This window comes from Bernardetia aquimarina, assembly GCF_042180575.1.
Taxonomy (GTDB): domain Bacteria; phylum Bacteroidota; class Bacteroidia; order Cytophagales; family Bernardetiaceae; genus Bernardetia.
In genome coordinates this window covers 576,714-692,056 of record NZ_CP170094.1, presented here as the reverse complement: position 1 = coordinate 692,056, position 115,343 = coordinate 576,714, and the positions used below count along the sequence as shown (strand labels likewise).

Below are 115,343 nucleotides of genomic sequence, written 5' to 3'. Positions count from 1 at the left end.
GGACGAACCAACAACAGGACTAGACCCAAATCAGATTGTAGAAATTCGTCAAGTAATAAAGAGTATTAGCGCAGAAAAAACGATTATTTTTTCTACCCATATTATGCAAGAAGTTCAAGCTCTTTGTGATAGAGTTGTGATTATAAATAAAGGCGAAAAAGTGCTTGATACATCAATAGACCAACTAAATGATAAACTTAAAACGGAATTAAATCAGAATGAGTATGTCGTAAATATCGAAACGGAAAAGCCCATTTTAGAAGAAGAATGGAAAAAAATTGAGGGAATAGTAAAGGTAGAAATTAATCAAAATGAACCTAAAAAAGTCAAGTTATTTACGCAAAGTGATTTAAGAAAAGAAATATTTTTACATTCTGCTCAAAATAATTGGATTCTTTTAGAAATGCAGCAACAAACGCAATCTTTAGAAAATGTTTTTCATCAGCTTACGAACAACTAAAAAATCCTTATTAACAGTGAAGTTTCAACCTTTAGAAAAAAATGAACTTGAAATAGGAAAAGTTAGACATTTTAATTTTGAAGATTTAAAGAAATAAAACTTTACTCAAAAAATATGCGTTATTTTTACAACTACTTTTTTTGAAAACTAAACTAAAAAACGATGAAAAATATAACCATTCCAGAAGAAGAATATCTAGCCTTAAAGCAAACTATCAGTGAACTACAAGAAAAAATTAGCTTATTAAAAGATGAAGAGTTCATAAAAAAACTGCAACGTAGTTATCAACTTTTTGTGAGTACAGAAAACCAAACAGATAAAAAAATTCCTCATTTGTCAATAAAAAGAGGGTCTGGAAAAAATGTAATACGAAATATGAGTGATGATTTTGATGCTCCTTTAGAAGATTTTAAAGATTATATGTAATGGAAATACTTTTAGATACACATATTTTGATTTGGCATTTGACAAATAATTCTAGACTTAGCAAAGAAAAAAGTGCTTTTATAGAAAATGCAACTCACAAAAAATATATCAGTATAGTTAGTTTGTGGGAAATAGCTCTCAAAAATAGCTTGGGTAAATTAGAGGTATATATTCCTTTGAATAAAATGATTCCAAAGGAGGTTATTTTGTTAGACATAACTATCCCTCATTTAGAAGTTTTACAAAAGCTACCTTTTCATCATAAAGACCCTTTTGATAGAGTTATCATTAGTCAAGCTATTTCAGAAAATCTACTTTTAATGAGCGAAGATGGAAATTTTCCTTTTTATGATGAAGAACTAATATAAAAAGTATGTTTATTATGTAAAAAGAAAAGCTTTTATCTACAATTTACCGTTTTTGATGTCTCTCCACCTTGCCGTTGTTGGTGTCCCACCAACGACATAAAAACTATGCAAAAACACAAACTTTTAGAAATCTATCAACGCAGACTGACCAATCTTTCGGGTAAAAACCGTTCGCTTTGGCTTCCTAAAATCTATAAGAATTCATTTTTAGATATAAATGAACTTGATTTTTTACTGGATAAAAATAAATCTGCCTTTTCAGTTGTTGAAAGTTTGTTATCAAATAAAAAAAATATTCCAATTTGTAGTCTTTCAGATGCTAGAGATTCTAAAACCAATCAAATCAGCCGACAATTAAAGGGAATTGAGCGAAAGACAACTTCTATTTTTGAAGAAAGTGGAGCATTCGATTTGTATGTCGGTTTTCCGTTTGTGGAAGGAAAGTTATTTGATGATACAGTTGTGCGTTGTCCACTTTTGTTTTTTCCTGTAACCTTGGAAATTAAAAACAGGAAATGGCAAATTACGCAGCGAACTGATGCAGGAGTTAGTTTTAATAAAGCCCTTTTACTGGCGTATTCTCATTTTAATGAAACTGAAATTTCAGATTCTTTTTTAGAGGAAAACTTTGAAGATTTTCCGAAAGATTCCTTAGAATTTCTGACAGAGTTATATAATTATTTAGAAAAAAGTCAGCTAGAAATTAATTTTAATCAAGAAACGTTTGCTCAAAAACTCCTTCCTTTTTTCTCTCAAACCAAACAAGATGCTACAAATCTTTTCGAAACAGGAAAATTAAAATTGATTTCTCAAGCCGTTTTGGGAATTTTCCCTCAAGCTGGTTCGTATTTGTATCAAGATTATGAAAAACTGATAAATAATGAAAAAACACCTCAATTAGAAGATTTTTTTCACGGAGATTTTGATAAATTTAATGATTTTGAAAAGTTTAAAGGAACTGAATATCAAGATGAGATTTTAAAAAATAATTCAGTAGAAAAATACATTTCAGAAGAAGAAATTTTTGCGCCTTTTGCCCTTGATGCTTCACAAGAACAGGTTTTGAAGGCTGTCAAAAATAATAATTCGTTTGTCGTACAAGGACCTCCTGGAACTGGAAAATCTCAACTGATTTGTAACTTAGTTAGTGATTTTGTGGCGCAAGGAAAAAAAGTTTTAGTTGTTTGTCAGAAAAGAGCAGCTTTAGATGTAGTTCAGAATCGTTTGAAAGAAATAGAAATTTCAGATTTTATTGCCCTTGTTCACGATTTTAAACAGGATAGAAAAAACATTTATGAGCAAATAGCAAATCATATTCAGAATTTAGAAAGCTACGAAAAGCAAAATAAAACGCTCAATGCAATTCATTTGGAACGTAATTTTCTGAAAATTAGTAGAGAAATTGATAGCCTTACCAACGAATTTGAAAAGTACAGAACAGCTTTTTTTGATGAAAAAATTGCAGGAAAATCAATCAAAGAATTATATCTAAATGCTGATTTAAAGAAAGAAAATATTGAATTATCACACGTTTCTGATTTTTATTTTGATGATGAATTTGATTCTAATATTGACATTGAACCGTCGTTGAGACTTCGCCATCAACGAGGGATTATAAAGTTTAGAAAAAACTTAAAAACATATATTCGTCTTCAAAATAATTATGATAATCCAACTTATATTTTATCAGAAAGACAAAGTTTTGCAGGTTTTACAGAAGAAAATAAAAAGGAAATTCTATCGCTTTTTACAGACATTCCAACTTTCAAAAAAGGTAGTGAATCAAAACTTTCTACACTTTTAGGTAAAACAATTTCATACAACCAAGCTAAAAAATGGAGTGAAAAAGTTCCTCAATGGAAACAAGCTGTCAAAGAACTCAAAGACGATAATTTATGGCAAATTTTTAAGGAAAGTCGTTTTTATGAATTCGAACAACCTGAGTGGATTAATGAATATATAGAAATTTCTCAAAAAGAAAATATAGCTGCTTCATTTGCAAATGCAGAAAAAAAATGGCTTTCAGAAAAAGAAAAAGATTTGTTGAGTTATTTTCATTTTGGAGGAATGGAAAAATTTTTAGAACACAGAACTCTCAAAGAAGCTAAATTCTTATTAGAAGAATACAAAAAACAAAAACAGTCTTTTTTTAGAAAAGTGTGGAAACGAATGGCTGCACCAAAAGCCGAGAAATTTACAAAAGAGTTTTTAGAGAAATACAAACGAAAAGATACAATAAAAGATATAGATTTTCTTCTAAAAAAAATATCAAAACGTAATCGTTTCGAACTCAAAATGATTGCTATGCAGGCAGTAGAATGGGTTTCTGAACCTCCAAAATCAATCGGACTTAAAAAAAATGAGCTTAAAAATTGGTTTTCTACCCATCGAAAAGCCTTAGATTTGAAACTTCTTTTGGTAGAACTTATAGAATACAGCCGTATTTTTTTAGACAAACATATTACGCATCAAGATTTGAATTTGTTTTTGGAGGAGTTTGTAAACATTCTGACAGAAATTGATACAGAGGAAAAAAAATGGCAAAATTATTTAACAAATAATCAAATTGAGTTGCTTTTAAATGAAAATAAATCTGAAAATCAAAGTAAAGAAATAGATGAAATAAAATCTACTATTCAATCTGATTTTGATAAATTGGTAGAATTAGACACGCTAAAAAGTAAATTTTCAGAAGCAGAACTAAAGACGATTGAAGAGTTAAAAAATTATTTTTCTGAAAATGAAAATAATCAATTTAGTGAAGTTGAAGTTTTAGATTTATTTGATAATTCCATTCAAATTAGTTGGATAAATGAATTAGAAAAACGCTTTCCAGTTTTGAAAACGGTAGGTTCTCAAAATTGGAAAGAAAATGAAGAGCGTTTAAAGAGTTTGGTTACTCAAAAACAGCAAATTAGTGCCGATATTTTGCGCTTAAAAGTAAAAGAAAAAACGTATAAAGACATAGAGTTTAATCGTTTGGGCAACCGAACAACCTACCGAGATTTGGAACATCAAGTAAAGAAAAAACGCAGTATTTGGGCATTACGCAAACTTTTATCTAATTTTTCTGATGAAATTTTTGGACTTTTACCCTGTTGGTTGGCTTCTCCTGAAACGGTTTCTGCTATTTTTCCACTCGTTCAAAACTTTGATTTAGTGATTTTTGATGAGGCTTCTCAATGTTTTGCTGAAAAGGGAATTCCTGCGCTTTATCGTGGCAAACAAAGTATTATTGCTGGTGATGAAAAACAGCTTCCTCCACACGATTTGTATCAACCTCGTTGGGAAGAAGATTTGGATAAGTTAGATTCAGAAGTACTAAATTTTAATGATTTAGATGATGAAATCAATGAAAGTCCCACACTTGCTTTAGAGGTAGATTCGCTTTTGGATTTGGGTAAAAATTATCTTCCTTCTTTTGAATTGAATGGACATTATCGCAGTCGTTTTGCTGAACTGATAGCCTTTTCGAATTATCATTTTTATGGAAATCGTTTGAAAGTTGTACCAGATTTGAAGATGATGGAAGAATATAAAGATTCTACACCAATAGAATATCTAAAAGTAAACGGAACGTGGTATCAAAACCAAAATCAAGAAGAAGCGCAAAAAGTAGTAGAGTTAGTTAATAAATTACTCAAAGACGAAAAAACGAGTAAAAAATCTATTGGAATAATTACATTCAATGCAAAACAGCAAAATCTAATTCGTGATTTATTAGAGGAGAATTTGGAAACTATTCCAGAAGATTTATTTATCAAAAATATAGAAAATGTACAGGGCGATGAGCGAGATTTAATTATTTTTTCTGTGGGTTATGCGCCAAACATGAGTGGGAAATTTCGTTTAAGTTTTGGTTCTTTAAGTCAGCAAGGAGGCGAAAATCGTTTGAATGTAGCAATTAGCAGAGCTAGGGAAAAGATTTTTGTGGTAAGTAGTATTTTTCCTCATCAGTTACCTGTTTTGGAAACGCATAGCTTGGGTGCACAACTTTTGAAAAAATACTTATCCTTTGTTCATTCGATTTCAGAAGGGAAAAGCTGGCATCAAATCAATTTTGAGAATGATAATTCAACTGTCGCTCGTGAAACACAAGCAACAGAAAATAATTTGATGCAAAATAATTATTTTTCAAATCTAAAAAGTACAATTATTTCAAATAATGAAAATTCAGAAATAGAATTTTCTCAAAATACTTTTTCGGTGATGGATTTAGTTATGCTTTCAAATGAAAACAAGGAAATACTAGCAGCCGTTTACACAGATGACGAACGTTATTTTGCTTCTTATTCTGCTAAAGAATTTCACGTTTATTTGCCTATGCTTTTAGAGAAAAAAGGTTGGAAAGTGAAGTTTTTTTGGTCTAAGGATTATTTTTCAAGTGAAGAAAAATAGCTTTTTCTATTACCTCTAATTTCTTTTTATTTTTATAATTACTTTTAAGTTCATTCCAATAAAGACGCTGTTTGTTTTGATCTTCTTCTGCAACAGCAATATAAAATTTATATAGTGATTTACATTCTTTACAGGCTTCAGTTTTAATAAGCTCTTCTAATGTTTGGATATATAATGGCATGGAAAAATTTTTTACAATATTCAATTTTTTCATTAGAAAAGCCGTTTCTTGGTTAAACGGTAATGGAATTGATTGGTATATAGAATATGCCTCTTCATAGTTCTGTAAAGCTGATAATTTACTAATTTCAGTGAGTTTGATTAACGCCTTTCCTAATTTAGAATTTACATCATCACCATATTTTGCACGATTAGAAATAAATTTATCTAGAGATACACTTGCCAATTCACCAGACATATAAATTAAATAATCACAAATGACTATTTTTCCGTTGTCATTTCGTGTTAAAAATAAATCAAAGAAGTTCAACCCAGCAGTATCATTCCAAACAAATGAAAGAGGAAGGTAATTACCTTGCTGTTGTTTTGCTTCTATAAAATAGATTTGTAAAGAATCACTTGCAATATCTAAAGAGTTTGACATATTCTTGACAAAATTATCTTCTGCAATTCTTGAAACTTCTTTTACCCTAACTTGTGGATTCTGACGAGAATCAATGGATAAACGTTCATAAAACTCCTTGCCATCAAATAATGAATAAACTTGTGTTCCTTTTTTGTTTTGAAGGAGTTTTTCAATTTTTTCAGCTATTTTTTCTACTTCACTCTGAGGTAAAAAATCAGTTAGTTCTTCATGTTTTTCTGATTTAGGTTTTGAACAAGAAAAGAAAATAAATAACAATAATAATAAAGGAATGATTTTTATTATTAAATTTTTTCTATGAGGTGCTTTATTAAACATGTTTCAATATTATAATTAATAACTACAAATATATACTTACAAATCTAAGTAATTCATATCAAAATCAAGAGAACACAAAATACTAATCACATATCAATTTTCCATATCTTCTTCATTTTAGAGTTTACAAGATTATAAAAATTGTCTTCCTGCTCTGTCTTGCAAGGTGCAAGTGAGAGCCGTTGATACTTTCAAAACAAATGATTTGTAATTTAATAAGTGTATTACAGTTTGGTTTTACTTCTAAATTGACTGCCTTACTTTTGCAGGTCTAAATTTATTTGTAAATTTGTATTTTAATTTTTTAGAAATAATTAAGTAATAGAATTACGAAGTAATTTAATCAATTTTCATTCAGTAGTTACTTCTTATTTCTTACTTCATACTTCACAATTTGTATATATGAGTTTATTAGTAGTCGGTTCGGTTGCCTTTGATGCCATCGAAACACCTTTTGGTAGTACAGACAAAATTATTGGTGGTGCAGCCACTTTTATTAGCCTTTGCGCTTCTTATTTTACCAAACCTGTAAATTTGGTAGCCGTAGTGGGTGGCGATTTCCCAAAAGACAAAATCAAAATGTTAGAGTCGCATGGCGTAAATACCGAAGGACTACAAATCAAAGAAGATGAGAAATCATTTTTTTGGAAAGGAAAATACAATAATGACATGAATTCTAGAGATACACTTATCACAGAATTGAATGTTTTAGAAAACTTTGACCCAATCATTCCAGAATCGTATCAAGATTGCGAATATTTAATGCTTGGTAATCTTGCGCCACAAGTTCAGCGTACAGTTATCGAAAGATTGAAAAAACGTCCGAAACTTATTGTTATGGATACTATGAACTTTTGGATGGATGTAGCTTTGGAAGAATTGAAAAAAACATTGAAATTAGTTGATGTTGTTTCTATTAATGATGAAGAAGCAAGACAATTATCAGGAGAATATTCTCTTGTAAAGGCTGCTCGTAAGATTCATGCAATGGGACCTAAGTATGTAATCATCAAAAAAGGAGAACATGGCGCACTTCTTTTTGAGTTAAATAAAGAGGATGATAAAATTTATTATGCTCCAGCTCTTCCATTAGAAGAAGTATTTGACCCAACTGGTGCAGGAGATACTTTTGCAGCAGGTTTTATTGGTTATATGGCACAGCAAGGAACTATTGATTTCCAAACCATGTCAAAAGCAGTAGTCAAAGGTTCGGCAATGGCTTCTTTTTGTGTAGAAAAGTTTGGAACAGAGCGTTTGGAAAATCTTTCTTCAAAAGAAATTGCACAGCGTGAACGAAAATTTGCTGATTTAATAGGAACTGTATTTGTTTAATAAAAACTAAAAAGTTAATTTGGTAAATCAAATTTCTCTTAATAGAGAGATTTGATTTATTATTTTTGTAAAAAAAAGTAAATATAAATTTTAAGTCTTTTAATAAAAGTATAAAATTAGTGAACAAAATTATAAAATACCGTTTCTTATTACTATCATTCTCATTAGTTTTTCTAATAAGTTTGTCTAGTTGTGGAACTACTAGACCTTCTACATCTTCGACTGCTTCTGTATATAATGAAGATTTGGGAGCATTTAGAATAGCTTTAGCTACCTATAAAACTCCAACAAAAGAAATTAATAAAACAGAAAATACAGAAACGAATAATGTATCACAATCAAATGGAACGCCTCCTACTTCTGATTTGGAAGCCGTAGATAGAATGCTTTCTCGTTTGGCTGAAAAAAATTCTGAATTCAAATCTTTACCAGGGTATCGTATTCAACTTTACACAGGTTCGGATAGCGACAAAGCAAATGCCGTAAAAAATAAAGCAAGTTATACACTTTCTAGACATGGGCTGCGAGCTGAATCTGTTTATGAAGAGCCTTTATTTAAAATAAAAGCAGGACATTTTATTAGTCAGTTGGAAGCACAAAGACAACTTGTAGCTATAAAAGATGATTTTCCAGAAGCAATTTTAGTTCCTGATAAAATTAGCATGTCTATTTTACGAGCTAGATATCAAGACATAAAAGAGGAAGATTAAGGTAAAATTGTATTAACAAAGTACAAATTTTGCTTTTTTTGAAAAAAAATGACTAAAAAGTTGCTATAAAATTGTACTTTTTATTAATTTTAGGTAAAAAATAATATGATAGTTGATTAAGGCTCATTTTAATCACTCAAAATTCCTCAAACTTTTTTAGCGTTACTTTTCAAGCTACATTAAAAGAAGTACATCAAAAACGTACATTCAAGAAAATATTATGGCAAAACTCACAAATATAATAAAGCAATTATCTGAAAAAGATTACCAAGCAATATATGATTCATTAATCGTCAGTAATGCCGATAAATCTGCTTTTTTACTTAAAGCCTTACGAGAAAGAAATCTTGCAGATGGAAAAGTAATGACTGAACTAGATGTAAATACAAATGCGTATTACACATTACGTTCTCGCTTGAATCAAAAAATAGAGGAATATTTGTTGCAGCAAATGGAAAGTCCTCGTACTGATTTACTCAAAAAAGTAGCTAATATTAATGAAGTTCTTTTTACCAAAAAGAAAACAATCTCTATTGCTACAATCAAAAAATTAGAAAAGGAATTATTAGATTATGACCTTTCTAACGAACTTACTCTAGTTTATAAGGCACTCAAAAAACTTCATGTTCATTCTCAAGAACATTATGAGTATTCTCAACTCTATAATAAACATGTAGCTTATATGTTGGCTATTGATAGAGCAGAAGATATTTTATCAGATTATTTCAAAAAATTTGGAATTTATTCCATGACAGGCGACGAAGTAGAGCGTTTAGGGCTTACACTTCTCAAAAACGAAATTGAAAATGTGGCTCGTCTGTATGAATCTCATCGTTTGTTTGTCTATCAAAGTTGTATTAATATCTTTCACAGGTTATTTGTGGAAGGCGATGAAGGACTTACAGATGACGAAGAGCCAATTGAAGATATTTTGATAAAAGTAAATAAAATATTTGCTACCTACGAAAAAGATACAATTTATTATCATTTCCGTTTATTATTTGAGTTCTTGCGTTTGGAGTATTACAATTATTACAAAGTATATCGCAAAGCTGAGAAATATTATGAGGATGTAAACGAAGCAATTGGCGATTTACTGACAAATTATAGCTGGTACACCTATCCATCACAGTTTTTACATACCAAAATTGAGCGTTGCATTCGTGCTGGCGAACAGTCGTATATGTATGTAGAAAATGAAATGTTGTTTGCTGATTATGAAGCAGATGAAGACGACATGCCAAAGTATATTGAATATATTACGTATCGTGCTATTTCGTGTCATTATGCTGATAAATACGACGAGGCTTCTCGTTGGTTAAATAATCTTTTGAATAATGTCAATCTGAAAAAATATCCGTATGCTCAATTAGAAATAAAATCTATTTTGGCTTTAGAGTATGCAATTATGAAAGAATATGATTTATTTAATCAACTGATTAGTAGTATTCAGCGTCAGATTAGATTGATGGGTAAAGAGCATTGTGAACACGTTATCAATTTTGTCAAAATATTGAAAACGGCTGTTAATGATACCAAACGCAATAAACAACATAAAATTCGTGCAATCTTTAATAAAATGAAAGACCACGATAGAAAGCATTTTTCACCTACAAAATATATTTTGTTTGATGAAAAATTGATGGCTATGATTTGTTAAAAAGCTGTTTAACTGTGTTGCTTAATCAATAAAAAGGCGTGTTTTTTTTCTATTTGAGCTAATAACCTTTCGTTTTATCAAATTAGTTGTTATATTTCATTTATTATTCTTTCCTATAAACACTAATTTTTATTCGCATGGCTGGAAGTTATCAAGTAAATCATGTAGAAAACCCAAAAGGGAATTACATTAAAGTAGAAATGAAAGGCTTTTTGGTATTAGAAAAATATCAACCTTGTTGGTTAGAAGTATTGGATTTGATAGAAAAAAAACAAACCAATAAACTTTTGGTCGATATGAGCCAAAGTAAAGTAATTGCAGAAGAAAACCGAGATTGGCTCAAAGAAAATTATTTTCCGAAAGCTTACCAAGTTTCAGAGAGTAAATTTTTTAAAGTAGCTCGTATTGTGGCAGAAGATATTTATAATCAAATGTCTTTAAAGCAATTAGATACAATGAGAAATGAAGGTGATTATTCTGAAGAGTCTAAAAACTTCAAAACAGAAGATGAAGCTCGCAACTGGTTACTTGCTTAAAACGTTAGATTAAATCAAGAAAACAAAAATGATTTTCTAAACCTTATAAAATTAATCTTATTTTTATGATAAGATGATTTTATAAGGTTTTTTAATTACTAAAATACCAAAACAAAATAGATTTTGTTCTGAATAATTTTTATGAATACAGCTCTTTTTATTGCTCGTCGTTATTTTTTTGCTAAGAAAAAACGAAATTTCATTAACCTCTTGACTTTTATGTCTATGATTGGGGTGGCTATCGGAACGGCTGCTCTCATTATTGTACTTTCGGTTTTTAATGGACTAGAAAATCTAACACGGAAACTTCATACAGCCTATAATGCTGAACTCAAAATCTCAGCTAAAGAAGGAAAATCATTTGTTTTGAATGATTCTTTACTAACGACGCTCAAAAGTGTAGAAGGTATCCAAACAATTACAGAAGTGATTGAAGATAATGCACTCATTCAATATAAAGGAACACGAATGGCAGTTCATTTGAAGGGAGTTAGTGATAACTTTTCGGAGCAATATCAACTCAAAGAGCAAATTATTGATGGAAAATTCAAGATAAAAGAAGGAAATTTAGATTTTGCTCTTTTGGGATATGGGGTTTATACGATGCTTTCTGTGGCTATGAATGATGAAGTTACGCCTTTACAAGTTTGGTATCCCAAAAAAGGAGTAAAAAATATTTCACCTACCAATCCATTAAATGCCTTTAATCAGCAACCTATTATGACAGGTGGTGTTCTTTTTATCGAACAACAGTTTGACCAAAATCACGTTATTGTACCTCTTTCATTTGCTCAAAAATTAACTGACTATGGAGAAAATCGAACTTCTTTAGAAATCAAAGTCAAAGAAGGATTTTCAATCAATAAAGTTCAACGACAACTCAAACGAGAATTAGAAGATAAATCAGGGCTTTTAGTAAAAAATGCTGAAACCGAAACAAATGGAAAGTTCAAGGGAAAGTTTTTGGTAGAAAATGCAGAACAGCAACAAGCAAGTATTTTGAGAGCTTTTAAGATAGAACGTTTTTTTGCTTATATCGCTTTTTCGTTTGTTCTTGCGTTGGCTAGTTTTAATATTTTCTTTTCTTTGGCGATGCTTGCCGTAGAAAAACGTTATGATATTTCGCTTTTGTTTTCGATTGGTGCTTCAAAGTCTATGATAAGAAGGCTTTTTTATTTTGAAGGTTCTATAATTGCTTTTATTGGTGCAATGGTAGGAATTGTTTTGAGTGTTTCGATGATTTTGGCGCAACAACAATGGGGTTTTGTACCTCTAGGAAATGGAAATTCGATTGTAGAGTCATATCCTGTTGAGTTGGAATATTTAGATGTTTTGTGGGTGTGTATTACAGTAGTTGTGGTTACTATTTTGGCATCTTTTGTTCCTGCTCGTAATGCTTCTCATACTTCTATTACTGCAAATTTATTGAAATAATAAGTAGGGTTTTCTTATAAAAAAATGTTGTTGTTCGTGTTTTAGCAATACCAAAAACCATAATTTTTTTGGACGGATTTGATTATACATATAGGAATTTAGATATTTTTTTAGAAAAATAGACTTCTCATAAAACCTTTTAAGAAGATAAATAAATTGGTCTTATCGAACACTAGCAAATATCTTAACAAATAAAAACAAAAAAGACTGTCCGAAGAGGACAGTCTTTTTTGTTTTAGTTTATATAAATTACTATTACTCCACAATAATCGCTTTAGAATAAGTGTTTCCATTTTGATTAAAATGAATAAGATATATTCCTTTCGGCTGATTTTTGAGGTCAATGGTAAACTTCTGCCTTCCTTTTTCGAAAGCTTGTGTTTTGATGCTTCTACCGATGCCATCAAAAACAGTTACTTGCGTATCTGCTGATAAAGAAGTTCCAAAACGAACATTGAAAATACCTGTACTTGGATTTGGATAAATACTAAATGTATCTTTTTCTAGTTGAGTTGTTGCTTGAATTTTGTTTGGAATTCTAGCACCACTTCCACAAAAAGAAACGACAAAACTACCTGCTGATGCATTTGGTGTATGAATCGATACATCACCTACAAGTACATCCATAATCGCTGATTCTTGATGAATAAGAACATTATTTTTGAAATATTTAATCATATTTTCATCTCTTGCCACACTAAATTTATCCCCTACTTGATAAGTTGTACTTCCACCTGAAGTAGAGTTATAACCTGAATAAGCAACACCACTTGGAGTAAGATACCACGCATATTTGATGGAAGTATAGCTTGCAATCGTATTTGGAATAGCCAAACCAAACATATAAGATGCCTTTTGAGCAACTGTATTGAGGATAGAACCTGAACTACTTGCTGCTAACGTATTTGTTGTTGCGCCTGCTGACCAAGAAGCTGTAGATGTACTTTTAGTGACTGTTGTACCACTGACTGAAACCTCTGTTTGATTCACAAAAGTATTTTGGTAACTCAAAAAGACTGTTTTAGTCAATGTTCCATAACTACCTGTCGCTGTAACGGTGTAATATCCTCCATCTGTTTGAGGACTCAACGTTGCTGATGAACTTACTGTGTTATTTGCAGCATCTTTCCATTCATAAGTACTTGAAAAAACACCACCACTTAGACTGGCTGTTGCACTTACACCAGAACTAGGACAAGAAGCAGCAGAACTTGTTACATCAATAGATAAAGGACAATCCGTAAACAAGACTTGAGGTAAAATACCACTTCCTGTATGCATACTCACATCAGCAAGTAAACTTGAGTTACTTGGTGTGCTGCTTGTATAAAAAGAAGAACCATTTTTGGAATAATGAATACTACTTCCAAAACGTTCTACTTTGAAAACATCATTGGCTTGATAAGTTCCAAAATTACCTTTAAAAACACCTTTTTCATAAATGGAAACACTACCTGATGCTGTCAAGTAAATTGCATAATCAATAGAAGTATAACCTGCACCACCTTCTGCTTTAGAAACACCTATCATATAAGATGAGTTTGGTTGAGCAAGGAATACAATACCACCATCTCCCTCAAAAGAAACCGTAGAATTAGCAGAACTACTCCAACCATTGCTAGAACTGGTCTTCTTCAAATTCAATCCTTCTTGAGTAAAATCTGTCAAACCTGTCCAACTGAGAGATGCTCCCACTAAATAAGAAGAACTATAATCTATTCCTCCTTTTGAAAGTGTAAGTGTGTAGCCATTGGCTGGTAGATTGGATATATCTTCTGTAGTAACGGTTGAAAACCCAGGAGCTGACCAAGAATAGGTAAAACCTGTGCCTGTTACATCAATACTACCTAAACTAGAACCACTGCCACAATCAAAATCGGTAACAACAGACGAATAGGTTTCACCTCCTGTTGTTCCACAAAATGAATTTTGTAAAACTCCTGCTGTCCCATTAAGTGTATAAATGGAAACATCAGCTACCAAACGTTCTCCTGTAACCACTGTAGACTGATAAACAACAACTTCATTTTTATAGAATTTGATTTGATTTCCCTCTCGTCCTACTCTCAAATTATCGCCTACTTGATAAGCTACACCTGCTCCTGATTGAGCATTATAATTGGGATAAGCAATCCCATTTTTTGTAACATACCACGCATATGTAATGGAAGTATAGCCTGCATCTGTGTTGGATTTGGCTAAACCAAACATATAGGAAGTGGAAGTGGAAGTGGAAGTGATTGTGTTATTGACCCATCCATCTACTGTAGGACTCAACTGTTGGGTAGAATTAGCTCCACTTGTCCAGCCTTGTGTACCTGTTTTGGAGACAACATTACCTACAACAGAAACATTATTTTCATTTTCCCAAGTAATGATATTACCAATAACGACAGATTTACTAAGAACCAAACCAGCACTTGCAATAGTAGCTGTTACTGTATAAGTGCCATTCGGTTTGCCTGTGATACTAGCTGTAGTTTCTCCACCACCTGACCAACTATAGGTAACAGGAAGAACTTCTCCTACTAAACTTGCCACTGCACTGCCTGAAGTAGTAGCAGGACAACTATTTGAAGTCGTAGAAACTACTAAAGAAATAGGACAACTCGTAAATTGAACTTGAGGAATTGATGAAGAAGCATCAAACATAGTAGCACTCACAAATAAATCTGTACTTTTAGCATTGGTTTGAGTGCGAAAAGGAACACCATTTTTAGAGTACGTAATGGTTGTGCCACTACGAGTGATACGGAAAATATCGCCAGATACATAATTACCATGACTTCCTATATAATTTCCTTGTTGATAGACTTCTACTTCTCCCAGTCTATTTAGATAAATAGCATATCCAATATCCGAAAAACCAACAGTATTATTGAGATAAGAAAGACCAACAATATAGGAGTTTGTTGTTTCAGAGGCTGTAAATACAATACCTCCATCACCTATTACTCGTTCTACTGAATTTGCATCACTATCCCAACCTGTAGTAGCTCCTTTGACTAATTCTTTCTCTGCATTCACTGTAAAATTAGTCAAATCTGTCCAATTCAAATCATAGCCTACAAAGTAGCGTGCTGTATAATCAGTTCCTCCATCACTAATCGTAACTGTATATTCACCCACTGCTAATCCAGAAATATCCTCTGTAGTAGCTCCTGTATTCCAAAGATAAGTAGGACTTCCTGTGCCTCCTGTTACTGTTAAATCAATAGCTCCTGTGCCTCCTCCAGAACAACCTATATTTGTAATGGTAGAAGTGAAGGTAGGGGGATTAGATAAAGGATTTAACACATCAGAAAATGACCAGTGTTTCTGTAAGTTTGTACTTGCATATGTATATGAACGAGAAGACATATCAACAGAAGTATTCACAGAAGTCCATTGTCCAGCTGCTGTAGTAGTAGTAGAACGCCAAAGCTGCATTTGATTTAGATCTTTGCCATTATCTAAATCAGAAAGCCAACTAAAAGATAAATTACGAGAAGCATCCAAATCACTTATAAAAGACCAATAAACACCAATACCTGTATTTGTAGTATTAGTAATAGTTCCTTGTGTTCCTGTGTAACGAGTAAAGCTTACATCTCCTAAATCTGCACCTGCGTCAAAAGAAACACCCAAAAAAGTAGATAAACTACTTGTACCAATGTTATAGCCTTGTAGGGTTGCTGTTCCTATAATACGGTTTGCATTTGTTTCAACAGGATTTAAAGCTGTTGAAGAAAAGAAAATTGGAGCTGCTTCACTAATCAAACGACCATTTGTTAGGCTCAGAAGATTAGAAATAGTAATACTATTTTGTAGAGTGACATGATTTGCATTATTATTGATTTGCATATTATACAAAGAAATAGAATTTGTTCCTTGTATATTTTGCATGGTTGATCCAATAAAATAAAGTGTAGAGGCATTTGCTCCTATAAAAACGCCATTATTGAGGAGATTTTGGGTAAGACTCAAACTACCAAATAAATTGGTATGCGAAGCTCCATTTGTATTTGTCCATTCCCCCCCCCTAACAAAGCTGCTAGAGCCAATGGTTATTTTTGCACCGTCATTTTTGAGGTATTGAGCTTTTAGGGGCAAAATAAAGCCCAGTAAAAGCAATAGAATTATATATTTTTTCATAGAATAGAATTTAATAATTGTTATATAAAATTATTTAGTCAAGAATATGAATAATAAAGTATTTTATTTTATATACAGTATTTTAAAAATCACTGTGCTATAAAAATCAAATTACGACACTATTTTATACTCTTAAAAACAAGAAATAGTACTTATTCAATAGTTAAAGGACCTACTATAGTAGTTGGAACACCAGCAGTAGCTTTTGTGATTGATGTTAATATCCATCCATCTTTGTCACTTGTGCTTGTGCTACCACAATTTTGATCAGAGAGAGCCCATATATTAGTTGCACTAAAAAAATCTACAGCTATGGCTACTCCACTTGAGTTAGGATTAGCAACAGTGTAAAAACCACTACTTGCTCCATCATAGACTAGATACTTAACACCTCTTGCTGATCCTACAGAACCATTTAACATTCTTGTACCATTACAACCTGTGGTAGAATAATATATCTGTTCTCCTCTGAAAGTTCCATCCCATTGAACATTATAAATATATCCTGTAGAGCTTAATACAGTTATTTGACTTGGACTAACTAACAAAACCTCTCCTAATACAGTATTATTAGCATCTTTCAAAGTAAGTCCTGATGCTCCTCCTCCAGCAGCCGTTGCCCACTGTGTATTGTAGTTTGTTCCATCTACTTTTGTGAGTACTTGCCCTGTTGTTCCTCCTGTTGGTACACCTTGTCCAGCTACTCCTGTCGCTCCGTCAGCACCATTACAAACGAATTTTGTAAGTGTAGCATTTTCTTCTCCTGTATCTAGTGTTCCATTACTATTGATGTCTAAGCCATATTCTACTTTGATACCACCATTCGTACAGTTTGCTCCTGCTGGTTCAGTTGTAGTTTTGCTCAAGGAGTTGAGACCATCTTGTCCTGCTACGCCTGCTGCATTAATAAATGTCCAAACTGTTCCATTATAATAATAGAATCCTGCTGTTCCATCTGTTTGATAAATAAGTAACCCTGTTGCTGGGCTAGAAATAGCTGTTTTTTGTGCTGCACTCATTCTAGGAGCGAGCATGCCTTTTGTTGTAGATTTAATATCTAAAATAGCAGAAGCATTAGCACTACTATTATCTTCATTGATTGCAACACCTTGGGAAAAAGCCACATGGCTTGCAAAAAGAAGAGAGGCTGAAAGTATAAGTTTTTTGAACATAATAGTTGATTTAGACAGTATTTAAAAATTAAATTTATTCTACAGTAAGTGGAGGAGTTATGGTAGCAGGAATTCCTGCAGCAGCTTTTGTTATTGGTGCTAACAACCATCCTCCATTACTCATAGAACCAGAAGAACATGAACCATAGTTCCAAATAGAGTTTGCTGTAAATGGAACATTCACTGCCATACCATTTGCATCAGCATTATCTAAAATATAAAAATCTCCTGTAGGAGGATCATGAACTAAAAACTTTACATTTCTTGGACGTGGTGAGGTAGAACCAGCATTTAACCATTTAGTACCTACTCCACAGGTAGATGTTGAGTAATAAATTTGCCCATCAGGAAATACAGCAGCCCAACTAATAAAATAGATATAACCTGTAGAAGTCAAAATAGTAATACCTCCAGCATCTATGTCTATAGCTTTTCCTAAGGTAACATCATTTGCATCTTTTACAATGCCTATACCTGTACCTTGTACAGCTGCCCAACTTGCATTGGTACCATCAGTCGTTAAGTATTTACCTGCATTACCCGTTTGATTTGGTAAACTAGAACCTCCAGCCACAGCCCATTGCGTGTTATAGTCTGTTCCATCTATTTTAGTAAGCACCTGCCCTGTTGTTCCTCCTGTTGGTACACCTTGTCCAGCTGCTCCTGTTGCTCCAGTAGCACCTGTTGCTCCGTCAGCACCATTACAAACAAATTTTGTAAGTGTAGCATTTTCTTCTCCTGTATCTAGTGTTCCATTGGTATTTATGTCTAAGCCATATTCTACTTTGATTCCACCATTCGTACAATTTACTCCTGCTGGCTCAGTTGTAGTTTTACTAAGTGAGTTAAGACCATCTTGTCCTGCTACGCCTGCTGCATTAATAAATGTCCAAACAGAACCATTATAATAATAAAAACCTGCTGTTCCATCTGTTTGATAAATTAGCAATCCTGTTGCAGGGCTAGAAATAGCTGTTTTTTGTGCTGCACTCATTCTAGGAGCAAGCATGCCTTTTGTTGTAGATTTAATATCTAAGATAGCAGAAGCATTTGCACTACTATTGTCTTCATTGATAGCTACACCTTGGGAAAAAGCTATATGAGTAGTAAAAAGAAGAGAGGCTGATAGGATAATTTTTTTTAACATAATAAAAGTAAGATTAGAATAGATTTGTATAATTAATAATTTAAACTGATAATTACTCAATAGTAAAAGGAAAAGTTATAGTAGTTGGAACTCCTGTTGCAGCTTTTTTTATTGAGATAAGTAATTCAGCTCTTGAGTGATAATAGAGTATGTAATAGCTTCTTAATAAAGCTTCTTTTTATTAATTCTTTAATTTAGTTTAACTAATGAATATTTTACAACACAATTAGCAGAAGCTGGTGTACTCCAAGTTGCAAGTTTTCCTTTCACAGTTAAACTTGTTGTAGTTGTTAAATCCAATACCATAGAAATATTTGCATACATAGCATTATCGTCATAAAATGATCCTGCTACTTTGATAACACCTCCTTGATCTAATGTAAGTGACATTGCTGTAGATGCTGAATATTCAGTATTACAGAATACTGTAACTAAATATTTTCCCGTGCTTGGAACAATAATGGTTGCTAATGTTGTATTTGTTTTTGTTATTGTTGTAGCACTTCCTGTTTCTTCAGCATTTACTATAGTTATCTCTCCTCCTCCTCCAGCCGTTGCCCACTGTGTATTGTAGTTTGTACCATCTACTTTTGTGAGTACTTGTCCTGTTGTACCACCTACGGGAACACCTTGTCCAGTTGCTCCTGTCGCACCGTCAGCACCATTACAAACAAATTTTGTAAGTGTAGCATTTTCTTCTCCTGTATCTAGTGTTCCATTGGTATTTATGTCTAAACCATATTCTACTTTGATTCCACCATTCGTACAATTTACTCCTGCTGGCTCAGTTGTAGTTTTACTAAGTGAGTTAAGACCATCTTGTCCTGCTACGCCTGCTGCATTAATGAATGTCCAAACAGAACCATTATAATAATAAAAACCTGCTGTTCCATCTGTTTGATAAATTAGCAATCCTGTTGCAGGACTAGAAATAGCTGTTTTTTGTGCTGCACTCATTCTAGGAGCAAGCATGCCTTTTGTTGTAGATTTAATATCTAAAATAGCAGAAGCATTTGCACTACTATTGTCTTCATTGATGGCTACACCCTGCGAAAAAGCTATATGAGTAGTAAAAAGAAGAGATGTTGATAGGATAATTTTTTTTAACATATAAAATTGATTTTAATGGTTATTTTATGAAGAGAACTTATTAAACCACACTTACAAAGTAGGAATAAAAAATAGTTTGTGCAAAATTTACACATTAATAATCAACAAAAAATCAACATATACTTTCTTTTAGCTGAATTTTTTCTTTACAAAGACTAATTAACCAATTTATTATGGAATTAAACTTATGTAAAATATAGATAAAAAGACTAGAAAGTGCAGTTTAAACTTTGATTTTTTAATAAAACCACACATGTTTTTTCACTGTTACTACAATGAAAATATAGAATCTAAAAAAAACAGTACAAGAGTATGTGAGAGAATATGGATATTAGAATTACAAAATTTATCTCAAAATTATTTATGGAATAAAACTAAAATTAGCATCTAAGGTATAAAATCACGAAATTGGTTGTATGCCTTTTTTGATTTTCTTGTTTCTCTTCTTTTGTAAGTGAAACTTCAATCCATTTTTTTCAATAAATTCAAACTACTACTTTTTTATGAAAAACTCCAAATTATGTCTATCCCTCATTCTAATTGCATCAATTTATTTTGCTTTCTTACCATCAAGTTTTGTATTCTCTCAAAGTCTGAACTCTCAACCTGTAACAAGTAAAATTGAATCTGTAACTGCATTTAGAAGCAGAGCACAAATTACACGCCTTGCCAAAGCAAATCTGAAAACAGGAAAAAACGAAATTATCTTTACAGGACTTTCTCCAAAACTTATAGAAAATAGCTTTCAACTTTTAGCTAACTCAAGTCAAGTAACTATTTTTTCAGTTCAACCAACTATTACAAGCCGAAGAAATCCACAAGCGTGGAAAATTTCTGAAAAAATTAGAGACTCACTTCAAAATGCAAGAACTCATCAAAAAGAACTTTCTGATGATTTACAAATCTTACAAAATGAAGAAAAATTATTGGTAAGTAATCAAAAAATTAGTAGTCAAACTCGTCCACTTACACCTACTGAATTAGCTGCAATGGCAGATTTTGTCAGGAAAAGAATTTCAACAGTTCGAAAAGAAATCAGAGAAACAAACCAAGAACAAGCTGAAAATAATTTACTTATAAACCGTCTGCAAAGTGATTTGTCTCGTATGCTCAACAAAAGCACAAATTCAAGTTTTGATTTGGCAGTAGATATTCCTTCTGGGGAAGTGATTGTGAGTTTGGAAGCAAAATCTGCTGTAAGTGTAGAATTTATGTTGCAGTATTTAGTTACACATGTTTCTTGGAATCCAATTTATGATTTGAGAGCAAAAGAGGTGGGAGAGCCAATGGAAATTTCGTACAGAGCGCACGTAAGTCAGACCACAGGAATTGATTGGAAAGATATAAATTTGACTTTATCGACAGCAGATCCAACCCAAAGCACCCAAACACCTGAATTTTATGCTCAACATTTGAAAATTTATCAGCCTGTTGCAGCATATAAAAATCAAAAAGCACGATATGCAAGAGCAGAAAAAGAAGCAGCAGTAGATGCAGCTTGGGGAGATGGTGGAGGTTATAATGATGATATTGAAGTAGAAGAGTCAGCCTCTATTGCAGACTATACAACAGTAAAAGAAACAGCTTTAGCAGCCGAATTTGAAATTAGTTTGCCTTATACGATTCTTTCAGATGGAAGAAAACAGCTTGTAGAAGTTTCGAAAATGGAAGTAGAAACAGATTATCAATACACCGTTTTTGCAGGGCAATGTAAAGAGGGATACTTAATGGCAAATCTTTCAGACTGGCAGCAATATCAACTCGTTTCGGGTGATGTAAATATTTATTTTGAAAATAAATTTGTAGGAAAAACCTATCTTGATACACAAAATTCGGGCGATACATTAGCCGTTTCGTTAGGAAAAGATAGCCGTATTGTAGCTCAACGTATTACACTCAAAGACAAAAACAAAAGAAAATTTATTGGCTCAAATATAACAGAATCAAAATCTTTTGAAATTATAATCAAAAATAATTTGAGTCGCAAAGTAAGTGTGAAGATTATTGACCAAATTCCTCTTTCTATGGATAGCCGAATTGAAGTAGAAACAGAAAATCTAAGTGGTGGAGAGTTAAATTCTAGAACTGGTCAAGTTGTTTGGAATACTGAAATTCCTGCTTCTGATTCTAAGAAATTCAAATTAGAATATACCATCAAATACCCAAAAGGAAAACAGTTGGATACTAATTTTGTGGAAACGAATTAGGGTTTTATTTAAAAATTGAATCTTCTAGATAGCATACAGTTTTAAGTAATTGTATGCTATTTTTGTGGACAAAGTTTCACTCATGTATTATCAAATCGAAAAAAAATATACAATAAAATAGACTACTTGGGGTTATTATTACTAAATAATTCACAAAAATTACAAATTCATCTTAAAAAAATATTTATGAAAAGTCATACCTTACCTACTCTACTTTTATCAATTTTATGTTGCTTTTTTATTCTACAAAGTAATCTTGCTTTTTCTCAAAATCTAAATTCCCAATCTGTAACTAGCAAAATTGAATCTGTAACTGTTTTCAGAACACGAGCGCAAATTACACGCTCGGCAAAAGCAAACCTAAAAGAAGGAAAAAACGAAATTATTTTTACAGGACTTTCTCCAAAACTTATCGAAAGTAGTTTTCAACTTTTAGCTAATTCTAGTCAAGTAACTATTTTTTCGGTTCAGCCAACTATTACAAGCCGCAGAAATCCGAAAGCGTGGGCAATTTCTCAAAAAATTAGAGATTCTCTTCAAAATGCTAGAACAGCACAAAAAGAACTCTCTGATGATTTGCAAATCTTACAAAATGAAGAAAAATTATTAATTGATAATCAAAAAATAAGTAGCCAAAATCGTCCACTTACTCCTACTGAACTAGCTGCAATGGCTGATTTTGTTAGGCAACGAATTACGACAGTTCGCAAAGAAATTAGAGAAAATAAACAAGAAGAAAACGATAATAATCAACTTATAAGACGTTTGCAAAGTGATTTGTCTCGTATGCTCAATAAAAGCACAAATTCTAGTTTTGATTTGTCAGTCGATATTCCTTCTGGGGAAGTGATTGTGAGTTTGGAAGCTAAATCTGCTGTAAGTGTAGAGTTTATGTTGCAATATTTAGTTAAAAATGTTTCTTGGAATCCTGTTTATGATTTGAGAGCAAAGGAAGTAGGCGAACCAATGGAAATTTCGTACAGAGCGCACGTAAGCCAGACCACAGGAATTGATTGGAAAGATATAAATCTGACTTTATCGACAGCCGACCCAACACAAAGCACCGAAACACCTGAATTTTATGCACAACATTTGAAAATCTTTGTTCCTCAAAAAGCGAATGAAGAAGTACAACTTACTGAAGAAGAAATTGCAATGGGATTTACAAGTGATGATTTAGATAGTTTTGGAGGAGGAGATGACTGGGGAAGTGGTGATGATTGGGGTGGAGAAGATGAAAAATCAGAGTCGATTGCAGATTATACCAAAACAAAGGAAACAGCTCTAGCAGCCGAATTTGAAATTAGTTTGCCTTATACGATTCTTTCTGATGGCAGAAAACAACTGGTAGAAGTTTCGAAAATGGAAGTAGAAACAGATTATCAATACACCGTTTTTGCAGGAAAAAACAAAGAAGGTTTCTTGATGGCAAATCTTTCAGACTGGCAACAATATCAACTCGTTTCTGGAGATGTAAATATTTATTTTGAGAATAAATTTGTAGGCAAAACGTATCTTGATACACAAAATTCGGGCGATACATTAGCCGTTTCATTAGGAAAAGACAGCCGTATTATAGCTGAACGGATTACACTCAAAGACAAAAATAAAAGAAAATTTATAGGCTCAAACATAAAGGAATCAAAAGTTTTTGAAATTATAATCAAAAATAATTTGAGTCGCAAAGTAAGTATAAAAATTATTGACCAAATTCCTCTTTCTATGGATAGCCGAATTGAGGTAGAAACAGAAAATCTAAGTGGTGGAGAGTTAAATTCTAGAACAGGTCAAGTAATCTGGAATACCGAAATTTCTGCATCAGACTCTAAGAAATTCAAATTAGAATACACCATCAAATATCCAAAAGGAAAGCAGTTGGAAACTAATTTTGTGGAAACGAATTAGATTGTTTTGATAAATTCAAATCTAGAAAGTAAAATAATATCTGTTTTGCTTTCTAGGTTATAGATTAATATTAGTTTGAAACTTTAGATAAAAAACACAATAAATACTTATGTTTACATTTAGATTTTACATTACGCTCACAAAAAATAAAAAAATATGTCTTTATCCTTTCTGAAAAAAATATTTCTACTTATTATCTGCTCTTTTAGTTTTCAAAGTGCTTTTTCTCAAAATGATACTCCTACTGCCGAAGAAATAATTGAAAGACATTTGGAAGCCATCGGAGGTAGAGAAGCTATAAGTAAAATCAAGACTATCGAATTTGTAGATAAGATATATACTGATAATGGTAAAGTGAAGGATACTATATTTCTTCACTCAAAAATAATTATTGGAGAGTCTGGTTATTCTGAAAATAAAAGAGATTCTATGTTTAGTATTGCTAGAGATAACATGGCGATTGTCAATACAAAAGGTCAAATAATGGGAGCAATTTTTTCTACACTGATGGAAGTAATGGGACATGAAAAAACATTTGAAGAGCTAAACTTTTTATCTGATAAATATAGAATAAGATATTCAGGGCAGGGAAATGTAAATGATTCTGTTTCAGCTTATCAAATCACGATTACAGATTTAAAGGGAATTTCTCAAACAAGGGCTTATGACAAGAAAACAGGACTTTTAGTTTTGAAGCTAAGTAGAACAGGTCAACTAAGTTATTATAGCGATTACCGTAAAGTAGAAGGTGTTTTATTTCCTTTCGGAGTAAAAATGGAAGCAAACAAAACAGTTGTGCAATACATAAAAGTAAATCAAAAATTTGACGAGAATATATTTGAATGGAACAATGAGCAAGACAAAAAAATGATTGGACGTTGGATTCATAAAGCTGAAAAAGTAGAACAAAAAGATACTCCTTTTCTTGAATTGAATTTACAAGAAAGTAGAGGTGGAGAATATCAAGCAGGTTATTTTGACATAGAGGGAGATAGAATAAATGAAGCTAGACTTCCTATTTTGGGTTGGCAACTTGATGGAGATACACTAATGGTTCAGATTGTAGATGTTGGAAAGGTTGATAATCGCTATTTTAAAGTAGAAGATAAAACTGAAAACTCGTTTACTGGTCGTCCTGTCAAGTTTGAATTAGAGGAGATGAGAGACGATGAGAGAGAACAGATAAAAAATTTTAGATTTTATTTTAAAAAGGAGGAAGAGTAAAATAAAAAGAGAAATAACAGTTTGATAAAAATATCATTTCTCTTTTACTTTTTATTCTTTCTCACTCTTACAGTATAAGTAACAAGATATTGACCGTTAATTTTGATATGAACATCATAATAACCTAGCTTTTCAAAAGTATATTTTAATTCTATCAATCCTTCTTTAGTTGTGCTAATAATGGGTTTTTTAGCATATTTAGTAGAACCTGAACTAAGTTCTATTTTAATATTTTCTGTTTTGAGTGAATCGGGAGCTTCAAATAAAAAACTAATTGTTTCATTTTTACCTATCTCCATTTTCATTTTTTGAGGTTCTAATGGAATAAGTTGAGAATTAAAAGCATGTTTAATAAATTAATGGTGCATTCAAAAATTCAGAAAGAGTCGGTTTATTATTCAAAAGCATCCATTTTTTCTCTAAAGGATAATGATTTTTGATAAATAATTTGGGTTCAGTCAAAAAATAACCCTCATTATATTCTGAAATAAATTCATTTTTATCCACATCAAAAAAACCACTTGACCAAGTTGCATCACAGAGATACCATTTGTTATCAAGTTCTACTGCATTCCATGAATGATTTGGAATGCTGTTTTCCTCATTCATATTACTACTTGCAGTCTTTCCATACCCATTCACAATTTCACAATTTATATCTGCAATATTTGCTAGTTCTCTGATTAAATAAGCATAGCCTGTACAAAGCGTTTTTTGTTCTTTAAGTAATTTTTCAAATACTTTTGATGAAAAAGATGTATTCCAGTTTTTCAAAGCTAAACTATCATTTTGAAACTGTTTGCGCTTCTGTTTATTTTTGACATATCCCCAATAATCATTTTCAATATTAGTACTTACCCAAGTATATATCGCTCTAAATTTTTCTACTTGAGAAGGTAACGAGTTTGTCAAATTATAAGAAAGTAAAGGCAAGTTTTTTAAGTTCTCGCCTTTGTAGTGATTTGCAACACTATCAGCTTTACGAAAATCTACATTTCCAAAATCACTGAGTTGTGCTTTAGCTATTCCAGTAATGAACAAAAATAAAATCCATAAAAATCGAATCATCTAAATAAACCTTTAAATTTTTGCCAAACTGTTTGTTTTGATTGATATACTTCATTGACACTTACTTCTCCCAGAAGTTCACAAGCAGAACTTAAAAAGACTTTTAAATTTTGTGGATTATTTTCTGTGATTTGTATTTCTTCGCTTTTGTAACCCACAAATGAAAATATGAGTGTAACTTCTCCATCAGGTATAACAAGACTAAAATTTCCTTCAATATCTGTGGTCGTTCCTATTTTACTTCCTTTGATATAAACTGTTGCCCCTGGTAAAGCTCCATCTGGACTAGTAATATTTCCTGTTATGGTAAATTGGTTAATTGTAGTCGTCAGGTTTTTATCTTCGTTATCTTTTTCTTTCTTTTCAGATGCTTCTGTAATCACAGTTGGATTAGTCTGTTGTGCTTGACTTTTACTAATTGTCAAGAGAGAAAGAAGAGAAAAACTCATCAAACCAATTCCTATTTTTTTCAAGCTATATATTCTTTTTGAAGGAGTAACGGTAGAATAGGTTTTGAGTTGAGACTCATTAAAACGACCACAAGACTTTTTTTGATTATTTTGGAAATAGGCTATAATCTCTTTATCAGTCATTTGGGTAAAATCTATGACTTCTTTCTGACAAGAACCACAAAAGCCACCCACTTTTGTAGCTTTAAAATTCTCAAACTTTTCTGAACATGGCTTATCAATGCCGAGAGTAATGTTTGGTTTCATCGTTTATTAGTTTCTAAAAAATTATTAAAAATTCATAGTATGTTTTCAATACGTTGAGGATAAGCTAAAGTGTTGCAATAGAAGAGTTTTTTTAAATTTTGATTAACAGAAATATTTCACTTTATTTAGCAATTCTAATTCAAAAAAATAATTTTATGGAATTTAGCTACAAAGAAATCAAAGAATCCTATTTAGAAATAAAATCATTTCTAAAATTAAGTAAAAAAGAAAATGAAAAACTCAATCTTAAAACTAAAATAGGAGAAGATTTAGATTTTTGGGGAGATGACAACCTTCTTTTATTAGAAGAATATATCAAAAAATATAATTTGAATTTTGATAATTTTAATTATGCTCATCATTTTGAAAGTGAACTTGAAATAATTGATATTCGTCGTTTTATAATAGGACTTATTTATCTTCCTTTTCTAATTTTAATTTTATCATTCAATTATTTATTTCCAAAAAATAGTATAGAACCTAGTATTCTATTTCTGAAAGGAGATGTAAAAGCAGATTTAACTTTCGGAGATTTGGTAGCCAGTAAATTAAAAGGAGAGTTTTGTTTGAAAGCAGATGCAAATATTCAACTGAAAAAATAAGACATAAAAAAAGGGATAAAGCGTACTTTATCCCTACAAATACTAATATTCTGACAGTTTTCAAACCTGCCGTTGTCGGTACCCCCACCGACGACCAAAAAATTACTTTCTAATCAAAGCACCTACTTCTTTTTCATAAGCAGCAATAAGTCTTTGCATCGTTTTTTCGATTGTTTTTTCATCTAGTGTTTTGTTTTTGTCTTGCAATGAGAATGCAACAGAATACGATTTTTTGCCTTCTTCAATTTTGTCGCCTTCGTAAATATCAAAAACAGAAACATTTTGTAAAATTTTTCGCTCTGTTTTTTGAGCTACTTTTTCAAGTTCAGCAAAAGAAACTTTTTTATCCAAAACGATAGACAAATCACGACGCACAACAGGGAATTTTGAAAGCGCAGAAAACTCTCTTGGTTTCATTTTTTGATTTAATAAAGCTTCCCAACGAATTTGAGCATAAAAAACTTCTGCATTTGTTTCTGTGAGTTTACACAATTTTTTCTTTACCAATCCCATTTTCAGAATTTGCTCAAAAGAATCTTTTCCTGTTCTTTTTGTAAGTTCGATGCCGTATTGAAGTTCATTATCTTCACTCAATTTGTTTTGGTCAAAATCAGAAATATCAAAACCTACTGCTTTCAAAATTCGTTGAACGACACTAGAAAGCTGAAAATAATCAACTGGAGTAGCTTTTTTATTCCAAGAAGTAAGCGTAGAACCAACTAAGAAAAGACCTAGTTGCCACTCTTCGAAGTATTTATGTTCGTCATCTTTAGGCTCTTCTATTTTTGAATAAACTTTTCCAAACTCAAATCCTTTTATGAGTTCTTCTTGTCTATTCAAGTTTCTTGTAATGCTTTCCAAACCACCAAAAAGCAAACTCTGACGCATTACGTCCAAATCTTCACTCAATGGATTTAGCATTTTTACACTTGTAGATTCTATTTCTAAAGCCTTTGCATAATTTGACGAAGTAAGCGAATTATTCATCATTTCTGAAAAGCCCATTCCTACCAAAATATCAGCCGTTTTTTTACGAATTTCTTGGTCTTTTGAAATGGAAGGTGCAATATAATCAGTCGCTGCTGTCTGTGGAAAATCAATATTATTCAATCCATAAATACGTAAAACTTCTTCAGCAATATCAGCAGGTTTTAAGACATCGACACGATAAGTTGGAACTGAAACAGTTATTTTATCATCATTTTCATTAGAAACTACAATATCTAAATCTTTTAAGATGCGTTTTACAGTTTCTTTTGGAATTTCATTTCCGATAAGCGTGTTCAAATAGTTGTAAGAAACTTCAAAAGTTGGATTTTCAATTTTTTGAGGATACAAATCGGTAACTTCACTAAAAATAGTTTCTTCTGTTCCTGCAACTTCTTGAATTAATAAAGCTGCATATTTGAGTGGATAAAGAACATTATTTGGGTCAGTTCCACGAGCAAAACGGAAAGAAGCATCTGTAAAAAGGTCGTGAATTTTTGAAGTTTTACGAACAAAATCAGGCGAAAAATAAGCTGACTCTAAAAAAATATTCGTAGTAGAATCAGAAACACCCGAATCCAAACCACCAAAAACGCCAGCAATACAAAGAGGATTTAGCTCAGAATCACAAATCATCAAATCGCTTTCTGCTAATTTATATGTTTCTTTATCTAAGGCTACAAATTCTGTTTTATCCTTTAAAGTTGAAACTACAATTTTATTTCCTTTAATTTTATCAGCATCAAAGGCGTGTAAAGGCTGCCCAAAAGAATGCAAAACATAGTTTGTAATATCAACTACATTATTGATTGATTTCTGTCCAATAGATTCCAAAGCCATTTTGAGCCACGCTGGAGAATCTGTAACTTTTACATTTTTGATAGTAAGACCTGCATATCTTGGACACGCCTCAGCATTTGCAATTTCTACTTGAACGGCATCAGTTTTATTAATTTCTTTCTTTAGTTTGTCAAATTCTTCAATACTTGGTTTAGAAATTTCACGTTTCAAACGAGCTTTCAAATCTCTAGCCGTTCCATAATGTGAAGCTGCATCTACTCGGTTTGGAGTAAGACCAATTTCTAAAACTATATCATTTTGTAAATCAAAAACTTGACTTGCAGGAGTTCCATTTTTGGCTTGTGCTTTTTCGCCTTCTAAGACCAAAATTCCGTCGTGTCCTTTTCCTAACCCTAGTTCATCTTCGGCACAAATCATTCCTTCGGAAACTTCTCCTCTGATTTTTCCTTTTTTAATTTTAAATGGTTCTCCGTCTTCTGGATAAAGCATTGTTCCGATTGTAGCAACAATTACTTTTTGTCCTTTGGCTACATTTGAAGCTCCACAAACGATTGATAAATTTTCTTCTGCTCCAATATTTACCGTTGTGCAGTTCAAATGGTCAGAATTTGTATGAGGCTCACAAGTCAAAACTTCGCCCACTACAAAACCTTCTAAACCACCTTTTATTTGTTCGAAAGTTTCGATTCCTTCTACTTCTAGTCCTGTTTCGGTAAGGTATTCTGCTATTTTTTCAGCAGATTCTTCAAGTTGAATGTATTTTTTGAGCCAGCTAAGTGAAATGTTCATAGTATAAGTTCTGTGTTGTTGGTAAGGAAACCAACAACGGCGATTTTAATTTCTTGATTTATATTTTTTATAGATGCGAAGGTAAGAAGTTTTTTGGAAATTATCTATACTAGAAAATTTGAAGATATATTTTTACTCTACATAAATGAAATCTAACTCTCCTTTTTTAATTCCTTTAAAACTGTTTTGGTTGGTTGTTTTTATCTGAAAACATTAATAGTACTCCTTCTGAGTTTTTTCTATAAGCTAGACCAAAATTATCTTGACTTAAATAATCTACACCAGTATGTGACGCATAATCTTGATGCCAACCTTCTTGATTATTATTCATCCATTCAACTATTTTTTTCCACTTTTCAGAATTTACTTCAATCTTAATAGATTTACTTTCTGTAAGACCAGTTTCTGAATCAGTTGTATTTATTGTTAATACAAATGGCTCAGAGGTATTGACTAAATTCTCATTTGTTAAATCAGTTGTGCAACTGGATAGTAATAGAATCAAAATTAAATACCCAAAATTTATAATTTGTTTCATTTTTATTTTTTGTAAATTATCTATACTTGTGTTTGTAGTTATTTACGACTATTTTTCAAAATAGTTATTACTTCTTCGTCTGTTGTATCTCCCAAAACGGCATTAAAAACTCTTTCAATCATTTCTTTAGAAATATCTAAATGTGTAACAATTCTGAGCCATTCTTTTCCAAAATTAGAAACTAAAACACCTTTTTTAGCTTCATTTTTGAATTTTTCGGACGATTTTAATTTCTTGACATATATTTTTTATAGATGCGAAGGTAAGAAGTTTTTTTCGTCTCTAAAAAAACAGTTGTTATGACTTGATAAATTAAAAAAGGAATTAAATTTTTCTTAAAAATTGTAATTTTTATAGACTTGGTGCAACCTGTTAGGAGAAATAGACTCTATTAAAACTCAAAAAGCATTTTTCACTCACTCAACTACTGTTATGCAATTAACTATCAATAATCTAAACAAAACGTATGCTAATGGCGTACAGGCTCTTACCAATGTTTCACTTACCATCAATAAAGGAATGTTTGGGCTTTTAGGACCAAATGGAGCAGGAAAATCTTCCCTTATGCGAACTATTGCTACACTACAAGAAGCTGATAGTGGCACAATTACTTTTGAAAATGGAAAAGAGAGTATTAATGTTTTAGAACAAAAAGATAAAGTTCGTTCTATTTTGGGTTATTTACCTCAAGAATTTGGTGTTTATCCAAAAATAAGTGCAGAGGTTTTATTAGACCATTTGGCTGTTTTGAAAGGAATTACAAATAAAACTGAACGCAAAGAAGTAGTTCACGCACTTCTGCACAAGACAAATTTGTATGACAAAAGAAAGAAAAATTTAGGAGGATATAGTGGAGGAATGAAGCAGCGTTTCGGAATTGCTCAAGCACTTTTAGCAAATCCAGAACTTATCATTGTAGATGAACCAACAGCAGGGTTAGACCCAGCAGAACGCAATCGTTTTCATAATCTTTTGAGCGAGCTTGGCGAAAATACCATCGTTATTCTTTCTACACATATTGTAGATGATGTAAAAGAACTTTGTACAGATATGGCAATTATAAATAAAGGAGAAGTTTTATTACAAGTTCATCCATTAAAAGCCATCGAATCTTTAGAAAACAAAGTATGGAGAAAAAAAATAGAAAGAAACGAAGTAGAAAGTTATCAAAAAAGAATGAATGTAATTTCGGATAGAATGAGTGCAGGAAAACCAGTTATTCATGTTTATTCTGAAACTCAACCCGAGGAAGGTTTCGAAATCGTAGAAGCAGACTTGGAAGATGTATATTTTAATACAGTTAGTAATCACCAGTTAGCAGTTGCCAGTAAATAAATTTAGAAGTCAGATTTTAGAAGTTAGAAGTAATACTAATTTCATTGAAATTCTCCAATCTCCATTTCCTAACTCCCTTTTCCATGTTATTAGAAATTATTCGTTTCGAACTCAAATATAGGCTCAAACGTCCTGCGACCTATCTTTATTTTGCCATTCTTTTCTTGCTCACTCTTGCAGCCATGACAAGTGATTTTGTTCAGATTGGAGGTGCAGCAGGACAAGTCAAAATCAATGCTCCTGTAACTCTTGCCAATACTATTCTTATTATTACAGCCTTTTTTAGCATGATAGTTTCAGCTATTATGGGCGTAGGTATTTTGCGTGATTTCGAACACAAAACGCATTCTATGCTATTTACTACACCTATTACTAAACGAGATTATCTGTTTGGTCGTTTTATAGGTTCTCTCATTGTTCTTATTTTTGTTTTTAGTGGTGCTTTCTTCGGAATGACTTTGGGCTATCTCAAATCATTTTCAGAACCTGAACGTTTTTTGGCTTTTAATTTATGGCATTATTTACAACCTTTTTTGCTTTTTGGAGTAACAAACCTTTTTATTAGTGGAACACTTATGTTTGCTGGTGGTGCTTTGAGCCGTAAAATGTTAGTAGTTTATACACAAGGAATTTTACTTTTGGTGCTTTATATTGTTGCTCTTCAACTTTCTAGTTCTTTAGAATACAAAGATATTGTTGCTTGGCTAGACCCATTTGGAATTTCTGCTTTTAGAAGACAGACAGAATATTGGTCTATTGCAGAGCAAAATTCTCAAACTGCTCAACTTACAGGTTTTGTTTTGTATAATCGTTTATTGTGGCTTAGTATTGCTATCGTTTCCTTATTTGTTTTGTATAAAGGTTTTGCTTTTCGTGTGGTTCGTCAGAGTTTATTTAAACCAAAATCAGAAATAAAAACAGTTGCTACTCCGATTGCAATTACTAATTTGCCAAAAGTAAACCTAAATTTTGGTTTTGGTGCAACTCTTCAACACCTTTTTAAATTAACCATTTTTTATTTTAAAAACCTTTTTAAAGAAGTTCCTTTTCTCGCCGTTGTGATTGCTGGAATGCTTATGACTTTTGCTGCTTCAATGAATATGAATAGACTTTATGGAGCATATTCTTTTCCGACAACTTATTCTGTTATTGAACTTATTCAAAATAACTTTACTTTATTCTTCTTGATTATTGCTGTTTTTTATACTGGAGAGTTAGTTTGGAAAGAACGAGAAGCCAAAATGGATTTGATTGTAGATGCACTACCTACTCAAACTTGGATTGGAATTATTAGTAAATTTTTTGCTCTTATTTTGTCCTATTCTGTATTAATTTTAATGCTCATCTTGACAGGAGTTTTAATACAAACTTTTAAAGGATATTATAATTACGAACTTGGTTTGTACTTCAAAACAATGTTTTCAGACACGCTTTCGATGCTGATTATTTATACTTTACTAGGTTTGTTTGTACAAGTAATGGTCAATAATAAGTTCATTGGATTTGCTACAATGATTATCATTTTTATTGTTGATGGGTTGTTGCAATATATGGATATCGAACATCCTCTTTTTCACTTTGGAAGTGGAATGAGCTTGGGAACATATTCAGATATGAATAGCTTTGGGCATTTTGTTACGCCATTTTCTTGGATGAGTGCTTATTGGATTATGTTTTCGGTGGCTTTGCTTTTTATGGCTGTTTATTTTTCAGTAAGAGGAACAGAAACAAACCTCAAAACTCGTTTTACGATTGGAAAATATAGAATCAATAAAACATGGACTGCTGGGCTTATGGTAAGTCTTGTCGCTGTTGTATTTTTGGGTTCATTTGCTTTCTATAATACAAATTTGTTGAATGAATATAAAAATTCGAAACAACAAGAAGAAGTAAGTGTAAATTATGAAAAAGAATTAAAGCAATATAAAGATGTAGAATTACCAAAAATTACGGCTGCAAACCTTAAAGTTGATATTTTTCCAAAAGAAAGAAACGTAACTGTAGAAGGCTATTTTACATTAAAAAATAAAACGAACAAACCGATTGCAGATATTCATATTCAGAAAGGAGATAGAGGAAATATCAAAACTGAATATCTAAAGTTCTCAAAAGAAGCAGGCCTAAAAGACAAATTCAAAGAATTTAACTATGAAATCTACACACTTGCAAAACCATTACAGCCCAATGAAACCATGAAACTCAACTTCAAGATGGTTTTGGAAACAGAAGGGTTTGTAACAAGTGGAAGTAATACCAATATAGTGGAAAATGGAACATTTTTTAATAATAGCTTTTTTCCTTCTTTGGGATATAATGAAGGATATGAATTAGGAGACGACGACAAGCGAAAAGAATATGATTTACCAGAAAAAGAACGTATGCCAGCTCGTGAGGAAGAGAAATTTCATTCGCATAATCTTTTTGGAAATGATGCTGATATGATTGATTTTGAAATCGTTCTGAGTACTTCGCCTGACCAAATTGCTATTTCACCTGGGTATTTACAAAAAGAATGGATAGAAAATGACAGACGTTATTTTCATTACAAAATGGATGCTCCAATGGCTAATTTTTATGCGATGCAATCTGGAGTTTATGAAGTAATGAGAGATAAATGGATTTCAAAAGCTGATTCGAATGGAACACAAAAAGAAGTTGCTCTTGAAATTTATTATCACAAAGAACATACAGCAAATTTGGATAGAATGATGAACGGAATGAAAGATGCTTTAGGTTATTTTTCTGAAAATTTTGGAGAATATCAACATCGTCAGTTACGTATTATTGAGTTTCCTCGTTATCAATCATTTGCTCAATCATTTGCCAATACAGTTCCATATTCAGAAGAAATTGGTTTTATGTTGGATATGAAAAGTGATGATATTGATATGAATTATTATGTTACGGCACACGAAACGGCGCACCAATGGTGGGGACATCAAGTAACAGAAGCACCAGTACAAGGAGGTACGATGCTTTCAGAAACGCTTTCGCAGTATTCAGCTTTGATGGTAATGAAACATAAATATCCTAAAGAAATGGTTCAGAAATTCTTGATTTATGAATTGAATAGCTATTTGAGAGGAAGAAAAAATGAAAAAAGAAAAGAACTTCCTTTGGATTTGGTAGAAGGTCAGCAGTACATTCATTACCGAAAAGGTTCTTTGATTATGTTTGCTTTGCAGGATTATATTGGAGAAGATAAAATTAATTTAGCTTTGAGAAATTACCTCAATAAATGGAAATTTAGTGAAGGAATTTATCCAACTACAACAGATTTGACAGACGAAATAAAAGCTGTTACGCCTGATTCTCTTCAATATTTAATTACTGATTTGGTAGAAAATATTACTTTTTATGACAACGAAACCAAAAAAGCAACTTACAAAGAGTTAGGAAATGATATGTATGAAGTTACTTTAGTCTTGAAAAGTAAAAAAATGGTAGCTGATTCTTTGGGATTAGAAACCAAATTGCCTTTAACAGAGTGGATAGATATTGGAGTTTATGGAGAAGAACCAGAAGAAGTAAATGCAGAAGGGTATAAATTTGCTCCTCTTTTGTATCTTGAAAAGCACCAAATTACAGAAGAAAATTCTACAATTACAATAAAAGTAAAAGGCAAACCTGTAAAAGCTGGAATTGACCCACTCAATAAACTCATCAACAGACGTGATGATAATGTCAAAAAAGTGGAGAAAGAGTAATCAAAAGTATTTTTTAATAACTGGTTTAAGTGTCGATGCTTAAACCAGTTATTTTTTTTCTATCAAAATGAATTCACAGCTTGAATCAATAAATCAGAAATAGAAGATATTTCTATAAAATCTGTTTTTTGGGCTGCTTCTTTTGCGTTTGGATGCGTGTCTGTAACAATTATTTTTTCTATCAATTTAGAATCTTCTAATCTTTTCACACTTCCATTTGGAAAAACTCCGTGTGTTGCTACTACATAAATTTCTTTTGCACCTGCTTCTTTATACACCTTTGCAGCATTAACAAGTGAGCCACCTGTTCGAATCATATCATCGTATAAAACTACTTTTTTTCCATTTACATCTGCATTGATGCCTGTAATTTCGGTATCACTTCCCGAAGAACGACGCTTATAAACAAAGGCAGCATCTACTCCCAAATCAAAAGCAAGAGATTCTACCCATTTTGCACGACCAGCATCAGCAGAAGCCAAGACAAAATCTGTTCCTCCTAACTTTCTAGCAGCTTCCAAAATCAACGGTTTTGCGTACAGATGAACTGTATGAACACCTCTTTCAAAATAATATTGAAGTCCAGAAACGTGTAAATCTACCATAACAATACGATTTCCTAAATAGGATTGAGGAATAGCAGAAAGCAATCTTGCACGAGTTTTGGCAGTAACAATTTCGCCAGATTTTACAGTTCTTTCCATAGTGGAATAACCATAAAAAGGAATAATAATCGTTAGTTTTTTTACACCTTCATCTACAAGTCCACTTGCTAAGTCGTAAAGTTCCATCGTATCTTGTTCCGAAACTGTTCCACCAATCAAAACAACTTCTCTTGACTGAATTTTTGATAAAATTCTGTAATACGATTCTCCATCTGGAAAAAGTTTGTGTTCTAATTCTCCTTTCTCAAATATATTTTCTTTTTTTACAAATGCTTCTTGAAAATAGGTGTATTTTTGAGTAGAAAATACTAATATTTGTTCTTTCATAATTTTATTATAAAAATAAAAACCGTCGTTGAGGTTTCACCGTCAACGAGGTTTTAATTACTTATTTCTTCTTTAAAAACATTAAAATTATAAACGGATTATTGTCAATGAATTAAATTCATAATTCACAATTTATCATTCATAATTTTAAAATTATCCTCTTCTACGCTCCAAAAGAATCATCATCATCAAACCTAAAAGTATTCTTTCTTCTTCTATTTCGTTCATTTCAGCTAGTTTTTCTACTTTGAATCTTCTTCCAAAAAATGAAGGTTCTTTTTTAAGTTTGGCTACAATTTCGCCATTAGGACGGGAAACATTATAACTAGGATTGAAAAAATAACCTGTTAGCATATTTAAAACAGGGACTTCTCCCAAAGCCGAATCAGCAACTTTTATCCAAGCATTTGCTTCTTCGATAATAAAATCTTGCTCATCTGAAATATCATAAATTTCATATTTTGCTTTCCAAATAGAACGCCAGCCTTTACGAGCAACTCTTCCTAAGTTTTTGCCTGAAGCATCTTCAAAAGCATAAGAAGCTGAAAAATCTAACCATTTGTTGGCTTTGATAGAATATTTAAGTTCTGATTTGGAATCGTCTGTAAAAAGATTGACTTCTTCTTTTAGCTTAAACATTTTTTGGCGTACATACGCAAGTGTTTGGTCGTTGGCATCGGTAGCAATAAAATCGTTTGCAAATGTGCCTATTTTGAAAGTAAGATGAAGAGGGAACTGAAAATGACTCATAATATAATTTTAATTTGAGATAAATTTGGTAAAAGTAGATATTATTCTACAATAATATTTTAGTCTAAATACTAGGGTGCATAACAAACTGTCGCATAAACAGGGTTTTAACCCTACTGTTTACCCACATGTTTTTAAACGTAAAACACAGATAGTGTATTTGTAGGTTAAAGGCTTGCCTTTGACAAGTTAGGTAGTCATTTTTTAGTTTGAAAAGAATACAAATACAGTCAAAGGCAAGCCTTTGCCCTACAAATTTTAACATTTCCATTGTTTTGGAAACTATTTTATGCAAAAACAACCTATTTTAGACTTGTGGGTAATCGATAGGGTTTTAACCCTGTTTTTATTTTTGTAATGCACCCAAATACCATTAAAAGGTAAGAAAGAACAATTTATACATTTAATTTAGATAATGAAAAAATAATTGACTTATGATTAATTTACTTTTTTGAAAAATATCTAGGTTTGGGCAGGCAAAACTTCCTGTTTTCCTAGATTAGGAATTTGTAATGTAAAAATAGAGCCTTTTTTATAATTGGATTGTAATTGAAGTGTTCCTTCAAGTTGTTCAACGGTTTGTTTGACTACATAAAGCCCCAAGCCTGTTCCTTTCGAACGTTCATTTCCTCTATAAAACATTTCAAAAACTTTATCTAGTTGTTGTTCTTCAATCCCTTCACTATTATCTTCAATCGTAATCGAAGCATGGGTTCGTGTAACTCGTGTCGAAATTTTGACAAATGAAGGCTCTTCTCGTTTTGCTCTATATTCTACCGAATTAGCAATCAAACATTCCAAAATTGTATAAAGACGGTTTGTATCTGAATAAAATTTGACTTCTTGTATAATTTGTTTCTCAAAACCTACTTCATTTGCACCTTCCAAAAACTTTGCTTCTTCTATTAGTTGAGAAATCAAACCATCAAAATGGATGCGTTCTTTTTTTACTTTAAAGTTTTTATTGGCTACATAGGCTAAAATTTTATTTACGTAATAATCTAATTTGTGCAGACTTTTTCCAATATTCGAAACATAAAAAGAAAGGTTTTCATTCTCTTCAAATTCTAATTGAATAATGCTGACCAAACCTAAAGCAGAAGCAATCGGAGAACGTACATTATGCGAAACACTATATACAAATTTATCTAATTCATAATTTCTTTTTTCTAACTCATCATTTTTATCAAAAAGTAATCTTTGCATTTTTTGGCGTTCTACTACTTCTTGTTGAAGTTTTTTTGTCTTTCTTTGTACTTGTTTTTTTAATGTCCAAACCCAGCTACCTACAATAACGATAAGAGAAATAAAAATTATGGCAAACCATTTTAATCGTTTTAGTAAAAGTGTATAGGCTTCTTTTTCATTATCAAACCATTTAACATAAAGTTCTGAATAAATTCCATTTTCTTTTATTCGGTTCATTCCTTCCTCAATATCTTGGGCTAGTTTTTTATTTCCTTTTTTGATAACAAAAGATAGATTTTTTGAAAAAATAAAATCTTCACTTACTGCCAAATCATCCAAATTGTGTTCCTCTATAAATTTATGAGCTGTATATTGATTGATAAGCGCATAATCACACATTCCTGAAGCAACCATTTTGAGAGCATGCAAATCAGTAACAGACTGAATTCTTTTTATACTTGGTTCTTGTTTTTTTATGTATTCATCTGCAATCGCCATTGAAGTTACGACAATAGACCTATCTTTTAATTGAACAATGGATTTTATGGGAGTACTTTTTTTATTTCTCACAATAACATAAGAAACAATATCATGATGAGGTAAAAAATCTACAACTTGCGCTCTTTCTTCTGAATAAATCATATCTGATACATTTATTCTTCCATTTGGTTGTTCCAATTCTTCTCTAATATGTGTCCAGTTTCCAAGAGTTACTTCTACCTTATATCCCATTTCTTTTCCAATGGCACGTATTAGATCAACATGAAAACCATCATAATTACCTTTTTTATTGATAAACTCATAAGGAGGGTAGTCATAATCAGAACCAAAAATGATTTGTTTGATAGAATCATTTTGTCCAAATAAGTATGAAGAGGAAAATAGAAGTAGTAAGAATAAAAATACGTATCTCATCAAAAAAATCAATAAAGAAAGTAAAAATTGTTTTTTGCCTATCTTAAATTGTATTAAGATACGTATTTTTTTTAAAAATCTAAGAGTATGTTTAAATTTTATTTTATTAATTGATTTTAGATAAAATGCTGTTTTGTATCTCACAGATCAGCATTTGAAGAGATAAAACTGTGTCCTCTGTTCCACAGGATACTAAATTGTGTATGTCAGTTATTAAAATTTAATACTGTACTATCTCTAATTATAGGCTATTTCTGTTAGTTAATGGAATAATCTAGCAGGTTCTCCTATCACTATATGTCCATTACTATTTGATTGAATTCTTTGCATGGTTTCATATTCATTTTGGTTTTCACTATAAAAAAAGACTTCTTTAAAATAAGATATTTGTTCTAATCCTCTCAAAAAAGTAGCTGTTTTTTTATAATCTCCAGTAGGTAAAACTTTTTTTGTCAAACTTCCAGTGTCAAAATAAACCAACAAGCTAGGAAAAATTTGAGTATATATTTCTCTGTCATTTACTCGTTCTACATATGTTTCTCGTTGGTATTTAATTTGTCTTATCCTATCTAAAGAAATACGCTCTTTTCCCAGTTCAATATAGGTTCTAAAAATACGTACATCATCTTCATGATTCCCTATTATTTTTCTAAATTGAGTAGTAGAACTCATCATAGCAGCCAACATTGCACCCATAACTCCAGCCAACAGCGTAATTCCATAGTTTAATTCTATTTCAAAATTAAGTTCTATTGCACTTATAGAAAATAAAGTAAGAAAAAAAGGAATAATTGCACCTACTATGATAGCATCATAATTCATCTCCAAACTCAATAATTCTGTAATTAATTGTGATTTTCCTTTTTTAGCAATAAGTTTTATAGGTAGAGCAGGAACAGCTTCAAGCGTTTGATTCTGTTCACAATGTTGTTCATTCATATACATCCAGCTATCTTCCAAAAAGCAAGATTTACAAATAGAACAGAAAACAACACTATCATTTTCTTTGACAGCATCTCCTGTAATTGGGTCGGTTCGTTCTATGATATGAGAATGATAAACAGAATTTAATTTGTGGGAATGGTAGGACATAAATTTTTGATTGAAATATGAAATAGTGTCTATTTTTCTAGGAGTTTTATCAGTCTGATGTAGTGAATACAGATTTTCCTCTATAATCAATTATTTTTCTAGGTTTGCCTACTTGTATGTTTCCATTACTATTTGACTGAATGGCATCCATCGTTTGTAATTCTTCAAAACTTTCACTGTAAAAAAATACTTCGGTAAAATGTGAAATTTTTGCTAATCCTTCCAAAAAGTATTTGTTACGCTCATAATTGGCAGTAGGCAAACGGCTTTGTAGAAACTTCCCTTCATTAAAATAAATCAATATAATAGGTGTGTAAGTACTAATTGTTTGTCCTTCTTGTCCTTGATAAACAACTATTTCTCGTTGATACTTAATTTGTCTTATATCACTCCAAGAAAAATGATCTTTTCCTATTTCTATTCGGTTCTTGAAAATACGAACATTATTTCTATCATTTTTTACTATTCTTTTAAATGTTTGTGAGGTACTTAGAATACTAGACAAAATAGCTGATATTGTTGTTGTAAATACTGAACCAATAAATGTTGCTGTCAAACTATAAGCAAAAAAAGTATCTGATGTAGCCAAACCAAAGAAAGAAACTAGAAAAGTAACAAATACAACACCCACTACAAAATCAATATTTATTCCTGTATTTTTGAGTTCTGTAATCATTTCTTTACTTCTATTTTTAATAGTAAGTTTAGAAGGCAAAGCAGGCACAGTATCAAGTGTTTGACTTTGCTCACAATGTCTTTCCTTCATAAAATCCCAACTATCTTCCAAAAAACAAGATTTACAAACAGTACAAAAAACAACCCTATCATTTTCTTGTACAGCATCGCCTGTAATTGGGTCGGTTCTGCCAATGATATGAGAATGAGTTGAATTTAATTTGTGGGAATGGTAAGACATTTATGGAATTTAAGTTTAATACACTGTTTCAAAAGTTTGTTTATATTTTGAGATTGTTTTATTCCTATCAGACACTTTAACTTCGTTGAGGACTAAAGCTGTTCAGAAGTTTTAGATAGTTTAGTTCTTTAACTGTACTGACACTTCTGAAAGTGTCTGACAGTTTGTTTTATTGATAAAACTTGTCATCAAAAATATTTTTAAAATATCGCCAAACTTATGTTACACTGTATTTAAATATGTAATATAAATATATCTTCTATTATTACCTTCTACGCTTTCCTATTTCTATTTTCCCATCACTTTTTGTTTGAATGTTTATCATAGTTGCTCTTTCAACATAACTTTCACTATAAAAAAATACGGCTTTAAAATGAGATATTTTTTCTAATCCGTTTAGAAAAACAGCTGTTTTTTTATAGCTTTTAGTAGGCAAACTTTTCTTCAAAAATTTCCCATTCTCAAAATAAATTAATAAACAAGGTGTGTCTAATACATAATCATGATTCATTTCTCGCTGATATTTGATTTGTCTTATATCATTCCACGAAAAACTATCTTTTCCTATTTCAATTCGATTTCTGAAAATACGGATATTATTTTTAGTGTTTCCTACTAATTCTTTGAATGACTCTGTTGATGTAAGTAGGGCAGATAGAATACTTAACAGTCCTGTTATCCATAATGAAACTGTAAATGCCGATTTTATATCGAAGGCATTAGATGTACTCAAACCAAAAAAAGGGATTAAAAAAGAAAAAATACAAGTAGCCACTACAATATTAAAATTTATTCCTTGATTCCTTAATTCAGTAATCATTTCTTTACTTCTATTTTTAATAGTAAGTGTAGAAGGCAAAGCAGGCACAGAACCAAGCGTTTGATTTTGCTCACAATGACTTTCATTCATATAAATCCAACTATCCTCTAAAAAGCAAGATTTACAAACAGCACAAAAAACAACCTTGTCATTTTCTTTGACAGTATCGCCTGTAATAGGGTCAGTTCTGCCGATGATATGAGAGTGAGTTGAGGAGTTTAGTATGTGGGAATGGTAGGACATTTTCTTTAAAATTGGTTAGGATAGGCAGAATCAGCTAATAATCTAAATGGCTCTCCTACGGTGATATTTCCTTTGGTGTGTGCTTTTATTTTTTTAATAATTATATATTCTTGTGATTGCTCGCTGTACAAATATACTTCTGTAAAGTTTGATATTTTGGCTAATCCTTTCAAAAATAACTCTATTGTAGCATAATCTTTTGTAGGAAGGTTTTTGATTTGTCTTGTTTCATCATGGAAGTAAATAAATAAAGTTGGGATTTTAGATGTTGTTGGATAATTTCCATTAGGTATAACCTCCATTTCTCGTTGAAACTTAACTTGTTTTATATCTTTCCAATAAAATATTTCTTTTCCTATTTCTAGTTTGTTTTGAAAAACACGCATATCCTGTTTGTTAAATCCTATAATTTTTCTGAATAAATTTGTCGAAAGTAAAAAGCCTGATGTAAAACCTACAAAGGCAGAACCTAAAAACATTACCATTCCAATCTCTAATGTTGCTTTTTGACCGTCATAATAAAATCCAAAGCTAAGTAAAGAAATTAAAGTAAATAGAAGCCCTAATATGAGTGTATTAACTCTTTTTTGTAGCTCAACTATTAGCTCTTCTGTTATTTTTCTAGCAACAATTTTAGAAGACAAAGCAGGAACAGTTTCAAGCGTTTGATTTTGCTCACAATGACTTTCATTCATATAAATCCAACTATCCTCTAAAAAGCAAGATTGACAATTTGCACAAAAAACAACCTTGTCATTTTCTTTGACAGTATCGCCTGTAATAGGGTCAGTCCTGCCAATGATATGAGAATGAGTTGAATTTAATTTGTGGGAATGGTAAGACATTTTTTTTAAAATTGATGAGGATAATCAGAGTCAGTTAATAATCTAGTAGGTTCTTTTATGAGGAGATGTCCCTTTGTGTTTTTCTTGATTTTTTTGCTGTTTTCATATTCCTGTGGATGTTCAGTATAAAAAACTACCTCTGTATAATTTGATATTTTTGCTAGTCCCTTTAAGAATAAATCTATACTTATATAATCTTTTGTAGGAAGAATTCTGACTTGTTTTGTTCCATCTTTGAGGTAAATAGATAAAGTTGGAGTTTTGGATAAATAACGTGTAGTATAATCTCCCATTTTTCTTTCAAACTGTATTTGCTTTATGTCTTTCCAGTAAAAAAAAACTCTTTCTATGTCTAATTTATCTTCAAAAAGATATATATCTTTCTCTCCTCTTTTTATTTGTTTGGGTTTTCCGATAAAAAAAGCTAATGAAAAACCTAAAATAATGGATAATAAGAGAGAAATTGAAAAATTATCTGAAAGTTCTTCAAAAAGTTGGGTGAGGGGAAGAGTTAAAAGTAAACCATTTAGTATAAAAGAATTTGAATTTTTTGTAAAATTTTTATCATCATTCAAAACAGCCAAAAGTTCCTCACCTTGTCTTTTTACAACAAGTGTAGAGGGCAAAGCAGGAACAGCATCAAGTGTTTGATTTTGTTCACAATGCTGCTCATTCATATATTTCCAACTCTCTTCTAAAAAGCAAGATTTACAAACAGCACAAAAAACAATCCTATCATTTTCTTTGACAGCATCACCTGTAATTGAGTCGGTTCTTCCAATGATATGAGAATGAGTTGAATTTAATATGTGGGAATTATAGGGCATTTTTTAAAATTGAAAACAGATTTGCAAAATAAAGGCGTAGAGTGTACTTTTGTCGAAAATTAAAACCTTATTTAAAATTAGTCTAAACAAAAATAGCGATTATTTAATTTCTATTTTAATACTAATCAGAATTAAGATAATTCTATCATATACGCAAAAACAGCCTTTTAAGTTGTTTGCTTTTTAATGATTTTTAAAACTCATACTATCTATATATACAACTAAATCTATGAAAAATATTTTTTTTAAATTTTACGTTCTTTTTTTTACAACTCTTTCTTTTTTCGGACTTTCTGCGTGTGGAAGTGATACAGAAACCAAAAAAACAGAATTTGATAGAAAAGAATTATTAGAAAATATAGCTACAAATTTGATTATTCCGTCCTATCAAAACTTAGAAAGTAATACAAATTTACTTGTAGAAGCAACTCAAAATTTTACTCAAAACCCATCCGTTTCTACCTTAGAAGCTGCTCAAACTGCTTGGAAATCAGCTTATTTATCTTTTCAAGATGCCAACGTTTATAATTTTGGTGCAGCACAAGGAACACTCGGTTCTCTTGTAGAAAATGTAGGAACTTTTCCTGTCAGTGAAACCAAAATTGAAAATTATATCAGTGCTGGAAACTCTTCATTAACTAATTTTGATAGAGATTCAAGAGGTTTTTTGGGTGCAGAATATTTGCTTTTTGATAAAGAAAATAAAACAAATGTAGTAGAAAAATATACAGACCCAAATAGAAAAGAATATTTGCTTGCCGTAGTTCAAAATATTCAAACAGAAGTAAAAAAAGTAAATGATTCTTGGGCAAATGGTTACAAAGAAACATTCACAAATAACACAGGAACAGACGCAGGAAGTGGTGTTTCTATTTTATTTAATGAGTGGAATAAGAGTTTTGAGAGTATCAAAAATTTTAAATTAGGTTTGCCTTTAGGAAGACGAGCAGGACAAACGCAAGCTGACCCAACATTGGTAGAAGCCTATTATAGCAAAGAATCTATTTTGTTTTTGAAAGCTCATTTTGAGAATATCGAACGTATTTGGTATGGAAAATCATTAAACGGACAAGATGGAATCGGTTTTGAAGAATATTTGATGTCAGTAGAAGGTGGAGAAGCAATCGTTTTGGAAACCAAAGCACAGTTAGAGGAAGTCAAAAAAGTAATCAACCTTTTACCAAATGAAGATTTACAAACTCAAATTAGCTCAAATCCAACAGCTATAAATAACGTTCTGACAGAAATACAAAAACTAACTCGTTTTTTCAAAAGTGAAATGATTTCCCTTTTAGGAATTACAATTACGTATGATAGTGGTGATGGAGATTAAAAAAATATAAAAATACCCCAACAATCGCATAGCCTCCTTAATGGGTATATTGAAACGCTATTTCAAAAACTTGAAATAGCGTTTTTTCATTTCAAAAAGTGTGTTTTTTCAAGAAAAAATAAGCAACTTTGTATCAAAAACTACTAAAACAGACAATCAGAAAACCAATTATCATAAAATGAATATCTTCCACAAACTTATTTCTTGGATTACAACACCTATTTTTATTGTTGTTTTTTATCTTACGCTCTGTATTTTTCACGTTTTGCAAGTTATTTCTCTAAATCTTTGGGGCTATAAAGGACACAAAAAAAGTGTAGATTATATGGTTTTTTGGCTTATGCAAGGGTTATATACATTAGGCGCAAGACTGCCAAATATGAAACAACCCAATCTTCCAACTGACCGACCTATCATTATTGTTTCGAATCATCAGAGTATTTATGATGTTCCTGCTATTCTTTGGACATTCAGAAAGTACCATCCAAAATTTGTGAGTAAAAAAGAATTAGAGTATGGAACGCCTGCTATTTCGTATAATCTGCGTCATGGAGGTTCTGTTTTGATTGATAGAAAAGATAGAAAACAAGCACTAACAGCCATGACACAATTTTCAAAATATATAGAAGAAAATAATTATGCAGGTTGTATTTTTCCTGAAGGAACTCGTTCTAAAGATGGAGAAATGCTAGATTTTAAACCTGCAGGAATGCTGATGATGTTTAAAAGCATGGCAAAAAATCCTCCTATTATTGTTCCTGTGGTAATCGATAATTTTTGGCAAATGCAACGCTATAAATTTAAGCCAATTCCGTTTGGGATTAATTTTTTCTTGAAAGTATTAGAACCTATTGATATGAAAATTTGGCTAGAAGAAGGGAATAGCTCTACATCACTTATTGCCGAAACAGAAAAAAGAATTAAAGCAACTTTAGAAGAAGCTAGAAATAAATAAACATCAATTAAAATGGGAGAAAGAACTTTAAGTGTATTTTGACGTACTATCAGTAAAATAGAAGAAATTTAACTACAAACGGTCTGTTCTACGAGACTGACCTGTACTGCAATTATTAAAAATCTAGTAGTATGATATCAAACATCACAAATCTTATTGATATTTTAGCCTAGTGAAACTAACAAAATATGCAGAGTGAAATTTTTTTTGCTTAAAAAAGCATTTGAAATAACCTCAATAGATTTTCTTACGTTTAAAAAACAATTATATCTTCAATCTAACGATTTATTTTTTTTACTTTAATATTTTAAATCATGGGAATTTTTTGGTCAATTATTATTGGAATTTTGGCTGGCTTTATTGCTGGTAAAGTGATGCGTGGAAAAGGATTAGGTCTAATTGTCAATCTAATTGTGGGTATTATTGGAGCTTCTATTGGAGGTTGGATTTTTACCAAACTGAATATCATGGTAGAGGCTAGTTTTCTAGGAAATCTTATTACTTCAACAGTAGGAGCGATTGTTTTGCTTTTTGTTATTGGTATTTTTACTGGTGGAAATAAAAGGAAATAGTCTTTTATAGAATATTTTGATATATCTCAATAAAAAATGGTTCGTGGTAGATGATTTTTCATTTGTTACGAATCATTTTTTATTGTTATTTAGATTGAGATAAGGTCATTTTTGTTAGAAGTAGAACAATAAAAAAGAATATTATTTTGAGCAGATACTTCCTTTACAAAAAACAATATTACTCCAAGAAAACTATTTTAAATATTGAACTTCTATAAAATGCTACTTCTATCTAGTTTCTTATCTCGTTTTTTTATTTTTTGTTTTTTCTGTTTAGCTATTTTGTCTTGTAAAAGTGTTTCTAAAGTTGAACCTATTCCTAATTTTTCTATTGATTATGATAAAAATGAAATTGACAAAACCATTTTTTTATTAGGTGATGCAGGAAATAGCGATTCACTAACCCCTATTTTTTTATCTTTAAAGAAAGAACTTTCTCAAAATCCTTCTTCCACGCTTATTTTTTTGGGAGATAATATTTATCCGTATGGTTTAATTCCAAAAGAAGAAATAAAAGAAGATTCAAAATTACTTTTAGAAAGATTAGAAGCAGAAAAACACATTGATTCACAACTCAAAATTGTAGAAAATCATAAAAAAGAAAATATCATTTTTGTAGCAGGAAATCACGATTGGGGAAAAGGTAAAAAACAAACTTTTGTGGTAGAAGAACAAAATTACATTACCAAACAAGGTTATAATTACCTTCCAAAAAATGGATGTAGTACTCCAACACTTCTCAACTTGTCGGATAGTATTGTTTTGATTTGTTTAGATACACAGTACTTGATTCAAAAAAAGAAATCTTCTGATTGTGAACTGGAAACAAATGAAGAAATTTATGCTCATTTGGATAGTCTGATTACAGCAAATAGAACCAAAAAAGTAATCGTTGCAGCACATCACTTGTTAGAAAGTGAAAGTTCGCATGGAGGGAAATTTTCCTTACGTTCTCATCTTTTTCCTTTGGTAGATTTTAAGAAAAAATTATATATTCCTTTGCCTATTTTGGGAACTGTTTATGTTTTGATGCGAAAAATGGGTTTTTCAGAACAAGATATTTCAAACCCTCGTTATCAAGGTTTAAAGAAAAATTTGTCTTCTATTTTTGAGAAACACCCTAATTTAGTTTATGTTTCTGGACACGAACATACATTACAATATCACAAATTTAATCTTTATACAAAAGGTGAAAATGTCCATATTTGGCGACAAATAAATAGTGGTGCTGGTTCGAAAAAAACTTTTGTGAAACGAAATTATAAAAGAGATAAAAAAGTTTCTTTTGCTTACTCTAATTATGGTTTTGCTCGCTTGGATTATCTGAAAAATGGAACTATAATCGTTTATTATTACAATCAAAAGGGAGAAGTTTTGTATTCTGACAAATGGTGAAATTAATTACGAATTAAAAATTATGAACTGAAAGCCAGTATAGCTATTTAAAAATTGTATAAATGGTAATAAAAAAATGGCTCAAACATAAATGCCTAAACCAATTTTATAATAGCCTAAAACTACTTCTGTCTTTTTTAATATTGTCCAGAACCTAGCATTACCAATGTACAAGCGATTTCCACTTCAATTCCTTGTTCTCTAGCCATTTTCATGAGCTCAGGGTTTTCTGTTCCAGGATTGAAGATTATTCGTTTTGGTTTCGTTTTTAGAATATAATCATACCATTCAGGTTGATTTTTCAAACCTACATAAAGTGTGATGGTATCAATATCATTATGAATAGTTAAGTCATTATTTTGAGTTTTATGTTCTATTTGACTTCCAAAAACTTCACCTTGTTTTATCCCAACTGGTACAATTTCGTGATTTTTATTTGTAAGTCGTTCGGCTGCTAAATAAGCATAACGAGTAGGATTTGGAGTTGCTCCAAGAATAAGCGTTTTTTTGCTTTGCATAATAAATCTATAAGTTTAAAAAATGAGTTGAATTGATTTTTTGATTAAAAATATACCTTTAAAATCAATTCAACCTATGTTTTGTTTAAAAAGTCTGATTATAACTTTTCCATCAATTTTCCTTTCAAACGCTGAAATTCTTCTTCTGTCAAGATTCCTTTATCTCTCAAACTTGCTAATTGTCTAAGTTCTGCAAGAGCATTGGCTGACTCTTTTGCAGATTGATATGAAGATGGATTTGCTGCATTTGTTTTATTCGTTGCACTATCTGGAGGTGTATTTTCTGTTTTTGGAGCTTTTTGGGCAGAATGTTTATTTGGATTGGCTTGATGAGGAGGTTCTTCAGTAAAAGTAGAACTCGTTTTTGTGTTTTGATTAGCATTTTGATTTGTTGATGGATTGGTAGTAGTTGTATTTTTTTGAAATTTTTCATCCACCACTTCTTCAAAATCCATTACTTCTTCAAAATCAAAATCTTTCTCATTTTCTTTTTTTACTTCCTCACCTGAAAACTCTGCATAAGCAGCCTTTGCACGTTTTTCTACTTCATCTTTCATTTGTTTGGCAAAATCTCGTCCTTTGATAAGTTGCTCATCATAAAAACCTTTTACAGCTTCTGTATCAAAGTTTTCTAAGTCGCCTCCTTCTCTAAAGTGTTTGGCAAATGTTTTTCCTGCTGCGTAAGTTGAAGCTCCTGACAAAACTGCCATTCCGACACCACCAGCAATACTTCCCCATCCTGGAATGAGTTTGAGAGCTTGCGCTCCTAGTTTTGATAATACTCCACCCGAAAGTGTTCCGAGCCAAGATTCTATATTTGCATTATTTGGTTTTACATCATTTATTTCTGCCAATCTTCTGACCATATCAGCTTGTATGACCGTTACGGCAATCATATCAGCCAAAGGAATCGGAATAAGTGAAGCTGCCATTGCCCAAATAACAGAGTTTTCGATGACTTTATCAGCACGCTCATTGTCATCATCAAGACGCATTTTGTCTTTTAATTTATAGAGAAGATAGTCCCACATAGGTAATTTATTGGTTTAATTTTTTTTGTTTATAATAACTACTTGGTTATACACAGTACGTAAAAATAATATGTATAGTTTTCGGTATAGCTTTTATTAACGCTAAAATACTCAAATAGTTAATCATTTTCGCTTGTTAATTATTTAGCAATCTAATTAGTATTTTATTCATTTAAAATTTATTCAAATATAATATCTATTATTTTCTTATTAAAATACAAAATTGCATCTTGCATTCATAAAGTTAGAAAATCAGATGGTTTTTATCTCATTTTTATATTTCATTCAATTATCTATTTTAAACGACAATTTGATTATGAACAGAGAAAATTTTGAAGAATTATTAGAACAAGCCTCTTATTTTTTTCAGTCGTGCAAACACGATGTAGTATATTCTGCACCAGATGGTAAATTTTATCGTGAAAAAGATTTATACAGAATAGAAACCAAATTTGGTGCAGCCAGTCTTATCAAAATCCATAGACACGAAACGCTCTCTTATATAGAAGAAACAATTTATTTTTAAAGTGAAAATTCGTAAAAAATAAATGGAATAAGAATGAATGATGTTTTTATTAATTCATTTTTTTTGAGGTCTTTTTCTAAGACCTTTTTTTATTTTGGTGAATCAGAATTGTTATATAAATGACTGTATTCGTTTCAAGAAAATAATCAAGATTAAAGTGTTTACTTTTCTAGTTTCTTCAAATACTGAATTGCTTCTGGCTCATCTTTATCAATAGCTAGTTGTAAATACTTCATTCCTTCTTCTTTTTTATCTTGATTTAATAAGAAAAGACCATAATTAAATTCTAATAACTCTACTGGATAATAACTAGCTTCTTCAAAAGCAAGTTTAAAATATTCTTCTGCTTTTTCACTTTTTCCTTTTGCAGTATAATACAAAGCTACATTCATATTATGATGTCCCAAATCATTGTTTTCTGTGGCTATTGCTGCTTCAAGATACTGTTTTGATTTTTCTAGTTGTCCTAACTTAACATAAACATACGCCAAATTATCGTTTGCAATACCAAAGTTAGGTTCTAATTCAAGAGCTTTTTCAAAATTGATTATACTTTCTTCTAAGTCTCCATTCCGAATTTGAGAGTATCCAATACTATTAAGAATTGCCGTTTGTACAACAGAACTATTGGTTAGTGTTAGGGCTTCCTTTGCAAGAGAAATAGAAAAATCAAATTTATTTTTATCGTATTCTTGATATGATTTTTCAATCAAACGCATAGCTTTTAGTTCTGCTGGATTGAGTAATGAAGAAGGATATTTTTCTAAAAACTGCATTGCCTTTTCAAATTGAAGTTTTATAGTTGGGTGTACCGTTTCCTTCCACTCAAAATTTTCTTCTTCTACCAAACCACAGTAAAGAGCCAACGAGTAGGTCATTACTTCCTTTGGCATCGGCGAAACATAGCTCCATTTTGTCTCCCACATACCATCTGTTGAGTAGCCACCACTAATAATACTCTGACAAAAAATTACTCCAAAACCAAAGTAAATCCCTGTTAAATAGATAAATAACTCTGAAAACAAATCATCTTGTTGCTCAATGCCCGAATTATCTTCTATCAAACGTATTCTGATAAACTCTTTTATAAGGCTAAGTAAAAGACCATTTGGTCGTTTAGTAAGCTCATTCGGAATGCAAATAACATAACCATCTTCTGTAATCATCGTTTCAGAGCTATTGATGTTCTCTGCTGAATAAGGGATTCCATAAGCATCTGAAATATCTTTTTCCAAAACAAAATCAATTTTATTAGCGTCTAATTCTAATAAAGTTGATAAGTCTTCTATAAGATTTGGAACAGTTAGTTTTTCAGCACTAAATGATTTTGGAAAGAAATTTTTATCGAACAAAACTTGTGCATTTTCTTTTTTAGGAAGTCCGTAAGTCTCAATAAATGCTTTAAAACTCATTTCTACCCATTCTTTATCTGTTTGTGTAATGACTGGAAATTTGCCCTCTTTATTTTTATGAAAATCTACTTTTTGATTCTCTTTTTTGCTAGATTCTTGTTTTTTTGATGTATTGCCAAATTCAAATCCGAATAGTTTCATTTTGTCTGTTTTAAGGTTGAAGTTGTTTTAAAGTCCACTTATTATTTTCCATTACGTATAGTCTTCTATCATGAAAACGTGTCTTTCTAAATTCCATAAATTCTATTCTGATTGGTTCAATGGAATAACCACCCCAATTTTTCGGCATTTCAATTTTGGGATTTGTTAAAGTCATTTTAATAATTTCTTTTTCAAGAGCCTTAATATCATCCGTTTCTCTTCCCTGTTGGCAAATTAAAGATACAATTTGAGAATCTAAATCTCTTTCATAAAAATACTTTTGAGCTAATTCTTTATCTATTTTGGTTGCAATTCCTTGTATTCTGACTTGTCTTTGAGTTTCTGTCCACCAAAAAGTCAGAGCAACTTTATTAGTATTTTCTATTTCTAGTCCTTTCCTAGAATCAAATGAAGTAGTTATGATAAAACTGTCCTTCACTATTTCTTTAAGAGAAACAAACCGTGCATTTGGAAAACCATCCAAGCCGATGGTAGATAGACAAACTGCTGTAGGAACACTTGTTTTTGAGTATTTTTCCTCTTCACTCAACCACTTTTTGAAAAGTTTTATGGGGGCTTTTATAGGATTCATTGGGTTTTTTTAGGCAAAATATCAATCTATTTATTCGTAAATTTGCATCTTCTATCTTAAAGGTAGTTTCATTTCTCAAAAAATACAAAATTTTAAAACTTCTTATTCATTTCTCAATTCATAATTGTTATGTCAAATTCTATCAAAAATCAAAAAGCCATTTTATCAAAATTAGGAATTAAGAAACTCAATGAAATGCAAGAAGAAGCAAAACTTGCCATTCATTCTTCTGATGAAGTTATTTTGCTTTCTCCAACAGGAACAGGAAAAACACTTGCTTTTTTACTTCCCATCATTGAAAATTTAGATAAAAATACAGAAGAAATACAAGCTCTAATTGTTGTTCCTTCAAGAGAACTTGCCATCCAAATAGAACAAGTAATGCGTGAAATGGGAACAGGTTTTAAAGTAAATGCTGTTTACGGAGGGCGTGCAGGCTCAAAAGACAGACTAGAAATCAAGCACCGACCAGCCGTTTTGGTAGGTACAATGGGGCGAGTGGCAGACCATTTGAGAAGAGAAGCCTTTGAAACAAAATTTATCAAAACATTAGTTTTAGATGAGTTTGATAAATCATTAGAAATAGGATTTGAAGGTGAAATGAAAGAGGTTTTGAATCTTTTACCACAGGTCAATAAAAAGATATTAACTTCTGCCACACAAGGTGTAGAAATTCCAAGTTTTGTAGGGTTAAAGAAGCCTCTTACGATTGATTATTTAGATGGAAATCAGAAGAGTAATAAATTACAACTCAAATTAGTTGCTTCTCCCAGCAAAGATAAATTAGATACACTTTTAGAACTTTTGGCACATATTGGAAATGAAAATGGAATTGTTTTTTGTAATTATAAAGATTCTATTGAAAGAATAAGTAATTTTTTATCAGAAAATAATATCTCTTATGGTACTTTTTTTGGTGGAATGGAACAGGTAGAACGAGAACGAGCGTTGATAAAATTTAGAAATGGCACGTATAAAATTTTATTAGCAACCGATTTGGCAGCACGAGGAATTGACGTTCCAGAACTAAATTTTATTATTCATTACCATTTGCCTCAAAGAAAAGAAGAGTTTACGCACCGAAACGGAAGAACGGCTCGTATGAACAGCAAAGGAACAGCTTATATTTTATCTTCACAGGAAGAAAATTTGCCTGATTTTATTGACGAATTGAACTTAAACACAGAAAATCTTACAGAAAAACAGCTTCCTAATTCTTCTAAATGGATAACTTTATTTATTTCTGGAGGAAGAAAAGATAAAATTTCGAAAGGTGATATTGCAGGGTTATTTTTCAAACAAGGAAATATCGAAAAAGAGCAGTTAGGAATTATCGAACTAAAAAATGATTGTGCATTCGTTTCTGTAAAAAAAGAAATTCTAAAAGAACTTTTACCAAAAGTAAATAATGTAAAATTGAAGAAGAAAAAAGTTAGAGTTTCGGTAATTTAGATAATATTTTGCCATCCCAATTAAACTCAATAAATTTCTATTCAAAATAAGGTGTTGTTGTAAAAGAGGCATCTCATTTTGTTGCTTTTTACTAGTGCAAGTTTTTTTAATCCTAAAAAAAGTATGGTTCTCTGACAATTTTTGCACTTTGTTCTAATTATGAGATATTTGAATGTCATTCATTTTGTCATATCTAGTGATTTTTATTTGTAGGGAAAAGACACGTCTTTTCCCTACAATTCTCAAAATATCAAATGATAGACGAAAACGAGTAGGTGCAAAAATTGTCAAAGAACCAAAAGTATAAAATAGTTGTTGTTGATGTCTTCACCAACGACAAAAATAGGTATCATACTTTTTACAATAGGGGAAATTCGAAATCCAATTATGAAATAGTATTACATATCATTTTTAGAAATAATACTTGGGTCAATAATAAAAAAGTCAATACATTCTTGTCCATTGAAATCTACCTTTTGAGCATATTCCCAAACAGTTTTTACTTTCTTGTTTTTGGTAACTACTCTAAAAGAAGCTGAATAACTATTTCCTTTTGCTAGTTTTTCTTTTGTGATTTGGGTTAGCTTTGGTATGTCATCTTTATGAATAAAACCACCAAAACCATTCTTTTTAATAAAATTGGCATCATAACCAATAAGGTCTTCGCCATATTCATTTACATAGACAATTTCCAATTTTCCACCTAATGTAGCACGCCCAACAAGTGCAGGAATTTCATCAAGAATACTAAGTAGAGATTCTAAAAACTTTTCTCTTTTTTCTAATTGGTCTTGATGGTCTTCTAAATCAGTTATATTTTTTTGAATTAATTTTTCTTGTTCTTTTTGGGTTGTAATATCATCACTTACAGCTATAATTTTGGTTACATTTCCGTTTTGGTCTTTGATAGGAATATAGAATGTTTTGAGAAAAATAATTGATTTGTTTTTAGCTTTTAATTTTACAATTCGTTCTGTATAATCTCCTTCTATGGTTTCTTTCCAAAGGTGTTCGAAGGTCTCATTCCCTTCTAACTCTTCAAAATCAGAATAGCTATGTCCCATAACTTCATCGTCATGATAACCTGTTGTTTCTTCAAACAGATTATTAACTGTCAGAATATTTCCATCTTTATCAAAATCAATAACAATATTAAAATCATTGATAAAATCATGAAAATCTTTGAATTCCCTTGTTTTATAATCTAGTTCTTCTTGTGCTGTTTGCAAATATTCCATACTGATACGCATTTCTTCTTCTTGCGCTGTCATTTGCTCCAACAGATTTTCAAGCTCAATTTGTTGAGTTTTGGATTCAGTTACATCATAACTTAGTTTTGTTACTTTTTGAAGTTCATTTTTTGCATTGAGAACTGGTGTATAGCTTCCTCTTACCCAAACTGTTTTTCCAGTTTTATATTTTCGTTGGAAAGTTCCTTCCACCGTTTGTCCTTCTCTTAACTGTTGCCACAAATCCAAATATTCTTCAGTAAGAGCAGTTTCTTTTTCTACCAAGTCTGAATGATGCTTTCCTATCAAATCATTTTTGTCATCATAACCCATAATTTGTAGGAAATTTTCATTTACTTGAAGTATTTTTCCTTTGCCATCCATTTCTAACATAGCTACTGAGTTATCAATCGCTCTTAACTGCTCTTGACTCTGACGACTTGCCGAAGTCGCTTTTTCCCTAGCTTCTTCAGTTTCTTTAAGTAATCTTTTTAGTCTGGCATCTTGCTTCATCTGACGAGTAATATTGTGTCCGATGGCAATATATTTATAGATTTTTTGATTTTTATCTCGTACAGGAGCAATCGTTAGGTCAATCCAAGAATGACTTTTATCTGGTCGTTTGTTTTTGAATACTAAGTGTCCTATTTCACCAAGCTGAACCTGCGCCCAAACTCGTTCCCACGATTGTAAATGCTCTTCATCATCAATTAATGTTGATAATTTAAGACCATCTAAATCATTTTCATATCTACGAATAGCATCAGAAACACGCTCATTAGCAGAAATAATACGCCCTTTATCATCAAGTTGAATGAGCAAAGCAGAAAGATTTAGAGCTTCCAACTGTGCCGTAACTTCATTTTTAATGTACTCTGTTTCACGCATTTGTTTGGCGAGTTCTTCTTGTGTACTGGTCAATTCTTCTACATTCTGACGCATTTCTTCTTCTTGAGATGCAATTTGTTCTGCATTTTCTTGAGATGCTTCTAATAATCGTTTGTTTTCTTCCTGCGAGCGAAGGGCAATCATAGTGGCTGCAATACGACTAGAAATTTCTTCTAAAAAACTACGTTCATGTTCAGAAAGAGGACGCAACAAGGCAATTTCCAAAACACCTACCAAATCTTCACGTAATTGTAAAGGCACAAGCATCAGACCCTGTGGAGGAGCTTCGCCAATAGCAGATTTTATTTTAAAAAAATGAGGAGGAGGATTTTTGAGATAAATTGGACTTTGAGACTGTGCTACTTGTCCGACCAAACCATCACCAATCAGAATTTTTTGGTCTAATTTTTCAATATCATCATAAGCATACGCTGCTGTTGCCTTTAAATAAGGTTCGTGTTTGTAAGAATCTTTATGCAAAGAATAAAAAATACCTTGATGCGCTCCCAAATAAGAAACTACTTTATTCAAAATCTGTTGAGAAAGGATGTTTAATGATTCACTAGAAACCAAAATATCACTAATTTGTGCTACTCCATCGCTTCGCCATTTGTTCAGTCTTTCATTTTCTACAAAAGTATTTAAGCTATTTCTCATATTTAGAAGAGCTTCTCCCATTACGTCATTTTCGGCAGGTTTAAACTCCGAATTAAGCTCTCCTTCTGCAATCTGATTGGCAAATTCTAAATTACCTGAAAAATTGAGTTGTTCGTTAAGGTAAATTTTATTTCGTGCATCTTGGTCTGTCTGTTTTTTGAGATAACCTGCAAAAAATATTGCAATAAAGAGTTGTGCTGCACCTAAAAGAGAACCAAAAAATGCAACTTGAAAATCTAAATTTTCGATATTCAGAAAGTAATTTTTAATTTCTTCTTGCCCAAAAATGCTATACAACATAAAACAAATAATATTATAAACTCCAGTTAGAGAAGCATAAAAAACTAGAATACGCCAGTTTTGATAAAAAACTAAAACGGTAAGAGTAATAAAAAATACAAAATGAATATAAAAAGCTCCTTGTAATTGTATCAAATACAAAACTCCCATAATTGCCAAAACAGCCGTCAAGACGTAGCGAGAATCTTGAGGCATTACAAAACGCTTAATTAAATGATAACTCAAAAAAGCACCTACATTAGGCAAAACCCAGTAAATTTCTACAAACTCTTGAGAAAAAGAAATAGCTAAAATACCACTAAAACCCATATAAATCAGTAAAAAGCGTTCCATTATTGTATCAATATAATGAAAGGTTTCTTCTTCATAGGCTTCTAAAAGCGCATCATCTGGGATAAAATTTTCTACACTAATATATTGTTTCATTCTATTTGATTGATTCTTTTTTACTTATGCTGCTGATTTATGTCTAGTTTAAGAAGTTAATTTACAACTTCATTGTTTTAGTTCAAAATGAAAAATGTTTTTACTTGAAGATTTTCGATAAAAGAAGAGTAAATTAAAAACAATCAACAATTTTTAGATAATTTTGAACAAGAAACCGTATTTTTGATTAGATTTAAAAAGCATTATAGACTTATCATTCTGTATAAATAAAAAATACAAACAGACAAGAATGTCTGTTTTACAAAAACAAAAATATGACCGACGTACTTATCATTGGAGGAGGAATTGCAGGACTTACGGCTGCAAGAAAACTACATAAAAGAGGACTTTCTATCAAAATCATTGAAGCCAGTGACAGAATTGGAGGGAGAGTCAAAACGGACATTATAAATGGTTTTCGTTTGGATAGAGGTTTTCAAGTTCTTCTGACAGCTTATCCAGAGGCTCAAAAAGCATTGAATTATTCAAAACTACAGCTCCGAACAATCGATGCAGGTGCGCTTTTGCATACCGATAAAGGCATTTTTGAGTTTGCAGACCCTTTTCGTAATCCATCCAAAACGCTTTCTACGCTTGCAAATCCGATAGGAACATGGGCAGACAAACTGCGTATGCTTTTGGTGAAAACAGAAATCAATGGAAAGAATGTACATGAGATTTTTACACAGCCAGAAACTACTACTTACCAAGCTCTTAGAGAAAATTACAACTTCAAAAGTTCTTTGATAGAACAGTTTTTGAATCCATTTTTGGCAGGAATATTTTTAGAAAAAGATTTAGAAACTTCTAATCGAATGTTTGATTTTGTCTTTCAAATGTTTTCGAATGGAAATGGAGCAGTTCCAGCTTTGGGAATGGAAGAAATTCCTCGTCAGCTTGCTAGTGTTTTGCTAGATGATGCCATTATTACAAATGAAAGAGTAGTTTCGATTAATAAAAATAAAGCTACTACAGAAAGTGGAAGTGAGTTTGAAGCAAAAACGATTCTGATTGCAACAAATAATAACGGTTTTGATAATGAACTGGCACAATCGTACAAAGCAAACACTACACAAAATGAAAATACAAGAGGAACAACAAATTTGTATTTCTCAATGGATAAATCTATCGTAAAACGTCCTATTTTGTGTCTGAATTCTTTAGAAAAACGATTGGTAAATAATTTTGTAGTCATGAGTGATATTTCTTCGGATTATGCACCGATTGATAAATCATTGCTTTCTGTTTCCATTGTTACAGATGATGAAAATAAAAACTTTACAGAAGAAGAATTAGTAGAAAAAGCGAGAAGAGAATTAAGTCTTTGGTATGGAACGCACGCTTACGAATGGGATTTTTTGAAGTCGTATCCTATTCCTTATGCTCTACCCAATCAAAGATCTGTAAAACACACGCCTTCTATGGAAGATTTGAAAATACATGATGGTTTGTACCGTTGTGGCGATTATCTTCTGAATGGTTCTTTGAATGCTGCGATGCGTTCTGGGCGTTTGGTGGCGCAGCTTATTGGAGATGAAATTTAGGTTTTTATTAATGAAAACAAGTAATTTCCTATGTTTGTATCTTATTGTTTGAATCAAGAAGTTATTTTTAGTTCAGTAAATTAACATTTAAAAAATAATCACTTCGAACAAGCAAAAGCTAGAACTTAACAAAGAAATGAATTCTATTTTTAATTTGAAGCTATAAAAATTGCTGTGGCTGTTTAAAAAAGATAAAATCTAGTTCAAATATTTGATACTTGAACTAGATTTTATCAAAATTCCATTCCAAATTTAACTCATTTCCACACATTTGACATTCAAAAACTTGTTCTTTAATGAGGTTGATAGTTTGGCAGTTTGTACAAAGTCTAAAATCAAAGTCTAGTGTAAAATAATTTGGATATTCTATTCCTAATTTGCTTAAAACTTCATTTACATATTTCCAAGACTTAGGTTCTGGACAATAACCTGTTGATTGATTACTGATTTCATTGATTGAAATTTTATCTTTTTCTTCAAAAAAAAATGTTATTTCCCCTGCTGAAACAACCTTTTTTCCACCTGCACAAAGCACATGTTCAGAGTGTCTATCATTAATTACAAGTTCATGATTTTCATTAATGATGAATGTTGCAATTACACTAGCATTGATTAATTCTTGAGAAGTTGTTTCAATCCAATTTAATATATCATCACTTTTGAAAATTTTATAGCCAATAAAATCAAGGTTGATAGAATCAAATATTTCTTGAGAACCAACATAAGAATAAAGCTGAACGCTGTCTTTTTTAGGATTCATATTTCTTTTTTGCTAATTAATTTTACCAAATCTAACTAAGAAAAATTGTAACTTTCACTATGAGTAAAACAATTTCTCAAAAAATAACAAATTATCAAAAATGAAAAATCTAGTTTCAGTAGAATGGTTGTCTCAAAATCTATCAAACAATAATATATTTATTCTTGATGCTAGTCAGAGCAATAATAAAGCAGATTTAAAGCCTAAGTTTGAAAATCTAAAAATTAAAAATGCTCGTTTTTTTGATTTAAAAAAGTTTAGTGATACAACAAGTAATTTGCCTTCTATGCTTCCATCAGCAAGATATTTTGAAGAAAATTGTAGAAAATTAGGTATTAATAAAAATAGTCAAATTATTGTTTATGATAATTTGGGTATTTATACAAGTCCTAGAGTTTGGTGGATGTTTAAGGCAATGGGACACAAAAATATTGCAGTTTTAGATGGTGGTTTGGATGTGTGGATGGAAAATGGATATGAAACAGAATCTATAATTACATCAAATGAAACAGTAGAAAATAATTTTGAGGCTAATATTCAATCTGAATATATTAGGAATATTGAATTTATTCAGAAAAATATTGGAACAAAACAAGAATATGTTATTGATGCTCGTTCAGCAGGTAGGTTTAATGGAACAGAAGAAGAGCCACGAAAAGGACTTAAAAGTGGAAGTATTCCTAATTCGTTTAATCTTCCTTTTCAAAATGTACTACAAGAAGGGAAATATAAATCTGAACAAGAGTTGAAAATAATCTTTGAAAGATTGAATTTACAAGATAAACCATTGATTTTTAGTTGTGGTTCTGGAATTACAGCTTGTATTATTTTGTTAGCAGCAGAGTTAGTTTTGCCTAATCAAAAAAAAACAGTTTATGATGGTTCTTGGACAGAATGGGCGCAAAAAATGCTATAAAAATGATAAAACAATTCCTCAAAAAATCCTTCAAACTATCTTTAAAAATAGGAATCATCGGATTACTTTCAACCGTAATTCTATTTTTTGTATGCAATTATTTTTTTCCTTTTAAGTTAGATATTTCATATTCTCAACTTATTTTGGATAGAAAAGGTGAAATAGTATATGGTTTTTTGAGCAAAGATGATAAATGGCGTTTTCAAACTCAGCTAGATGAAATCAGTCCAACTTTAAAAGAAACGATTTTATATAAAGAAGACCGTTGGTTTTATTATCACTTTGGTGTAAATCCATTTTCTGTTGGACGGGCAGCAGCTAGAAATATTTGGACAGGAAGACGAACTTCTGGAGCTTCTACAATAACTATGCAAGTTGTAAGGCTTTTAAATCCAAAGTCAAGAACGTATTTTAATAAAGTTATTGAAACGTTTAGAGCTTTTCAGTTAGAATTAAATTACTCAAAAGACGAAATTTTACAGCTTTATCTCAATCTAATTCCGTATGGTGGAAATATTGAAGGTGTAAAATCGGCTTCCCTCCTTTATTTTGGTCAAGAACCTGAGAAATTGAGTTTGGCACAAATTACAGCTCTTACCATTGTTCCAAATCGTCCGACTACGCTAGGATTTTCTACCAATTCTGATAAAGATTATTTAGTTACAGTTCAAAAAATTATCAAGGAACGCAATAAATGGCTAAAGCGTTTTAAGAAAGATAATTTATTCAAAACGGAAAATATAAATGATGCTTTAGACGAGCCTTTAGATATTAATTTTAGAAAAATGAACCGAGAAGCTCCTCATTTTTCTTTCTTTTTACATTCAAAATACCCAAATCAAAATGTTTTAGAAACGACTTTAGACCGAACTATTCAGCAAAAAGTAGAACAGATTACTCAAAATTATACCAAAAGATTAGGCAAGTTAGGTATTTATAATTCAGCTATTTTAGTTGTCGATAATCGGACAAAAGAAATTCGTGCTTATGTAGGTTCGCAAGATTTTTTAGATTCTTTGCACGGTGGACAGGTGGACGGAGTTCAAGCTTATCGTTCTCCAGGGAGTACATTAAAGCCACTTATTTACGGAATGGCATTTGACGAAGGGTTTCTGACACCAAAACGAAAATTACTTGATGTTCCGATTGATTACGATGGTTACACACCTGAAAACTTTGATAAAAATTTTAATGGGGAGGTAAGTGTAGAAATTGCGCTGGCGTATTCTCTGAATGTTCCTGCTGTAAACACGCTCAAAGAGTTGAGTGTTTTTAAAATGGTTTCGAAGCTTTCTGATGCTGGTTTTTCTCAGATTGAAGCCGATAGACACAAACTAGGACTTTCACTAGCTTTGGGTGGTTGTGGGGTTTCTTTGGAGGAAATGGTCGGACTTTTTTCTGCTTTTTCTACAAAAGGAGAGTTTGAAAAACCTCATTATTTAAAGAAAAAAAACACTAAAACGAACAAACAAAGTCATTCTATTGCTGAAGATAATTTTTCTTTTCAGCTTATTTCAGAAGAATCAGCTTATATGATTTCGGATATTCTGACAAAAGTAGAACGTCCAGATTTTCCTTCTGATTATCAAAATAGTAAGAATGTTCCCAAAATTTCTTGGAAAACAGGAACTTCTTATGGTCGTAGAGATGCGTGGAGTATTGGTTACAATGCTCATTATACGATTGGGGTTTGGGTGGGAAATTTTGATGGGCAGAGTTCTGAATATCTGACAGGAGCGCAAGTCGCAACGCCACTTTTATTTCAACTTTTTGGAAGTGTGGATTATGCAGCGACAGATGAAGCAATAAAGCAACCCCAAACTTTAAAACAGCGATTGGTGTGTAGTGAAACAGGGAAAGTTCCTGCTGATTTTTGTGAGAGTGTTTTGAAGGATTTTTATATTCCGACGATTTCACAAAGTGATGAATGTCAGCACTTAAAAAAGGTTTTTGTTAGTAATACTTCTGAAAATAAAATAAGTTATTGTTCTTTTTGCCTTCCAAAAGATAATGCTGAAAATGGAAAAAGCTATAAAACAGAATATTTCCCAAACATAAAACCAGAACTTACTTCTTATTATCTAAATAGAAATTTACCAATTCGTAGCGTTCCACCTCATAATCCAAATTGTACGCATATTTTTAAAGATAAAAATTCTCCTCAAATCACATCTCTTTTTGAAAATAGAGAATATATTTTAGATGATGATTCGACACAGCTTTTATTAGAATGTCGTACAGCTTCTGATATTAGTAGCGTTTTTTGGTATATTAATAATCGTTTTTTGAAAGAAAGTAAGCCCAATGAAAGAGTGTTTTTTAGTCCTTTTGAGTTTACAGATAATCAAGATAAAAATGGTAAAACTAAAATCTCTTGTACTGATAATAAAGGACGAAATACAGATATTTGGATTCGTTTGAAGAGAAGTTTTTGATGATTTACCAAACCTCCCACAGAATTTTCTTATCTAATTCTATTGCTTTATCCAAAAAATCATAACATCGCTGAAACTCTTCTCTAAATTGTTCTGCTTTTGAAACTGTCTTTGTAAAATACTTCTTACTATTTATAAAGATTATTGGTTTTACATCTACAAAGAAGTTTACTTTTCCGTAATCTTCGCCATAAGTTTTTATATTTATTTTATTACGAATCTCTTCATAATCTACTTCGCCTGATGGACTGTCAGTTGCTATATTTTCAAAATCTATGTAATGAAATAAATCTCCATTAATAGTGGCATCTATATTATTTATAGAAATATATCTTACCTCTGAATTTTCATTAAGACTTTCATTTTCAAAAACAAAATGAACTTGGGGTAATATTTCTGCATTTTCCTTCATATAATTCTCAATTTTTAAGAGAATATTTTTGAAGGTTTGTGGGTTTATTTCTTTTTTTGGCGTGTCCTGTTGAATAAAAGAGAAAGAATCAGATATTTTGTTGATGTCTTCTAAAGTATCTCTTTTATTAAAAGCAATATCTAATATTTTAGATGAAATTTGCTTTTGCTCTTCCTTGCTTACTTCTCTTTTCTTATCAAGAATTATTTCACTTTCATGAGATGGACAAATTAAATCTAATTCCTTATCATCTAAAAAAACTTCAAATTCAAAATGAGAAGGATATATTATTTCGTCTTTAAAACTTCTTGATAAGAATGGACTTTCAATACTTTCATCTTTTACGTATAATTCTAATGTTTGCCCCATATTTTTTAATTCTGTTATTTAAATTTCCTCCACCAAATACTCAACTTCTGTTTTATTTTTAAAATTGACACCTAGTAAAAAAATAGTTTTGTCATTTTCTTTTTCAGTCAAATATTTATCAGCGTATTTCTTTTCTTTAATTTGTTCTATTGCCATTTGTGGCGTTTCATTTACTTTAAATTCAAAAATAAAGATGGCTTCCTTTGATTTCACGACAGCATCAATTCTTCCTCTTGACGTATTTACTTCTGCATCTATATAAAAACCCAAAAGCTCAAACGTTAGAAAAATCACGGTATGATAATAACTTTCTTTGTACTGCTCAAAAATTTGATAGGGAATTTTGGCAAAAAGTGTCGCAAAATGAATAAATAATTTTTCAAAATCTTGATGTAGAAAAGCATTTTCCAACTGAACAACTAACGGAATAGCAAAACCCTCTGGTTGAAAACTATACGAATTAAGAAGCATATTGAGCATTGAATTTTTGACTTCTCTGTTTGGATAACCCAAACGATAGACATTCATTCTATATTCTTCTACTAAAGTCAAATACCCTGTTTGAAACAAAACAGTAATCGGTTGAATATTGATAATATCAAAATTCCCTAAACTCTGTAAGTCCATTATTTGATTATCCATATCATAATAATTTCCTTTTTGCATTAGTTTTACCAAAAAAGTAGGTGTTCCTGTTGCAAACCAATAATTATCAAAATTAGATTTTTGTAAGGCATTCATAATCGAAAATGGATTATATACTTTATCTTCTCCTGTCCAAGAATACCCATTATACCATTCTTTTAATTCTTTTAAAGTTTCTTTTTTATCTAATTTGTGTTTTGTTGCTAATTTATTTATATGTTCCTCAAAATAAAACTCTACTTCTTTTTGTGTATAGCCTACCAAAGTAGAAAAATTATCATCTACCGTTATGTCATTCAGATGATTCAAATCAGAAAAAATAGATACTTTTGTAAATTTAGAAACGCCTGTCAGAAAGAAAAATCTCAATTCATTATCCAAACTTTTGATAGGAGAATAAAAACTCTTCATTATCTCATTATTTTCTTTAGCAATATGAATTTTGTCATCATCTAAAAAATCGATAATTGGTTTGTCGTATTCATCAATTAATAAAACAACTTTTTGATTGTATTTTTTATAGAGCTTATGGATTAATTCTTCTAAAGCAAAACCTATAGATTCTGCTTCAATTTCAATTTGATATTCAGTCGCATTTTGTATTATTTTTTGTTGTAAATAATCATACAAACCTATTTTTTTATAATCTCCTACTGCAAAATCTAAATGAATCACAGGAAAAGTAGTCCATTCAATTTTATCTTCTATAAAAAGCCCTTTAAAAAGTTCTTTTTTACCTAAAAAAATTTCTTTCAATGTGTTGATTAATAGAGATTTACCAAAACGACGAGGACGAGATAAAAAATAATATCCTGCACTGTCTAATAAACTGTAAATATGTTCTGTTTTATCTACATACAAATAATTTTCTGTACGTATTTTTTCAAAACTCTGTATTCCGATTGGTAATTTTTGCATGATATTTTATGCTGTCTTATTTATAGAAATAGTAACTAAACAAAAATACAAAAAATAGAGAATAAATTTTGTAGTTTTGAACTAAAGTGCTACTTTTTCCCTTTCAATTAATTTTTTATTTTCGCTTTATGTATAATGTAAAAGAAACAGAAACAGCCTTAGAAGTACGAAGCAAAACAGCTATGGGATTTGTATGGACAGGACTGTTTTTGACAGTTTTAGTAGTCAGTTTTTATATGGGGTTTGAGTATATTTCAATCAAATGTGAGCGTTCGATAGAACAAATTACAAATACTTCTACTAAGAATAAAAAAAATAAAAGTATAAAAAAAATAAATGATGTAAATAAAGTGTTTTGTTACATTACTTATTTTAGTTTTCAAGAAGGAGTCAGCTTAGATTCTATTCTTCTATCCGAAACGCTTCGAATGGATAAAGGATACTCTTCGGCTACTAATGAAGCAAGTTTTATTTCTCATTATAATCCGACTTTTATTACCCTAGAAGAAGAACGGTTTCCACTGCGTAGAATTTCTGATATTACATTTACGAAAGAAGAAGAAATTAGTAAAAAATTTAATGATTTTGTTCTTAATAAGAATAAATTTTCATCTTTTATTATTTGGGAGTGGTATATGGGATATTGGGGAATTGCAGCAGGAATGTCTTTTTTAGCTCTTTTGTTTTTAAGTATTAGTGGACGGTATCAAGTAGCTTGTTTTGATAAAGAAAAGCACACTTTTTCTATTAAAAATTATGGGCTTTTGGGAGTTGTAGAGCAAAATGGAAACTGGAAAGACATCAAAAAAATAATCTATCAAGATAAAAAAACCCTTCATAAAAAGGGGATTTTCTTTGTTGTTAAGACAAAATTAACCAGTTCTAGCAAAAAATATAAAACCAAAAAAATCTATTTTACACATCATACTGACCCAAAATCAAAAGAAGTAGCACAAGTAATAGCCGATTTGATTCGCCCAATAGCGAAGCCATATTCTGAGAAAAATAAAACTGTTGAGCAAGAAGTTTAGTAAAGGAAAAGGCACACCTTTTCCTTACTTTTATAAAAAAAAGTTTAGCTTCTAGCTTTTTTGATAAGCTCTTCCAACTGTTGCAAGTGATGTTCGAAGGCTCGTCTTCCTGTTGGGGTAATTTTATACGATGTATTCGGACGTTTTCCAATGAATTTTTTGCGAACTTCCATATAACCACAGTTTTCTAAAGCTGCTACATGACTTGCCAAATTACCATCAGTAAGGTCTAAAAGGTGTTTCATGGTCTTGAATTCTATCCAATCTTCTATCATCATGGCTGCCATAAGCCCCAAACGAATACGATTATTAAATTCTTTGTCCATATCAGTAATAATACTGCGTAAATCTGCCATAAGTTTGAAAAGTTAGGTGTAAAAAGTTACCGAAAATAATTAATTTTATAAAGTCTATTTGAATTGAATATTGTTTGATAAACAAAGTAAAAGATTAGAAACTGAATTTGCAAGTAATTTGAGCAAAAAACTAAAATAAATTACAAAAATTTTTGATGGAATATTAGAAAATAATATAAAAATCTCTCAAAAGCTCCACAAAATCATCTGTATAACCTCTATTGAGTTCAATATCATTTTCATTTTTTGATTTATAAATTATAAAATTATCTTCAGTTATTTTTTGTTCTGCTTCATTCTCTATTTTTTTTTCAGAATTATTATTTCTCTCAAATCGTGTAACTACTCTAAAAATTCCTTGTTCTTTTCTTGTATAAATACTTAATTTTTTTTGAGGAAATAAATTATAATTTTTTGCTTTTTTGATAAAAATATCCATTTCGAATGCAGGAAGTAGAATATCGCACTTTCCATTTTCTGAAAGCAATTTATCAACAGAATTTAATAAATCATCAAAAGAAAGAGCTTCACTATGCAAAGCTAAGTTTTTGGACTTGTTTTTTGTTTTGGATTGATGAAGGAAAAAAGGAGGATTACTGATAATATGATCGAAGGTAGAAGAATAAATTTCTGAAAAAACTTGAATAGAATGATGAAAAATTTCTAATCTATCTTTATAATTACTTCTTTCAAAATTTTGTTTTGCTGTCAGAAAAGCATCTTTTTCGATTTCTATGCCTGTGATTTTGGTACTTTCATGAGTGCTTCTTTGGGCTACCATTAATGATAAAAGTCCTGTTCCTGTTCCGATGTCTAAAATAGATTTACTTTCAGAAATATCAATATAACCACCAAAAATACAGGCATCTGTACAGATTTTCATGGCGCAATTTTCTTGATTAATGCTAAATTTTTTGAACTCAAACATGGAATACAGGGAAATAGGAATTGGATATTAGGGAATGGGAAATGCAAATACAGGGGAATTGGATATGTAGGAATCGGAAAATGCAATGAATTAGAACATGTTTATAAAAATTTTGTCAGTAGTTTTTCGGTAATCCGAAACAACTCTGACAATAGTTGAAGGCAAATATATCGTTAATGAGAATTAATACACACCTTTTGCTGTATTGTCCCAGCCATTTTGTTGGAAAAGTATCATTTTTCTGCCGTTTTCAGGCAAATCTACAATCAATAGATGATAATTATCTTTTAAAGACATTCTATAACCATACGCTCGTTGTCCATTTTTTATTCCAAATTGAGAAATATTAGGTAAAAATTTATCTAATTGATGAATATCAAAATTAGGCTTGTCAGAGGAAGCAAACATATATTTTTTGACTTCCTCTAGCTGCGAAGTATTTACAAACTGATTTCTATAAAAATCATATATTCGGTCGATAGGCTGCATTTTGAATGCTAAAAGTGTTGAGTCAGCTTTATTTTCTCGCAAGTAAGTAATTTTGTTTTTTGCGATGGCAATCGAACTATTTATACCATAATTTATATCACTAATTTCTTTCAAACGTGTAGGAGTTGCAAAATAAGCCACAGCAGCTTTATAGGTTCGGTAAGTGCTTGGCTTTAAGTCTTGTAAGATGGTAATACGCTCCAAAAACTCATTTTCTGTCAGATGTGTACTAGAATCTATTTTATATTTATCAAAACGCTCTTTTATTTCTTCTAATGTATAGTAAGTATATTCTTTGACATTCTTATCTTTTGTAGTAATTTGTGCTTTTGATTCTGAAAAATTAAAAGCAAAAAAAAGTAAAGTAAAGATAAAAATAGAGTTTGTTTTTTTTAGAGTTGTCATAATTTTTGTAGTTTTCATAATTGTTAAAGATAGGTTTGCCATAGTTTTGTATTGCTTACCTAAGGAATATTCAAATTTCATTCTCAATTTAGTCAATTTATGAAAAATTTAATTTTAGTGCTTTGTGTTTTTTCAATTTTTAGTTGTGCTAATACAAAGAAAAGTAATTCTAAAGAAAATTCTCAAGCAAGTTCAAAACAAGATACTACAATGAATTATAAAGAATTAGCCAAACAGAAACTCAATGTTACAGATAAAGCAGAAGAAAAATTTGAGTGTATAACAAATACAGATAAAACTTTTGTGCTTTGTAAAAAAACTATTGATGGAACTGTCATGCAACCTAGAAATTCGATTCAATATGTTGTCTATGATACCAAAACAAATGAAATGGTCTATGAAGGAAGTATTGGTGGTGGTTTTGTAAAATGGTATGACAAAAATCGTTTAGAAATTTATCAACAACTAGGAATTCCGATGCAAGGTAAGACACAAGATGACCTAATAAAAATATATGACCTCGTAGAAAAAACATATCGCTCAAAAAGTAATGTAGAGAAAAGTGAGAATTGAAAATTATTCTTTATTATTTTATTGTTACTTTAAGAAAATAGGTTTAAATTCGTTTTTGTATAAATCAAACTATAAATTTAGGGAAGTTATAATTCAAATATTTTTCAATGGAAATTAATACAATTAGTAAAAGAATCTTTACAGGTGATAAGATTATTTGGGGCGTAGTTTTCCTCTTAGTTATTATTAGTATTTTGGTGGTTTATAGTGCTACTGGTGCGATTGCCTTTAAAAGAATGAAAGGAGATACAGAATATTATTTATTCAAACATGGTGTTCTTTTAATTATGGCTCTTATCATTATGTGGGTTTGTCATCGGATAGATTATCGTTATTATTCTCGTCTTTCTCGGTTGGCATTACTTATTTCAGTTCCTCTTTTGATTCTGACATGGCTCTTTGGAACGACTGTAAATGAGGCTGTTCGTGTAATTACCATTCCTTTTATCAATCAATCTTTTCAGACTTCAGATTTTGCAACACTTGCCTTGATTGCCAATGTAGCTAGTATGCTTTCCAAACGCCAGCAAAGTATTAGAGAATTTCAGCGTTCTACTTTACCAATTATTTTTTGGTCTGGGCTTATTTGTGGTTTGATTGCTCTTGCCAATTTTTCGTCGGCTATCTTGCTTTTTGCTACTTGTCTTTTAATTATGTTTATTGGACGTGTTCCTGTTCGTTATTTGGTCATGACTGTCGTAATTGGCGCAATGGTCGGAATGATTGCATTAAAATTAGGACAACGTTCTGGAACGGCAGCTTCTCGTGTAAAAGCATTTTTTGATACAGAACAGGTTACTTTTCAAGAAGAACAATCATACATAGCTGTCGCAACAGGTGGATTTGTAGGAAAAGGAATTGGAAACAGTCAGCAACGAAATTTTCTTCCTCATCCTTATTCAGATTTTATTTATGCTATTATTATTGAAGAATACGGACTTCTTGGTGGTGTTATCGTTTTAGGACTTTATCTTATTTTGCTCTATCGTGGAATGGTAGCCATGGCAAAATCTGAACGAGCCTTTGGAGGACTTTTGTCGGCTGGACTTAGTTTTAGTTTGGTCGTTCAGGCTCTTGTTCACATGAGTGTAGTGGTTGGACTTGTTCCTGTTACTGGACTTCCTTTGCCACTTCTGAGTATGGGAGGAACATCTTTATTTTTTACAGGAATTTCTTTAGGAATTATTTTGAGTGTGAGTAGAGGAGAATTAGAAAATACTGAAAAAGAAGCCATTACTCCTCCTTCTCAAACAGGAAATAATTATCGCAGAATTGTTCATACGATTGAGTAAGGAACAATCAAAAATTACGATTGCAATATTATTCTTTTTTTCCAATCAAAACAGCTACACCGAGTAGTGCAATAGTAAGTAAAATACCTCCTAATTCGAAAAATAGAATATAATCTGTCAGAAAAAGACGAGCAATTTCATCAAGTGTAGAATTATCTGCATTTGATGAAATTTCTTTATTGGGTATAAATGTTATTAAATTTCCTCTCAAAATCCAACTAGAAATTAATAAAATAAATAAAACTGAAAGTGAAATACCAGAAAGTTTGTACTGCTTATCAGAAATTATTTTCTCATCGGATATTTTATGCACAAACATAATCCCAAATAAAAGCAATACCACAACACCTCCCACATAAATAGCCAAATGAGTAGCAGCTACAAAATCAGCTCCTTCCAAAACAAAAAGTGCAGCAATGCCAAGCATGGTAGCCAAAAAAGAAAAAGCAGATTTTACGACTTCTTTTTGATACCAAACACTCAAAGCACTTAGAATAACGATTATTCCAAAAATGATTTGTAAGATTTTTATATATTCCATTGTCCAACATTCTAATTATAAACACTAAATATTTTGACTATCTTCATTTCATCATGATAATCTTCAAATTCGTCTTTAGGTTCTGACTTTTCTATAATTGATTCAACTTTTATCATAAAATTATCTGCGTCAGATAAGTTGTTAAACAAATAAAAATCATTTAGTTTATCCAAATATTTCTCTCTTAAAGACCAAGTATCACCACCTATCTCTCTAAGAAAATAAACTATTGCTGATTCCGTATTATTTTTTGGGAAAATGATTTCATAGCCTAAAAAAATATTTAGATTAGTGTCTTCTTCAATTTCCAAAATAGCTATTACTTCAAAATTTTCATCTTCATATTGATTAGAGAAATCAACAATACTTTTATATACAGATAATTCTTCTTCGTTGTTATCATTCTCTTTTGAAAAAAAGATAATATCAATACACTTATTAAACAAATTAGTCTTACCTATTTCTTTCAAAAAATCAGGAGGTAAACTATTTCTCTCTACTCCTCTATATCCTTCATAAAAATGAAAAGGTTTAGGAAAAACATCTCCTACTAATAAATATCTCATAATGTAAAATTTACTGTTTCAAATAACGTCTTTTATACTTAAATAAATCCGATTTTGTAGGAATACTTTCATTATGTAATCTATCAACAGCCGTAACTAAATAGGTGTATTTGCAATTTTTACGAACATTTGGGTCAATATAAAAACATTCTTTTTGGCGTAAAATAGCTGCAATATTTTTTGGGTTCTCAGTGTCGATTTCTTGTCCATTTTCAAAACGATAGACAATAAAATAAGTAGGTTGCTCAAAAGGATCAGCCGTTTCTTGCGCTTGCCAATTCAAAACTGCTCCTTTTCTTGAACCCGAAACGGTTAAATTCATGGGTGGAGGTGGAGGTGTTTGGTCAATCCAAGTCAGAACAGGAGGCAATGCCTTGAAACGATAAAAATTAGCCTTCAAAGAATCTTGCACATGGGCTGGATTATCTTGCAGAAAACGAGAACGATAAAAAATACTTCCTGCTGCCATTCCTCTGCGTGTTCGCATGATTCGAATCTGGTCACTCATTTCAGAAGGATTATTCCAACGCTCATCATATTTATCATTTTGGATTTTATACACAGCATGACCGATATAAATATGTCTTCCAAAACTATTTTCTTGCCACCAGTTGAGCATCGTTTGATAAGGAACAGCATTAGATTTTGTGCTAAAATAAACCTGTGGGGCTAAATAATCTATCCAACCACGTTGCAACCAAAGGCGAGTATCAGCATGTAAATCGTCATACGCAGAAATTCCTTTTGTATCCGAACCTGTTTTATCTTTGTTTTGATTGCGCCAAACAGCACACGGACTTATTCCAAATTTGATATAAGGTTTGATATTTTTGATAGCCAAAGCCGTTTCTTTGATAAAAGTATTGATATTATCTCTTCGCCATTCTTCTATTGTCGAAAATTCTTTTCCGTGTTTTTTGAATGTTTCTGTATCATTATAAACTCCTGCATCAGGATAAGGATAAAAATAATCGTCTAAATGGACACCATCAATATCATAACGCATCACTACTTCAATAATAATTTCTCGTACAAATTCTCTTGCATCAGGTTCACCTGGATTAAAAACCAAACTATTTCCAGCTTGCATAAACCATTCTGGGTGTAGTTTTGTAATATGATTTTCTGGTAAATCAATTTTTTGAGAAAGATTCATGATAGCACGAAATGGATTGAACCACGCATGAAATTCCATCGATTTTTTATGTGTCTCTTCTATCATAAAAGCCAGTGGGTCATAAAAAGGCATCGGCATTTGTCCCATTTTTCCAGTCAAAACAGAAGACCAAGGCTCACGAACAGAGGGATAAAGTGCATCTCCAGAAGGTCGGACTTGCACAATAAGTGCGTTTAAGTTATTTTGAGAGTGCATTTTTACCAAACTAACAAACTCTTCTCGTTGAGCTTTTGAGTTGAGATTCGACTTAGAAGGAAAATCAATATTTCCTACACTAGCAATCCAAACGGCTCTAAATTCTCTTTTTGGAGAAGGATTTAATAACAAATCTTGAGAAAAAACAGTTTGACAAATAGATAAAGAAAAGAATAGAGCAATAAACAAAGAAAAAAAACGAGTTGTTTTTTTTGTAGAAAGGAATAATATTTTCATTTTTTGGATAGAATTCAATTTTTATAATACAGACTTAACTTTATTCAAAGGTATTACATTATTTTCAATTCTGTTTTTTTTGATTTGCTAAAGTTTTCTTTATTTCAAGTTATTTTATCACTAATTTGCCTTTTAAACACTCAAATTTTACAATTATGGAATACAAAAATCCACTTCAACTTATCGATAATCTTGTCGGACAAGCAAATGAATATCTTACTAATCAGATGGTTATTAGTCGTCCTGCTGTGAATGTTTCGGAAACTGAAAACTCATATTGTGTTCAGCTTGCAGCCCCTGGACTAAAAAAAGATGATTTTGAAATTGACCTGTCTGAAGGAAACCTAACTATTTCAGCGAACAAAGGACACGAAACAACTGCTTCTACGGGAAAGAAATTTACTCGTAGAGAGTATAGTTTTTCACAATTTAAACGTACATTTTCGCTTCCTTCTCACGTCAATACAGACAAAGTGGCAGCAAAATACGAAGATGGAATTTTGGAAATAATTTTGCCATTCATAAAACCAGAAACACAATCAGAAATTAGAAAAGTGAAAATTGATTAGTCACATATATTTATCGTTCGTGAGGACACGAACAATGGTAAATTAAATTACTTTTCAACAAAACAATCGTTGCTCGTGTCCTTACCATAGCCGTAAGGTTAATAATAAAAACAGGGTTTTAACCTACTGTTTACCCACATGTTTTTAAACGTAAAACATAGATAGTGTATTTGTAGGTTAAAGGCTTGCCTTTGACTGTATTTGTATTCTTTTCAAACTAAAAAATGACTACCTAACCTGTCAAAGGCAAGCCTTTGCCCTACAAATTTCAATATTTCCATTGTTTTGGAAACTATTTTATGCAAAAACAACCTATTTTAGACTTGTGGGCAATCGATAGGGTTTTAACCCTGTTTACGAGATAAAATAAAATTAACCTTACGTCTATGGTGTCCTCACGAGCGACTTTATTTAAAACAACAAATTCATAAAATATAAATAAACATTTATTTTCTGAATATTTTTTTATTAAATTTTTAGACAAGAATAGATAATTATGGATTACTACAAAACATTAGGAATAACAAAATCTGCCTCAGCAGACGAAATAAAAAAAGCATTTCGAAAACTTGCCGTAAAATATCATCCAGATAAAAATACTGGAAACTCTACTGCAGAACAAAAATTTAAAGAAATAAACGAAGCATATGAAACACTAAAAGACCCAGAAAAACGTAAAAAATACGACCAATACGGAAAAGATTACCAAAAGTATGAAGGTGCAGGAACTGGTGGTGGAGCTTATGATTTTGGAGGAAACAGAAATGGAGGAGGATATGCACAATACGAAACCAATTTTGATGATGCCTTTGGACAAGGTGGTTTTAGTTCTTTCTTTGAGCAAATGTTTGGAGGAGGACAAGGAGGAGGTTTTGGTGCTGCAGCTTCAACAGGGCGAGATTTGGAAGCCGAAATGACTATTACTTTGCAAGAAGCATACTTCGGAACTACTCGTACAATTAGTGTAAATAAACAGCAACTTCGTATAAATATAAAAGCTGGAACAACAGATAATAAAAAACTCAGACTAAAAGGAAAAGGTGAAAAAGGTTCAAACGGACAAAGTGGCGACTTGTATATTTATGTGAAGATAGAAAAACACCCAACCTTTGAAAGAAAAGGAGATGATTTGTATTGTAATGTAAAAGTAGATTTGTATGCTGCTGTTTTGGGTGGAAAAGTACAAATCCCAACTATCAAAGGAAGTCCTATAAACATTCCTATTCCAAAAGGCGCACAAAATGGACAAAAACTTAGATTGAGAAACTTAGGAATGCCTGTGTACGGAAAATCAGATAAGTTTGGAGATATGTTTGTCAAACTTCGTGTCGAAATTCCAACTCAACTGAGTGACAAAGAAGAATCTTTATTCAAAGAATTGAGCCGATTGAAAGGCTAATTTATAATCAGTAGCTTTTAGCGTTTTAACTTTACAATTCCATGTAATTAAAATGTAATAAAGTATTAGGGTTTAAAAAATTTTTATTGGACTTTTGAATAAGAGTACGTATTTTGCAGAGATTTGTAGTTGATAGATAATCTTCTAGCTGTGAATAGTTAACAAACTAAACTATTATTTGCTATCTTTAACAAATCTTACAGAGTTAGATAGAACTAATTTTCTGTTTTCTCTATGTTTATGTATCCTTAATTAGAAATTTTGATGTCTTCTAATGTACGCACCTATGTCATGCTTCACATGATTGTATTATTGAGTAGTTTTATTCCCTCAATAGTACTTTTAATTGATGTGCCTGCTATCGAACTGCTTTTTTTGCGTACTTTGGCAGCCTTTGTTATGTTATTGTTTTTGATTAACAAACGTGCTGCTCCAAGTTTATTTACAAGAAAGGCAATTCTTCACATGTTAGGTTCTGGAATATTAGTTTTTCTTTATTGGGGCTTGTCTTTTATTTCTGCTAAAATATCCACTGCTTCGGTGTGTTTGGTCGGAATGGCTACCACTTCACTTTGGATTAGTTTTTTAGACCCTCTTTTATCAAAACGAAAAAGTCGTCCATTTCAAGTATTGGTTGGAATGAATGCTATTTTGGGTATTTATATTATCTTCAATTCTGATTTTAATTATGGCTGGGGATTGGCTGTGGGTATTATAGGAGCAATCTTTGGCGCACTTCTTACTATTTATAATGCAAAACTAGCTCATCAACACGATGCGTATGTTGTTACTTTTTATCAAATGGGAGGCGCATTGATTAGTACTACTATATTTTTGCCTTTTTATTATTATTTCTTCTTAGTTCCTGAAGGAAAATCATTTCAATTTGATGCAAGCCCTACTGATTATATGCTTATTTTAGGACTTGCTTTTGTGTTTTCTATTTATGCCTATTCTATTTTTATTAGTATTATGAAATCAATACCTCCTTTTACGGTGGCTTTGGTTAGTAATTTGAATCCTGTATATGGAACGGCTGCTGCGATTTTACTTTTTCAAGAAAATGTGATGAATACAGGTTTTTATATCGGAACAGGATTATTACTTCTTTCGGTATTTACGTATCCTATTTTGAGCGACTATATGAAAAACTATAAAAAAAATCAGATAGAAAATTCAAAAGAAAAGAGCGAAAACCAAAATAAAGTAGAAGAAAAAATTGCTACAGATTAATTTTATATCACGCCCAAGTTTGTTCACTTCTAAAAAGAGAAATTTCTTCATTTTGAAGAGATAATTCTTTACAAACTTTTTTGCTGGTCGGACGCTGTAATAAAAACAGAGTGAGAATACTCATGACAACAAAAGCAAAAATCCCTTCTCCTGTCATATAATATCCTAGCGCAGCAAAAGCTCCTGAAAATGCAGGGAATGTATATTTATAGCTAGAAGCACGAAGAAAATGCTGTACTTTCCAACGTAAGAGTACTTGTGCTTTTGCATTTGGAATACGTTTTTTATAAAGTAAAATACCTAAAAGAGCTACTCCAATACAAGAAATAGCTAATAACCATATAAACCATTGTGGGAAATTATTTATATATGGATAAACATGACTGTTGGGTTGCTGATAACGCCCTAGTCCAAAAAATAATAATATAAGAGGTGCTGAAACGGATGAGTAAAATAAAATATCTAATCGATGAAAAAAATCCGAACGCCTAGTAACACCAAAGAAGCCTTTCTTTTGCATAAATTAATTATAAATCAAGTAAGTATAAATAGAAAATAATTAGAGGTAGAGTCGATTTATGTATAAAATTTTATAGGCAATTTGGGTAGTTTAGATATTGGTTTAATTATATTTTGTCTATCATTTCTTATTACTTGAAACAATATCTACACCAAAGTTATTAAAAAGTAATAAAAAATGACATGTATTTTTAAATTTTTTGATAAAAATATACTAAAATGCTATGAGTCAGATTTTTAAATAAAAAAAACTTGTTTTTAGCTATTCGTTTTGTAACTGAATAGTAAAAACAAGATTAAAATATTTAAGACTGAATCAAGAAATAGTTATTCTTTTTCTACTTCTATCAAACTAAGCAACTCCATTTCTCCAGATGGCTTGTACTCATATTGATAAAAACCATCTTCAGCAATAAGTAACAATAAACCATTGAAAGGAATTACATCTCTTGCCTGTATATTTCTAAACTCATGTAAAAGTTGGATTCGGTCTGGCGTAAATGTAACATCAAAAACTTTTAAACCTGCATTGCCATCACATACAAAAAGTAAGTCATCATCTATTCCTAATCCATAAGGATTTTCCAGTTGATAGGCATTAACAGCAAAAGGTTGAGCAGGATTGCTTACATTAATAATTTCTAATTGGTCTATATTCGAAGTGTTTCGACAAGTCGTTCCTGAACGAACAGTTACATATGCATAATCTCCTTGAACTACCACAGGGTCACAGGCTTGAACATGCTCATACATAGATAAATAACGAGGAGCAGAAGGATTCGAAATATCATAAATCAACATCCCTGTTTGTGTTCCTAAATACAGAATATTATTATATGGAAAAACAGTTTCGACTCCACTTATCAAATCAACAGTTTGTTCAAAAGTAGGATTTGTATTTTCTTCAATATCAAAAATTCGCATTTGGTCGTTATCTATTGTATAGAGTTTGTCCCCCACAACTGTAAAACGGGCTAGTGAACCTCCTTTGCCTCCGTTATTGACAGAATCTACACTATTTTCAGAAAAATCATCGTTTTGACAACTGCTCAAAGCAAAGACTAAAAAACCAAAAAGTATATATATGTTATTTTTCATTTTTTTTTAATTAAATTATTTCAAATTAAGAATTTATGTTGGAGTAAAAAATTAATCGTTTTTTATCCAATTAATGATATATCCTTTGCTGGCATCATATTCAAATTCTCCTCCATCTGGTGGACGTACTTGATTAGCTTCTGGAAAACTCTCTTCAATACGCTTCAAAACTTGAATAGATGGCAAATTTGAAATATCTATAGCTACTAAATCAACAGCGTTATCTGCATACAAAACATTACCTTTTGTAGCAACATCTACATTTCCTGAAATGGCAATAAAACCAACATTTTTTGGGTCTCTTGGATTACGGTTATCAATCACATGAACACCTTCATAACGTTCTCCAACAAAAACATACGAGCCTTTCATAAATATTTTACCTGTATTTTGGAGTGGACGTGCAGCTTCAAATTTTACAGAGTTATTTAGTTCTTGGCGACTCATATAAACTGGACTATACTCTGTTTTATAAACAGGTTGTGATGGCTCTTCCACATAAAAACAAGCTGCCAAACCAAAAAGAACAATTCCAAAAAGCATGAATTGAAGAACTTTTTTGGGAAAATTTTGAGTAAATACAATGTGTTTTTTCATAAAATAAAAATTTAGGTTTTTTTAAGGCTTTTAATTCAAGACGTGAAATTTTTGAAAATCGTTGCAAAGGTTTTTTGTTAATTATTATAAGAGTCCATCAATCCTTGTGAAGTATGTCCTTGCAATTTTTTTAACTGTGCTTTATTAAAACTGCCTTCAAATTCATTCGAATAAATAACTATTTTTCCATTGATAAAAAGTTCAAATCTACATGTAGCTTTTATTTTTCCTTCTACACAAGGAGCTACGAATTCCCAATACTGATTTGGCTTTATGAAGACTGAATGATAACTATTTCCACACCAACTACTTGGGATATACTCAATATCTTGCCATTTATTTTTATAAAAAACCTGTCTTTTTAGATACAAACGACTGTCTTGTGCAACTAATTCAGAAATAGAATCAGTTTTATTAACAACAAAAATTTTAAAGCCACTAATTTTATCCGTAAAATTTGTAGTAGAATCCAAACAAACTATAATTTGCAATTTATCCTCTTCAAATATTTTTTTTATAAAATCTAATTTTTTAGGAATGTTCTCATCTTTATAAAACCCTCCAAAAGCTGTTGAGTCTTCTATACTTGAACCTGCATAAAAATAACCTCTGAGTTTAAAATTTACATCTAAACATTGTTGTCCGAAACAAGAAAATGTAACACATAACAAAACTGATAAAATTGTATATTTCATAATTTTTGATTATTTATGATAATAAAATATTGATTTTTATTATAGAACGAAAAAATATATTATTGTGCTGCACTAAAGTTAAGATAATAAAAAAAGGTACTTCAATTAAGAAATACCTTCACAAAATAAAAAAATATTATTGCTCTTTTATTTCAATTTCTTCATATACATCTTCAATTTCCTCTCTAATTTCTTCTTCTGTAATTTTTATGGGAGCAGCTATTCTAGCTAGAAGATAGGCTTTTACCTCCTTTCCTTCTTCACTATTTTTATAAAAGCTACAATAATGTGTCATTCCTCTATAATATACAATCTCTTGATATTGATTCTCTATACATAGGAAAGAAGCTGAATAATTACGATCACTTCCTAATGAGTATTCGTAATAGGTCTTATCATCTATTTGAAAAGAAGCTTTTGGAGTTGAAAATTTGAAAGCAGTTAAATAACTACTATATTCTTTTTTCTTTTTACAGCAATATTCATCGCCATCACACAAAAAATTACTACTGATTTTATCATTTGAAGTTGTGCAACTTTGAAATAGTAAAAAAATAAATGCTATTTTTATAAAAGATGTCATAAATTATTTTATTTTAAATAAAAAAAGGCATTTCAATAAAGAAACACCTTTTTAGAGTAAAATTTTATAGAAAGTTACTTCACCACTTCCACCGTAGTACGACGATTTAATTGATGTTCTTCTTCATTTTTAGCATTTGGTATTTTCAAGCGATTTTCGCCATAACCTACTGCTTTTATCTTGTCTTTTGAAACACCTTTTTCAAGAACATAGTTTACAGCTGAGTTTGCACGACGTTGTGAAAGTCGTTGGTTGTAACCATTCGAACCTCGTGAATCTGTATGTGAACCCATAGTAAGTTTAGCATCTGGATACATCGCTAAATATTCTTTTAAGAAAACTACAAAATTATCTAATTTCTCTTTAGCTTCTGGAGTTAGTTCTGCACTATTGAGTTTGTATAAAATCTCAATTTCTGGTGGCAGCATATCTTTTCCTTCTCCTCCTCCAGTTACGAAGAAATCTTTTGTCAAAACAAAAGCCGTATCAAAATAAACGAGTGTGTACATTTGAGTCAGTTTGTTTTTATCCAAACCACGACCAACAGTAGAAAAAGCATTATCATTTTTTGGTAAATATCCTGCTGCTGTTACATCAATATCATATACCTTTCCAATAACAAGAGAAGTATCAAATAAGAATTTTCCTTTGTCGTCTGTCGAAACTTTTACAATGTTATTATTGCCCAAATTCAAATCCATTTCTACACCTGAAAGAAATTCACGAGTATTTTCTACTTTATCAACTCCCTCAACTGTTCCACGAAGCACATAACGCACCTCACGAATATCTAAAGAATCAAGATGAAAACGGTAAATATCATCGTTGGTTTCTGCAATAACTTCACTTTCATTTTTCTCACGTTTTGAGGTAAAATAACCTCCTTTGTCTTCTTTTTCTGTAAAAGTAAGTCCAAAATCATCGCCTGTACTATTTATTGGCGCACCTACATTGCGAATTTTCTTAATCATTGAAGTAGTATCCGTATCTGAAGGGTTTTTCATTTCTTCTTGAACAAAAATATCCAAACCACCTAAACCACCATGTCCGTTAGAAGCAAAAAAGAAACGTCCTTTTTCATCGATATAAGGAAACATTTCATTTCCTTCTGTATTAATATCATCTCCCAAACGAACTACATTTGACCACGTTTTGTCTCTGTCATTAAAACTAGCTTTATAAATATCCAATCCACCTTTACTAGAAGCACGATTAGAAGAAAAATAAAGTGTCTGACCATCTTTAGAAATGTGTGGCGTTCCGTCCCAGTAGCTACTATTTACATAAGAAAGAGGTTTTGGGTCTGACCAAAGACCATTATTCAAAGAAGAAGTATAAAGACTAACCTCTTTGTCAGATTCTCCTTTTTTATCTCCATTTCCACTACGAGCAAAAATTACTGTCTTTCCATCAGGCGAAAAAGTAGCCGAAGCATCATGAGTTCCTACTTTATTAAAAATTTCTCCTCCCCAAAGTTTTACAGTTCCTACACACGCATTTGTGGTGTCAGAAATATCGTTTTCATTTTCGAAGCTGTACAAGTCATAAAAACCTTGTCCTGTTCCTTCATAAGTTGCTTCTTTTCTTCTATCTGACGAAAAAACCAGTTTGTTCATCCATTTTGTAGGTGCAAAATCCGAATTTTCAGTATTTATTCCATCACAAGGAACAACAGTAACATATTGATTTGCTTCTGCAATTTCATTGATAGACTCTAGGTTGTCAATTTCACTTTGAGCTAATGCTTTGAGTTTTTGATTGATTCCTAATTTGACATAATCTTCAAATTGAGCTTTTGCTTCATCGTATTTTTTATTGACTTTCAAGGCTTCGGCTGTGTAATAACGAAGTGTATCACGGTCGCCTGCTGTGAGTTTGTTTGTTCCTGCTTCCACTACTTTTTTATAATGAGGTAATGCCATTTGAAGACGATTCGAACGGCGATAGGCTTCAGCAATTTTATAATTTACCTCAGCAGCCTTCGCTGGATTTTTGGCTAAATAAGATTGATAAAGTGTAATGGCTTTATTATAAGCTGCTCTATCAAATTCAGATTCTGCTTTTTGATAAACAGATGAGCAACCTGTAAAAAATGCAAAAAGTAAAATCAAAGCTGCAAATAGCTTGATAGAATTACCTTTTTGAGATTGGTTTTTGAGATTCATATTAATAAGAATAATTACGAATTACGAATTGAAAATTATGAATGTAACACGTTTAAATAGTGTACGTTGTTTAATTTTATATTCTTTAGTTGATTTTATTTGTTGTTTTTCTGACACCTTAGAAGGTGTGAGTTATATTATATATTCCCTTCAAAAACTGCTGTTGCAGCTCCTATTAGAAAAATATTTGTGAAATGATGTTCGGAATTTCTATTGGAATAATCAAAACGCACCTGTAAATTCCCTCCTAAAGTGTGAATTTGTACTAGGTTTGTTTGATTTGTATTTTCATCTAAATTAGTAGTTATATTTTGGTCATATAAAGAATAAGCTAGAGCGCAAGCTGTTACGCCTGTTCCACAAGAAAGTGTTTCGTCTTCTACGCCACGTTCATAAGTTCTTACAAAAATGCTATTTTTTTCTGAATTATTTGCATTCCTTGCAACAAAATTAACATTTGTACCTTCTTTTTTGAATCTTTCATTATACCGAACCTTTTTTCCTTCTTCTACAACAGCATAATTTTCTAAGCCATTTTGTGTTTTTTTATTATCTGTTTCGGACAAAAAACTCACATAATGAGGCGAACCTGTATCTAAAAAATAGGCATTTTTATCTGACTCAAGATTAGACTCAAAATTAGAATTGAGATTTGTTTCTACTTTTGAAACATCGCCCATTTGGAGTTCTACTTCTGTAACAATTTCTTTTTCTGAGTTTTCTACACTCATTACTTTTGCAAAATGTAGTCCATCAAAAGCCATAAAAGTAGTTTCTTTTCCTTCAAAAACACCCAAACGATACGCAAAAGCAACGGCACAGCGTCCACCATTTCCACACATAGAACTTGTATTTCCATCAGAATTGAAATAAACCATTACAAAATCTCCTTCAAGTGATTTATCTGTTGGATTTTCTATTAAAATAAGTCCGTCAGCACCAATCCCGAAACGACGATGACATAATTTTTCGATAAAATTTTTGTCTTTTTTTTGTTCTTCAGAAAAAGAATTATCACGATTATCAACCATAATAAAATCATTTCCTGTTCCTTGATATTTATAAAATTTCATTTTTTTATGTTTATGTCGTTGGTGGGGACACCAACAACGGCAGGTAAATTAAATTTAGAAGTTAGATTTTAGAAATTAGAACTGAAAGTCGGCGTAGCCAATTAAATTCAAATAAATTTAGAAGTTTAGAAATTGAATAAATAAATCTAAATTCTGACTTCTAAAATCTAAATTTGTTTTAACCTATACATACTTCTGTCAAATCTACTAAATATTTCTGTGCCATTTTCTGTACATTTTCTACGGTTACTTTTCTTAGATTAGTGATGTAATTATTGTAATAGTTTTCATCAAGGTTATACAAATGAATATCCTGCATTTTGTCCATAACTGCAAAAGCTGTTGAGAGCGAACCCAAAAAGTTTCCACTCATATAATTTTTTACATTTTCTAACTCTTCTTCCGAAACAGGTTCATTTTTCAATCTTTCAATTTCCTTATAAATTTCATTAACGGCATCTTGATAAATTTCTTTTTTTACATCTGTACCAATTACGAAATACGAACCATTTTTCATAGCTGCATTTCTTGACGAAATTCCATACGTATAACCTTTATCTTCTCTAATATTTTGCATCAACCTTGAGCCAAAATAGCCTCCCAAAATCATATTCATAACCTTGAAAGCTGCATAATCTGGGTGTTTTTGATTGAAAAGAAGTCTTCCAATACGAATAGAAGTTTGTACACTTCCCTCTATTTCTTCATAGATTTTAGTAATAGAATTAGTCGGGTTTTCTAATAATTGCTTTTCTTTCTTGTCAGAATCAACTGCAAAACTTTCGATAAAATTAGTTATTAATTTTTCAGAATCAGCATCAATATCTCCTACTAAATAGGCTTCAAAAGGATTTGATTTGATATGAGTTTCATAAAAATCAATTAAATCTTGTCTTTGAATTGCTCTAATACTCTGCTCACTTGAAGAAGCAGAATAAGGATGGTTTTCTTTAAAAAGCACTTCTTTAATTTTGACAGTCGCTCGGTAAGCTGTTCTTTCTTCTTGAATTTTTAGATTTTGAACCGAACGGTTCTTTAAATTATCTATTTCAGATTGTGGAAAAGTAGGTTCTTGTAAAATTTCCTTTAATAAAGGTAAAAGGTGTTCTAAATGTTTTTCTAAGGTATAAAAAGAAACAATCGTAAAATCATTCCCTGAATCTACCTGTATTGAAGCTCCATAAAACGAAATTTTGTCAGCAATTTGTTTTCCTGTATTGGTTTGTGTGCCTTCTAAAAGCATTTTTGCCATAAAAGAAGCCTCTCCTGTTTTATTTTCTTGACATCTTCCTGCCTCAAAAGCAATTTGAAAGCCCAAAACTGGCTGATTTTTAGTGATTAATTGATGAAAAGAAATACCATTTTTTAGTTTCTTTGTATTAATCTTTGGTAGTTGGTGTGATTTAATAAGCTGAAAATCAGGTGATTTTGTACGGTCAAGCATAGAATTTTGTGTTACGTAGCCGACACTTTCCAAGTGTCGTTATGTTTTATTATTTCTGACACTTGGAAAGTGTCAGCTATATTATAATAGGCGAAAATAGCCATTTTTAATCAATCTTCTATAAGAATCTCAAAATTAGTTGATTGTTTTTTTATCTTGGTATATTTTTGGAATATGTAGTGTTTATAAATCTATTTTAAGAAAAAATAATGCTTTTGATAGAAATTTGACTGCAATAAGACTTTCAATCAAGCGTTTTGTTGGTAGTTAGAAGGTTGCTCGTGAGATATGAGCAACAATAAAATCAAATACTATTAAATTGTTAATCAAGAAATAAATAAAATCCTACCATTATTCATGTTCTCATGAGTAATTTATTAAAAAGAAAATAAACATAATGACGAATAAAAAAATAATCTATTTTTTAGCCTTTTTAATTTTATACAATCTTCCTTTGGTTGTTTTTGGACAGCTTTCAGCTTCGGCTCAAACGGCTGAAAATGAGCGTTTGAAGTCTGCTAATCAGAACGGAAGACGAGTTGCTCGCACGTATTATGATATGGATAACACCATTTTGAAGGCTGAATATTACTTTATTGGAAACGATAGCACAAATGTAGATGGAGAGTACAAACTTTTTCACGTAACAGGAGAGTTAAAATCTATTGCCACTTTTAAAGAAGGCGAAATACAAGGTAGAGCTATCGAATACTATCCAAATGGAAAAGAAAAATTAATTGGTTCATATAAAGAAGGAAAAAAAGATGGAATCTTTAAAGAATATTATTTTGAAGGTGGTTTGATGGCAGAATATGAATGTCAAGATGATAAAAGAAATGGAAATGCAAAAGTATATAATGAAAAACAAATTGTAGTACAGGAAGCAAATTATCAAAATGACCATTTAAACGGAATTATAAAAACATTTTATCCAGACGGAGAACTAAAAGCAAAAACACCTTTTGAATTAGATAAAATAAATGGGTTGGTAGAAGAATATTATCCAGATGGACAAATTAAAAGAATGATTACTTTCAAAAATCATAAACCAAACGGAGAAGAAAAAACATTTTATCAAAATGGAGTTTTGCGTACCACTACGACTTATTTGGATGGAGAAATGAGTGGCGATTTTAAAAGCTATTACGATAATGGAATCTTAGAGTTAGAGACCATAAATATTCATGGAAAAAAGAATGGATATTTTAGAAGATATACAAGAGATAGTGTTTTGGTGCAAGATGCAATCTATAAAAACGGACAATTACACGGAGATAATATTCTTTATTATGACAATGGAAAACTCAAGCAAGAAGTAAAATACCGTTCTGGACAACAACTTTCTTCCAAAATTTACAGAGAAAATGGAAATCTTGCAAAAGAAGTTGATTTTGGAAAAAGTATTAAAGATAGAAAAGAAACTCATTATTATGCTAATGGAAATAAAGAAAAACAAATTGAGGTTTCTGATGAAAAAAGAGCTGGCGAATGGAGTTATTTTTATTCAAATGGAGAGAAAAAAGTAACTGAAAATTATGAAAATGATAAGCTACATGGCAAACGTGAAACTTATTTTACAAATGGAAAAACGCATCTCAAAGAAGAATATGCCTTTGGACACAAAAAAGGAATTACAAAAGAATATAGCTCAAAAGGAGATTTGGTTTCCGAAATTGAGTATAAACTGAGCAAAAAGTGGGGTGTTGCTACTTATTATCACTCAAATGGAAAAATTTCGGCAGAAGGTCATTTTTACAAAGACATCAAAAACGGAAAATGGTATTACTACGATGAAGATGAAAGATTAAATAGAAGAGAAATCCATAGAAAAGGAAAAGTTTCTGCTGCAAAAACCTATAGAAAAGGAAAAGTACGTAAAAAATCTCCTTTTAAAAGAAGATAACCAAAACAAACGAAAAAGCATCTTGAAATGAATCAAGATGCTTTTTCGTTTGTAAGAGGAAATGTTATCATAATTTTTTTAATTTTCTTTCAAAAATTCTTTTGGAATAAAATCAGTAAGCCAAACGCCATTTTCTGAACAATAAAATTTTATTCCTGCTTCTTGCATTTTGTAGGTTTCAATTTTGAAAATATAAGGGTTTCCGTGTCTTGAACCTACTTTTTGAGCTGTTTCTGTATCAGCAGATAGATGAACATATTGACGACTACCTTTTATGATTCCATTTTTCAGAATTGAATCTACATTTTTTGTAGCTGTTCCATGATATAAAACTGGAGGAGGTGTAGTAGGCTGATAATTCATTTCCACATTGGTGGAATGCCCTTGATTAGCTCTTATTTTGGTTTTGTCTTCATTGAAAGCAAACCGTTGTTTATCATTATTTTCTACAATATATTCTAATTCTTCAAAAGTAATAGAATCTCCTTTTTTATAATTATTTATTTTTTCTAAGAAGTCTTTTGTATCTGTCCAGCCTCCTTCTTCTAATTTTAAGCCTACTGTTTCGGGTTGATGTCGAAGAAGTAAAGAGAAAAATTTACTTCGTTTTTTTGCTTTTTTAGCGTCCATAGTTATTTAGGTTAATTTCGTTTTTAATTCTAATTATTTCTTACCCAACCTAATTTTATACTCAAAAAGTTCTTTCGAATCCTTAAATTTTCAGAACAAAATAGTTACTAGGAAATAAATAAAAGTATGCAAACCGAATTTTAAATTAAAAAACTATGCTATTTTGATATAAAATTCTTTCATTTTATTGGTTTATATCTATTAGATAACGCAATTTTAACTTTTTAGAAGCGTTATTTTTTTAAGAATCGAACAAAAAATGCTAACTTGCGTACGATTTGTTTAGTGAAATAGATTAAAGTTTAATAAAACAGTTGAGAAAAGTCTATTTTTAACTAAAAAAAACCAGCTATAAAATTTCAAACATACCATTTATCATTACAACAATGAATTTAGAATTACTCAAAAAACCTTTGTGGAGTATTGCCTTACTCGCTTGTTTTGGTCTTTATTTCGGATTTCATAATACAGCTTCTGCACAAGACTTACAATTTTCACAATTTCATAATGCTCCTCTTTATCTCAATCCAGCTTTTGCAGGAATGCACCAAGGAGGAAGAATGACACTCAATTATCGCAATCAATGGCCTAGCTTAGATGTAAATTATATTACGTATGCAGGTGGTTTTGATTATTATTTCCCAAATATTCGTTCTTCTATTGGTGTAATAGCCAAAGTAGATGAGCAAAGTACAGGAATAACACCTTATAAAAGCACAGATGTTTCGCTTATTTATGCTTACATGATTCCTTTGAGTGATAGGCTTACTGTGCAGCCAGCTTTGCAAGTAGGCTATGTACAAAAAAGTGCTGGTTTTGTAGGACTTACTTTTCCAGACCAATTTAGTGATAGAGGATTTTTAGGAACACCAACAGAAGAAAGCTTTGCTCGTCAGCAGTTGGGTTATGTAGATATTTCAACAGGAGCAGTATTATTTGGACAAAATTTTTGGTTAGGACTTTCTGCTAATCATATCAACAGTCCTCCCGATAGTTTTATTGGAGATGAAAATCGCTTACCAATGAAAATATCATTCCATGGTGGTTATAAAGTAGATTTTGGAGGTCGTTATGATGACCGTACCAAAAGTATCACACCAAGCTTTATGTATAAAAAACAAGGCTCTTTTCAACAATTTAGTCTTGGCGCACATGGTGAGTATGCACCACTTTTGTATGGTCTTTGGTACAGAGGGTTTCCTATTGAGCAATCAACAAATAATTTTCCAAAACATGATGCTGTTGTGGCGATGTTAGGTGTTAAGTTTGGTGGTTGGGCATTAGCATATAGCTATGATTGGTCTATTTCAGAAGTAGCAGGTGCAAGAGCAAATTCTCACGAAATTTCTTTAGTATTTAATTTTGGAGGAAAAGATGATGTAAATTGTCCAAACCCATTCTCTGAACCACGTTATAAAGGCGCACGTTATCGTTAAATATACTGTTCAGTAAGACAATTTTATATAGATATTTTCAAAATTCCTATCAGATTGAAATTCAATTTGATGGGAATTTTTGTGTCTAAGAAACTCAATTCTTACAAAAATGATAAGACAACCAAAACTATTACCTATTTTTGTAAAAAAATGTATGGATTTTATTTCCCAATAACGAAAAGACAAAGTGAATACAGACAACGAAAACAATGAATTTACAGAAAGTGAATTTATAGAAAGTGAAAAAAAAGACAATACTGAAAAGGTTGAGGAGACTCAAACTCCAAAAATTGAAATGGCAGAGCCTTTAGACGAGCCTTTCGATGATTTGGAAGATGACGAAGACGAAGAAAATCTCTATGAGCATTATCGTATAAAAGTAGATGGAAAACAGTTGTTGTTGCGTATCGATAAGTATTTGATGGAACGTTTGCCTAGAGTTACTCGCAACCGTTTGCAGACTGCTATCAAAGGTGGATATGTAAAAGTAAACGAAAAGCAAGTAAAGCCTAGTTATAAAGTGTTGCCTCATGATATAATTACGGTTCGTTTGCCTGACCCTGTGCGTGATTTGAAAGCCGTTGAGCCTGAGAATATTCCTTTAGATATTGTTTATGAAGACAAAGATTTAATGATTGTTTTCAAACCTGCAGGAATGGTTTCGCACCCAGCTACTGACAACTGGACAGGAACACTTGCCAATGCAGTAGCCTATCACATGCAACAAAATGGAGAAAAATTCTTAGGACTTTCTCATCGAATAGACAAAAATACAACAGGGATTTTAGTAATTGCCAAAACCCCTGAAGCTAGGGATTTTATAGGAAAACAATTTTTTCATCACACTATTGAGCGTACTTATTATGCTTTAGTTTGGGGAGAAGTAAAAGAAGATAAAGGAACAATAAAAGGACATATTGCACGAGGACGAAATGACCGTCGAATTATGTCAGTTTTACCAGATGGAGAAAGAGGAAAACATGCCGTTACACATTATAAGGTAATTAAGCGTTTGCGTTATGTTACCTTGGTACAATGTAACCTTGAAACAGGAAGAACACATCAAATTAGAGCGCACATGAAACACATTGGGCATCCTCTTTTTGGAGATTCTTTTTATGGTGGAAATAAAATTTTACAAGGTTCTGTGTTTTCAAAATACAAATCATTTGTAGAAAATTGTTTTACTATTTTGCCAAGACAAGCACTTCACGCAAAATCTTTAGGATTCGAACACCCAACCACTAAAGAATGGATTCAGTTTGATTCAGAATTACCTCAAGATATTGTAGCTGTGATTGAAAAATGGGAGAATTATGTGAAATATACGTAAGGAACGATTACGAATTAAAGATTACGGAAAATACAGAAATTAACTGGTTACTGGTTACTATTGACTGGTAACTGACTAGGTAACTGTTCAACAAATTTTGCTTTCAGTTCAGGTGTAGGAATTCTACATTCATTTTTCTGACCAAACCAACTATATCTATTTTTGGCAACAAGATTATAAATTCCATTTCTTAAAAATGTAGGTACAATTCTGAAAATACTAAAATATTTCCAACCTCCTGACAGTCCTGCTGCAATACGTAGAGCTGCTGTGGATTTGGTTTTTATTTTTCCGTTTTCATAAACAATCATAGAGTCAAAGTCGCTTGTATTTCTATCAAAATGAGCTAAAAGAGCTTGCCCAAATTCGGATTGTAGAGATGCAAAATAAAAATGATTGTTTGTATCTTTATCGATAACAAAATTAATAGCACTGTTACAAAGGTTACACACACCATCAAACAAAATGATAGTTTTATCTTTGGCTATTTCTTGAAAAGTTGCTTTTTGTAGTTCTTTATTTTGAGTAATAGTTTCCACTTGTAAGCTATTTTAGTTTATTGATTTGATTGAGTACAAATTTATACTTTGATTTTACGTAAAACAAAGTAAATTGTTGTTTTGTTTTAAGTATCTAGCAGCTTAGAAGCTGTTGTTGATATTAATTAAATTATGGAAGAGAATTTAAAAGAAGAATTTGAAAATTTCTTGCGTTCAAAAAAAATTAGTCCAAAACTATTCAAAGAAGCTGAAAAAGAGCGTTTTGAAGAATGGCAAGTTTTATTTTCTGCCGTTCATCCAAAAAGTTTTGTGATGCAAAAACTACATTTGATAAATGATATTCGAAGAAAATACCATATTGATAAAGATACAAAACAAGATATGTAAATTATTGTATTATCCTGTAATTTATCATACAAATCATATAAATCACTCGCTAATCAGTTATAAAAAATGAAATACGATATACTAATTGTTGGAGGTGGAATTGTCGGACTTGCTACGGCTTATCAACTTCTTTTGGCTCGTCCTTCCATCAAACTCCTTCTCATAGAAAAAGAAAATTCGATTGCAAAACACCAAACTGGAAATAATAGTGGTGTCATTCATTCGGGTATTTATTACAAACCTAATAGTTTGAAAGCTATAAATTGTATTGGTGGCTATGAAATGCTATTAGATTTTTGTGAGAAAGAAAATATAGCTTTTGATAAATGTGGTAAAATTATCGTTGCCACAAAAAATGAAGAACTGCCAGCACTAAAAAATATTTATGATAGAGGATTGGAAAATGGTCTGACAGGACTTATAAACATAAAAAAAGAAGAGATTGCAGATTACGAACCTCACGTAAAAGGAGTAGCAGGAATTTTTGTTCCCCAAACAGGAATTATCGATTATAAAACTGTTTGTCAAAAATTAGCACAAAAAATAGAAGAACTGGGAGGATATATCCATCTTTCAGAAAAAGTAGAAAACATAAAACTCAACGATGAAACAAAAGGAAATGTTACTCTAGCAAAAGTAATCACTTCAAATTCAGAATATCAAACAAGTTTGGTCGTAAATTGTGCAGGTCTGTATTCGGATAAAGTTACCAAAATGACAATGCCTGATGCGCCTATCAAAATAATTCCGTTTAGAGGAGAGTATTATAAACTTGTTCCAGACAAAAAGCATTTAGTCAAAAACTTAATTTATCCTGTTCCAGACCCAAATTTCCCTTTTTTGGGTGTGCATTTTACAAGAATGATAAATGGAGATGTAGAAGCAGGACCCAATGCAGTTTTGGCTTACAAACGTGAAGGATATAAAAAAACAGATATTTCAGTTTCTGAACTCTTAGAAACGCTTACTTTCAGTGGTTTTCAAAAGGTAGCTCTCAAGTATTGGAAAACAGGATTGGGAGAAATTCATCGTTCGTATTCCAAAAATGCGTTTACAAAAGCCTTACAAGAGCTTATTCCAGAAGTACAAAAACAAGATTTGATTACAGCCGATGCAGGTGTAAGAGCGCAAGCCTGCGATAAAGACGGAGGGCTTTTAGATGATTTTAAGATTTTGGAAAAACAAGGCGTTATTAATGTTGTTAATGCACCTTCGCCAGCAGCTACTTCTTCGCTTTCGATTGGAAAGACAATTTCTGAAATGGCTTTGGAGAGAGTTTAATTTGATTTTGAATATCAATCAAATTAAGTTAATTTTATCTAATCAAGTTTTCTAATTCGTAATTGTCTTTATAAATGGGTTTATTTCAATATTCGGTTCTCAAAAATCATCTCAAATTTTTACCTAAAGACAAACTAGAAATAGCGTGGCAAAAATTTGTGGAGCATTTTCATAATCCAATTATTCAAGAAAATATAAGAGCTTCGAAAGAAGAACAATATCAAGAAGGATTTTTGAATGATTTGTTTGTAAATGTATTTGGGTATGTCAAAAATCCAAATCCGTCTTTCAACCTTACCACCGAACTCAAAAATATCAAAAATGCTAAAAAAACAGATGGCGCACTGCTTCGTAGAGGAAATGCCTTTGCTGTTATTGAGCTGAAAGGAATGGACACAACAGACCTTTCTAGAGTAGAAACTCAAGCATTTGGATACAAAAATAATCAGGCTGATTGTAACTACGTAATTATTTCAAACTTCGAAAAGCTGCGTTTTTATATCGATACTACTATCGAATTTGAAGAATTTAATCTTTTTACACTTACAAGAGAGCGTTTCGAAATTCTTTATTTTTGTTTGTCTTTCGAAACTTTGCTTCGTGATGACAAACCCAAAAAAGCAAAAGAAGAATCAATAAATAAAGAAGAAAGTATTACAAATGCTTTATATAAAGATTATTCTAATTTTAGGGATGATGTTTTCAAGAATATTCAACAATTAAATCCTAAGTATGACAAACTTACACTTTTCAAAAAAACACAAAAACTGCTAGACCGTTTTTTGTTTATTTTCTTTGCCGAAGACAAATTATTACTTCCTCCAAATCTCAACACAACTATCATTGAGGAATGGAGATGTTTAGAAGAAATACATGATATAAAAATGCCTTTGTATGAAAAATACAAACTCTATTTTAATTATCTTTATGTAGGCAAAAAAAATAAAAAGCATGCTATTTTTCCTTATAATGGTGGACTTTTCGCTACGGATAAATTATTAGACAGTCTTAAAATTGATGATGCACTTCTGCTTCGTCATACACAAAAGATAAGTTTGTATGATTTTGATAGTGAGGTAAGTGTAAATATTTTGGGGCATATTTTCGAACATTCTATGAATGAGTTTGAGGAAATACAAGCCGAAATAGAAGGAAACGAATTTGAAATACAGACCACAAGAAGAAAAAAAGATGGCGTTTTTTATACACCAAAATACATCACAAAATATATCGTAGATAATACAGTCGGAAAACTCTGTCAAGAACAAAAACAAGAATTAGGTTTGTCGGAAGAGCTTTTAGAAAAAAACTATGAAATAGAAAACGGAAAGTCAATCAAGGACAAAAAAATAAGTCAAGAATTAAAATCTAAAATTGAAAGTTACAGAAATTGGCTCTTAGAACTAACCATTTGCGACCCTGCCTGTGGAAGTGGTGCTTTTCTGAATCAAGCTCTAGAGTTTTTGATAACAGAACATAATTATATCTACGAATTAGAATTAAAACTTATCGGAACAGCTCTTATTGATACAGAATTAGAAAACAAAATATTACAAAAAAATATCTTTGGAGTAGATATAAATGAAGAATCTGTCGAAATTGCAAAACTCTCTCTTTGGTTACGAACAGCACACCAAGGACGAAAACTAACGACACTCAATGAGAATATAAAATGTGGTAATTCATTAATTGATGATAAAGAAATTGCAGGAGAAAAAGCATTTAATTGGAAAAAAGAATTTCCTACTGTTTTTAAAGGAAAGAATAGTGGGTTTGATGTTGTTATTGGGAATCCTCCGTATGTTAGAGCAGATACAGAAGATACAAATTTTATTAAACAAAGAAAGTTTTTAGATAATTCTAAAGAGTATGAAACACTTTATGAAAAGTGGGATTTGATGGTTCCGTTTTATGAAAGAGGTCTCAAAATTTTGAAAAAAAGTGGTTATCATGGCTTTATCGCATCAAATTCCATAAGTACCTCAAAATATGCTTTAAGGTTACAAGAATGGATTTTAGCTACAAAAAATTTAATTTCCATTAATTATTTTGAAGATATTGAGGTGTTTAAAGGTGTAGGAGTAATTCCGATTATTACAATTATCAAAAATGAACCTTGTAACTTAGAGTTTTATAAAATAATTCATCAAAAAGAATTTGAAAATCAGTTAGTTATTCATCAAAAATTTTCAACTAAAGATGACATCAAACCTATAAAAGTTTTTAAGAAAAATTATGTAGAAAGTAATCTAAAAGTTGATGTAGATTTGCTTGGTGATATGTGTTATATAAGTAAAGGAATGGTAATAAATGCAGATGAAAAAACAGCAAAAGGAGAATTTGCAAAAGATGATTTGATTAGTTTTGTAGAAACAGAAATCAACACAAAACCCTTTATAGAAGGAAAAGATTTGAAAAGGTATGAAATAGAACAAATTAAATTTTTGGAATGGAATACTGAAAGAGTCCCTAGTAAATTAAGTAGAAAAACTTTTCCTGAGCTTTATAAAGGAAATAAAATTTTGAGAGGTGCTGTAACACAAGGAACATTTGATAATACAGGAATAATTTGTAATCATGGAGTTATTGTTTTCAAACTTTATAATGATTTAAAAGGATTAGAACAAAGAAGTATTGAAAATGCTATCAAACGTCATAATGGACATACACGAGCAGAAGTAGAAGTTATTTCTAGTCATTATGATTTGAAATATATTCTTGCAATTCTAAATTCAAGCTATGCGATGCACTTTTTGAATAATATTAGAAGACATAGACTAAAAAATTATTTTTACCCTGATGATTTTAGAAAACTTCCTATTGCAAGAATTTCAAAAGAATCTCAACAGACTTTTATAGATTTAGCTGATAAAATGCTTTCTTTGAATGAAGAGTTTTCTAGTAAAAAAGCTCGTTTTTTGCGTAGCTTATCAAATAGTTTTGAGCTAGAAAAAATGCCTAAGAAATTAGAGAATTTTTATGAGCTTGATTTTAGAGGTTTTTTGAAGGAACTAGAAAAGAAAAAAATAACGCTTTCCCTTTTCAAACAAGAAGAATGGCAAGATTATTTTGAAGCAAATAAAAAAGAAGTTTTGACTATTTACAATCAAATACAAACGACTGATAAGCAGATAGATAATTTGGTTTTCGAACTCTATGGATTGAGTGAAGCAGAAATTGAAATCATTAATAATAATAAATGATGTTTATTAATTTAGGCACTTTGCCTTGTGGCTTAGATTTTGGTTTTGTTTAGGATAAAGGAAATTATCTACAACTACAAAATCAAAAATGTATGAAAACTAACATCACTTTCTTATTGCTATCTGTTTTATTCATTGTCCTTGGAATTGGTTTATTTGGAGCATGTAGTTCTGATTCCACGAATATAAAAAAAAGTTATTCTACTGAAATTGTAAATGAGTTAGATAATTCTGAAAAACCTATTGAGAATAATTCAGTTGATGAAAAAACAATAAAAAATGTAGAACAAATTTATCAAATTCCATTACCTCAAAATTATAGTAGAAAAGAAGTTTCTTCAACCTCTTTTGCCCATTATCTCCGTCATATTTCATTAAAACCTCAAAATACGCCTGTAAAATTATACAATGGAGAGCTTAAAAATTATCAACAAGTTCATTATAGAGTGCTTGATATTTCTGTTGGAAAACGAGATTTACAACAGTGTGCTGATGCTGTGATGCGTCTTCGTGCCGAATATTTATTCAAAAACAATCAAAAAGACAAGATTTCATTCAATTATACCAGTGGAGATGCAGCTATTTATGAAAAATGGTCAAAAGGCTACCGTCCTTCTATTAAAGGAAATAAAGTGAGTTGGGTTTTGAAATCCAAAGTAGATACAAGTTATACTAATTTTTTGAAGTATATGGATAATGTTTTTATGTATGCAGGTTCGGCTTCTTTGAGTAAAGAATTAAAATCAAAAAACATACAAGATATTGAAATAGGAGATGTTTTTATACAAGGAGGATTTCCAGGGCATGCTGTTTTGGTAGTTGATGTGGCGATTCATTCAGAAACAAATAAAAAGATATTTTTAGTGGCTCAAAGCTACATGCCTGCACAAGATATTCATATTTTGAATAATTTTAATGATGATACAATAAGTCCTTGGTATGAAATTCCGACAAATAAATCTGATAAAATCTTTACTCCTCAATGGACATTTGAGCAAAATGACTTAATGAGTTTTGACTAAAAAAAGTGCAATAACTATCTTGATTTATTTCAAATTTATTCTTTGAATTTATTCTATTAAAAGCTATATTGCTAATGTTAAGACAGGTATTTTATTATCATTTTTACAATTATCTATTATTAATCTATTTTTTTATGCAAGCAAAAAATTTTCATGCTGATTCGGTTTCTTCTTTAGAAAATCAACTTCAAAAACATACAGCAGCAGATTTTAGCCCTACATTAGCTTTTGTTTTTGCATCAGTTGCTCACGATATAGATGCCATTTCAAGTTCATTTGACAATTATGATATTCAGCTTGTTGGTTGTACTACTTCTGGTGAGTTTGTCAATGAAGAAGTAAGTGATGAAGCAATAGCTGTTTTACTTTTGGACATGAAGAAAGAAAATTTTTCTATTTATATAGCCGAAGAAGAAGATACTGTTTTGGCAGCTAAAAATGCAGCAACAGATTCAAAAGAAAAATTTGAAAATCCAGCTTTAATAGTTTTTTCGGGTGGACTTGCAACAAATGGAGATGATATTATAAAAGGAGTAAACGAAGTAGGAAATTATCCACTCTTTGGTGGACTTGCAGGAGACGATTTTAAGATGCAAGCCTCTTATGTTTTTACCAATAATAAAAAATCAAATAAAGCACTTTTATTTTTAGCTATTGATAAAGAAAATGTAACCATTTCAGGACTTGCTACAAGTGGTTGGAAGGCTGTCGGTACACCAAAAATAGCGACAAAAGCAGAAGGAAATATCCTTTATACGATTGATAATGAACCTGCATTAGATGTTTTCTTGAAATATTTTGATATTCCAGTTCCTAATGACCGTCGTAAAGATATTGTTGCAGAAGTGGGAATGAAATATCCTTTACAACTTCAACGAGATGGATATACGACACTTCGTGCGCCACTTATGGCAAATGATGATGGTGCGCTTATTTTGGCTGGAGAAGTTCCACAAGGCTCATCAATGTTTTTTTCGATGCCACCAGATTTTGATGTCATTGACCAATCCATAGAAGATTTAGGAACACTTAAAGATGAGTTTCCAGAAGCTGATGCACTGATTTTGGTTTCTTGTATTGCTCGTCATTTGGCTTTAGGACCTATGATAGAAGGAGAATTAGAAGGATTACAAAAACTTTGGAATGCGCCTTTGATTGGTTTCTTTTCGTATGGAGAAATAGGAACTATAAATGGTGCTAGTGTATGTGATTTGCATAACGAAACTGTTTCTTTAATTCTTTTAAAAGAGAAATAAGAAAGTGAAGTTGTTTAAAAATAATACTGCCTTTGTTGCTATTTTAGCGTAGCGACACCAACAAAAATACGTACAATTCATCCTTAAACAACTTTAGTATTTTTAAGAAAAATCGACAAAAATTACTTACTACTATTTTTACTTATTAATTTTCTTTGATTTGAATTTAGCAAAATATATTGAAGCATTTAAAACTCATGTTCTTGAAGGTTCACTTTCAGAAGAACAAGAAAAAGAACTAGCTCAACTTTTTAAAAAAGTTGAGAGTGAGATAACAATGGCTAATTTTAAATATGAAAAAACAGCTAAAGAAAAAAAATCATTAGAAAAACTTTTAGCACAAACTATCAAAGAGTTAGAAACAAAGAATGATAGTTTGGCTCAAACAAATGTGCAACTTTCTTCCATGGAAGAAGAATTGCGTCAGAACTCCGAAGAATTAGTAATTCTTAATGAAGGTTTAGAGGAGAGAGTTCAACAGGCTGTTTCAGATATTGAGAATCAAAAAGAACTTTTAGAGATAAAAAATAAACATATTTTGGATAGTATCAATTATGCAAAACGTATCCAAAGAGCAATGCTTTTGTCAGAGGAAGAAGTGATTAGTATTTTTCCTAGTAGTTTTATTTTCTTTTCTCCCAAAGATATTGTTTCAGGCGATTTTTATTGGTTGGCTAAAGTAAATGAATATCGTTTTGTGGCTGTAATAGATTGTACAGGACATGGAGTACCAGGAGCTTTTATGAGTTTGATTTTGAATGATGGACTAAATGAAATAGTGAGGTTACGAAATATATACGAACCAGCCATAATTTTGGAACAACTTCATATTCATGTCATGAATGCTCTTAGACAAAAAGGAAGTGCTAATCGTGATGGAGCAGATATGTCTTTGTGTGTCATTAATGATAAGCTAAATACACTAACTTTTTCGGGGGCAAGGCAAAATTTAGTCTTTTTTAAAGAGAATGAATTAATTGAACTAAAAGCAAATCGACAATCTATTGGAGGATATATTAAAAATGAGGATTTACAAAAATTTACTTCTCATATTATAGATTTATCTTCTTACAAAGATTCTTATTTTTATCTCTCTTCTGATGGATTTGCCGACCAATTTGGAGGAGAGAATGAAACTAAATTATTACGTCAGAATTTTAAAAAGAAACTTCAAAAAATCTGTACATCAGATTGTAAAACACAATATAAAGAACTCAAAAAATATTTTCAAAATTGGAAAGGAGACTATGATCAAATTGATGATGTGCTAGTAATTGGATTTAAAGCTTAAAAATCAACACTAAAGAATGAAAACAAAACTTTTTATTTTATTATTCTCACTCTTATTATTTGATGTAGAAGCCCAATCTACAAAAACAACTTCGTTCATCAAACCTTGGAACGACACAGAAAAACCTATTATTATTGATGTTTATTCTAAAAATGATTATACCATAAATCAAATCACGAAAGAAAAAAGAATAAAGGGAATTATCCACAAACTATCAGAAGAAGACAGTAGTATTTTTTATAAGAGAAGAAAAGAAGCCTACAAAAATGACTTGCTTTTTGGTTCGTATTGGTTACCCAAGCATAATACAGATGGAAAAAAACAAGCTGATGAATATCTGCAACTGGTAGGAGAAGAGTATATAAAAAAAGAGTTTTTGGCTTTAGATTTTGAAAAGCACAAAACGACAAATGAATTTATTTCTCCTTATAATGCGTATCTTTTCGTAACTCGTATTTATGAAAAAACAGGACGTTATCCTCATATTTATTCTTCTCGTTCGAATCTTAAAAAGTTAGAAAACTCTCTCTACACACATGTTTTTGAAAAGTGTAAACTATGGATTATCGCTCTTACAGAAGATGGAGATATTACAGAAACATTTGAAGAGGAAATTGAAAATAGCAAGAAAATATGGACAACTTATTCGCTTTGGCAATTTGGTTGTGAAATGAATTGTTGTTCAGATACTGTAAATGAAGAAAAACCTTGTTTTTATAAAGTTGATGGGCTAGAATGTGGAATAGATTATAATATTTATAATGGAAATGAAAAAGAGTTAATCAAAAATTGGGGTTCTTGATTCTATTAAAATACCTCAAAAAATAAGAATTTATAGGAACAAGTCTTTTTATAAAAACTACCTTTGCGCTTGATTCAAAATAATTAAAATGAATCATTTTTTCTGCAAAAAAAAGTAATTTTATTCTTCCTATGAACAGCTCTACTTCTACCAAAAATCCTCTTGTTTTATCTTGGTTTCTTCTTTTTTTGCTTGCTCTTATTTGGGGAAGTTCTTTTATTTTGATGAAAAGAGGTTTGCTAGTTTTTTCCCCTTTAGAAATTGGTGCGCTGCGTATTTCGGCTGCGTTTGTGGCTCTGTTGCCTTTTGCTGTATTTCATGCACGAAAAATTCCGAAGTCAAAATGGAAATATTTGCTTATTTCAGGACTTTTGGGGAATGCTATTCCTGCTGTACTTTTTCCACTTGCCCAAACTCGGCTTCTGAGTTCGGTTACAGGCGTTTTGAATGGACTTACACCCCTTTTTACTGTTTTAGTTGGTGCGCTTTTTTTTAGTCAAACACTCAAATACAAACAATTAGTAGGTTTAGGAATTGCTTTTATAGGTGCAGGACTTTTGAGTATTGCCAAAAAAGGAGGAGGTTTTGGAGATATAAATATGTATGTTGCTTTTGTAGTTTTGGCAGCGTTTTTTTATGCGATTAGTCTAAATGTCATTAAAAGTAACCTTTCAGAAGTGGCTTCCTTTCCGATTGCTTCTTGTGCTTTTCTTACTGTGGGCATTCCTTCTATTTTGTTTTTGTTTTTTGGAACACCTTTCCTTTCTCATTTCCAAGAAGCGCAAGAAATTACTACACAAACGACGATTATTCCTCCTATTGCTTTAGTGTGGAAATCTTTTTTTTATATCGTTATTTTAGGAGTTGTCGGAACAGCAATAGCTTTGATTATTTTTAATAAAGTGATTCAGTTAAATGATGCCGTTTTTGCAAGTACAGTAACTTACTTCATTCCGATTGTAGCTATTTTTTGGGGAGTAATTGATGATGAACCTTTACAATCTGGACATTTTATTGGAATGGTTTTGATTATTTTTGGTGTTTTTGTGGCAAATAGGTGGAAATAAATAAAGTCAAAAGTATGAAATCAGAAGTCAGAAGTAATACGATGGAATAAAGTAAGAAATAATTTAAAAATGTATTCTCGCTAGAAATCTGTGTTAAAAAATGAAGCTCTACTTTTAAAAATTCTTAATCTATTCTTATTTCCGTATCCTTTTGTAAGGAATTGAGTTGTTTTGTAACTGCTTATTAAACAATTAAAAATTATGAGTATAATTTACCTCTAATTGCTAATTTATTATCTATTCATTTCTATTTTATGAAAAATATTTCCTCGTTCGGTTATCAATTTTATTTTATTTTTGTTCTAGTAGTTATTTTTTCTTTGGTTTTTTCCTCTAGTTTTGCACAAACAAATTCTACTCAAAATCAAGTTTTTAAAACTACAAATTCTACGCTTACACTGCAAGAAGCAATCGCTCAAAGTTTGAAAAATAACTATGGAATTTTGATAGAAAGACAACGTATAGAACAAGCAACACTCAATAATAATTGGGGTGAAACTGGGCGTTTTCCAACCATAAATCTTCTTTTACAACAAAATAATGGTGTAAATAATATAGACAATCCTGCTTCATTTTTGTCTGGAAATGTAATCAATAATAGCATTCAACCTGCTCTGAATGTAAATTGGGTAATTTTTAATGGATTCAGAACCAAAATAGCCAAACATCGTTTGGAACAGTTGCAGGAAGAATCAGAAGGAAATGCAGAAATTGTTATTCAAAATGCCATTCAAGCTGTTATTTTGGGATATTATAGAGTTATTTTGGAAAAAGAACGTATTGATGTTCTCAAAAAAGTACTGAATTATTCAAGAGACAGAAATAAATATTCTGATGTACAAATAGAATTAGGAACTGCCACAACTGCCGAAACACTTCTTACCAAAACCAATTTTCTAACAGATTCTATTAATTTAATCAATCAAGAATTAGTGTATAGAAATGCTGTTCGTGATTTGAATGTTTTGATGGGAGAAAAAGAAGTAGACAAAGTATATGAGATAAATGAAAAACTACAAGCCCCAGCAGAAACGTATCAGTTTGATGATTTGGAAAAACAAATGCTTGAAGCAAACCCAGATTTGAATCGTCTTTTGATTTCTCAAGCTATTCTGCACGATGCAACATTATTAAATCAAGCTGCTATTATGCCTCAGCTTTCTCTTTCAGCAGGAAACTCATATAATTACAACAGACAGGATTTGAGTCAAGCTACTTTTTCAGGTGACCGTGCAGCACCCACAGAGCCTATAAATGCAACGACAACAAACTATTTTCTCAACTTTAATTTATCATTTACTCTTTTTAATGGAGGACAGCTAAAACGAGCTGTTCAGAGAGCCAAAATTTCGGAAAATATAGGGAGTCTTTCTATCGACCAAAACAAACTTACGCTTTCAAGAGATTTGGCTAGAGCTTTTGATTTGTATAATGTCAGAAGGCAATTATTAGCCTTATCGACAGAAAGTAAAAATGTATCTGAACAAAATTTACAGATTTTGGAAGAGCGTTATAATTCAGGTTTGATAAATTCTTTTGATTATCGTCAAATTCAAAATGCTTTTCAAAATGCTGCTTTTAATGAATTACAGGCAACTTATAATTTGATTGATGCAAATACGACTTTGATTAGACTTACAGGAGGTTTAACAAAGTAAGAAGTCAGAGGTTTTAATGTAGGACAAAGGCTCGCCTTTAACTGTATTTGTATTTTTTGAATTAAAAACAAACTATTGCAACAAGTCAAAGGCAAGCCTCTGACCTACAAATAACATAAATTCTGTTACTTCTTACCTCTGATTTCATACTTTTTACTTTATCTTCCTCCTCGCCCTCCAGTTGTTCCACGTCTATTTTGGTTTTTGAGTGTTGAATAATAACGAGCCGAAACTGATAAATCTCTAAAATCTCCAACTGGATAGGTTACACTGTCCCATGCGCCACCACGAACAATAAAACCTTCTATTACATCAAAGGAAAGAAAATCAGCATTTCCATTTTCATCTAAAGAACCGTTTCCTACTTGATTTCTTTGAAAATTTAATGTATTTGAATTATTTATTTTTACAGAGTATTCCCAAACATTTCCACTTAGTTCTAGTACACCCCAAAAACTTGCGCCTGCTTGCAAACGCAATTCAAAATCTGAATTAGAAAAGTCTAAACCCTTTGCCCCAAAACCATTTCTCAAAACACCATTTAGTTGATTAAATTCTATCCCAGAGTTATAAGGCGCAAGTCCTGCCGAATCTATACTATTTGCTAATTCTGAAACTGTTTCACTTTCTGTCCCATCATTTTGTATTGTATTTGCATCGATAATATAAGGAGTTCCCCAAGAAAATTCACCTTTTAGAGGATTTGTTATTCCTCGTGCAGCTTTTTCAAATTCTAGTTCTGTAATTGGTCGTAAGGCTGCCCAATCCAAAAAAGCAGCTATATCTTTTGCATTTAGCCAATTACAAGCTCTGTATTTTCCCTCTTTAATTTCATAAATTGCAGGAATATTTAAGTTTTCATTTCCTTTTTCTTTTATAACAATAGAATTACGTAAAAGTGTATTTGAAGAAATAGCTAAAGCAGGTGTATTTGCATCACTTTCTGGAGAGTTTGCCGTTCTGTTTAATTGCTGTTTGAAAGTCAAAGTGTTGAGGAAATCTGTATATTGACTTTGATTAATTTCATATTTCATAATCCAAAAACCGTTGTAACCTTTCGGAAAAGTAGCAGGAATATTTGATTTTGGAAATTCTTCTTGTTCATTATTTCCATACAAACTATTCTCATTTGTTCCTACCAAGATTTCATTTTCAGAGTTTATCAAAAATGGTTTTATATCTGTGCTGTCATTAGTTTGTGTTGCTTTTCGCAGTGCATATTGTGAGTGAACCCCATCACCTACAAAAAAACCTCCTTCATCTACCCAAACCATTTCGACAGCATAAAGTGCAATATCATACACCCCAAATTGATTTTTTATTTCATCAGGTAATTTTATAGAAATAGAAGTTTGAGAAATTCCGTTTTTTTCTTCTCTTATAATTGATTTTAAAAAAAAGCCTCCTTTGTCTCTGATAGTTTCTAATTCTGTGTCTAACAATTCATTTGTATCAGAATTTATAAAAACTTCATTTTCTGATAAATAAATATGTTTCCAAGTGTAATCATTTGTTCGTATCTTTAAAAAACACCAAACACCATCTCTGAAAGTAAAATTATTTTTGTGTGTAGAAGACTGATTTTCTGAAGCAATGGTAAGTTCTTTGTTAAAAAACCAACTGTTTTCCCATTTTACCGTACACTCTAAAAAGTTATTTTCTGTAATCACTAAATTTTCTATTTTTACATTATTGGCAAAGCTACTTTTTGAAAGAGTAACTAATAAAAAACTACCAATTAGTAGTGAAAAAATGGCTTTTAATTTTCTTTTTTGATTGTCTTGTATCATTTTAATTTTATCTGAATTTTTGAAAAATTATATTCCTTTTATGAAAAATATATGTACTGCTAATTCTCTATTGAACTTGTTTGTTTTGGGTTTTGTATCTATTTTATCTCTACAAACAACAAGTGTATTGGCTCAAGGTTGTAGTGATGCAGGTTTTTGTACGATGGGAGCAATGCGCCCAGACCAACCTTTTAGCAAAAAAATCAATATTCGTCTTCGTTCTGTTAGTTTGACACAGTATATTGGACTTACTAAATTTGATGACAAAATTCTTTCTTATGTTGCTGAAGCAAATGTAGGCATTTCTGATAGATGGCAAGCACAAATTAAACTTCCTTATACTTTTGTACAAGGACCTTTAGCAAACACACAAGGTGTTGGAGATATTTCACTTAGTTTGACAAGAACGCTTATTCAGAAAAAAGAATGGCAATTAAATGCTACTTTGGGAGCAAAAATACCTACAAATGACGCAAATTTCAAAAATGACACAGGATTAGCTTTACCAATGTATTATCAAAGTAGTTTGGGAACGTATGATGTAATTGCAGGAATTGCATTTATTAATGAAAATTTCTTGTTTGCAGCAGGAGTTCAACATCCTTTCAATCAAATAGATAATGGTTTTAAATGGGGGATTTGGCAAGAAGACCCACTTTTTGAAACAGCAACTCATTATCCTGTTGCTCAACTTTTGGATAGAGGAACAGATGCAATGCTAAGAGCAGAATATAATCTTCGTTTTTCAAAGTGGAGTATGAATATTGGAATTTTGCCTATTTATCGTTTTACACCTGATATTATTACAAGCCCACAAACAGGAGAAAGGGTAGAAGTAGAAGATAGTAAAGGTGTTGCTGTTAGTGGACTTATTGGAGGAACATATAACTTTTCGGTACGCTCAAGTCTAAAATTACTTTTAGGAAAACAATTACAAAAACGCTACACAAATCCTGATGGGCTTTCAAGAGAATGGGTAAATACAATTACGTATCAGTATAGATTTTAATACAAAGAAGAGGGTAGGTTTTAGGATGTGTTGATAAAAACTTTGTCAGTAGTTTTTTGGTAATCCAAAACAACTCTGACAATAGTTTAACGCATAAACTATTGACAGCCTTGTGAAAGGACTGTCAAAGTTGAAAAATTCTAAAAAACAAATTTCTAAGAAAATTGTTCTATCAAGAAATGATATAATGTTCTGACACCTGTTCCTGTTCCATTTTTTCCTCTATAACTAGAAGGTTTCATAAGATAAGCTGGAGCTGCAATATCCATGTGAATCCAATCAAAATCCACAAAATGCTCTAAAAATTTTCCTGCAATGATTGCGCCTGCAAAATTTCCACCTACATTTTTTATATCAGCAACATCAGATTTTAAATACTCTTTATATTCATCCCATAAAGGAAATTCTACCAAACGCTCATAGGTTTCTCGTCCACTTTTTTCTAAAGCTCTTTTTAATAATTCGTCAGCATTTCCCATAAAAACTGTTCCTTCTTCTCCTATGGCACGCACAGCATTTCCTGTTAGTGTTGCCAAATCAATCACTAATTCGGGTGCTAATTCTTTGGCATAATCTAGCGCATCAGCCATAATTAATCGTCCTTCGCCATCTGTATTTGTGATTTCTACCGTCAGACCACTTCGCATCGTAATTACATCGCCTGGAACTAACCCTTTATTACTGATTGAATTATCTGTAATTGGTAAAAGTCCGACTACATACAATGGAATATTATTTTTGGCAAGTGCATAAATAAGTCCGACAACACTTGCAGAACCTCCCATATCTGATTTCATAATTTCTAATGCAGACATTGAAGTTTTGATATTCGAACCACCAATGTCAAAAGTAACTCCTTTTCCTACCAAAACAATAGGTGTATCGTTGGTAGCCTCTTTTGGCGAATAGGTAATTTTTGCAAAAATGGCATCTTCATGACTAGCTTGTGAAACTCCCAAAAGTCCTCCCATTCTTTCAGCTTTTATGCGTTCTTTATCCCAAATTTCAGTTTCAAATCCTGCTTCTTTTCCTAATTCTTCTATTTTTTGTCCATACAAAGAGGGGTTTTTGAAATTAGGTGGGTCATTTACCAAATCTCTAGTCAGCCAAACGGCATCACAAAGTGTAGTTAGTTTCTCTAATTCTTCTTGTTCGATGTTTTCTGTCTCATTTGAAAAAACAACTTCTACTTGTAATGTATTTCTAAAATAATCTTCTGAATTTCCTTTTTTCTCATAACTATAACTTCCTAAATTCAACCCTTCCAAAAAACAAAGAACACTTTCTTTACTCAAAACAGCATCAGAAAAAACTTGTAATTTATTGATTGCATGTTGTTGGATAAGCCCTGCAACCCAATTTCCTTGATTACGCATTTTTTCTTTGTGAACATAACTTTCCTGTGTAGGGGCAAGATAAGGAACAGCAAAAACAACTTGGTTATCCAAAAAAACAGGTGTTGGATGTTGTTCATTTTCAAAAAAATGAATCAATGAAGAAACAGGAAACGTATCAGAAAAAGTAGAAGGAAGGTTATCAAAGTTTTCGCCAAGCAAGTAAATACAAGGGATAGATTCTGAAAGATGCTCACGAACAGTAAAGAAAATTTGCATAAAAAAGGTAAATAAAAAAATACGTGTATAGACTAGCTAGAACAGATTGGTTTTGGAAAAGGTTTTGATTTTAATTGAATAAAAATTAACAAGAAATTTTTTCAACTCTTTTTTGGTGTCTTCCACCTTCAAATTCTGTTTTTAAGAAAGTTTCGACCATTTTTTGAGCCAACTCTTGACTTACAAAACGAGCAGGAATACAAATCACATTTGCATTATTATGCTGACGAGCAAGAGCAGCTAATTCTTCATTCCAGCAAATAGCAGCACGAATATCAGCGTGTTTGTTTGCACTCATAGCAATTCCATTTCCACTTCCACAAATCAAAATTCCTATTTCGGTTTCTTTATTGGTAACAGAATTTGCCAAAGGATGTGCAAAATCAGGATAATCTACCGAATCCGAACTATCTGTACCAAAATTTTTGATTTCATGACCCAAATTAGTCAAATAATTTTGTAAAAACTCTTTGTATTCTGTTCCTGCGTGGTCGTTTGCTATTGAAATTTTCATGAAAAATAAGTGTAATTTATTCAAAAGGAATAATGAATGTATAATTTTGCCGAAAAATACGGATTTTAAACTAATATAGAAAGTATCTGAAATTGTATTTTTTATAAATCATAAAAACAATTTTTATTTTAAACCAAAAAATCATTTTGAAGTTATAACAAAATAAATCAGTTAAAACATTTTTTTGAATAGTAATTAAACGATAACTTAATGAATGCATCTCAAATCCTAATTCTTATTATTGCTATTTTGGTAGGTAATTTTTTATTAGAAAATTTCTTAGAATGGCTAAACTCTCAAAAACAACCTGCTCATTTGCCCAATCAATTCTCAGATATTTATACAGAAGATGAGTACCAAAAATCAAAAGCCTATAAAAAATCAAATGCAGCTTTTTCATTGATTAGTAACTCAATTAGTTTTATTCTTACACTTGCTTTTCTTATTACAGGCTCTTTTGGTTGGTTAAGTGAATATTTAGAAGTTTATTTTCAAAATCCAATTTGGCATGCACTTGCTTTTTTTGGTGTAGTTACAATAGCTTCTTCGCTTTTGGGGCTGCCTTTTTCTTTATATCATACTTTTGTAATTGAAGAAAAATTTGGGTTTAACAAAACAACAAAGAAATTATTTTTTACAGACAAACTCAAAGGACTTGTGCTTGGTGCAGTTGTGGGAGGAATTATAGGCTATGTTCTTTTATATCTTGTCTTAGAGATTGGTAAGAATTTTTGGATTTACTTTTGGATAATTATTACAATTTTTTCTGTCGGAATGCAGTTTTTTTATGCTTCCTTGATAATGCCACTTTTCAACAAACTCACTCCTTTAGAAGATGGCGAACTTAGAGAAGCGATTGAAGAGTATGCAGGAAGTGTTTATTTTCCCCTTCAAAATATCTTTGTAATTGATGGCTCAAAACGCTCTACAAAAGCAAATGCTTTTTTTATGGGATTTGGCAAGCAAAAGAAAGTAGTTTTTTATGATACAATTTTAGAAAAACACTCAACGGAAGAATTAGTGGCTATTTTTGCTCACGAAGTAGGACATTACAAAAAACATCATATTCTTCAAATGATGGCAATTTCTATTGTTCAAACTGGGTTTACTCTTTTTATATTAGCTCAGATTATTTTTAATAAAGAAATTTCTTTGGCGTTAGGTGCAAATGAATGGCAAATCCATTTGAATATGGTTGCTTTTGGCTTTCTTTATTCGCCTATTTCTACAGTTACAGAAGTTTTATTTAATATTTTTTCTCGTAAGAATGAATATGAAGCTGATAATTATGCAAAGGAAACCTACGGAAGCAAACCACTTGCAACAGCTCTCAAAAAACTTTCTGCTGATTCGCTTTCCAATCTGACACCACATCCTTGGTATGTATTTTTTAATTATTCACATCCTCCACTTAGTGAGCGTTTGAAAGCAATGGAAGAGGAATAAAGTAAGAAGTTAGAAGTATGAATCAAGAAGTAAATACAGAATAAAGTTAGAGGTTAGAATTAAGAATCTTGGATTCAACTGATAAACGCAATTTTATTCTCTGTGAATTTTATGTTTAATAAAGTCAAATAAAAACCAATTTTTATGAAAAAAATAATCGTATCTCTGCTATTTTTCTTTTGTGTCTCTTCATTTGTTCAAGCTCAAACTCTTACTGATAAAACATTTCAAACAAAAGAAGATTACTACGAGCATCAGCCTCAAGTAGAAAAAGGCTTAAAAGATTGGTTTACTTATAACCCTTTAGAAAAAGATAATACGACCATTCAACTTCGAAATATTTTGCAAGCCTATTTGATGGCTTGGATAACAGGTGCGCCTCATGTTACTCTAGCTATTGACGGAAAAATTGAAGGCGAAATGCTTTCTGACAAACGATTTGAATATACTCAAGATTTACTTTTAGCTATGATGTTTGCCAAAACTACTTATTTATTAGAAAATAAAGAGGCTAAAAGTACAGATTTTGAAACGAATTTAGCAGGTGTAAAAGGAATGCTTCTCATCTATAAAAAGATAAAAGAACAAACTAAAAATAAGAAAAAATACCGAACAGACTCACTAGATAATTATTTGGAATGGGAAAAACAAGGAAAACTAGAAGACCAAATAAAGAAAATTATAAATGATTAATTTGTCTAAAATTAGATAAGTAACTGGGCAAAATTATTTATAGGTTAATGAAATCTGTCTGACACCTCAAAGGTGTCTTGACAGTTTAAATTTCCATTTTCTAATTCTTTTTTAGATATGTTTTATTTTGCTCAGTTACTTACTATTTTATAAAGTTATACTAAAGTAGTGTTGCTAAAAACTATCTTGTGAAGTAAACTTTGCAGCTATAAATTCCGTTAAACCAACATAAGCATTTTGTAATTGCTAAAATAAATCGTATTTTGATAGATATTTAAGCGATAATAAAAAAACAACTTGTAATCAATTCTCATTTATAAAAATAAATCAACTCTAATTTTATGGAAAATTTCAATTTCTTATATCCTTTAGCGTATGGTGGACTTCTGCTCTCAGCAGCCGTTTATTTCTTCTTGAAAGAACGCCAACACGCAGCAGGTTTTGCAAGAAACAGCTTTTTAGTTTCTTCACTCCTTTATATTCTGTCATTATTTTTTAATGACGGTGGACTTATGTACGACCTTTTAGGTGTTCTTACTCCTGATTTGGCAATTCTTACTGTTGTTATCTTGATTTTCAACCGTCTTGCTCCTCGTCCTAAAGTACTTTATTTTACTATTTTTGCAGTTATTGCAGGACTAAAGTTATTCTTTTTTGATGCAGGTAGAGATGCAGTAGTAGATACTTACGAAAATGGTTTTACTTCTGAGCCAACTGAAATTATAGGAGAAAAAATTATTGGTGATAAAGAAACAGCTACTTTACCTTCAAATCTTAGTGCAAATGGCGAACTTCTTTTAGATTTGAATATGACGAATAAAGATGATATTGTTCCAATTTTGGAAAAATACAGTATGTCTATTCGTAGAGCTTTTCCAGATTTGCAGCACGATGAATATTCTGAATTAGAAGAATATTATATTTTAGATATTCCTACTTTTCAATTAAAAAATATTGACGTAATCATTGGTGAGCTTCAAAACTCGGGTGCAGTAGATTATTTAGAAAACAATGAAATCTTAGAACTTCCAACTAATCCAACTACCTCTTTTGATGTAGCTCCAAACAAACCTTCTTTTGGAATCAATGATCCTAACTTGAAAGACCTTTGGGGATTTGAGAAAATGGGAGTGGCAGAAATGTATGCTTCTTTGAAAGAACAAAAACCAAAGAAAAAAGCAAAGATTGTTATTTTAGATACGGGTGTAGAAGCTGACCATGAAGATATTACTTCAAATTACCTTTCTCTTGAAAAGAAAAGTGATTATGACAAATTAGGACACGGAACACATTGTGCAGGAATCGCAGCAGCAGTAACAAACAATGGAAAAGGAATTGCTTCTTTTTCTCCAAACTCAGAGTTTGTAACTGTTTCTAGTATCAAAGTGTTGAATGATGCTGGTTTTGGTTCTCAAGAAACTGTTTTGGCAGGAATCATTAAGGCAGCAGATGCAGGAGCAGATGTAATTTCGCTTTCTTTGGGAGGTCCTTCAAATGATGCTCATCAAAAAGCGTATTCAGAAGCTGTAAAATATGCAAATAAAGCAGGTGCGATTGTAGTAGTTGCAGCAGGAAACTCTAACAAAAATGCAAAAGACTTTTCACCAGCTAATGCACAAGGTGTAATCACTGTTTCGGCTATTTCGCCTGATTTGAGTATTGCGCCATTCTCTAACCATGTACAAGATATGGAAATGGGAATTGCAGCTCCTGGGGTTCAGATTTTTTCTACGTATCCTAAAGGAACTTATAAATTCTTAAATGGTACTTCAATGGCAACTCCTTATGTAGCTGGTCTCTTGGGTGTAATGAAAGCATTGAATCCAGAGCTAGATACAAAAACTGCTTTTGAAATCTTAAAATCAACAGGTAAAGAATTAGAAGCTGGCGAAAAAGCTGGTAACTTTATTCAAGCTGACAAAGCAATTAATGCAGTTTTAGAACAAGAATAAATTAGAATTTATATTTTCTAAAAGCAAAAGCCTATTCAATTTTTATGATTGAATAGGCTTTTTTATTGGAAAGGAATTGTTTTTTTTATACTTTTATTACTTTGAAAAAAGTAAAATAGAATCACTCATATTAGAGATTTATTAAAATAGATAGATGAACATAATTACAAATCCTAGCAAAGTTCTCAACCCTTCTTATCGCAAAGTTAACATTATTAGGAATGAAATAAATCAGTTTAAAGGTTCATTATTGGAGTGTTTGGAACATATAAAAATAAGTGATGAAAAAAAAGAACACGAAGAGAATGTTAAGAAATATATAGCTGATTTTTTACAAAAAACATTTTATCAAGATTATTTAATCAATACAAAAAACCGTGTTGATTTGGCTATTTATGCAGGAAAAGATGCAAAAAGTAATATAAGTGTTCTGATAGAAGCCAAGCGACCAAGCAATACAAATGAGTTTTTGAAAGTTAATGAGATAAATAAAAAAGCATTACAAGAACTTTTGCTTTATTATTTGACGGAAAGAATAGATTTAGACAACAATCAAATCAAACATTTGATTGCTACAAATGGCTATGAGTGGTATTTTTTTAAAGGAGAAGATTTTTATAATTTTTTCTACAAAAACAAAAAATTACTCAAAGAATACAATGAATTTGTAAGTGGACGAAAAGATTCTGCCAAAAATGAATTATTCTACACTGAAATTGCTAAAAAATACATTGAAGAGGTAAAATACGAATTACCATTTTTGTATATTAATATTAAAGATGATTACGAAAATTATTTACCTCTCTCAAATACAAATGATGACAAATTGGTGTCTTTGTACAAAATTTTTTCGCCTATTCATTTGTTAGCGCAATCGTATGGAAATGATAGCAATGAATTAAATAGAGAGTTTTATTTTGAACTTTTGCATATCATTGGGTTAGAAGAAGTAAAAAATAATGGTATAAATTTAATTCAACGTAAAAAGCAAAAAGAGAGAGATAAAGGTTCGTTATTAGAAACGACTATTTTTATTTTAGATGATAGAGAGTATTTAAAGAAAGTAGAACACCTTCAAAACTATGGACAAGACAGAGAAGAACAACTATTTAATGTTGCTTTAGAGCTTTGCTTGACTTGGATAAATCGAATTTTGTTTCTCAAATTATTGGAAGCTCAACTGGTAGTTTATAATAAAAGTAAAGAATATGAGTTTTTAAATACTGATTTTATTACTCGTTTTAATGATTTGGAAGATTTGTTTTTTTCGGCTTTAGCAAAGAAACCAGAAGAGAGAAACGAAGAACGTATAAAGGAAAAATACAAGCGTGTTCCGTATTTGAATAGTTCACTTTTTGAACCGAGTGAATTAGAAGAAAGTACACTTCGGGTTTCAAGTATAAATGGAGTAGAATTAGAAATTTATGATAAAACGGTTTTGAAGGATAATCTAAAAACTTCAAAAGGCAAAATTTCTCTTTTATCCTATATTTTTCGTTTTTTAGATGCGTATGATTTTAGTGGAACAGACCAAAATAAAGTAGATGAGAGCAATCAAGGAAAAGCTCTTATTTCATCTTCCGTTTTAGGACTTATTTTTGAAAAAATAAACGGCTACAAAGAAGGTTCATTTTACACGCCTGCCTATATTACAATGTATATGGCTAAAGAAACGCTGCGTAAAACGGTCTTACAAAAATTCAATGCTCATTATGGATGGGAGTATCAAAGCTTCGATTCTTTAAAAGAAAATTTCTATGATTATATTCGAAAAGGCGACCGAAATATTGTAAGAAAAGAAGCTAATCAAATCATTAATTCTATAAAAATATGCGACCCTGCTGTTGGTTCTGGACACTTTTTAGTAAGTGCTTTGAATGAGCTTATTGTAATAAAAAATGAGCTTAATATTTTGGTAGGTAAAAATGGAGAATACTTATACCTTGATGTTAAAGTCGAAAATGACGAACTTGTTATTTTGGATAGAGATGACCGATTTTTTATCTATCGACCTAAAAATGAATTAAATCAAATTGTACAAGAAACACTATTTCACGAAAAACAAACACTTATAGAAAGTTGTCTTTTTGGTGTCGATATCAATCCTAATTCTGTCAAAATATGTAGATTGCGTTTGTGGATTGAGCTTTTAAAAAATGCGTATTATATTGATTATAAAAAAAGTGAAGACCTTCAAACGCTACCAAATATTGATATTAATATCAAAACAGGAAATTCTTTGGTTAGTCGTTTTGATGTAAATGATATTGAATTTTATAATGATTTGAAGGCTGCACCAAACTTCAAAAAATACCTTGAAGAATATAAAAATTGGGTCTTTTTGTATAAAAATACAAAAGATAAAAATGCAAAATGGGAACTTACTAAAAACATTAAGAACTATAAAACAAACTTAAAAAAGCAGCACCCAAGTTTGAAAAAGTTGCGTAACGAATTACAAACCTTATCAACTAATTATTTTACAGAATATAAAAACACACAAATTTTTGATACGAACACAAAAGGATATTTAGAAAAAAAGCAAAAAGCAGATAACAAAATTCTTGAAGCAAATGAAAAAATATCTTCTTTTGAAACAGATAGAATTTATAGAAATTCGCTAGAATGGCTTTTCGAATTTCCTGAAGTTTTGGATAAAGAAGGTAATTTTACTGGTTTTGATGCTATAATTGGAAATCCTCCTTATATCAGGCAAGAGGAAATAAAAGAACAAAAACCTCATTTGAAAAATCATTATCAAACCTATACAGGAAAATCAGATTTGTTAGTTTTCTTTATCGAATTGGGAATAAATCTTTTAAAACCACAAGGTATTTTTTCTTTTATTGTGGCAAATAAGTTTTTGAGAGCAGGTTTTGGGAAGCCTTTAAGAGATTTTTTACAGAAACAACAACTTCACGAAATTATTGATTTTGGAGATTTGCGTGTTTTTACAGAAGCAACTGCTTATCCGTGTATCATTTCTGCTGCTAAAGAAGAATTCAAAAAAGAACATGAACATTCTTTTAAAGCCGTTAATATAGATGATTTGGATTTCAAAAATTTAGAAGAAAAAACAACTACATTAGGTTTTGAAATGAGCCAACAAGAATTGGAAAGTACAGGTTGGAATCTAATAGATAAAAAAACAAAAAATCTACTTTCAAAAATGAAGAGTCAAGGACAAACTTTAGAAGAGTATGTAGATGAAAAAGTCTTTAGAGGTGTTGTAACAGGTTTAAGTGAAGCATTTGTAATAGATGAACAAACAAAAAATGAGTTTATTAGTGAAGATGTCAAAAATAAAGAAGTAATAAAACCACTTTTATCAGGAAGAGAAATACAACCTTATGTAACTCCTAAAGTAAACAATCATTTATTATTTATTCCTTGGCATTTTCCATTACAAAATAAACCAAATATTACAGGAGCTTCAAAGGAAGCAGAACAAGAATTTGAAAGTAGTTATCCTATTATTTATAAACATCTTTTATCCTACAAAGATAAATTAGAGAAGAGAAATAAAGCAGAAACTGGAATAAGATATGAATGGTATGCTATGCAAAGATGGGCTTCTTCTTACATAAAAGAATTTGAGAAACCTAAGATAATGTATCAAGTTTTTCAAGTAAAACCTTGTTTTATTTATGATGATCAAGGTTTATATTGCAATAATTCTATGTGGATGAT

At 31.1% G+C, this 115,343-nt stretch carries 92 protein-coding genes (2 of these 92 cut by a window edge); 47 read left to right on the top strand and 45 right to left on the bottom strand.

Features of this window, described 5'->3' with window-relative positions; translation table 11 throughout:
- The 4 genes from gldA to ACE193_RS02775 all read left to right on the top strand — a co-directional run.
- Positions 1-460, top strand: partial view of a gliding motility-associated ABC transporter ATP-binding subunit GldA gene (gene gldA, locus ACE193_RS02790; protein ID WP_375561502.1) — the final stretch only. 467 nt of this gene lie to the left of the window's left edge; only the last 460 of its 927 coding nucleotides appear in the window; its start codon lies off the left edge, out of view; its stop codon occupies positions 458-460.
- 162 nt (positions 461-622) lie between these two features.
- Positions 623-886, top strand: a complete 264-nt coding sequence (locus tag ACE193_RS02785) for a hypothetical protein (RefSeq protein WP_375561501.1) — start codon at positions 623-625, stop codon at positions 884-886.
- On the top strand, positions 886-1,254 hold the full coding sequence (locus tag ACE193_RS02780; protein ID WP_375561500.1) for a type II toxin-antitoxin system VapC family toxin: 369 nt from the start codon (positions 886-888) through the stop codon (positions 1,252-1,254). Before ACE193_RS02785 ends, ACE193_RS02780 begins: the two co-directional genes overlap by 1 nt.
- Before the next feature lie 105 nt (positions 1,255-1,359).
- On the top strand, positions 1,360-5,652 hold the full coding sequence (locus tag ACE193_RS02775) for an AAA domain-containing protein (RefSeq protein WP_375561499.1): 4,293 nt from the start codon (positions 1,360-1,362) through the stop codon (positions 5,650-5,652).
- On the opposite strand, the gene ACE193_RS02770 is transcribed toward ACE193_RS02775, so the two are convergent.
- Positions 5,621-6,574: a hypothetical protein gene (locus ACE193_RS02770; RefSeq protein WP_375561498.1), complete on the bottom strand. Its 954-nt coding sequence runs from the start codon at positions 6,572-6,574 to the stop codon at positions 5,621-5,623. The two genes, ACE193_RS02775 and ACE193_RS02770, sit on opposite strands and share 32 nt — an antisense overlap.
- 402 nt (positions 6,575-6,976) lie before the next feature.
- Here ACE193_RS02770 and ACE193_RS02765 point away from each other — a divergent pair, with 402 nt between their 5' ends.
- The 5 genes from ACE193_RS02765 to ACE193_RS02745 all read left to right on the top strand — a co-directional run bounded on the left by ACE193_RS02765 (position 6,977) and on the right by ACE193_RS02745 (position 12,246).
- Positions 6,977-7,906, top strand: a complete 930-nt coding sequence (locus tag ACE193_RS02765; protein WP_375561497.1) for a PfkB family carbohydrate kinase — start codon at positions 6,977-6,979, stop codon at positions 7,904-7,906.
- A gap of 119 nt (positions 7,907-8,025) precedes the next feature.
- Positions 8,026-8,616, top strand: a complete 591-nt coding sequence (locus ACE193_RS02760) for an SPOR domain-containing protein (protein ID WP_375561496.1) — start codon at positions 8,026-8,028, stop codon at positions 8,614-8,616.
- A gap of 220 nt (positions 8,617-8,836) precedes the next feature.
- Positions 8,837-10,276 carry a hypothetical protein gene (locus tag ACE193_RS02755; protein ID WP_375561495.1) on the top strand — a complete coding sequence of 480 codons (1,440 nt, stop codon included), beginning with the start codon at positions 8,837-8,839 and terminating at the stop codon, positions 10,274-10,276.
- Between the two features lie 137 nt (positions 10,277-10,413).
- Positions 10,414-10,812, top strand: coding sequence for a hypothetical protein (locus ACE193_RS02750; protein WP_375561494.1), 399 nt, complete (start codon positions 10,414-10,416; stop codon positions 10,810-10,812).
- A gap of 141 nt (positions 10,813-10,953) precedes the next feature.
- Positions 10,954-12,246: an FtsX-like permease family protein gene (locus ACE193_RS02745; RefSeq protein ID WP_375561493.1), complete on the top strand. Its 1,293-nt coding sequence runs from the start codon at positions 10,954-10,956 to the stop codon at positions 12,244-12,246.
- Between the two features lie 255 nt (positions 12,247-12,501).
- On the opposite strand, the gene ACE193_RS02740 is transcribed toward ACE193_RS02745, so the two are convergent.
- The 4 genes from ACE193_RS02740 to ACE193_RS02725 form a co-directional block, all read right to left on the bottom strand.
- Positions 12,502-16,380, bottom strand: a complete 3,879-nt coding sequence (locus ACE193_RS02740; RefSeq protein ID WP_375561492.1) for a T9SS type A sorting domain-containing protein — start codon at positions 16,378-16,380, stop codon at positions 12,502-12,504.
- 152 nt (positions 16,381-16,532) lie between these two features.
- Positions 16,533-17,552 (bottom strand): hypothetical protein, encoded by a 1,020-nt coding sequence (locus ACE193_RS02735; protein ID WP_375561491.1) that lies wholly within the window; start codon positions 17,550-17,552, stop codon positions 16,533-16,535.
- A 34-nt stretch (positions 17,553-17,586) separates the two neighbouring features.
- Complete coding sequence (locus tag ACE193_RS02730; RefSeq protein WP_375561490.1) at positions 17,587-18,699, bottom strand: hypothetical protein; 1,113 nt, start codon at positions 18,697-18,699, stop codon at positions 17,587-17,589.
- Positions 18,700-18,888: 189 nt separating this feature from the next.
- On the bottom strand, positions 18,889-19,809 hold the full coding sequence (locus tag ACE193_RS02725) for a hypothetical protein (protein WP_375561489.1): 921 nt from the start codon (positions 19,807-19,809) through the stop codon (positions 18,889-18,891).
- A gap of 503 nt (positions 19,810-20,312) precedes the next feature.
- Here ACE193_RS02725 and ACE193_RS02720 point away from each other — a divergent pair.
- The 3 genes from ACE193_RS02720 to ACE193_RS02710 all read left to right on the top strand — a co-directional run bounded on the left by ACE193_RS02720 (position 20,313) and on the right by ACE193_RS02710 (position 25,145).
- Positions 20,313-22,016 (top strand): DUF4139 domain-containing protein, encoded by a 1,704-nt coding sequence (locus ACE193_RS02720; RefSeq protein ID WP_375561488.1) that lies wholly within the window; start codon positions 20,313-20,315, stop codon positions 22,014-22,016.
- A 186-nt stretch (positions 22,017-22,202) separates the two neighbouring features.
- Positions 22,203-23,921, top strand: a complete 1,719-nt coding sequence (locus ACE193_RS02715) for a mucoidy inhibitor MuiA family protein (protein ID WP_375561487.1) — start codon at positions 22,203-22,205, stop codon at positions 23,919-23,921.
- Positions 23,922-24,077: 156 nt separating this feature from the next.
- Complete coding sequence (locus tag ACE193_RS02710) at positions 24,078-25,145, top strand: hypothetical protein (protein WP_375561486.1); 1,068 nt, start codon at positions 24,078-24,080, stop codon at positions 25,143-25,145.
- A gap of 44 nt (positions 25,146-25,189) precedes the next feature.
- Here ACE193_RS02710 and ACE193_RS02705 read toward each other — a convergent pair whose 3' ends face one another.
- The 3 genes from ACE193_RS02705 to ACE193_RS02695 are packed head-to-tail and all read right to left on the bottom strand — an operon-like array spanning position 25,190 to position 26,929.
- Positions 25,190-25,450, bottom strand: coding sequence for a hypothetical protein (locus ACE193_RS02705; RefSeq protein WP_375561485.1), 261 nt, complete (start codon positions 25,448-25,450; stop codon positions 25,190-25,192).
- 43 nt (positions 25,451-25,493) lie between these two features.
- Entirely contained in the window at positions 25,494-26,213 is a 720-nt protein-coding gene (locus ACE193_RS02700; protein ID WP_375561484.1) for a transglutaminase domain-containing protein, read from the bottom strand.
- Positions 26,210-26,929, bottom strand: coding sequence for a carboxypeptidase-like regulatory domain-containing protein (locus ACE193_RS02695; protein ID WP_375561483.1), 720 nt, complete (start codon positions 26,927-26,929; stop codon positions 26,210-26,212). The genes ACE193_RS02700 and ACE193_RS02695 overlap by 4 nt, the downstream gene beginning before the upstream one ends.
- 155 nt (positions 26,930-27,084) lie before the next feature.
- Here ACE193_RS02695 and ACE193_RS02690 point away from each other — a divergent pair, with 155 nt between their 5' ends.
- Positions 27,085-27,531, top strand: a complete 447-nt coding sequence (locus ACE193_RS02690; protein ID WP_375561482.1) for a hypothetical protein — start codon at positions 27,085-27,087, stop codon at positions 27,529-27,531.
- Positions 27,532-27,633: 102 nt separating this feature from the next.
- On the opposite strand, the gene pheT is transcribed toward ACE193_RS02690, so the two are convergent.
- Together pheT and ACE193_RS02680 are read right to left on the bottom strand one after the other, a co-directional pair.
- Positions 27,634-30,108: a phenylalanine--tRNA ligase subunit beta gene (gene pheT, locus ACE193_RS02685; protein WP_375561481.1), complete on the bottom strand. Its 2,475-nt coding sequence runs from the start codon at positions 30,106-30,108 to the stop codon at positions 27,634-27,636.
- Between the two features lie 175 nt (positions 30,109-30,283).
- Entirely contained in the window at positions 30,284-30,646 is a 363-nt protein-coding gene (locus ACE193_RS02680) for a hypothetical protein (RefSeq protein WP_375561480.1), read from the bottom strand.
- Between the two features lie 432 nt (positions 30,647-31,078).
- On the opposite strand from ACE193_RS02680, the gene ACE193_RS02675 reads away from it, so the two are divergent.
- Together ACE193_RS02675 and ACE193_RS02670 are read left to right on the top strand one after the other, a co-directional pair.
- Positions 31,079-31,981, top strand: a complete 903-nt coding sequence (locus tag ACE193_RS02675; RefSeq protein WP_375561479.1) for an ABC transporter ATP-binding protein — start codon at positions 31,079-31,081, stop codon at positions 31,979-31,981.
- Between the two features lie 83 nt (positions 31,982-32,064).
- Positions 32,065-35,688: an ABC transporter permease/M1 family aminopeptidase gene (locus ACE193_RS02670; RefSeq protein ID WP_375561478.1), complete on the top strand. Its 3,624-nt coding sequence runs from the start codon at positions 32,065-32,067 to the stop codon at positions 35,686-35,688.
- A 62-nt stretch (positions 35,689-35,750) separates the two neighbouring features.
- Here the strand turns inward: ACE193_RS02670 and ACE193_RS02665 are convergent, their stop codons facing one another.
- The 8 genes from ACE193_RS02665 to ACE193_RS02630 all read right to left on the bottom strand — a co-directional run bounded on the left by ACE193_RS02665 (position 35,751) and on the right by ACE193_RS02630 (position 44,276).
- Positions 35,751-36,680, bottom strand: a complete 930-nt coding sequence (locus ACE193_RS02665; protein ID WP_375561477.1) for a ribose-phosphate diphosphokinase — start codon at positions 36,678-36,680, stop codon at positions 35,751-35,753.
- Between the two features lie 153 nt (positions 36,681-36,833).
- Positions 36,834-37,430, bottom strand: coding sequence for a hypothetical protein (locus tag ACE193_RS02660; protein WP_375561476.1), 597 nt, complete (start codon positions 37,428-37,430; stop codon positions 36,834-36,836).
- 462 nt (positions 37,431-37,892) lie between these two features.
- Positions 37,893-39,533, bottom strand: a complete 1,641-nt coding sequence (locus ACE193_RS02655; RefSeq protein ID WP_375561475.1) for a transporter substrate-binding domain-containing protein — start codon at positions 39,531-39,533, stop codon at positions 37,893-37,895.
- A gap of 261 nt (positions 39,534-39,794) precedes the next feature.
- Positions 39,795-40,625 (bottom strand): hypothetical protein, encoded by an 831-nt coding sequence (locus tag ACE193_RS02650; RefSeq protein WP_375561474.1) that lies wholly within the window; start codon positions 40,623-40,625, stop codon positions 39,795-39,797.
- Between the two features lie 49 nt (positions 40,626-40,674).
- On the bottom strand, positions 40,675-41,541 hold the full coding sequence (locus ACE193_RS02645) for a hypothetical protein (protein ID WP_375561473.1): 867 nt from the start codon (positions 41,539-41,541) through the stop codon (positions 40,675-40,677).
- Between the two features lie 265 nt (positions 41,542-41,806).
- A complete protein-coding gene (locus ACE193_RS02640) occupies positions 41,807-42,604 on the bottom strand; it encodes a hypothetical protein (RefSeq protein WP_375561472.1) in 798 nt (265 codons plus the stop codon).
- Between the two features lie 5 nt (positions 42,605-42,609).
- Positions 42,610-43,449: a hypothetical protein gene (locus ACE193_RS02635; RefSeq protein ID WP_375561471.1), complete on the bottom strand. Its 840-nt coding sequence runs from the start codon at positions 43,447-43,449 to the stop codon at positions 42,610-42,612.
- Positions 43,450-43,454: 5 nt separating this feature from the next.
- Positions 43,455-44,276, bottom strand: a complete 822-nt coding sequence (locus tag ACE193_RS02630; protein WP_375561470.1) for a hypothetical protein — start codon at positions 44,274-44,276, stop codon at positions 43,455-43,457.
- A 229-nt stretch (positions 44,277-44,505) separates the two neighbouring features.
- Between ACE193_RS02630 and ACE193_RS02625 the strand changes: the two genes are divergently transcribed.
- From ACE193_RS02625 to ACE193_RS02610, 4 genes are all read left to right on the top strand, one after another.
- Positions 44,506-45,609 carry an imelysin family protein gene (locus tag ACE193_RS02625; protein WP_375561469.1) on the top strand — a complete coding sequence of 368 codons (1,104 nt, stop codon included), beginning with the start codon at positions 44,506-44,508 and terminating at the stop codon, positions 45,607-45,609.
- Positions 45,610-45,787: 178 nt separating this feature from the next.
- On the top strand, positions 45,788-46,564 hold the full coding sequence (locus tag ACE193_RS02620; protein WP_375561468.1) for a lysophospholipid acyltransferase family protein: 777 nt from the start codon (positions 45,788-45,790) through the stop codon (positions 46,562-46,564).
- Between the two features lie 314 nt (positions 46,565-46,878).
- A complete protein-coding gene (locus ACE193_RS02615) occupies positions 46,879-47,136 on the top strand; it encodes a GlsB/YeaQ/YmgE family stress response membrane protein (RefSeq protein ID WP_375561467.1) in 258 nt (85 codons plus the stop codon).
- Between the two features lie 219 nt (positions 47,137-47,355).
- Positions 47,356-48,531 (top strand): metallophosphoesterase, encoded by a 1,176-nt coding sequence (locus ACE193_RS02610; RefSeq protein WP_375561466.1) that lies wholly within the window; start codon positions 47,356-47,358, stop codon positions 48,529-48,531.
- A 137-nt stretch (positions 48,532-48,668) separates the two neighbouring features.
- On the opposite strand, the gene ACE193_RS02605 is transcribed toward ACE193_RS02610, so the two are convergent.
- Both ACE193_RS02605 and ACE193_RS02600 read right to left on the bottom strand, forming a co-directional pair.
- On the bottom strand, positions 48,669-49,049 hold the full coding sequence (locus tag ACE193_RS02605) for a CoA-binding protein (RefSeq protein WP_375561465.1): 381 nt from the start codon (positions 49,047-49,049) through the stop codon (positions 48,669-48,671).
- Between the two features lie 98 nt (positions 49,050-49,147).
- A complete protein-coding gene (locus ACE193_RS02600; RefSeq protein WP_375561464.1) occupies positions 49,148-50,080 on the bottom strand; it encodes a DUF697 domain-containing protein in 933 nt (310 codons plus the stop codon).
- A gap of 316 nt (positions 50,081-50,396) precedes the next feature.
- Here ACE193_RS02600 and ACE193_RS02595 point away from each other — a divergent pair, with 316 nt between their 5' ends.
- Positions 50,397-50,606, top strand: a complete 210-nt coding sequence (locus ACE193_RS02595) for a hypothetical protein (RefSeq protein WP_375561463.1) — start codon at positions 50,397-50,399, stop codon at positions 50,604-50,606.
- Between the two features lie 161 nt (positions 50,607-50,767).
- Here the strand turns inward: ACE193_RS02595 and ACE193_RS02590 are convergent, their stop codons facing one another.
- Positions 50,768-52,159, bottom strand: coding sequence for a tetratricopeptide repeat protein (locus tag ACE193_RS02590; protein ID WP_375561462.1), 1,392 nt, complete (start codon positions 52,157-52,159; stop codon positions 50,768-50,770).
- A gap of 10 nt (positions 52,160-52,169) precedes the next feature.
- The gene (locus ACE193_RS02585) at positions 52,170-52,751 is read right to left on the bottom strand and encodes a pyridoxal 5'-phosphate synthase (protein ID WP_375561461.1); all 582 of its coding nucleotides are present in this window, start codon (positions 52,749-52,751) and stop codon (positions 52,170-52,172) included.
- 129 nt (positions 52,752-52,880) lie between these two features.
- Between ACE193_RS02585 and ACE193_RS02580 the strand changes: the two genes are divergently transcribed.
- A complete protein-coding gene (locus ACE193_RS02580) occupies positions 52,881-54,203 on the top strand; it encodes a DEAD/DEAH box helicase (protein WP_375561460.1) in 1,323 nt (440 codons plus the stop codon).
- A gap of 398 nt (positions 54,204-54,601) precedes the next feature.
- On the opposite strand, the gene ACE193_RS02575 is transcribed toward ACE193_RS02580, so the two are convergent.
- Positions 54,602-57,703 (bottom strand): PAS domain S-box protein, encoded by a 3,102-nt coding sequence (locus ACE193_RS02575; protein ID WP_375561459.1) that lies wholly within the window; start codon positions 57,701-57,703, stop codon positions 54,602-54,604.
- A 275-nt stretch (positions 57,704-57,978) separates the two neighbouring features.
- Here ACE193_RS02575 and ACE193_RS02570 point away from each other — a divergent pair, with 275 nt between their 5' ends.
- A complete protein-coding gene (locus tag ACE193_RS02570) occupies positions 57,979-59,247 on the top strand; it encodes a protoporphyrinogen/coproporphyrinogen oxidase (protein ID WP_375561458.1) in 1,269 nt (422 codons plus the stop codon).
- 223 nt (positions 59,248-59,470) lie between these two features.
- Here the strand turns inward: ACE193_RS02570 and ACE193_RS02565 are convergent, their stop codons facing one another.
- Positions 59,471-60,007, bottom strand: coding sequence for a hypothetical protein (locus ACE193_RS02565; protein WP_375561457.1), 537 nt, complete (start codon positions 60,005-60,007; stop codon positions 59,471-59,473).
- 100 nt (positions 60,008-60,107) lie between these two features.
- On the opposite strand from ACE193_RS02565, the gene ACE193_RS02560 reads away from it, so the two are divergent.
- A complete protein-coding gene (locus ACE193_RS02560; RefSeq protein WP_375561456.1) occupies positions 60,108-60,923 on the top strand; it encodes a sulfurtransferase in 816 nt (271 codons plus the stop codon).
- Positions 60,924-60,925: 2 nt separating this feature from the next.
- Entirely contained in the window at positions 60,926-63,358 is a 2,433-nt protein-coding gene (pbpC, locus tag ACE193_RS02555; protein ID WP_375561455.1) for a penicillin-binding protein 1C, read from the top strand.
- Between the two features lie 4 nt (positions 63,359-63,362).
- Here the strand turns inward: pbpC and ACE193_RS02550 are convergent, their stop codons facing one another.
- Positions 63,363-64,139 carry a hypothetical protein gene (locus ACE193_RS02550; RefSeq protein WP_375561454.1) on the bottom strand — a complete coding sequence of 259 codons (777 nt, stop codon included), beginning with the start codon at positions 64,137-64,139 and terminating at the stop codon, positions 63,363-63,365.
- An 18-nt stretch (positions 64,140-64,157) separates the two neighbouring features.
- Positions 64,158-65,702 (bottom strand): AAA family ATPase, encoded by a 1,545-nt coding sequence (locus ACE193_RS02545; protein ID WP_375561453.1) that lies wholly within the window; start codon positions 65,700-65,702, stop codon positions 64,158-64,160.
- 128 nt (positions 65,703-65,830) lie between these two features.
- On the opposite strand from ACE193_RS02545, the gene ACE193_RS02540 reads away from it, so the two are divergent.
- The gene (locus tag ACE193_RS02540) at positions 65,831-66,733 is read left to right on the top strand and encodes a hypothetical protein (protein WP_375561452.1); all 903 of its coding nucleotides are present in this window, start codon (positions 65,831-65,833) and stop codon (positions 66,731-66,733) included.
- A 44-nt stretch (positions 66,734-66,777) separates the two neighbouring features.
- On the opposite strand, the gene ACE193_RS02535 is transcribed toward ACE193_RS02540, so the two are convergent.
- The 3 genes from ACE193_RS02535 to ACE193_RS02525 all read right to left on the bottom strand — a co-directional run bounded on the left by ACE193_RS02535 (position 66,778) and on the right by ACE193_RS02525 (position 68,929).
- Complete coding sequence (locus ACE193_RS02535; protein WP_375561451.1) at positions 66,778-67,089, bottom strand: winged helix-turn-helix domain-containing protein; 312 nt, start codon at positions 67,087-67,089, stop codon at positions 66,778-66,780.
- A 163-nt stretch (positions 67,090-67,252) separates the two neighbouring features.
- Positions 67,253-68,017: a tRNA1(Val) (adenine(37)-N6)-methyltransferase gene (locus ACE193_RS02530; RefSeq protein WP_375561450.1), complete on the bottom strand. Its 765-nt coding sequence runs from the start codon at positions 68,015-68,017 to the stop codon at positions 67,253-67,255.
- Positions 68,018-68,200: 183 nt separating this feature from the next.
- On the bottom strand, positions 68,201-68,929 hold the full coding sequence (locus tag ACE193_RS02525; RefSeq protein ID WP_375561449.1) for a hypothetical protein: 729 nt from the start codon (positions 68,927-68,929) through the stop codon (positions 68,201-68,203).
- 81 nt (positions 68,930-69,010) lie between these two features.
- On the opposite strand from ACE193_RS02525, the gene ACE193_RS02520 reads away from it, so the two are divergent.
- Positions 69,011-69,484, top strand: a complete 474-nt coding sequence (locus tag ACE193_RS02520; protein WP_375561448.1) for a hypothetical protein — start codon at positions 69,011-69,013, stop codon at positions 69,482-69,484.
- Between the two features lie 107 nt (positions 69,485-69,591).
- Positions 69,592-70,776, top strand: coding sequence for an FtsW/RodA/SpoVE family cell cycle protein (locus ACE193_RS02515; protein ID WP_375561447.1), 1,185 nt, complete (start codon positions 69,592-69,594; stop codon positions 70,774-70,776).
- Between the two features lie 28 nt (positions 70,777-70,804).
- Here ACE193_RS02515 and ACE193_RS02510 read toward each other — a convergent pair whose 3' ends face one another.
- From ACE193_RS02510 to ACE193_RS02500, 3 genes are read right to left on the bottom strand one after another with little or no spacing between them, the layout of a single operon-like run.
- Positions 70,805-71,317, bottom strand: coding sequence for an NADH-quinone oxidoreductase subunit J (locus ACE193_RS02510; RefSeq protein WP_375561446.1), 513 nt, complete (start codon positions 71,315-71,317; stop codon positions 70,805-70,807).
- Positions 71,318-71,328: 11 nt separating this feature from the next.
- The gene (locus ACE193_RS02505) at positions 71,329-71,883 is read right to left on the bottom strand and encodes a hypothetical protein (RefSeq protein ID WP_375561445.1); all 555 of its coding nucleotides are present in this window, start codon (positions 71,881-71,883) and stop codon (positions 71,329-71,331) included.
- Positions 71,884-71,893: 10 nt separating this feature from the next.
- Positions 71,894-73,492 carry a glycoside hydrolase family 10 protein gene (locus ACE193_RS02500; RefSeq protein WP_375561444.1) on the bottom strand — a complete coding sequence of 533 codons (1,599 nt, stop codon included), beginning with the start codon at positions 73,490-73,492 and terminating at the stop codon, positions 71,894-71,896.
- Positions 73,493-73,647: 155 nt separating this feature from the next.
- On the opposite strand from ACE193_RS02500, the gene ACE193_RS02495 reads away from it, so the two are divergent.
- The 3 genes from ACE193_RS02495 (at position 73,648) to ACE193_RS02485 (ending at position 76,693) form a co-directional block, all read left to right on the top strand.
- A complete protein-coding gene (locus tag ACE193_RS02495; protein WP_375561443.1) occupies positions 73,648-74,061 on the top strand; it encodes an Hsp20/alpha crystallin family protein in 414 nt (137 codons plus the stop codon).
- Positions 74,062-74,557: 496 nt separating this feature from the next.
- The gene (locus ACE193_RS02490; RefSeq protein WP_375561442.1) at positions 74,558-75,460 is read left to right on the top strand and encodes a DnaJ C-terminal domain-containing protein; all 903 of its coding nucleotides are present in this window, start codon (positions 74,558-74,560) and stop codon (positions 75,458-75,460) included.
- Between the two features lie 264 nt (positions 75,461-75,724).
- Positions 75,725-76,693 carry a DMT family transporter gene (locus ACE193_RS02485; RefSeq protein ID WP_375561441.1) on the top strand — a complete coding sequence of 323 codons (969 nt, stop codon included), beginning with the start codon at positions 75,725-75,727 and terminating at the stop codon, positions 76,691-76,693.
- A 7-nt stretch (positions 76,694-76,700) separates the two neighbouring features.
- On the opposite strand, the gene ACE193_RS02480 is transcribed toward ACE193_RS02485, so the two are convergent.
- The 8 genes from ACE193_RS02480 to ACE193_RS02445 all read right to left on the bottom strand — a co-directional run bounded on the left by ACE193_RS02480 (position 76,701) and on the right by ACE193_RS02445 (position 84,867).
- A complete protein-coding gene (locus tag ACE193_RS02480; protein ID WP_375561440.1) occupies positions 76,701-77,213 on the bottom strand; it encodes a hypothetical protein in 513 nt (170 codons plus the stop codon).
- Between the two features lie 326 nt (positions 77,214-77,539).
- On the bottom strand, positions 77,540-78,310 hold the full coding sequence (locus ACE193_RS02475; RefSeq protein WP_375561439.1) for an LVIVD repeat-containing protein: 771 nt from the start codon (positions 78,308-78,310) through the stop codon (positions 77,540-77,542).
- A gap of 51 nt (positions 78,311-78,361) precedes the next feature.
- Positions 78,362-78,907, bottom strand: a complete 546-nt coding sequence (locus tag ACE193_RS02470) for a hypothetical protein (protein ID WP_375561438.1) — start codon at positions 78,905-78,907, stop codon at positions 78,362-78,364.
- Between the two features lie 77 nt (positions 78,908-78,984).
- Positions 78,985-79,602 (bottom strand): hypothetical protein, encoded by a 618-nt coding sequence (locus ACE193_RS02465; protein WP_375561437.1) that lies wholly within the window; start codon positions 79,600-79,602, stop codon positions 78,985-78,987.
- Between the two features lie 136 nt (positions 79,603-79,738).
- Positions 79,739-80,185, bottom strand: a complete 447-nt coding sequence (locus ACE193_RS02460) for a hypothetical protein (RefSeq protein WP_375561436.1) — start codon at positions 80,183-80,185, stop codon at positions 79,739-79,741.
- Positions 80,186-80,259: 74 nt separating this feature from the next.
- Positions 80,260-82,350 carry an OmpA family protein gene (locus tag ACE193_RS02455; protein WP_375561435.1) on the bottom strand — a complete coding sequence of 697 codons (2,091 nt, stop codon included), beginning with the start codon at positions 82,348-82,350 and terminating at the stop codon, positions 80,260-80,262.
- Between the two features lie 137 nt (positions 82,351-82,487).
- Entirely contained in the window at positions 82,488-83,423 is a 936-nt protein-coding gene (dapF, locus tag ACE193_RS02450) for a diaminopimelate epimerase (protein WP_375561434.1), read from the bottom strand.
- Between the two features lie 178 nt (positions 83,424-83,601).
- A complete protein-coding gene (locus ACE193_RS02445; RefSeq protein WP_375561433.1) occupies positions 83,602-84,867 on the bottom strand; it encodes a M16 family metallopeptidase in 1,266 nt (421 codons plus the stop codon).
- Between the two features lie 397 nt (positions 84,868-85,264).
- On the opposite strand from ACE193_RS02445, the gene ACE193_RS02440 reads away from it, so the two are divergent.
- On the top strand, positions 85,265-86,770 hold the full coding sequence (locus tag ACE193_RS02440) for a toxin-antitoxin system YwqK family antitoxin (RefSeq protein ID WP_375561432.1): 1,506 nt from the start codon (positions 85,265-85,267) through the stop codon (positions 86,768-86,770).
- Between the two features lie 78 nt (positions 86,771-86,848).
- On the opposite strand, the gene ACE193_RS02435 is transcribed toward ACE193_RS02440, so the two are convergent.
- Entirely contained in the window at positions 86,849-87,400 is a 552-nt protein-coding gene (locus ACE193_RS02435; RefSeq protein WP_375561431.1) for an RNA 2'-phosphotransferase, read from the bottom strand.
- A 386-nt stretch (positions 87,401-87,786) separates the two neighbouring features.
- On the opposite strand from ACE193_RS02435, the gene ACE193_RS02430 reads away from it, so the two are divergent.
- Both ACE193_RS02430 and ACE193_RS02425 read left to right on the top strand, forming a co-directional pair.
- The gene (locus ACE193_RS02430; RefSeq protein ID WP_375561430.1) at positions 87,787-88,836 is read left to right on the top strand and encodes a PorP/SprF family type IX secretion system membrane protein; all 1,050 of its coding nucleotides are present in this window, start codon (positions 87,787-87,789) and stop codon (positions 88,834-88,836) included.
- A 295-nt stretch (positions 88,837-89,131) separates the two neighbouring features.
- The gene (locus ACE193_RS02425) at positions 89,132-90,169 is read left to right on the top strand and encodes an RluA family pseudouridine synthase (protein ID WP_375563335.1); all 1,038 of its coding nucleotides are present in this window, start codon (positions 89,132-89,134) and stop codon (positions 90,167-90,169) included.
- A 47-nt stretch (positions 90,170-90,216) separates the two neighbouring features.
- Here ACE193_RS02425 and ACE193_RS02420 read toward each other — a convergent pair whose 3' ends face one another.
- The gene (locus tag ACE193_RS02420; protein WP_375561429.1) at positions 90,217-90,708 is read right to left on the bottom strand and encodes a thiol-disulfide oxidoreductase DCC family protein; all 492 of its coding nucleotides are present in this window, start codon (positions 90,706-90,708) and stop codon (positions 90,217-90,219) included.
- A 132-nt stretch (positions 90,709-90,840) separates the two neighbouring features.
- Here ACE193_RS02420 and ACE193_RS02415 point away from each other — a divergent pair, with 132 nt between their 5' ends.
- From ACE193_RS02415 to ACE193_RS02375, 9 genes are all read left to right on the top strand, one after another.
- A complete protein-coding gene (locus ACE193_RS02415) occupies positions 90,841-91,056 on the top strand; it encodes a hypothetical protein (RefSeq protein ID WP_375561428.1) in 216 nt (71 codons plus the stop codon).
- A 66-nt stretch (positions 91,057-91,122) separates the two neighbouring features.
- Positions 91,123-92,337 (top strand): L-2-hydroxyglutarate oxidase, encoded by a 1,215-nt coding sequence (lhgO, locus tag ACE193_RS02410; RefSeq protein WP_375561427.1) that lies wholly within the window; start codon positions 91,123-91,125, stop codon positions 92,335-92,337.
- Between the two features lie 74 nt (positions 92,338-92,411).
- On the top strand, positions 92,412-95,540 hold the full coding sequence (locus ACE193_RS02405; RefSeq protein WP_375561426.1) for an Eco57I restriction-modification methylase domain-containing protein: 3,129 nt from the start codon (positions 92,412-92,414) through the stop codon (positions 95,538-95,540).
- A 92-nt stretch (positions 95,541-95,632) separates the two neighbouring features.
- Positions 95,633-96,562 (top strand): DUF4846 domain-containing protein, encoded by a 930-nt coding sequence (locus tag ACE193_RS02400; protein ID WP_375561425.1) that lies wholly within the window; start codon positions 95,633-95,635, stop codon positions 96,560-96,562.
- A 134-nt stretch (positions 96,563-96,696) separates the two neighbouring features.
- Positions 96,697-97,818, top strand: coding sequence for an FIST signal transduction protein (locus tag ACE193_RS02395; RefSeq protein WP_375561424.1), 1,122 nt, complete (start codon positions 96,697-96,699; stop codon positions 97,816-97,818).
- A gap of 160 nt (positions 97,819-97,978) precedes the next feature.
- Positions 97,979-99,109, top strand: a complete 1,131-nt coding sequence (locus ACE193_RS02390; protein WP_375561423.1) for a SpoIIE family protein phosphatase — start codon at positions 97,979-97,981, stop codon at positions 99,107-99,109.
- Positions 99,110-99,125: 16 nt separating this feature from the next.
- Positions 99,126-99,911 (top strand): GH25 family lysozyme, encoded by a 786-nt coding sequence (locus ACE193_RS02385; RefSeq protein WP_375561422.1) that lies wholly within the window; start codon positions 99,126-99,128, stop codon positions 99,909-99,911.
- 131 nt (positions 99,912-100,042) lie between these two features.
- The gene (locus tag ACE193_RS02380) at positions 100,043-100,978 is read left to right on the top strand and encodes a DMT family transporter (RefSeq protein ID WP_375561421.1); all 936 of its coding nucleotides are present in this window, start codon (positions 100,043-100,045) and stop codon (positions 100,976-100,978) included.
- Positions 100,979-101,232: 254 nt separating this feature from the next.
- On the top strand, positions 101,233-102,636 hold the full coding sequence (locus tag ACE193_RS02375) for a TolC family protein (RefSeq protein WP_375561420.1): 1,404 nt from the start codon (positions 101,233-101,235) through the stop codon (positions 102,634-102,636).
- 158 nt (positions 102,637-102,794) lie between these two features.
- On the opposite strand, the gene ACE193_RS02370 is transcribed toward ACE193_RS02375, so the two are convergent.
- Positions 102,795-104,426 (bottom strand): SUMF1/EgtB/PvdO family nonheme iron enzyme, encoded by a 1,632-nt coding sequence (locus tag ACE193_RS02370; protein WP_375561419.1) that lies wholly within the window; start codon positions 104,424-104,426, stop codon positions 102,795-102,797.
- Between the two features lie 40 nt (positions 104,427-104,466).
- Here ACE193_RS02370 and ACE193_RS02365 point away from each other — a divergent pair, with 40 nt between their 5' ends.
- The gene (locus ACE193_RS02365) at positions 104,467-105,435 is read left to right on the top strand and encodes a hypothetical protein (RefSeq protein WP_375561418.1); all 969 of its coding nucleotides are present in this window, start codon (positions 104,467-104,469) and stop codon (positions 105,433-105,435) included.
- A 155-nt stretch (positions 105,436-105,590) separates the two neighbouring features.
- Here ACE193_RS02365 and ACE193_RS02360 read toward each other — a convergent pair whose 3' ends face one another.
- Positions 105,591-107,048 (bottom strand): M17 family metallopeptidase, encoded by a 1,458-nt coding sequence (locus ACE193_RS02360; protein ID WP_375561417.1) that lies wholly within the window; start codon positions 107,046-107,048, stop codon positions 105,591-105,593.
- Positions 107,049-107,133: 85 nt separating this feature from the next.
- Entirely contained in the window at positions 107,134-107,562 is a 429-nt protein-coding gene (rpiB, locus tag ACE193_RS02355; protein WP_375561416.1) for a ribose 5-phosphate isomerase B, read from the bottom strand.
- A gap of 210 nt (positions 107,563-107,772) precedes the next feature.
- Between rpiB and ACE193_RS02350 the strand changes: the two genes are divergently transcribed.
- From ACE193_RS02350 to ACE193_RS02335, 4 genes are all read left to right on the top strand, one after another.
- A complete protein-coding gene (locus ACE193_RS02350; protein WP_375561415.1) occupies positions 107,773-109,008 on the top strand; it encodes a M48 family metallopeptidase in 1,236 nt (411 codons plus the stop codon).
- Positions 109,009-109,152: 144 nt separating this feature from the next.
- The gene (locus ACE193_RS02345) at positions 109,153-109,701 is read left to right on the top strand and encodes a hypothetical protein (protein WP_375561414.1); all 549 of its coding nucleotides are present in this window, start codon (positions 109,153-109,155) and stop codon (positions 109,699-109,701) included.
- Between the two features lie 341 nt (positions 109,702-110,042).
- A complete protein-coding gene (locus ACE193_RS02340; RefSeq protein ID WP_375561413.1) occupies positions 110,043-111,653 on the top strand; it encodes a S8 family serine peptidase in 1,611 nt (536 codons plus the stop codon).
- A 154-nt stretch (positions 111,654-111,807) separates the two neighbouring features.
- Positions 111,808-115,343 carry the 5' portion of an Eco57I restriction-modification methylase domain-containing protein gene (locus ACE193_RS02335; RefSeq protein WP_375561412.1) on the top strand. Its footprint extends 337 nt past the window's final position, so only the first 3,536 of its 3,873 coding nucleotides appear in the window; the start codon lies at positions 111,808-111,810; its stop codon lies off the right edge, out of view.

What these genes read in the sequence shown, in the direction of transcription:
- ACE193_RS02785 (WP_375561501.1), top strand. Translation starts at nt 623, where the DNA reads ATGAAAAATATAACCATTCCAGAAGAAGAATATCTAGCCTTAAAGCAA.
- ACE193_RS02780 (WP_375561500.1), top strand. Translation starts at nt 886, where the DNA reads ATGGAAATACTTTTAGATACACATATTTTGATTTGGCATTTGACAAAT.
- ACE193_RS02775 (WP_375561499.1), top strand. Translation starts at nt 1,360, where the DNA reads ATGCAAAAACACAAACTTTTAGAAATCTATCAACGCAGACTGACCAAT.
- ACE193_RS02770 (WP_375561498.1), bottom strand. Translation starts at nt 6,574, where the DNA reads ATGTTTAATAAAGCACCTCATAGAAAAAATTTAATAATAAAAATCATT.
- ACE193_RS02765 (WP_375561497.1), top strand. Translation starts at nt 6,977, where the DNA reads ATGAGTTTATTAGTAGTCGGTTCGGTTGCCTTTGATGCCATCGAAACA.
- ACE193_RS02755 (WP_375561495.1), top strand. Translation starts at nt 8,837, where the DNA reads ATGGCAAAACTCACAAATATAATAAAGCAATTATCTGAAAAAGATTAC.
- ACE193_RS02750 (WP_375561494.1), top strand. Translation starts at nt 10,414, where the DNA reads ATGGCTGGAAGTTATCAAGTAAATCATGTAGAAAACCCAAAAGGGAAT.
- ACE193_RS02745 (WP_375561493.1), top strand. Translation starts at nt 10,954, where the DNA reads ATGAATACAGCTCTTTTTATTGCTCGTCGTTATTTTTTTGCTAAGAAA.
- ACE193_RS02740 (WP_375561492.1), bottom strand. Translation starts at nt 16,380, where the DNA reads ATGAAAAAATATATAATTCTATTGCTTTTACTGGGCTTTATTTTGCCC.
- ACE193_RS02735 (WP_375561491.1), bottom strand. Translation starts at nt 17,552, where the DNA reads ATGTTCAAAAAACTTATACTTTCAGCCTCTCTTCTTTTTGCAAGCCAT.
- ACE193_RS02730 (WP_375561490.1), bottom strand. Translation starts at nt 18,699, where the DNA reads ATGTTAAAAAAAATTATCCTATCAGCCTCTCTTCTTTTTACTACTCAT.
- ACE193_RS02725 (WP_375561489.1), bottom strand. Translation starts at nt 19,809, where the DNA reads ATGTTAAAAAAAATTATCCTATCAACATCTCTTCTTTTTACTACTCAT.
- ACE193_RS02720 (WP_375561488.1), top strand. Translation starts at nt 20,313, where the DNA reads ATGAAAAACTCCAAATTATGTCTATCCCTCATTCTAATTGCATCAATT.
- ACE193_RS02715 (WP_375561487.1), top strand. Translation starts at nt 22,203, where the DNA reads ATGAAAAGTCATACCTTACCTACTCTACTTTTATCAATTTTATGTTGC.
- ACE193_RS02710 (WP_375561486.1), top strand. Translation starts at nt 24,078, where the DNA reads ATGTCTTTATCCTTTCTGAAAAAAATATTTCTACTTATTATCTGCTCT.
- ACE193_RS02705 (WP_375561485.1), bottom strand. Translation starts at nt 25,450, where the DNA reads ATGAAAATGGAGATAGGTAAAAATGAAACAATTAGTTTTTTATTTGAA.
- ACE193_RS02700 (WP_375561484.1), bottom strand. Translation starts at nt 26,213, where the DNA reads ATGATTCGATTTTTATGGATTTTATTTTTGTTCATTACTGGAATAGCT.
- ACE193_RS02695 (WP_375561483.1), bottom strand. Translation starts at nt 26,929, where the DNA reads ATGAAACCAAACATTACTCTCGGCATTGATAAGCCATGTTCAGAAAAG.
- ACE193_RS02690 (WP_375561482.1), top strand. Translation starts at nt 27,085, where the DNA reads ATGGAATTTAGCTACAAAGAAATCAAAGAATCCTATTTAGAAATAAAA.
- pheT (WP_375561481.1), bottom strand. Translation starts at nt 30,108, where the DNA reads ATGAACATTTCACTTAGCTGGCTCAAAAAATACATTCAACTTGAAGAA.
- ACE193_RS02680 (WP_375561480.1), bottom strand. Translation starts at nt 30,646, where the DNA reads ATGAAACAAATTATAAATTTTGGGTATTTAATTTTGATTCTATTACTA.
- ACE193_RS02675 (WP_375561479.1), top strand. Translation starts at nt 31,079, where the DNA reads ATGCAATTAACTATCAATAATCTAAACAAAACGTATGCTAATGGCGTA.
- ACE193_RS02670 (WP_375561478.1), top strand. Translation starts at nt 32,065, where the DNA reads ATGTTATTAGAAATTATTCGTTTCGAACTCAAATATAGGCTCAAACGT.
- ACE193_RS02665 (WP_375561477.1), bottom strand. Translation starts at nt 36,680, where the DNA reads ATGAAAGAACAAATATTAGTATTTTCTACTCAAAAATACACCTATTTT.
- ACE193_RS02660 (WP_375561476.1), bottom strand. Translation starts at nt 37,430, where the DNA reads ATGAGTCATTTTCAGTTCCCTCTTCATCTTACTTTCAAAATAGGCACA.
- ACE193_RS02655 (WP_375561475.1), bottom strand. Translation starts at nt 39,533, where the DNA reads ATGAGATACGTATTTTTATTCTTACTACTTCTATTTTCCTCTTCATAC.
- ACE193_RS02650 (WP_375561474.1), bottom strand. Translation starts at nt 40,625, where the DNA reads ATGTCCTACCATTCCCACAAATTAAATTCTGTTTATCATTCTCATATC.
- ACE193_RS02645 (WP_375561473.1), bottom strand. Translation starts at nt 41,541, where the DNA reads ATGTCTTACCATTCCCACAAATTAAATTCAACTCATTCTCATATCATT.
- ACE193_RS02640 (WP_375561472.1), bottom strand. Translation starts at nt 42,604, where the DNA reads ATGTCCTACCATTCCCACATACTAAACTCCTCAACTCACTCTCATATC.
- ACE193_RS02635 (WP_375561471.1), bottom strand. Translation starts at nt 43,449, where the DNA reads ATGTCTTACCATTCCCACAAATTAAATTCAACTCATTCTCATATCATT.
- ACE193_RS02630 (WP_375561470.1), bottom strand. Translation starts at nt 44,276, where the DNA reads ATGCCCTATAATTCCCACATATTAAATTCAACTCATTCTCATATCATT.
- ACE193_RS02625 (WP_375561469.1), top strand. Translation starts at nt 44,506, where the DNA reads ATGAAAAATATTTTTTTTAAATTTTACGTTCTTTTTTTTACAACTCTT.
- ACE193_RS02620 (WP_375561468.1), top strand. Translation starts at nt 45,788, where the DNA reads ATGAATATCTTCCACAAACTTATTTCTTGGATTACAACACCTATTTTT.
- ACE193_RS02615 (WP_375561467.1), top strand. Translation starts at nt 46,879, where the DNA reads ATGGGAATTTTTTGGTCAATTATTATTGGAATTTTGGCTGGCTTTATT.
- ACE193_RS02610 (WP_375561466.1), top strand. Translation starts at nt 47,356, where the DNA reads ATGCTACTTCTATCTAGTTTCTTATCTCGTTTTTTTATTTTTTGTTTT.
- ACE193_RS02605 (WP_375561465.1), bottom strand. Translation starts at nt 49,049, where the DNA reads ATGCAAAGCAAAAAAACGCTTATTCTTGGAGCAACTCCAAATCCTACT.
- ACE193_RS02600 (WP_375561464.1), bottom strand. Translation starts at nt 50,080, where the DNA reads ATGTGGGACTATCTTCTCTATAAATTAAAAGACAAAATGCGTCTTGAT.
- ACE193_RS02595 (WP_375561463.1), top strand. Translation starts at nt 50,397, where the DNA reads ATGAACAGAGAAAATTTTGAAGAATTATTAGAACAAGCCTCTTATTTT.
- ACE193_RS02590 (WP_375561462.1), bottom strand. Translation starts at nt 52,159, where the DNA reads ATGAAACTATTCGGATTTGAATTTGGCAATACATCAAAAAAACAAGAA.
- ACE193_RS02585 (WP_375561461.1), bottom strand. Translation starts at nt 52,751, where the DNA reads ATGAATCCTATAAAAGCCCCCATAAAACTTTTCAAAAAGTGGTTGAGT.
- ACE193_RS02580 (WP_375561460.1), top strand. Translation starts at nt 52,881, where the DNA reads ATGTCAAATTCTATCAAAAATCAAAAAGCCATTTTATCAAAATTAGGA.
- ACE193_RS02575 (WP_375561459.1), bottom strand. Translation starts at nt 57,703, where the DNA reads ATGAAACAATATATTAGTGTAGAAAATTTTATCCCAGATGATGCGCTT.
- ACE193_RS02570 (WP_375561458.1), top strand. Translation starts at nt 57,979, where the DNA reads ATGACCGACGTACTTATCATTGGAGGAGGAATTGCAGGACTTACGGCT.
- ACE193_RS02565 (WP_375561457.1), bottom strand. Translation starts at nt 60,007, where the DNA reads ATGAATCCTAAAAAAGACAGCGTTCAGCTTTATTCTTATGTTGGTTCT.
- ACE193_RS02560 (WP_375561456.1), top strand. Translation starts at nt 60,108, where the DNA reads ATGAAAAATCTAGTTTCAGTAGAATGGTTGTCTCAAAATCTATCAAAC.
- pbpC (WP_375561455.1), top strand. Translation starts at nt 60,926, where the DNA reads ATGATAAAACAATTCCTCAAAAAATCCTTCAAACTATCTTTAAAAATA.
- ACE193_RS02550 (WP_375561454.1), bottom strand. Translation starts at nt 64,139, where the DNA reads ATGGGGCAAACATTAGAATTATACGTAAAAGATGAAAGTATTGAAAGT.
- ACE193_RS02545 (WP_375561453.1), bottom strand. Translation starts at nt 65,702, where the DNA reads ATGCAAAAATTACCAATCGGAATACAGAGTTTTGAAAAAATACGTACA.
- ACE193_RS02540 (WP_375561452.1), top strand. Translation starts at nt 65,831, where the DNA reads ATGTATAATGTAAAAGAAACAGAAACAGCCTTAGAAGTACGAAGCAAA.
- ACE193_RS02535 (WP_375561451.1), bottom strand. Translation starts at nt 67,089, where the DNA reads ATGGCAGATTTACGCAGTATTATTACTGATATGGACAAAGAATTTAAT.
- ACE193_RS02530 (WP_375561450.1), bottom strand. Translation starts at nt 68,017, where the DNA reads ATGTTTGAGTTCAAAAAATTTAGCATTAATCAAGAAAATTGCGCCATG.
- ACE193_RS02525 (WP_375561449.1), bottom strand. Translation starts at nt 68,929, where the DNA reads ATGAAAACTACAAAAATTATGACAACTCTAAAAAAAACAAACTCTATT.
- ACE193_RS02520 (WP_375561448.1), top strand. Translation starts at nt 69,011, where the DNA reads ATGAAAAATTTAATTTTAGTGCTTTGTGTTTTTTCAATTTTTAGTTGT.
- ACE193_RS02515 (WP_375561447.1), top strand. Translation starts at nt 69,592, where the DNA reads ATGGAAATTAATACAATTAGTAAAAGAATCTTTACAGGTGATAAGATT.
- ACE193_RS02510 (WP_375561446.1), bottom strand. Translation starts at nt 71,317, where the DNA reads ATGGAATATATAAAAATCTTACAAATCATTTTTGGAATAATCGTTATT.
- ACE193_RS02505 (WP_375561445.1), bottom strand. Translation starts at nt 71,883, where the DNA reads ATGAGATATTTATTAGTAGGAGATGTTTTTCCTAAACCTTTTCATTTT.
- ACE193_RS02500 (WP_375561444.1), bottom strand. Translation starts at nt 73,492, where the DNA reads ATGAAAATATTATTCCTTTCTACAAAAAAAACAACTCGTTTTTTTTCT.
- ACE193_RS02495 (WP_375561443.1), top strand. Translation starts at nt 73,648, where the DNA reads ATGGAATACAAAAATCCACTTCAACTTATCGATAATCTTGTCGGACAA.
- ACE193_RS02490 (WP_375561442.1), top strand. Translation starts at nt 74,558, where the DNA reads ATGGATTACTACAAAACATTAGGAATAACAAAATCTGCCTCAGCAGAC.
- ACE193_RS02485 (WP_375561441.1), top strand. Translation starts at nt 75,725, where the DNA reads ATGTCTTCTAATGTACGCACCTATGTCATGCTTCACATGATTGTATTA.
- ACE193_RS02480 (WP_375561440.1), bottom strand. Translation starts at nt 77,213, where the DNA reads ATGCAAAAGAAAGGCTTCTTTGGTGTTACTAGGCGTTCGGATTTTTTT.
- ACE193_RS02475 (WP_375561439.1), bottom strand. Translation starts at nt 78,310, where the DNA reads ATGAAAAATAACATATATATACTTTTTGGTTTTTTAGTCTTTGCTTTG.
- ACE193_RS02470 (WP_375561438.1), bottom strand. Translation starts at nt 78,907, where the DNA reads ATGAAAAAACACATTGTATTTACTCAAAATTTTCCCAAAAAAGTTCTT.
- ACE193_RS02465 (WP_375561437.1), bottom strand. Translation starts at nt 79,602, where the DNA reads ATGAAATATACAATTTTATCAGTTTTGTTATGTGTTACATTTTCTTGT.
- ACE193_RS02460 (WP_375561436.1), bottom strand. Translation starts at nt 80,185, where the DNA reads ATGACATCTTTTATAAAAATAGCATTTATTTTTTTACTATTTCAAAGT.
- ACE193_RS02455 (WP_375561435.1), bottom strand. Translation starts at nt 82,350, where the DNA reads ATGAATCTCAAAAACCAATCTCAAAAAGGTAATTCTATCAAGCTATTT.
- dapF (WP_375561434.1), bottom strand. Translation starts at nt 83,423, where the DNA reads ATGAAATTTTATAAATATCAAGGAACAGGAAATGATTTTATTATGGTT.
- ACE193_RS02445 (WP_375561433.1), bottom strand. Translation starts at nt 84,867, where the DNA reads ATGCTTGACCGTACAAAATCACCTGATTTTCAGCTTATTAAATCACAC.
- ACE193_RS02440 (WP_375561432.1), top strand. Translation starts at nt 85,265, where the DNA reads ATGACGAATAAAAAAATAATCTATTTTTTAGCCTTTTTAATTTTATAC.
- ACE193_RS02435 (WP_375561431.1), bottom strand. Translation starts at nt 87,400, where the DNA reads ATGGACGCTAAAAAAGCAAAAAAACGAAGTAAATTTTTCTCTTTACTT.
- ACE193_RS02430 (WP_375561430.1), top strand. Translation starts at nt 87,787, where the DNA reads ATGAATTTAGAATTACTCAAAAAACCTTTGTGGAGTATTGCCTTACTC.
- ACE193_RS02425 (WP_375563335.1), top strand. Translation starts at nt 89,132, where the DNA reads ATGGCAGAGCCTTTAGACGAGCCTTTCGATGATTTGGAAGATGACGAA.
- ACE193_RS02415 (WP_375561428.1), top strand. Translation starts at nt 90,841, where the DNA reads ATGGAAGAGAATTTAAAAGAAGAATTTGAAAATTTCTTGCGTTCAAAA.
- lhgO (WP_375561427.1), top strand. Translation starts at nt 91,123, where the DNA reads ATGAAATACGATATACTAATTGTTGGAGGTGGAATTGTCGGACTTGCT.
- ACE193_RS02405 (WP_375561426.1), top strand. Translation starts at nt 92,412, where the DNA reads ATGGGTTTATTTCAATATTCGGTTCTCAAAAATCATCTCAAATTTTTA.
- ACE193_RS02400 (WP_375561425.1), top strand. Translation starts at nt 95,633, where the DNA reads ATGAAAACTAACATCACTTTCTTATTGCTATCTGTTTTATTCATTGTC.
- ACE193_RS02395 (WP_375561424.1), top strand. Translation starts at nt 96,697, where the DNA reads ATGCAAGCAAAAAATTTTCATGCTGATTCGGTTTCTTCTTTAGAAAAT.
- ACE193_RS02385 (WP_375561422.1), top strand. Translation starts at nt 99,126, where the DNA reads ATGAAAACAAAACTTTTTATTTTATTATTCTCACTCTTATTATTTGAT.
- ACE193_RS02380 (WP_375561421.1), top strand. Translation starts at nt 100,043, where the DNA reads ATGAACAGCTCTACTTCTACCAAAAATCCTCTTGTTTTATCTTGGTTT.
- ACE193_RS02375 (WP_375561420.1), top strand. Translation starts at nt 101,233, where the DNA reads ATGAAAAATATTTCCTCGTTCGGTTATCAATTTTATTTTATTTTTGTT.
- ACE193_RS02370 (WP_375561419.1), bottom strand. Translation starts at nt 104,426, where the DNA reads ATGATACAAGACAATCAAAAAAGAAAATTAAAAGCCATTTTTTCACTA.
- ACE193_RS02365 (WP_375561418.1), top strand. Translation starts at nt 104,467, where the DNA reads ATGAAAAATATATGTACTGCTAATTCTCTATTGAACTTGTTTGTTTTG.
- ACE193_RS02360 (WP_375561417.1), bottom strand. Translation starts at nt 107,048, where the DNA reads ATGCAAATTTTCTTTACTGTTCGTGAGCATCTTTCAGAATCTATCCCT.
- rpiB (WP_375561416.1), bottom strand. Translation starts at nt 107,562, where the DNA reads ATGAAAATTTCAATAGCAAACGACCACGCAGGAACAGAATACAAAGAG.
- ACE193_RS02350 (WP_375561415.1), top strand. Translation starts at nt 107,773, where the DNA reads ATGAATGCATCTCAAATCCTAATTCTTATTATTGCTATTTTGGTAGGT.
- ACE193_RS02345 (WP_375561414.1), top strand. Translation starts at nt 109,153, where the DNA reads ATGAAAAAAATAATCGTATCTCTGCTATTTTTCTTTTGTGTCTCTTCA.
- ACE193_RS02340 (WP_375561413.1), top strand. Translation starts at nt 110,043, where the DNA reads ATGGAAAATTTCAATTTCTTATATCCTTTAGCGTATGGTGGACTTCTG.